The organism is Microbulbifer sp. ABF4_107 (genome assembly GCF_056312215.1).
Map to the genome: position 1 here is coordinate 1,389,231 of NZ_CM149983.1, position 115,343 is coordinate 1,504,573.

General features: G+C 56.4%; 93 protein-coding genes and 3 tRNA genes (2 of these 96 cut by a window edge). 52 read left to right on the plus strand and 44 right to left on the minus strand.

Annotated features, from left to right (window positions below; genetic code table 11):
• From msbA to ACYX4K_RS05715, 8 genes are all read left to right on the plus strand, one after another.
• Positions 1-335 carry the 3' portion of a lipid A export permease/ATP-binding protein MsbA gene (msbA, locus tag ACYX4K_RS05680; protein ID WP_475093090.1) on the plus strand. The gene continues 1,504 nt to the left of window position 1, outside the view, so the window shows 335 of its 1,839 coding nt (coding positions 1,505-1,839); the start codon falls outside the window, past its left edge; it ends in the stop codon at positions 333-335.
• A gap of 53 nt (positions 336-388) precedes the next feature.
• Positions 389-1,420, plus strand: a complete 1,032-nt coding sequence (lpxK, locus tag ACYX4K_RS05685) for a tetraacyldisaccharide 4'-kinase (RefSeq protein ID WP_475093089.1) — start codon at positions 389-391, stop codon at positions 1,418-1,420.
• A gap of 17 nt (positions 1,421-1,437) precedes the next feature.
• Entirely contained in the window at positions 1,438-2,193 is a 756-nt protein-coding gene (kdsB, locus tag ACYX4K_RS05690) for a 3-deoxy-manno-octulosonate cytidylyltransferase (protein ID WP_475093949.1), read from the plus strand.
• 111 nt (positions 2,194-2,304) lie between these two features.
• Positions 2,305-3,321 (plus strand): UDP-N-acetylmuramate dehydrogenase, encoded by a 1,017-nt coding sequence (gene murB, locus ACYX4K_RS05695; protein ID WP_475093088.1) that lies wholly within the window; start codon positions 2,305-2,307, stop codon positions 3,319-3,321.
• Positions 3,322-3,609: 288 nt separating this feature from the next.
• Positions 3,610-4,254: a response regulator gene (locus tag ACYX4K_RS05700; RefSeq protein WP_475093087.1), complete on the plus strand. Its 645-nt coding sequence runs from the start codon at positions 3,610-3,612 to the stop codon at positions 4,252-4,254.
• Positions 4,255-4,387: 133 nt separating this feature from the next.
• The gene (gene uvrC, locus ACYX4K_RS05705) at positions 4,388-6,202 is read left to right on the plus strand and encodes an excinuclease ABC subunit UvrC (protein ID WP_475093086.1); all 1,815 of its coding nucleotides are present in this window, start codon (positions 4,388-4,390) and stop codon (positions 6,200-6,202) included.
• 94 nt (positions 6,203-6,296) lie between these two features.
• Entirely contained in the window at positions 6,297-6,863 is a 567-nt protein-coding gene (gene pgsA, locus ACYX4K_RS05710; protein ID WP_475093085.1) for a CDP-diacylglycerol--glycerol-3-phosphate 3-phosphatidyltransferase, read from the plus strand.
• A gap of 138 nt (positions 6,864-7,001) precedes the next feature.
• Entirely contained in the window at positions 7,002-7,592 is a 591-nt protein-coding gene (locus ACYX4K_RS05715) for an HNH endonuclease family protein (protein ID WP_475093084.1), read from the plus strand.
• On the opposite strand, the gene ACYX4K_RS05720 is transcribed toward ACYX4K_RS05715, so the two are convergent.
• From ACYX4K_RS05720 to ACYX4K_RS05755, 8 genes are all read right to left on the minus strand, one after another.
• Entirely contained in the window at positions 7,589-8,962 is a 1,374-nt protein-coding gene (locus ACYX4K_RS05720) for a serine hydrolase domain-containing protein (RefSeq protein ID WP_475093083.1), read from the minus strand. The genes ACYX4K_RS05715 and ACYX4K_RS05720 overlap by 4 nt on opposite strands.
• 77 nt (positions 8,963-9,039) lie before the next feature.
• Positions 9,040-9,126 (minus strand) — tRNA-Leu (locus ACYX4K_RS05725).
• 71 nt (positions 9,127-9,197) lie between these two features.
• Positions 9,198-9,271, minus strand: a tRNA-Cys gene (locus tag ACYX4K_RS05730).
• A 461-nt stretch (positions 9,272-9,732) separates the two neighbouring features.
• On the minus strand, positions 9,733-10,944 hold the full coding sequence (locus ACYX4K_RS05735) for a hypothetical protein (protein WP_475093082.1): 1,212 nt from the start codon (positions 10,942-10,944) through the stop codon (positions 9,733-9,735).
• A 273-nt stretch (positions 10,945-11,217) separates the two neighbouring features.
• The gene (gene lhpI, locus ACYX4K_RS05740) at positions 11,218-12,192 is read right to left on the minus strand and encodes a bifunctional Delta(1)-pyrroline-2-carboxylate/Delta(1)-piperideine-2-carboxylate reductase (RefSeq protein ID WP_475093081.1); all 975 of its coding nucleotides are present in this window, start codon (positions 12,190-12,192) and stop codon (positions 11,218-11,220) included.
• Between the two features lie 31 nt (positions 12,193-12,223).
• A complete protein-coding gene (locus ACYX4K_RS05745) occupies positions 12,224-13,336 on the minus strand; it encodes a proline racemase family protein (protein WP_475093080.1) in 1,113 nt (370 codons plus the stop codon).
• Positions 13,337-13,541: 205 nt separating this feature from the next.
• Positions 13,542-13,618: transfer RNA gene (locus tag ACYX4K_RS05750), tRNA-Pro, on the minus strand.
• Between the two features lie 143 nt (positions 13,619-13,761).
• A complete protein-coding gene (locus tag ACYX4K_RS05755; RefSeq protein WP_475093079.1) occupies positions 13,762-14,610 on the minus strand; it encodes an acyl-CoA thioesterase in 849 nt (282 codons plus the stop codon).
• A 102-nt stretch (positions 14,611-14,712) separates the two neighbouring features.
• On the opposite strand from ACYX4K_RS05755, the gene ACYX4K_RS05760 reads away from it, so the two are divergent.
• Positions 14,713-15,585, plus strand: coding sequence for a GntR family transcriptional regulator (locus ACYX4K_RS05760; RefSeq protein WP_475093078.1), 873 nt, complete (start codon positions 14,713-14,715; stop codon positions 15,583-15,585).
• Positions 15,586-15,634: 49 nt separating this feature from the next.
• Here ACYX4K_RS05760 and ACYX4K_RS05765 read toward each other — a convergent pair whose 3' ends face one another.
• From ACYX4K_RS05765 to ACYX4K_RS05775, 3 genes are all read right to left on the minus strand, one after another.
• Positions 15,635-16,603, minus strand: a complete 969-nt coding sequence (locus tag ACYX4K_RS05765) for a proline racemase family protein (RefSeq protein ID WP_475093077.1) — start codon at positions 16,601-16,603, stop codon at positions 15,635-15,637.
• A 64-nt stretch (positions 16,604-16,667) separates the two neighbouring features.
• Positions 16,668-18,245: an aldehyde dehydrogenase (NADP(+)) gene (locus tag ACYX4K_RS05770; RefSeq protein WP_476178785.1), complete on the minus strand. Its 1,578-nt coding sequence runs from the start codon at positions 18,243-18,245 to the stop codon at positions 16,668-16,670.
• Between the two features lie 22 nt (positions 18,246-18,267).
• Complete coding sequence (locus ACYX4K_RS05775; protein WP_475093075.1) at positions 18,268-19,167, minus strand: dihydrodipicolinate synthase family protein; 900 nt, start codon at positions 19,165-19,167, stop codon at positions 18,268-18,270.
• A 221-nt stretch (positions 19,168-19,388) separates the two neighbouring features.
• On the opposite strand from ACYX4K_RS05775, the gene pepQ reads away from it, so the two are divergent.
• Together pepQ and ACYX4K_RS05785 are read left to right on the plus strand one after the other, a co-directional pair.
• The gene (gene pepQ, locus ACYX4K_RS05780) at positions 19,389-20,768 is read left to right on the plus strand and encodes a Xaa-Pro dipeptidase (protein WP_475093074.1); all 1,380 of its coding nucleotides are present in this window, start codon (positions 19,389-19,391) and stop codon (positions 20,766-20,768) included.
• 28 nt (positions 20,769-20,796) lie between these two features.
• On the plus strand, positions 20,797-22,044 hold the full coding sequence (locus ACYX4K_RS05785; protein ID WP_476178786.1) for an NAD(P)/FAD-dependent oxidoreductase: 1,248 nt from the start codon (positions 20,797-20,799) through the stop codon (positions 22,042-22,044).
• Here the strand turns inward: ACYX4K_RS05785 and ACYX4K_RS05790 are convergent.
• Both ACYX4K_RS05790 and ACYX4K_RS05795 read right to left on the minus strand, forming a co-directional pair.
• Entirely contained in the window at positions 22,028-23,122 is a 1,095-nt protein-coding gene (locus ACYX4K_RS05790; protein ID WP_475093072.1) for a M24 family metallopeptidase, read from the minus strand. The genes ACYX4K_RS05785 and ACYX4K_RS05790 overlap by 17 nt on opposite strands.
• A gap of 32 nt (positions 23,123-23,154) precedes the next feature.
• Entirely contained in the window at positions 23,155-24,534 is a 1,380-nt protein-coding gene (locus ACYX4K_RS05795; protein WP_475093071.1) for an MFS transporter, read from the minus strand.
• 145 nt (positions 24,535-24,679) lie between these two features.
• Between ACYX4K_RS05795 and ACYX4K_RS05800 the strand changes: the two genes are divergently transcribed.
• Positions 24,680-27,634, plus strand: coding sequence for a TonB-dependent receptor (locus tag ACYX4K_RS05800; RefSeq protein WP_475093070.1), 2,955 nt, complete (start codon positions 24,680-24,682; stop codon positions 27,632-27,634).
• A gap of 188 nt (positions 27,635-27,822) precedes the next feature.
• Here ACYX4K_RS05800 and ACYX4K_RS05805 read toward each other — a convergent pair whose 3' ends face one another.
• The 3 genes from ACYX4K_RS05805 to ACYX4K_RS05815 form a co-directional block, all read right to left on the minus strand.
• Positions 27,823-30,663: a TonB-dependent receptor plug domain-containing protein gene (locus ACYX4K_RS05805; protein ID WP_475093069.1), complete on the minus strand. Its 2,841-nt coding sequence runs from the start codon at positions 30,661-30,663 to the stop codon at positions 27,823-27,825.
• A gap of 243 nt (positions 30,664-30,906) precedes the next feature.
• Complete coding sequence (locus tag ACYX4K_RS05810) at positions 30,907-32,658, minus strand: collagenase (protein ID WP_476178787.1); 1,752 nt, start codon at positions 32,656-32,658, stop codon at positions 30,907-30,909.
• Between the two features lie 196 nt (positions 32,659-32,854).
• Positions 32,855-35,416, minus strand: coding sequence for a M9 family metallopeptidase (locus ACYX4K_RS05815; protein WP_475093067.1), 2,562 nt, complete (start codon positions 35,414-35,416; stop codon positions 32,855-32,857).
• Positions 35,417-35,889: 473 nt separating this feature from the next.
• Between ACYX4K_RS05815 and ACYX4K_RS05820 the strand changes: the two genes are divergently transcribed.
• The 4 genes from ACYX4K_RS05820 to ACYX4K_RS05835 all read left to right on the plus strand — a co-directional run bounded on the left by ACYX4K_RS05820 (position 35,890) and on the right by ACYX4K_RS05835 (position 41,998).
• Positions 35,890-36,588 (plus strand): TetR/AcrR family transcriptional regulator, encoded by a 699-nt coding sequence (locus tag ACYX4K_RS05820; RefSeq protein WP_475093066.1) that lies wholly within the window; start codon positions 35,890-35,892, stop codon positions 36,586-36,588.
• A complete protein-coding gene (locus tag ACYX4K_RS05825) occupies positions 36,581-37,147 on the plus strand; it encodes a DUF1285 domain-containing protein (protein WP_475093065.1) in 567 nt (188 codons plus the stop codon). The genes ACYX4K_RS05820 and ACYX4K_RS05825 overlap by 8 nt, the downstream gene beginning before the upstream one ends.
• A 331-nt stretch (positions 37,148-37,478) precedes the next feature.
• On the plus strand, positions 37,479-39,167 hold the full coding sequence (locus ACYX4K_RS05830) for a serine/threonine protein kinase (protein WP_475093064.1): 1,689 nt from the start codon (positions 37,479-37,481) through the stop codon (positions 39,165-39,167).
• A 110-nt stretch (positions 39,168-39,277) separates the two neighbouring features.
• Positions 39,278-41,998 carry a TonB-dependent receptor domain-containing protein gene (locus tag ACYX4K_RS05835; RefSeq protein ID WP_475093063.1) on the plus strand — a complete coding sequence of 907 codons (2,721 nt, stop codon included), beginning with the start codon at positions 39,278-39,280 and terminating at the stop codon, positions 41,996-41,998.
• 186 nt (positions 41,999-42,184) lie between these two features.
• On the opposite strand, the gene ACYX4K_RS05840 is transcribed toward ACYX4K_RS05835, so the two are convergent.
• Entirely contained in the window at positions 42,185-43,822 is a 1,638-nt protein-coding gene (locus ACYX4K_RS05840) for an electron transfer flavoprotein-ubiquinone oxidoreductase (RefSeq protein ID WP_475093062.1), read from the minus strand.
• A 442-nt stretch (positions 43,823-44,264) separates the two neighbouring features.
• Between ACYX4K_RS05840 and ACYX4K_RS05845 the strand changes: the two genes are divergently transcribed.
• From ACYX4K_RS05845 to ACYX4K_RS05920, 16 genes are all read left to right on the plus strand, one after another.
• Complete coding sequence (locus tag ACYX4K_RS05845; RefSeq protein ID WP_475093061.1) at positions 44,265-45,014, plus strand: electron transfer flavoprotein subunit beta/FixA family protein; 750 nt, start codon at positions 44,265-44,267, stop codon at positions 45,012-45,014.
• Positions 45,014-45,943 (plus strand): electron transfer flavoprotein subunit alpha/FixB family protein, encoded by a 930-nt coding sequence (locus tag ACYX4K_RS05850; RefSeq protein ID WP_475093060.1) that lies wholly within the window; start codon positions 45,014-45,016, stop codon positions 45,941-45,943. Before ACYX4K_RS05845 ends, ACYX4K_RS05850 begins: the two co-directional genes overlap by 1 nt.
• A 225-nt stretch (positions 45,944-46,168) precedes the next feature.
• Positions 46,169-46,852, plus strand: coding sequence for a type II secretion system protein N (locus ACYX4K_RS05855; protein WP_475093059.1), 684 nt, complete (start codon positions 46,169-46,171; stop codon positions 46,850-46,852).
• Between the two features lie 140 nt (positions 46,853-46,992).
• Positions 46,993-48,927 (plus strand): type II secretion system secretin GspD, encoded by a 1,935-nt coding sequence (gspD, locus tag ACYX4K_RS05860; RefSeq protein ID WP_476178788.1) that lies wholly within the window; start codon positions 46,993-46,995, stop codon positions 48,925-48,927.
• Positions 48,927-50,405: a type II secretion system ATPase GspE gene (gene gspE, locus ACYX4K_RS05865; RefSeq protein WP_475093057.1), complete on the plus strand. Its 1,479-nt coding sequence runs from the start codon at positions 48,927-48,929 to the stop codon at positions 50,403-50,405. The genes gspD and gspE overlap by 1 nt, the downstream gene beginning before the upstream one ends.
• Before the next feature lies 1 nt (position 50,406).
• Positions 50,407-51,624 (plus strand): type II secretion system inner membrane protein GspF, encoded by a 1,218-nt coding sequence (gene gspF, locus ACYX4K_RS05870; RefSeq protein WP_475093056.1) that lies wholly within the window; start codon positions 50,407-50,409, stop codon positions 51,622-51,624.
• A gap of 55 nt (positions 51,625-51,679) precedes the next feature.
• Entirely contained in the window at positions 51,680-52,108 is a 429-nt protein-coding gene (gene gspG, locus ACYX4K_RS05875; protein ID WP_475093055.1) for a type II secretion system major pseudopilin GspG, read from the plus strand.
• Positions 52,109-52,128: 20 nt separating this feature from the next.
• Positions 52,129-52,731, plus strand: coding sequence for a type II secretion system protein (locus ACYX4K_RS05880; RefSeq protein WP_475093054.1), 603 nt, complete (start codon positions 52,129-52,131; stop codon positions 52,729-52,731).
• A complete protein-coding gene (gene gspI / locus ACYX4K_RS05885; RefSeq protein WP_475093053.1) occupies positions 52,721-53,110 on the plus strand; it encodes a type II secretion system minor pseudopilin GspI in 390 nt (129 codons plus the stop codon). The genes ACYX4K_RS05880 and gspI overlap by 11 nt, the downstream gene beginning before the upstream one ends.
• Positions 53,111-53,117: 7 nt before the next feature.
• Positions 53,118-53,936: a type II secretion system minor pseudopilin GspJ gene (gene gspJ, locus ACYX4K_RS05890; protein WP_475093052.1), complete on the plus strand. Its 819-nt coding sequence runs from the start codon at positions 53,118-53,120 to the stop codon at positions 53,934-53,936.
• Entirely contained in the window at positions 53,936-54,973 is a 1,038-nt protein-coding gene (gene gspK / locus ACYX4K_RS05895) for a type II secretion system minor pseudopilin GspK (RefSeq protein WP_475093051.1), read from the plus strand. Before gspJ ends, gspK begins: the two co-directional genes overlap by 1 nt.
• Entirely contained in the window at positions 54,974-56,335 is a 1,362-nt protein-coding gene (gspL, locus tag ACYX4K_RS05900; protein WP_475093050.1) for a type II secretion system protein GspL, read from the plus strand. It abuts the gene before it with no gap.
• Between the two features lie 15 nt (positions 56,336-56,350).
• Positions 56,351-56,839 (plus strand): type II secretion system protein GspM, encoded by a 489-nt coding sequence (gspM, locus tag ACYX4K_RS05905; RefSeq protein ID WP_475093049.1) that lies wholly within the window; start codon positions 56,351-56,353, stop codon positions 56,837-56,839.
• Positions 56,840-57,068: 229 nt separating this feature from the next.
• Positions 57,069-57,338: an acetyltransferase gene (locus ACYX4K_RS05910; RefSeq protein ID WP_475093048.1), complete on the plus strand. Its 270-nt coding sequence runs from the start codon at positions 57,069-57,071 to the stop codon at positions 57,336-57,338.
• Positions 57,339-57,491: 153 nt separating this feature from the next.
• On the plus strand, positions 57,492-57,698 hold the full coding sequence (locus ACYX4K_RS05915; RefSeq protein ID WP_475093047.1) for a DUF2788 domain-containing protein: 207 nt from the start codon (positions 57,492-57,494) through the stop codon (positions 57,696-57,698).
• A 57-nt stretch (positions 57,699-57,755) separates the two neighbouring features.
• The gene (locus ACYX4K_RS05920) at positions 57,756-59,960 is read left to right on the plus strand and encodes a response regulator (protein ID WP_475093046.1); all 2,205 of its coding nucleotides are present in this window, start codon (positions 57,756-57,758) and stop codon (positions 59,958-59,960) included.
• Positions 59,961-60,052: 92 nt separating this feature from the next.
• On the opposite strand, the gene ACYX4K_RS05925 is transcribed toward ACYX4K_RS05920, so the two are convergent.
• The 8 genes from ACYX4K_RS05925 to ACYX4K_RS05960 form a co-directional block, all read right to left on the minus strand.
• Entirely contained in the window at positions 60,053-63,202 is a 3,150-nt protein-coding gene (locus ACYX4K_RS05925; RefSeq protein ID WP_475093045.1) for a TonB-dependent receptor, read from the minus strand.
• Positions 63,203-63,676: 474 nt separating this feature from the next.
• Complete coding sequence (arsH, locus tag ACYX4K_RS05930; protein WP_475093044.1) at positions 63,677-64,396, minus strand: arsenical resistance protein ArsH; 720 nt, start codon at positions 64,394-64,396, stop codon at positions 63,677-63,679.
• Positions 64,393-65,460, minus strand: a complete 1,068-nt coding sequence (gene arsB, locus ACYX4K_RS05935) for an ACR3 family arsenite efflux transporter (RefSeq protein ID WP_475093043.1) — start codon at positions 65,458-65,460, stop codon at positions 64,393-64,395. Before arsB ends, arsH begins: the two co-directional genes overlap by 4 nt.
• Positions 65,461-65,485: 25 nt before the next feature.
• The gene (locus ACYX4K_RS05940; RefSeq protein WP_475093042.1) at positions 65,486-65,959 is read right to left on the minus strand and encodes an arsenate reductase ArsC; all 474 of its coding nucleotides are present in this window, start codon (positions 65,957-65,959) and stop codon (positions 65,486-65,488) included.
• A gap of 99 nt (positions 65,960-66,058) precedes the next feature.
• Positions 66,059-66,403, minus strand: a complete 345-nt coding sequence (locus ACYX4K_RS05945) for a metalloregulator ArsR/SmtB family transcription factor (protein ID WP_475093041.1) — start codon at positions 66,401-66,403, stop codon at positions 66,059-66,061.
• A gap of 209 nt (positions 66,404-66,612) precedes the next feature.
• Positions 66,613-67,428 (minus strand): exodeoxyribonuclease III, encoded by an 816-nt coding sequence (xthA, locus tag ACYX4K_RS05950; protein WP_475093040.1) that lies wholly within the window; start codon positions 67,426-67,428, stop codon positions 66,613-66,615.
• A 142-nt stretch (positions 67,429-67,570) separates the two neighbouring features.
• Positions 67,571-69,676: a carboxy terminal-processing peptidase gene (locus ACYX4K_RS05955; RefSeq protein WP_475093039.1), complete on the minus strand. Its 2,106-nt coding sequence runs from the start codon at positions 69,674-69,676 to the stop codon at positions 67,571-67,573.
• Positions 69,677-69,891: 215 nt separating this feature from the next.
• Positions 69,892-70,569 (minus strand): TetR family transcriptional regulator, encoded by a 678-nt coding sequence (locus ACYX4K_RS05960; protein WP_475093038.1) that lies wholly within the window; start codon positions 70,567-70,569, stop codon positions 69,892-69,894.
• A gap of 330 nt (positions 70,570-70,899) precedes the next feature.
• Here ACYX4K_RS05960 and ACYX4K_RS05965 point away from each other — a divergent pair, with 330 nt between their 5' ends.
• Both ACYX4K_RS05965 and ACYX4K_RS05970 read left to right on the plus strand, forming a co-directional pair.
• Positions 70,900-72,102, plus strand: coding sequence for an efflux RND transporter periplasmic adaptor subunit (locus ACYX4K_RS05965; RefSeq protein WP_475093037.1), 1,203 nt, complete (start codon positions 70,900-70,902; stop codon positions 72,100-72,102).
• A 5-nt stretch (positions 72,103-72,107) separates the two neighbouring features.
• Entirely contained in the window at positions 72,108-75,281 is a 3,174-nt protein-coding gene (locus ACYX4K_RS05970) for an efflux RND transporter permease subunit (protein ID WP_475093036.1), read from the plus strand.
• Positions 75,282-75,375: 94 nt separating this feature from the next.
• Here ACYX4K_RS05970 and modC read toward each other — a convergent pair whose 3' ends face one another.
• The 3 genes from modC to modA are packed head-to-tail and all read right to left on the minus strand — an operon-like array spanning position 75,376 to position 78,011.
• Positions 75,376-76,518: a molybdenum ABC transporter ATP-binding protein gene (modC, locus tag ACYX4K_RS05975; protein ID WP_475093035.1), complete on the minus strand. Its 1,143-nt coding sequence runs from the start codon at positions 76,516-76,518 to the stop codon at positions 75,376-75,378.
• Positions 76,508-77,200, minus strand: a complete 693-nt coding sequence (modB, locus tag ACYX4K_RS05980; protein WP_475093034.1) for a molybdate ABC transporter permease subunit — start codon at positions 77,198-77,200, stop codon at positions 76,508-76,510. The genes modC and modB overlap by 11 nt, the downstream gene beginning before the upstream one ends.
• Entirely contained in the window at positions 77,190-78,011 is an 822-nt protein-coding gene (modA, locus tag ACYX4K_RS05985; RefSeq protein WP_475093033.1) for a molybdate ABC transporter substrate-binding protein, read from the minus strand. Before modA ends, modB begins: the two co-directional genes overlap by 11 nt.
• 111 nt (positions 78,012-78,122) lie before the next feature.
• On the opposite strand from modA, the gene ACYX4K_RS05990 reads away from it, so the two are divergent.
• Entirely contained in the window at positions 78,123-78,770 is a 648-nt protein-coding gene (locus tag ACYX4K_RS05990; RefSeq protein ID WP_476178789.1) for an RNA polymerase factor sigma-70, read from the plus strand.
• A complete protein-coding gene (locus ACYX4K_RS05995; RefSeq protein ID WP_475093031.1) occupies positions 78,767-79,027 on the plus strand; it encodes a zf-HC2 domain-containing protein in 261 nt (86 codons plus the stop codon). The genes ACYX4K_RS05990 and ACYX4K_RS05995 overlap by 4 nt, the downstream gene beginning before the upstream one ends.
• A 2-nt stretch (positions 79,028-79,029) precedes the next feature.
• Here the strand turns inward: ACYX4K_RS05995 and ACYX4K_RS06000 are convergent, their stop codons facing one another.
• Both ACYX4K_RS06000 and ACYX4K_RS06005 read right to left on the minus strand, forming a co-directional pair.
• A complete protein-coding gene (locus tag ACYX4K_RS06000) occupies positions 79,030-79,890 on the minus strand; it encodes a mechanosensitive ion channel family protein (protein WP_475093030.1) in 861 nt (286 codons plus the stop codon).
• A gap of 194 nt (positions 79,891-80,084) precedes the next feature.
• Positions 80,085-81,119 (minus strand): site-specific integrase, encoded by a 1,035-nt coding sequence (locus ACYX4K_RS06005; protein ID WP_475093029.1) that lies wholly within the window; start codon positions 81,117-81,119, stop codon positions 80,085-80,087.
• Between the two features lie 204 nt (positions 81,120-81,323).
• Here ACYX4K_RS06005 and ACYX4K_RS06010 point away from each other — a divergent pair, with 204 nt between their 5' ends.
• Complete coding sequence (locus tag ACYX4K_RS06010) at positions 81,324-82,400, plus strand: DNA-binding protein (RefSeq protein WP_475093028.1); 1,077 nt, start codon at positions 81,324-81,326, stop codon at positions 82,398-82,400.
• Positions 82,401-82,461: 61 nt separating this feature from the next.
• Positions 82,462-82,968, plus strand: a complete 507-nt coding sequence (locus ACYX4K_RS06015; RefSeq protein ID WP_475093027.1) for an acyl-CoA thioesterase — start codon at positions 82,462-82,464, stop codon at positions 82,966-82,968.
• 17 nt (positions 82,969-82,985) lie between these two features.
• Here ACYX4K_RS06015 and ACYX4K_RS06020 read toward each other — a convergent pair whose 3' ends face one another.
• The 3 genes from ACYX4K_RS06020 to ACYX4K_RS06030 form a co-directional block, all read right to left on the minus strand.
• Positions 82,986-83,324, minus strand: coding sequence for a hypothetical protein (locus ACYX4K_RS06020; RefSeq protein ID WP_475093026.1), 339 nt, complete (start codon positions 83,322-83,324; stop codon positions 82,986-82,988).
• Between the two features lie 178 nt (positions 83,325-83,502).
• On the minus strand, positions 83,503-84,699 hold the full coding sequence (gene chrA, locus ACYX4K_RS06025) for a chromate efflux transporter (RefSeq protein WP_475093025.1): 1,197 nt from the start codon (positions 84,697-84,699) through the stop codon (positions 83,503-83,505).
• Between the two features lie 78 nt (positions 84,700-84,777).
• Positions 84,778-86,046, minus strand: coding sequence for a tyrosine-type recombinase/integrase (locus tag ACYX4K_RS06030; RefSeq protein WP_475093024.1), 1,269 nt, complete (start codon positions 86,044-86,046; stop codon positions 84,778-84,780).
• Between the two features lie 249 nt (positions 86,047-86,295).
• Here ACYX4K_RS06030 and ACYX4K_RS06035 point away from each other — a divergent pair, with 249 nt between their 5' ends.
• From ACYX4K_RS06035 to ACYX4K_RS06045, 3 genes are all read left to right on the plus strand, one after another.
• Entirely contained in the window at positions 86,296-88,446 is a 2,151-nt protein-coding gene (locus ACYX4K_RS06035; RefSeq protein ID WP_475093023.1) for a TonB-dependent siderophore receptor, read from the plus strand.
• 55 nt (positions 88,447-88,501) lie between these two features.
• Positions 88,502-89,695, plus strand: coding sequence for an acetyltransferase domain-containing protein (locus tag ACYX4K_RS06040; protein ID WP_475093022.1), 1,194 nt, complete (start codon positions 88,502-88,504; stop codon positions 89,693-89,695).
• 309 nt (positions 89,696-90,004) lie between these two features.
• Complete coding sequence (locus ACYX4K_RS06045) at positions 90,005-92,290, plus strand: TonB-dependent receptor domain-containing protein (protein ID WP_475093021.1); 2,286 nt, start codon at positions 90,005-90,007, stop codon at positions 92,288-92,290.
• 87 nt (positions 92,291-92,377) lie between these two features.
• On the opposite strand, the gene ACYX4K_RS06050 is transcribed toward ACYX4K_RS06045, so the two are convergent.
• From ACYX4K_RS06050 to ACYX4K_RS06080, 7 genes are all read right to left on the minus strand, one after another.
• Positions 92,378-93,592: an ABC transporter permease gene (locus ACYX4K_RS06050; RefSeq protein WP_475093020.1), complete on the minus strand. Its 1,215-nt coding sequence runs from the start codon at positions 93,590-93,592 to the stop codon at positions 92,378-92,380.
• Positions 93,582-94,277 carry an ABC transporter ATP-binding protein gene (locus ACYX4K_RS06055; RefSeq protein ID WP_475093019.1) on the minus strand — a complete coding sequence of 232 codons (696 nt, stop codon included), beginning with the start codon at positions 94,275-94,277 and terminating at the stop codon, positions 93,582-93,584. Before ACYX4K_RS06055 ends, ACYX4K_RS06050 begins: the two co-directional genes overlap by 11 nt.
• An 8-nt stretch (positions 94,278-94,285) precedes the next feature.
• Positions 94,286-95,299, minus strand: coding sequence for a murein tripeptide/oligopeptide ABC transporter ATP binding protein OppF (oppF, locus tag ACYX4K_RS06060; RefSeq protein WP_475093018.1), 1,014 nt, complete (start codon positions 95,297-95,299; stop codon positions 94,286-94,288).
• Positions 95,299-96,276 carry an oligopeptide ABC transporter ATP-binding protein OppD gene (gene oppD / locus ACYX4K_RS06065; protein ID WP_475093017.1) on the minus strand — a complete coding sequence of 326 codons (978 nt, stop codon included), beginning with the start codon at positions 96,274-96,276 and terminating at the stop codon, positions 95,299-95,301. The genes oppF and oppD overlap by 1 nt, the downstream gene beginning before the upstream one ends.
• Positions 96,277-96,286: 10 nt before the next feature.
• On the minus strand, positions 96,287-97,195 hold the full coding sequence (gene oppC, locus ACYX4K_RS06070) for an oligopeptide ABC transporter permease OppC (protein ID WP_475093016.1): 909 nt from the start codon (positions 97,193-97,195) through the stop codon (positions 96,287-96,289).
• A gap of 15 nt (positions 97,196-97,210) precedes the next feature.
• Positions 97,211-98,134: an oligopeptide ABC transporter permease OppB gene (gene oppB, locus ACYX4K_RS06075; RefSeq protein WP_231757345.1), complete on the minus strand. Its 924-nt coding sequence runs from the start codon at positions 98,132-98,134 to the stop codon at positions 97,211-97,213.
• Positions 98,135-98,233: 99 nt separating this feature from the next.
• Positions 98,234-99,907, minus strand: coding sequence for a peptide ABC transporter substrate-binding protein (locus ACYX4K_RS06080; RefSeq protein WP_476178790.1), 1,674 nt, complete (start codon positions 99,905-99,907; stop codon positions 98,234-98,236).
• A 303-nt stretch (positions 99,908-100,210) separates the two neighbouring features.
• Here ACYX4K_RS06080 and ACYX4K_RS06085 point away from each other — a divergent pair, with 303 nt between their 5' ends.
• Positions 100,211-100,906: a DUF3299 domain-containing protein gene (locus ACYX4K_RS06085; protein WP_475093014.1), complete on the plus strand. Its 696-nt coding sequence runs from the start codon at positions 100,211-100,213 to the stop codon at positions 100,904-100,906.
• A gap of 55 nt (positions 100,907-100,961) precedes the next feature.
• On the opposite strand, the gene ACYX4K_RS06090 is transcribed toward ACYX4K_RS06085, so the two are convergent.
• The 4 genes from ACYX4K_RS06090 to ACYX4K_RS06105 all read right to left on the minus strand — a co-directional run bounded on the left by ACYX4K_RS06090 (position 100,962) and on the right by ACYX4K_RS06105 (position 105,167).
• Entirely contained in the window at positions 100,962-101,348 is a 387-nt protein-coding gene (locus ACYX4K_RS06090; RefSeq protein WP_475093013.1) for a nuclear transport factor 2 family protein, read from the minus strand.
• 212 nt (positions 101,349-101,560) lie between these two features.
• Positions 101,561-102,976, minus strand: a complete 1,416-nt coding sequence (locus ACYX4K_RS06095; protein WP_475093012.1) for an ABC transporter permease — start codon at positions 102,974-102,976, stop codon at positions 101,561-101,563.
• Positions 102,976-104,391 (minus strand): ABC transporter permease, encoded by a 1,416-nt coding sequence (locus ACYX4K_RS06100; protein WP_475093011.1) that lies wholly within the window; start codon positions 104,389-104,391, stop codon positions 102,976-102,978. Before ACYX4K_RS06100 ends, ACYX4K_RS06095 begins: the two co-directional genes overlap by 1 nt.
• A gap of 8 nt (positions 104,392-104,399) precedes the next feature.
• Positions 104,400-105,167, minus strand: a complete 768-nt coding sequence (locus ACYX4K_RS06105; protein ID WP_475093010.1) for an ABC transporter ATP-binding protein — start codon at positions 105,165-105,167, stop codon at positions 104,400-104,402.
• Positions 105,168-105,598: 431 nt separating this feature from the next.
• Between ACYX4K_RS06105 and ACYX4K_RS06110 the strand changes: the two genes are divergently transcribed.
• From ACYX4K_RS06110 to zigA, 10 genes are all read left to right on the plus strand, one after another.
• Positions 105,599-106,222 carry a DUF1826 domain-containing protein gene (locus ACYX4K_RS06110; protein ID WP_475093009.1) on the plus strand — a complete coding sequence of 208 codons (624 nt, stop codon included), beginning with the start codon at positions 105,599-105,601 and terminating at the stop codon, positions 106,220-106,222.
• Between the two features lie 29 nt (positions 106,223-106,251).
• A complete protein-coding gene (locus ACYX4K_RS06115; RefSeq protein ID WP_475093008.1) occupies positions 106,252-108,726 on the plus strand; it encodes a TonB-dependent receptor in 2,475 nt (824 codons plus the stop codon).
• 61 nt (positions 108,727-108,787) lie between these two features.
• A complete protein-coding gene (locus tag ACYX4K_RS06120) occupies positions 108,788-109,198 on the plus strand; it encodes a MerC domain-containing protein (protein WP_475093007.1) in 411 nt (136 codons plus the stop codon).
• Positions 109,199-109,210: 12 nt separating this feature from the next.
• Positions 109,211-109,636 (plus strand): phosphoribosyl-AMP cyclohydrolase, encoded by a 426-nt coding sequence (gene hisI, locus ACYX4K_RS06125; RefSeq protein ID WP_475093006.1) that lies wholly within the window; start codon positions 109,211-109,213, stop codon positions 109,634-109,636.
• Positions 109,633-110,967: a dihydroorotase gene (locus ACYX4K_RS06130; RefSeq protein WP_475093005.1), complete on the plus strand. Its 1,335-nt coding sequence runs from the start codon at positions 109,633-109,635 to the stop codon at positions 110,965-110,967. The genes hisI and ACYX4K_RS06130 overlap by 4 nt, the downstream gene beginning before the upstream one ends.
• A gap of 109 nt (positions 110,968-111,076) precedes the next feature.
• Positions 111,077-111,982 (plus strand): GTP cyclohydrolase FolE2, encoded by a 906-nt coding sequence (gene folE2, locus ACYX4K_RS06135; RefSeq protein ID WP_475093004.1) that lies wholly within the window; start codon positions 111,077-111,079, stop codon positions 111,980-111,982.
• Positions 111,983-112,045: 63 nt separating this feature from the next.
• On the plus strand, positions 112,046-112,231 hold the full coding sequence (locus ACYX4K_RS06140) for an SEC-C metal-binding domain-containing protein (protein ID WP_475093003.1): 186 nt from the start codon (positions 112,046-112,048) through the stop codon (positions 112,229-112,231).
• Positions 112,232-112,288: 57 nt separating this feature from the next.
• Positions 112,289-114,292: a threonine--tRNA ligase gene (gene thrS, locus ACYX4K_RS06145; RefSeq protein ID WP_475093002.1), complete on the plus strand. Its 2,004-nt coding sequence runs from the start codon at positions 112,289-112,291 to the stop codon at positions 114,290-114,292.
• A 92-nt stretch (positions 114,293-114,384) separates the two neighbouring features.
• A complete protein-coding gene (locus ACYX4K_RS06150; protein WP_475093001.1) occupies positions 114,385-114,615 on the plus strand; it encodes a hypothetical protein in 231 nt (76 codons plus the stop codon).
• A 63-nt stretch (positions 114,616-114,678) separates the two neighbouring features.
• On the plus strand, positions 114,679-115,343 hold the 5' portion of the coding sequence (zigA, locus tag ACYX4K_RS06155; protein WP_475093000.1) for a zinc metallochaperone GTPase ZigA. Its footprint extends 529 nt past the window's final position; the window shows 665 of its 1,194 coding nt (coding positions 1-665); it begins with the start codon at positions 114,679-114,681; its stop codon lies beyond the right edge, outside the window.

A 115,343-nucleotide genomic window follows, 5' to 3' on the forward strand; every position in this document is an offset into this window, starting at 1 on the left:
GTGACAACGCTCAGATTCTGTCCGGTGGCCAGCGCCAGCGCCTGGCCATTGCGCGGGCGCTGCTGAAGGATTCGCCGCTGCTGATCCTGGACGAGGCCACCTCGGCCCTCGACAACACCTCCGAGCGGCATATCCAGGCGGCGCTTGCCGAGGTGATGAAAGACCGGACCACCTTTGTGATTGCCCACCGCCTCAGTACTATTGAGAACGCCGATTGCATTCTGGTCATGGACCAGGGGCGCATCGTGGAGCAGGGCAGCCACAGCGAGCTGCTCGCCCAGGGCGGGCGCTACGCACTCCTGCTGCAACAGCAGAATATGCAGGGCGCGGGCTGAACACCGCAAAATTGTTGAACACACCGCATCAGGGATAGGGGGCGCAGAGCGCAATGTCGCTTGAAGACTGGTTAAACAAACGCTGGTACCCGGCCACCGAGGGTGGCGATGACAACGGTACCCAGTTGCCATTGCTGGCGCCGCTGGAGCTGGCGTTTCGCCACGGCAGCCGCTGGCGCAAACAGCGCAACAGGCCGGCTCCGCTGCCGGTGCCGGTGATCGTGGTTGGCAATATCACCGTGGGCGGTGCCGGTAAGACGCCACTGGTGGCCGAGCTTGGCCGCTGGCTGCTGGAGCGCGGTCGCAAGCCGGGCATTATCAGCCGCGGTTACGGCGGTCGCGCCAAGCACTATCCGTACGATGTCACCGCCCAGTCCCACCCCCTCGAATCCGGCGACGAGCCACTGATGCTGCACCTGATGACCGGTCTGCCGGTAATGGTGTCGCCAAAGCGCATTGAGGCGGCGGAAGCGCTGATCGAACAGCACGGCTGTGATGTCATCCTGTCCGACGATGGGCTGCAGCACTATGGCCTGTGGCGCAGTATGGAAATCTGTGTGGTGGACGGGCACCGGGGGCTGGGTAACGGCCACCTGTTGCCTCGGGGACCGCTGCGCGAGTCCATCGAGCGTCTGGCCAGTGTCGATATGGTGGTCGTCAATGGTGCGGCTGGTGAGCTGGCGGAATCCCAGTGCGGCGACGAGATCGACTTCACCATGCACCTGGAGCCGGCGCGCTGGCACCAGTTCAATCTGGATCAGACTTCCACCCTCAAGCTGGAATCGGGCCCGGAAGTCGGCCCTTGCCACGGGGTTGCGGCAATCGGTAACCCCCAGCGCTTTTTCAATGCCCTGCGTGCCATCGGTTTCAACGTAATGGAGATGCCGTTCCCGGATCACCACCAGTTTTGCCTACAGGAGCTGCAGCTCGACGGGATTACTCCGGTCATCATGACCATGAAAGACGCGGTGAAATGCCGCGATTTCTGGCAGACCCACTGGTGGGCACTTGAGGCTCGGGCGCAGCTTCCCGATCTGTTCTATCAACGTATTCACCAACATCTCGAGAGTTTTGAAACCCCATGAGCAGTACCGCCGACGATCTGAGTTTTGACGTCATCATCCCCGCCCGCTTTGCTTCCAGCCGGCTACCCGGCAAGCCGCTGGCCGAGATTGCCGGCAAAGCCATGGTGCAACGGGTCTACGAGCGTGCTTGTGAGAGTGCCGCGGAGCGGGTAATCGTCGCCACCGATGACAATCGTGTTGCCGAGGCGGTGGCCGCATTTGGTGGCCAGGTGTGTATGACCAGTGCCGATCACGCATCCGGAACCGACCGGCTACAGGAAGTGGCAACCAAATTGGGGCTTGCGGATGAGCGTATTCTGGTCAATGTGCAGGGGGATGAGCCGTTGATCCCGCCGGCGGTGATCAACCAGGTCGCGCGCAATCTGGCCAAGAATACGGCCGCCGGTGTGGCTACCCTGGCCGAGCCTATTGAATCGGTCGATGACTTCCTAAACCCCAATATCGTCAAGCTGGTGTGTGAAGAGAACGGGCTGGCACGTTATTTTTCCCGAGCACCCATCCCCTGGCCCCGGGATGCCTTTGCCGGTGACAGGTCGGTCCTGCCTGAGGGGCTGAACCCGCGCCGCCATATTGGCATCTATGCTTACCGTGCAGCCCTGTTAAATCTCTTTGTGAGCTGGCCCATGGCACCGCTCGAGCAATTTGAAGCGCTGGAGCAGTTGCGGTTCCTGTTTAACGGACAGGCAATCCATGTGGCTGACGCCTGTGAGGCGGTGCCCGGCGGGGTGGATACGGAGCAGGATCTGGCGCGGATGCGCAGCCTGTTCAGCTGAGCCCGGGTAGGCCGGATCGGCCTGCGGGTATTCCGATCGACCGTGTCTCAGTCCGGCAAGCCTGGCCGTACTGGGCGTAACAGGTACGGCCAATAGATATTCTGGAAGTGCATGATTCAATCTGATATCGACCTGCAACCTTTCAACACCATGACAATCGCCGCGCGGGCGCGTCACTTCTGCTCGGTGACCTCGCTTGATCAGTTGCGCGAAGCGCTGGCGTTTGCCCGCGACAGGCAGCTACCCATCCTGCCACTCGGGGGCGGCAGTAATATCGTTCTCACCGGTGATTATCCGGGGCTGGCCGTGCATTTGGGTATGCGTGGTGTGGACGTCGCTGAGTCTGCCGAAGGGGTGCGGGTCACTGCGGCTGCCGGAGAAAACTGGCATCAACTGGTGATGCGAACGGTAGAGTCCGGTGTTGGCGGTCTGGAAAACCTGGCGCTGATTCCGGGAAATATCGGCGCGGCGCCCATTCAGAATATCGGCGCCTACGGGGTTGAGCTGAAGGACCACTTCGAGCAGCTCACGGCCATGGAAGTCGCCACAGGTAAACTGGTGACCTTTTCGGCGAGCGAGTGTGCTTTCGGCTACCGCGACAGCCTCTTCAAGGGGGAGGCAAAAGATCGGTACCTGATTTGCGAGGTGGTACTGAAGTTGCGCCGCGACTGGCAACCGCGAGTAGATTACCCCGCGCTGCAGCAGCATTTTCAGGAGCACAAGACCCCCGTTGATCAGCTGACGCCGTCGCAAGTGGCAGCCGCGGTCATCGACATCCGCAACAGCAAACTGCCGAATCCGGTAGAAATTCCAAACACCGGCAGCTTCTTCAAGAACCCGGTGGTGACCGAGGCCCAGTACAGCGCCATCAAGCAAAGTCACCCGAACGTGGTGGCTTATGCGGCGGGAAGTGGCTGGAAACTGGCCGCGGGCTGGTTGATTGATCAGGCCGGCTGGCGGGGGTTCCAGCGCGATGGCGTTGGGGTGCACGATCGCCAGGCACTGGTCCTGGTAAACCCCGGGCACCGGGCGGGGCAACAGGTGGTCGATCTGGCTCGCGACATAGCGGCGGATATCCAGGTCAAATTTGGCGTAACCCTTGAACCAGAGCCACGATTTTACCCCTAGGCACTGATACGCTCGCTGGCGCGGGGAGAGTGATATCCTGGTGTCGGGAATTCGAACCGAATTTTCTGCTGTTTACAGTCTTTATTTCAATGGATCGCTTTGCTTCAAGATGCGTACCACTTGCTTTGCATTGAGACGCTAGTCTGGTATGTTTTCTGAGGGCTCTGTGGATGGATCTTTGCGGGACATAACCCGCTGAGCAATAACAAAAAATTCGATTTTGTGCGAGCTGATCTCAGTAGGAAAATTTTGCGCAAAATCGGCTGAAAATCCGTGGTTGGGGCTAATTTGATAAAAGTCTTAGTGGTAGACGATCACGACTTGGTGCGTATGGGTATTTCCCGCATGCTGGGAGATGTCGATGACATTCAGGTTGTCGGCGAAGCCAAAAGTGGTGAAGACGCACTGGCATTTGTCCGCGAGACGGAAGTGGACGTCATTTTGATGGATGTTCGAATGCCCGGAATGGGGGGCCTCGAGGCTACCCGTAAATTGATTCCCCGCTTTCCCAAGGCGAAAGTCATCGCGGTCAGCGCATTGGACGACGACCTCTTTCCGAGCCGGCTGATTCAGGCGGGCGCAACCGGTTATGTGACCAAGGGTGCAGACCTGGAAGAGATGGTGCGAGCGATTCGCTCGGTTGTTGCTGGCGAAACCTATATCAGCTCCTCAATGGCGACCAAGCTGGCGTTACGCAGTGTCAGTGGTGGTTCCTCGCCCTTTGAGGACCTCTCCGAGCGGGAGTTGCAAACGGCGGTCATGATCGTCAACGGCAACAAGGTGGCAGAAATCGCAGAAACCCTAGCGGTGAGCCCGAAAACCGTGAATACCTATCGGTACCGAATCTTCGAAAAGCTCGGCCTGCATTCCGATGTGGAATTGACCCTGCTGGCGGTCAAGCACAATGTGCTGGACCCGGAAGAGGCGGTTTAGCGGTGCAGGGCGTTCGAAGTTGGGATAGAGGCGGAATAATGCCACGCTAGCGCGTATAATCCGCTCGTCATATATTGTTTAGAACAGGGGCCTTTCCGGCCCCTGTTCTGTTTCGGTGGCCGTATTTTTTTGCATGTTCGACAGTAAGCGCTTTTTATCGACAGTGACCCGCAAGCCCGGCGTCTATCAGATGTTTGATAGCCAGGGAAAGGTACTGTATGTCGGCAAGGCAAAGAACCTGCGCAACCGCCTTGGCAGTTATTTCCGGGCCACCGGATTGACCGCAAAGACCATGGCCCTGGTGGAGAAGATTGCGGATATCGAAGTGACCGTTGCCCGCAGTGAAACCGAAGCGCTGGTGCTCGAGCAGAGCCTGATCAAGTCGCAGCGGCCGCCCTACAACGTGATGCTGAAAGATGATAAGGGTTACCCCTATATTTTCCTTTCCAGCAAAGATACCTTTCCGCGAATCGCCTTCCACCGCGGTTCCAAACGCAAGAAAGGCGACTATTTCGGGCCTTTTCCCAATGCATCGTCGGTGCGTGATAGTCTGAATTTTTTGCAGAAAACCTTCCGCATTCGCTCCTGTGAAGACAGTGTCTTCGCCAACCGTTCGCGCCCGTGCCTGCAATATCAGATTGAGCGCTGTACGGCACCCTGCGTCGATTTTATATCGGCGGAAGACTACCAGGCCGATGTGCGCCACGCGCAAATGTTCCTTGCCGGTAAAAGCGACACGATTATTCGCGAGCTGGCCGATTCCATGGAGCAGGCCTCGGCTGCGCTGGAGTTTGAAAAAGCCGCGCGCCTGCGCGATCAGATCGTCGCATTGCGTCGTTTGCAGTCGGACCAGATTGCAGAAAGTGCCGGTGGCGATGTGGATGTGCTCGGGGCGGCGACTTCTGGTGGTCTGTGCTGTGTGCATGTCCTGTTTATTCGCCAGGGGAGGATTCTTGGCAGCCGCAGCTACTATCCCAGTGAGAAGCTCGGTCTGGAATCTTCGGAATTGCTCTCCGCGTTTATCCCGCAGTTTTACCTCGGTGCGAACCGCGAGATTCCCCGTCAGATTCTGATGTCCGAGTCACTGGAAGATGGTGAGACGCTGCAGCAGGCGTTAACTGAGCAATCCGGGAAGGATGTCCAGCTGGTGCACAAGCTGCGTGGCAATCGGGCCTCCTGGGTGGAAATGGCCCAGCAGGCTGCCAGCCAAAACCTGCAAAGTCGCACCGCGTCGCAGCAGAAGCTGCAGGACCGGTTTGAGAACTTGCAGGAGGTGTTGCGGTTGGGGGAATTGCCCGAGCGGTTGGAGTGTTTTGATATCAGTCATTCCAGTGGTGAGGCGACAGTGGCGTCCTGCGTGGTGTTTGATACTGGCGGTGCGGTGAAGTCGGATTATCGGCGCTTCAATATCGAAAATATTACCGCGGGGGATGATTACGCGGCCATGGGGCAGGCACTGCAGCGGCGGTATGCGCGACTGTCCAAAGGCGAGGGCCGTTTCCCGAATATTTTACTGATCGACGGCGGCAAGGGGCAGGTGCGTCAGGCCATTGATACACTCAATGAGCTGGGTGTGACCGGTGTTCAGATTATTGGCGTCGCCAAAGGCACCACCCGCAAAGCGGGGTTTGAGACGCTGCACGTGGTGTCCCAGAATCGCGAGCTGGTGCTGGAGTCCGATTCCCCTGCGCTGCACCTGATTCAGCAGGTGCGGGATGAAGCGCACCGGTTTGCGATTACCGGCCACCGCCAGCGGCGGGACAAGAAACGTCGCGAGTCACCTCTGGAGGGGATCCCAGGTGTCGGACCAGCGCGCCGGCGCGCATTGCTGCACCACTTTGGTGGATTGCAGGAAGTGATGCGCGCATCGGTCAACCAGCTGGCCAGTGTGGAGGGGGTCAGCCGCAAGCTTGCCCAGGAAATTTACTCCACTCTGCACAATGAGTAATGTAAAGAAACCTGTTGGCGTTTATTTTTTGGATGCGGATTGCTAAGTTACGCACTGCCGACGAAGTGTGTTCAGCGAATGTAAAAGGACCAGCATGACCCTTGCCAATCAATTGACCTTGCTGCGCGTAGCGCTGATTCCGGTATTTGTGCTGGTTTTCTATCTTCCCTACAAGTGGAGCTATATTGCCTCCGCACTGATCTTCTCCATTGCTGCTGCCACTGACTGGCTCGACGGGTATATCGCCCGCAAAATGAATCAGAGCACGCCGTTTGGTGCCTTTCTGGACCCGGTGGCTGACAAGCTGATGGTGGCCACCGCCCTGGTATTACTGGTCGACCTGCACGATCACCGCCTGTTTACCATCGCTGCTGCCGTGATTATTGGCCGCGAGATCGCTGTGTCCGCACTGCGGGAGTGGATGGCGGAGCTGGGGCTGCGCAGCAGTGTGGCGGTGAACTATATCGGGAAGATCAAAACCACGGCGCAGATGGCCGCGATCATTGTTTTGCTCGCGTTTGATGTGCAGGAATTTCCCGTTATGGAAACAATCGGCTATATCTTGCTGTACGTTGCCGCAGCGCTGACGCTGTGGACCATGGTGGTTTATTTGCGGGCTGCCTGGCCGGCACTCAGTGGCGACGCAACAACCAAATCCTGAATCCCGTTTACTCGGCCCGGTAATGCCCGGGTCGAGGCCGTCACAATTTTCAATTTACCCTATCGCCGGTAATTTCCGCGCCACAACTCTTCGGGTACGATAGTTCCATTCGAGCTTTTATGCGCCAGTGGAGTTGTCGTGCCGCGTTCTCAAGCTTTTGCTTCTTCCCGTTCCTTTCTCGTTTATTGCCTGCTGTTCCCCGGTTTGCTGTGCGCTGCGATAACTGCCACGGCCGGCGAAAATACCTATCGCCGCAGCGAATGGCTGCCGCGCTGGTCGGATGCCGACCGGGATTGCCAGGATACGCGCCACGAATTGCTGATCCGCTATTCCCTGGCGCCGATCGCCTACCGTGATGCGCGTCAGTGCAAGGTGGCCAGCGGTTTGTGGATGGACCCATACACCGGAAATTTCTTTGAGTTGGCCTCAGATCTCGACGTGGAACATATCGTTCCACTCAAATGGGCACACGAGCGTGGCGGCGCCCTTTGGTCACGCGAAAAGAAGCGCGCCTTTGCAGAAGATCCGGACAACCTGTGGCTGGTAGATGATGGGCGCAACCAGAGTAAAGGGCATAAAGGCCCAGACCAGTGGATGCCTCCGTACGGTCCGGTAAGGCACTATTATCTGCGGCGGTTTATGGCGGTTTCGGAGAAGTATGGGCTTCGGGCCAGCCCCGAAGAGTCCCGACTGTTTCTGGCCATGTTGGAAAGCCCACACCGCGGTTAACCCGGCAGTGTTTGCAGTATTTCACCAAAACGGTCTTCGATGGGGTAGGGAGAGGCCGACCAGCCGAGCCTGACCACGATTGCGTTACGGGAGGGGGCTACCATCAGCTTTTGCTCCCGGTTCCCGAGCATGAAAAAGCTGTCTGCCGGCAGTTGCGGAAACAGCTGCGGCAATCGATTGGTGCGGTTGTTCAACCACAATTGATAGCCATATCGCGGGTCGTTGTCGCTTTGGTTGGCGCGCGTGGCGCGGGTGAGCCAGGCAGGGTCCAGGAATGGCGGGGCGCTATCTACCAGGCCGGGATTACCTAACAGTACACAGCCTATCTGCCCCCACTCCCGAGCGCTGGCGTACCCGTATGAGCTGCCGATAAATACCCCGTCACTATCGAGTTCGAGAATCGCGCTCGTCAGGCCGAGAGGCTCTGCAAACTCTTTTTTCCAGAAGGCCAGTGCCGCCTCTGTGCCTCCGAGGGTTTGATGCATCCAGCGCGCCAGCAGGTTGGTACTGCCCGATGAGTAGGAAAAATGGTGCCCGGGGGAGTGCGCCAGCGGGCGTTGCAGGGCATAGCGGGAAGCAGGCAGGGGGCCAAACAGCATACGTGTGGCATCGCTGCCGGGGCGGTAGGTTTCGTCGAATTCGAGCCCGTCGCACATCTGCAACAGATGCTCGAGTGTTATCTCGCTGCGGCGGTCGTTATGCCACTCCGGAAAAAGATCTCCGGTGGCGGTATCCGCAAGCCCCAGGGTTTCCAGGCGCCCGATTAATATTGCCAGCAGGCTTTTGCTCATGGACCACCCGAGCAGCGGTGTGTGATGGGATATCCCTAAGCCGTAGGCTTCCGCCAGTACTTCGCCACCCTGAATTACCAGCAGAGCTCGGGTATCCAGTCCGGATTCGTGATCGTGTTGCAGTTGGGTTTGCAGGAGTTCCTGCAGGGCAGGGCTGTGCTCTTTGTATTGCAGCCGGGTTCTGGTTTCGGCTCTATTCCGGGTGATATTGGTGGGTTGCGCGTGCAAGTGCGCGGAACTCTGCTTGCCGATGAATACGCAACCTTGCAAGGGGCGAAATGCTGCTTTGACACTGACGAGATTACCAATTTTTGCGCAAGTGATTCCCTGGCTTTGGTGGATAGATACCAGCGAGAACAGTGGCGAATAATTGCGCAGGTCACTTTGAATGCGCTGAGATGTAAAGCCTGAAATATGGTGCGCAGAGCAGGCGAGCCTGGCGCTCATGCCAAGCAGGGTCTGTATTGCGTCAGCGGGCAGACGCAAAACGTTCGATATTTTTGCGTCCGGCTTTTTTAGTCTGGCGAGCAGAGCGATGGCCGCAACGATCGCGACTGCGCAGGAAAGGGTGAATATCATTTGCTTCCGAAAGGCGTGCCGCCACAGCAGGTTGGGAAGAGCAAGGGTGCCAGTGAAGCTTAGGAGAAAACGGAAGGTGGTGCCCAGAGCCGGACTTGAACCGGCACGTCCCAAAGGACGGGAGATTTTAAGTCTCCTGTGTCTACCAATTCCACCATCCGGGCAGATAGGGCGATCGACAGATGTGGAGGAAGTCTGCCGATTGGGTCAGTCTCAAAATCAGACTGGAGGAAAATGGAGGCTAGGGTCGGAATCGAACCGGCGTACACGGAGTTGCAGTCCGCTGCATGACCACTCTGCCACCTAGCCATAGGTGTCGCTTGAAGCGATGAAAACGCCGCGGATTCTAGCGGAATGACAGCAAAAATCCCAGCGTTTTCTGATACTTACGCGCGCCAGGGCGTGCAAGAGGCCGCTATTCTATGGTTTGCCCGAGATTAGTCAAGGCCAATTCACGATCTGGTTAATTCTGCTCAATTTGTGAGCCATGGAGTGTTTTGGCGCCGAGGGTGGAGGATGTAATAACTGGATGAAATGGATCGGCGCTTTCTATTGCCAATTGTTCTAAGTTATTTGGCAATCTCGCTGGCAATCCCCCGGACCTGACCAATACTGAGAGTAGCTGGCTAGCACACATCTCCCCCCACGTCGTGTTTAGTAGTGCCGGCCGGGTGTCTGCCCCCATACGGGCACCCAGTGTGTTGTAAGGATGAAATCCTCCAAGTTTCACTCCTAATGGTCTTGGCCCTGACGCTCTCCCCCCCCCGTCGTCAGGGCTTTTTTTTGCCTGTAAGAAATGTGCGGTCCAACTGCGGCACGGGTTCGCCGGCGGCCTGTTCCACCAGCTTGCGGAATTTTTCCAGCGTAATCTCTCCGCGCTCAGCGGCCAGTGCCGTAACCACTTCATCCAGGTTGCGTTTGCCATCGCTGGACTTTTGAATCTGCTGATCTATCTGGTGGAGCACCACCGTGGCCCGTGCGGTGATTGGTCCGGATGAGCGTTTGACCAGCAGATTCGGCGATTCCTCTCCCCATTCCGCCAGTTCTTCGAGGGCCTCCTGGTAGCGCCGTTCGCTGATGCCGCCGGTGCGGCGCAGTGTCTGCAGCGAGTAGTATTCGGCAATGCCTTCCACGATCCAGTCGCTCTCCTTGTCGCCGCGAATGCCGGTACCTACGTGTACCAGCTCGTGCAGCATGCTGCTCGTGCGGTTCCCGGAAATCAGCGGCCGGTCGGCGTGCATAAAGAGGGAGCGGGTCCCAGATAGGCCGCCGCGCCACATAGGGTCATCCGCCATGACAATCAACAGTTTCTTTGGGAACTCCGGGAACACCTTTTTGAGCTCGGGCAGCGTCCAGCCCAAAAACGCGAGTGTGTCCTGGCGGCGAAGGCCTATGCCGAGGGGGCCCGCGATTACGGTGTCGGTACCATCGATAATGTCCTGCCGGCTGCCGATCCGCCCCGAAATCATCCAGCCTTTCGGGCGAATAAAGCGGCGTCCGGGATCTTTCAGCTGGAAATTGCCATTGTCGTCTTTGGCGTAGGGCGCGAGCGTATTCCAGTTCTTGGGAGTGTTTACCTGAAGCGTCGCCCGTGACTGAAGAGACTTGGGCGCGCGCGCGGAGATCGGCGGGATCAGCTTGTCGCTGCGCAGGATCGTCCACTTGTCGGTCATCAAGGAGTCGTAACTACCGGACGATTTTTTTTTGTCAATTTTGAAGCGGTACTCGATTTCACTGTGATCTTTGCCCGGTTTCCAGATGGCTTTGTCACCTTCCAGAGTCACATTATCTCCGGCGATTTTCGAATGGCGCTCCGGATTGAGGTGCAGGGTCAGCTGACTGGGGAGTGCGTCGCCGGAAACCGCGATCCGGACATGTGCGAAATCCTCACCCGGCTTCAGCTCGACTTCATACCGAACATCGTAAATTGATTCGTCTGCCGAATGCGCAACAGGTATGAAAATGCTGAGAAATAGGGCCATTACGCCCCAAAATGCGTATCTAGGAGAAGAGCAGGTGTTCCAAAAATGATGCATGAATACGTTCTGGCTCTGTTTGTTGGTGATAGATGTGTTAGTTGCGTATCAACAGTATGTTGAATGCGCATTAACTCCGCATTAACTGATGGGACAACACATCCTGCGAACAGTGCCAGAGGGTAGCGTTCATTCTCCCGGGGCGCGACCCCGGGAACTGGTCATTGTGAAGGCCTTTTCAAGGGGGCGAAAGCGCGCTTCGGTGCGCTGCGGTGTGCTTCAGTGTGCTTCCATCTGCGCCGCAGCGCTGTTCTCGGCCGCGTTCAGTGTGGCGTAGACCAGGCTCGCCGCAACCAGGTCTTCAAGGGCGTGTCCCACTGATTTGAAGCAGGTTACCCCAGTGCGTGTTGCAGGTACGGGGCCCCGGGTGAGTGCCGGGAGGTCGCCCAATACCGAATTTGCACTGATGGCACCACTTTGAATGGGGAGGCTAAGGTCCCCGGTTTCGGTCAGTGCGTGTGGCATCACGTCCACATACAGTGCGACCTGCCGGATCAGCGCGTCGTCGGCCTCCCGCATATCCGGCCGGTAGGCGCCCACAAGATCGATATGCTGTGTGGGCCGCAACCAGTTTCCGCGGATCAGCGGTGTTTTACTCAGGGTTGCACAGCTCACGATATCGGCCCGCGCCATACCCTGCTCGATATCACCACACGCTGAAATCGTGCAGGGCATTTCGGAAAGACTCTCGACCAGCTGTTGCGCTTTCGCTTTCGATCGCCCCCAGACCAAAATGTTTTCAATTGGGCGCACGCTGCAGTGTGCCCGGATCAGTTCAGGTGCCAGGGTACCGGTGCCCACCATCAGAAGCGTGCGCGCCTCTGCCGGAGCCAGGTAGTCTGCGGCCAACGCGGATGCGGCCGCTGTGCGCATGGCAGTGATACTCGCTGCATCCATTATGCTTTTGGGTGTACCGGTACTCGCATCAAACAGGGCGTAGTGCCCCTGAATTGATGGCTCATTGCGATTGTCTGGCGCAACGATCACGGTTTTTACACCGAGAAATCCATCCGCCTGCCACGCGGGCATAAGCAGCAGGGTATTTTCGTTATCGTGGGTGTGTGAATAGCAGAAGTGGTGGTGGTGCCGTTGCGGTACTTCGATATCCTGCATGCGGAATGCGTCGCGCAATGCCTCGATCAGTCGGGGGTAGGTGATGGTTTCGCGGACGGTTTTGGCATCGATAAATTTCATGGTGAATCAAATACTATCAGTCAGATAAAAATTAATGGCCAAGCAGAAAGCCAAACTTGAATGGGTCATCCGGGTCCAGGTAAAAGCGGTGTTGCCCGGTGATATATGCCGTGCCTGCAACCTCCGGAATCACTGCTGACAGCCCGGAATACGCCAGCGTCTCGGCAATCTTTCCGGAGAAACAGCTACCGGTAATACTTTCGGCAACCAGGGTTTGCTCTCTTGTTAACAGTCCCTGATCAAAATGCAGGGCCATCCTGCCGGACACACCGGAACCTGTCGGAGAGCGATCCAGTTCACCGTCGGCAAACACGCAGACGTTACGGCTAAGAACTTTCTGGCCTGCCTCCGGTATCGTTTGATCCGACAAGGGTTTTTGCAAAGGCGCCATGTCCATAAAAATGGTGCCGTAGAGGAATCCCAGGTCCGGCTCGACGGGGTGCACAATGTCGGGACCGCTGGCCTGAACACAGTGCTTGATGGATCGCCCCGCCCGAATCAGTTGCTCGGCATTATGTTCGGCCAGGGAAAAAGGCAATTGCGCGGCATCCACGTACGCGTAAAACGCACCGCCGTAGGCAATGTCGTAACGAATTGGTCCCAGCTCGGGCACATCCACCGTTAGCGAGCGCGCTGCCACAAAGGATGGCACGCAGTGAAAGCGTGTGGAAATCACCTGTCCACGTACGCCGGTGCGTGCGAATGCGTGTATCCGGCCACAGGGTGCATCGATGGTTACCGGCACTTCAGAGTCCGGTGCAACCTGGTCTACCCAGCCCAACTCTACCGCGAGTTTTGCCAGTGCAATCACCGCATGGCCGCACATGGTGCTGAAGCCTTCGTTATGAATAAACAGGGCTCCAAAATCCGCACCGTTATCGTTTGGCGGAACCACGATGGCACCGTACATATCCCGATGCCCTCGGGGTTCCCACATTAGGGCCCGTCGTAAATGGTCATGGTGTTCTCGCGCGAGGCGGCGCTTGCCGAGGATGGAGTCTGCAGTGAGCTCCGGAAATCCATTGAGTATGACCCGCAGTGGTTCGCCACCAGTGTGCATGTCAATGGCATCAATCTGCATCCCGTTTGCCGTCGCATAGGATGGCAGTTCCGAATTGAGCGTGGGTGGCGTGCTGGTAGTCATAATGCGTCCGGCGCAACGGCCTAATATTGTTTTTGAGGACAATAACAATAAATGTTTTCGGGCGCAATGAATCCTTTTGGGGTGCGAGGGGAGTGGCGGGAAGGGTGAGAATGTTCGGCAGAATTAGGCAAGGTGACCCGGCAATAGAATCACTGCATGCAGGTTGCTGTCGAGTGGGGAAAAATTAAGGGGGGGAAAAAGAAAATGGTCGGTGAGAGAGGATTCGAACCTCCGACCCCTTCGTCCCGAACGAAGTGCGCTACCAGGCTGCGCTACTCACCGACTTGTACAGCGTTGATCCCATTGCGGAATTTGCTGTGGCTTCCTTGTGAAGCGGGCGGCATTATAACAGCCGTTCCGCTTCTGTAAACCACTGATTTCATTTAATTTTAACGCCTGCGCACCCGCAGGCGCCAGAGGCCGTTTTACTTTTTGATCTGGCGAATCAGCCCTTCCTGCGTCGTGGACGCAACCAGCTTGCCGTCGCGGGAAAAGATCTGGCCACGGCAGAAGCCGCGCGCGCCGCTGGCGGATGGACTATCGGTCACGTAAAGCAGCCAGTCGTCTGCGCGGAAGGGGCGGTGGAACCACATGGCGTGGTCGAGGCTTGCCGGCATCAGATGCGGGTCGAACAGGCTGATCGGGTGTGGTTGCAGAGCGGTGCCGAGGAGCGCCATATCCGAAGCGTAACAGAGGGCGCTGCGGTGCTCGATGGGGCTGTCAGACAGCTCACCGTCCACTTTGAACCAGAACATGCACCGGGGCTCACGCACGGCGTTGTCGAAATAGCTCATCGGGTCCACCGGGCGGAAATCCACCATGTAACGGCGCTGGTTCTGTGCCGCCCCCTGCATCCCGGCTTCCTCGGCCAGCTGCTGGGTGTTCTTGAGCTCTTCTGGCTGGATCAGGCCCTCGGTGGGCATATCCGCCTGGTGGTCAAACCCCGGCTCTTCGATCTGGAAGGAGGTCGACATATTAAAGATGGCTTTGCCATTCTGGCGCGCCACTACCCGGCGGGTGGTAAAGCTGCCGCCGTCGCGAATCGGGTCCACATCGTAAATCACAGGCTTTTCGCTGCTGCCCGGACGCAGAAAGTAGGCGTGCAGCGAGTGGGGGAGGCGGTCTTCGACGGTGCGCGCAGCGGCCATCAGTGCCTGCCCGAGGACCTGGCCACCAAACAATACTTTGCGGTAGTTCTCGACATGCTCCCGGCTACGGAACAGATTGGTGTCCAGTTGCTCTACATCGAGGAGCTTGCTCAACTTTTCCAACATGGGCGATACTGCCTGTCTTGTGTAAAATTTTTACCTAAATTATGTGCCGCGCCAAGCCAAAAGCTGCCGCGCGGGCCGAAAATAATAGCAAGTGCTGGCTAAATGACCATTACTGAATTTATCAAATCCGATGTAAAAGCCGTTCTTCAGGCCGAGGGCCGTCTGCCCTACAAGCTGACCCTGGGTGCCATGTCTGAGCACTACAAGGTAAGCCTCACGCCGGTAAGGCATGCGGTAGACGAGCTGGTGGACGAGGGCGTAATTCACCGCAAAGACAACGGCCGCCTGGAGGCGAAGCCTGAAGTCTTGAAGGGCGTGAAGCTCGAGCCGCCGCGTGAGGACGCCACCGAGAAAAAGCTCTATGACATCATTCGTCAGGATGTGATTACCCGGAGCCTGAAGCAGGACACGGAATACTTGCGGGAAAACGCCACCGCGGAGCAGTACGGTGCTGGCCGTACGGTGGTGCGGCAGATCTTTTCCCGTCTGGCAGGGGAGGGGTTGATCGAGCATGTCCCTCGCTGTGGCTGGCGAGTGCATCCTTTCAGTGAGCAGGATATGCACGACTATCTGGATATTCGCGAAATGCTCGAGCTGAAGGCACTGGATCTCGCGCGCGGCCATTTTACCGATCACGAGCTGGAACAGTTACTCAAGGCCAACAGGCCGGCAAAAGGCAATGCGGAATCGGCACTGGATTTTGACCTGCACGATTACTGGATTGAGCGCTGCGGAAACCGCTATATCTCGGAGTTTTTCAAACGCTACAGCCCGTTTTACAACGCGCTGTTCAATTACGCGGTAATCGATGAAAAGGTGAAGCGCGAGATGGCGCGAGAGCACTGCGATATCGTTGAATGTCTGTTGGCGAAAGACTGGAAGGGCGCGCGCAAGGCGCTGAGCCATCACATTCGGGATCAGCGGGAGGCTGTGTCGCGGATGATCGAATACATCCACGAGCGAAAGTACAGCTGAACACCAGCCCATGACAAAAAAGGCTTGCCAACCGGCAAGCCTTTTTTGTTTAGAAGCCGTGGGCGAGCGGGTCTTCCGGGTCAATGATGACGGTGGTCTCCGCACTGATATAGGCACTGCCGGTAATGGTCGGAATAACCGGACTGGCTGTGCCCGTAAGCCCGGGCGCTGGCTGCACCGAGCCTTCAAAAAGGCTGCCGATAATACTCTCCTGCCGCCACGTCTGGCCCGCCTTCAGCGTGCCGTCTGTATACAGGCAGGCGAGTTTTGCACTGGTGCCGGTGCCGCAGGGGGATCGGTCGTAGGCTTTGCCCGGGCAAAGAACAAAGTTTTTACTGTCCGCCACCGCAGGATCGGAGGGCGGCGCGAAGAGTTCGATATGGTCGATCTCTTCACCGTTCTCCCCGCGAATACCCTGTTCGCGTAGCGCCTGCCGAACCCGCCAGCAAAAATCGGTGAGGTGATCGGTGTTGTCCGCGCTGACGTGTTGCCCGTGGTCGGAGATCAGGAAAAACCAGTTGCCGCCCCAGGCGATATCGCCACTGAAGCCTCCGATACCGTCTACGTACACCGGTACACTTTTCCGGTAGCGGTAACTGGGTACATTCTCGACGCTCACCCGGTGGTTGTTATGCAGTACAAAGCGCACATCGCCCACCGGTGTTTCCAGCGTGTGGGTACCCGGCGCGATAGCACCGGTTCTTGCGAGGGTGGCGGCGAGGCCGATAGTGCCGTGGCCGCACATACCGAGGTAGCCGACGTTATTGAAGAAAATCACTCCGGCGGCATTACCCGGGTTCTGCGGGGTGCAGAGCAATGCGCCGACCATGACATCTGATCCCCGGGGTTCACGGATTAACGCGGTGCGCAGGTGGTCGAAGTGCTGCTGAAAATTCTGCAGTCGCTGCGCCATGCTGCCATTGCCGAGGTCCGGGCCGCCGCTAACGACGACGCGAGTAGGTTCGCCACCGGTATGGGAGTCGATGACTTTTATCGTGTGATCCTGGGTGGCGTACACAATTGCTCTCCAGTCATTTTTTATCGTTTTTGTTTCGTTAACGCGCTTCCTCTGGCCGGGTGGGTCAGGGCAGCGGTTCCCGGGTCCAGTTGCCATCCACCTGGCGCCAGGCGTTTACTGGGTTCCCATCCTGCAGGAGTGGCGGCAGCCGGTTCGGTCGCACGTTGTCGTAGCAGTCGAGCCTGCTGAAACGGGCCATCGATGCCGGTATGCCCACCGCGGTAAACCCGGGGTGACCGGAGGCAGGGAAGGGCCCCCCGTGATTCATTGCCGGCGAAACGGCTACGCCGGTAGGCATCTTGTCGTTCAGTAAACGGCCGACCTTGTCGCGCAGAATCGGCGCCAGCTTGTCATAGGCTTCATCATCCACACCTGCCCGGGAAGAGTAAATACACCCGGTAAGATTCCCCTCCAGTGATCGCAGGATATCGGCGGACTGCTGTACCGACTCGCTCACCACAACAAGTGCTGCGTTACCAAAGGCCTCGGTCTGAAAGGCCTTGGGGTTTTGCAGAAAGCCCTCGCCGGATACACACAGGAGCGTGTTGGGTACGCTAAAACGTGCGCTGTCCATATCGTTTCTATTGGTGACCTGGGTGGCACCGGCGGCGCGCAGTTGCGCTATGGCCTGTTGCAATCCCTGCTGTGTTCCGGCGCTCAGTAGTGTTCCGGGCTCCGCGCCATCAAACAACTCGCCACTTCGGGCAATAAACAGCTCGCCGTCATCGTTGGCGGGGACGATGACCATCCCGGGGTTGGTGCAGAACTGCCCCGTGCCCATCAGGCAGCTGCCGGCAAATTCTTCGGCGAGATCTGCACCGCGCTCACGCAGGGCGCCGGGCAGCATAATAACCGGGTTGATGCTGGAGAGTTCCGCATAGAACGGGGTGCCTACGCGGTCCGCGACCTGTTTGAGGGCGAGGCCCGCGGGTTGTGAACCGGTAAATGCCCCGGCGCCCAACCGCGGGTCGCCCATAAGCTGGTAGCCGTCTTCCCGACGTATGGCGTACAGCATCTGCACCGCGGCTGCGGGCATCCCTGACTGGTTGAGGGCTTGCAACGCAAGACCGGCGAGCTTGTGGCAAGTCCCTGGGTGCGCGGTGTGGGCCTTGGCGATTACGGGGTTACCAGCGGCGATGGCTGCGGCGAAATCGCCCCCGGCGAGCCCATTGAAGGCCAGCGGAAAGTTGTTTGGTCCGAATATGACCACCGGCCCGATAGCACTGCGCATGCTGCGGATATCGTTGGAAGTATCGATGGTGGCCTGGGCCCATGAGCCGTCCCGGGCGGCGTGCGCCGCCGCGCGCAACTGGCCGGTGGTACGCGGCAATTCAACATCCCGTAAGCGCGGGCTCAGGGGCAGGCCGGTTTCCTCATGGGCCAGCGCGCAGATCTCCTCGGCCGCGGCTTCGATGGCATCGGCGTACAGCTCGAGAAATTGCGCGCGCGTTTCCGCGGTTACCGAGTGCAGCGCCGAGGCGGCTTGCGCCGCTGCATCCAGTACTGCCTCGCAATCCCGCCAGTTCGATATCGGGTAGCTGCGATCAATGGCTTCTTTGCTGGACGGGTTGGTGGGCTGAAAGCGGCCGTATTCGGCCGCTTGTCGCCACTCGCCCGCGATCAGCACAGGGGCTGTGTACATGGCGAATTCTCCACTCATGGCGTTACTTGATCACCGGACGGGTGGCAATGGCGGTGTGGATGGTGTGCAGTACGGACTCGCGTTCGGCACCGGTCAGTGTCAGGCGGGGGTTGCGGCATTGCTCGCTGCCGAAGCCGCACTCCTGTACCGCAAGTTTGATGTACTGGACCAATTTTGGTTTGGTGTCCAGGTGCAGCAGCGGGGTGTACCAGCGGTATACCTTGCGCGCCTCTTCATAGTTTCCACTGGTGGCCAGATCCCACATCAGACGGTTTTCCTGCGGGAATGCGTTCACCAGGCCGGAGATCCAGCCGTGGGCACCCAATGCAATGCTTTCCAGAGCGAGATCGTCGACACCGCAAAAGAGGACAAAATCGTCGCTCACCAGGTTGGCGATATCCGTCAGGCGGCGGGGGTCATCGGACGCTTCCTTGACCGCGACAATATTGCTTACCTGGGAGAGCTCGGCCACGGCTTCAGCGGAGACATCCACGCCGTAGCATGCCGGGTTGTTGTAGACCATCACCGGCAGGTTGGTAGCCGCAGCGACACCACGGATATGGGTGACGATTTCATCTGCATCGGCCTTGTAGGACATGGGCGGCAGTACCATCAGACCATCGACGCCGGCGTCTTTTGCGGCGCGGGCGAACTCGCAGGCCTGGGAGGTGGTGTACTCCGAAACACCGGTCAGTACCGGCACCCGGCCCCCCACATGCTGCACCGTGGCCGCGAGCACTTCAATTTTCTCTTGCTGGCTCAGTGAGCAGTTTTCCCCCACGGTACCGAGCATTACGAGGCCATTGATTCCCGCGTCCAGCATGACATCGAGATGCTTGAGTGTGGCTGGAATATTCAGGGACTCATCGGTGTTGAACTGGGTGGTTGCTGCGGGGAATACGCCGCTCCATTCGATTTGCATGTGACTTCCTCATCATGGTCTGAAAGTGCAAACGGGTGGCCAACAATGTCTGTTGAAAAAGCCCTTTGCGTTTAGTTGTTATTGTGTACAATAAATAAAGTTTTCGAAGGCTGTCAACCCAAATCTGTTTTTCATCAGCGCAAAGCGTGGAAATGCTGGGTATTGGCAGTACACAAAACAGAGCGCACTGAAACTATTAAGAGCACAAAGGGAGAGGGTGGATGTCACTGACCAACCTGTATCAACTGCATATCGAAGAAATTATTCGGCGCCACACCCGCGCCATGTCGTTTCACGGGTTCGACCGCGTTGTCATTTACTCCGGCTCGTCCAAGCTGCCGTTTCTGGACGACAATCACTACACATTTAAGGTAAACCCGCATTTCAAACACTGGGTGCCGCTTCTGGAGCATCCTCAATGCGCGGTGGACTTTCGTCTGGGCGAAAAGCCCCGCCTTATCTACTTCCAGCCGGAAGACTACTGGCACAAACCACCCGCGGATCCGGAAGGCTATTGGACGGAAGCGTTTGACATTGTCCTGGCAACGTCCTTCGACGACGTGATCAATGCGCTTGCGGGCAATACCGAGCGCTGCGCGCTTATCGGTGAAGATGCTTCCTGCCTGCCGGACTTGCCGAAATCCCGGGTCAACCCATCGGCGTTGATCAATGAACTGCACTACCACCGGGCATACAAGACCGCATATGAGGCGGAGTGCCTGCGGCGTGCGAACCGCCGCAGTGCACAGGGGCACCAGGCGGCGAAAGACGTATTCCTTACCGGCGGTACCGAGCTGGAGATTCACCATGCATACCTGGCGGGCGCAGGTGTGCTGGAAGCGGAATTACCCTATGGCAACATCGTGGCGGTCAATTCTCACAGCTCTGTGCTGCATTACCACGGCGCGGACCGGGAAAAAAAGCAGCTTACGGATATCCACTCTCTGGTGATTGACGCGGGGGCTGACTATCTGGGATATGCCAGCGACATTACCCGTAGCTATGCCTTCCGCAGTGGTGACTACGCCAACCTCTTGCAGGCGCTGGATGCTGCCCAGCAAACGCTCGTCTCGGAAGTGGAAGTAGGACAGTGCTTTGCTGATCTGCACTGGCGAGCGCATTACATGATTGCCAGTATCCTGAGGGATTTCGATTTCGTAATGATGTCGCCCAAAGATATGGTGAGTGAGGGTATTACCAGCGCATTTTTTCCCTGCGGCCTGGGTCACTTTATCGGCTTGCAGGTACACGATGTAGGCGGCTACCTGATGGCGCCCCGGGAGCGTCCTCGCTTGCGTGACCCGCGTGCTCCGTACCTGCGGAACGCGCGCAATATTGAGGCTGGGCAGGCGTTGACCATTGAGCCGGGTATCTATTTTATGGAGATGTTGCTCGCGGAGTTGTCGAACAGTAAGCACAGTTTCAGGGTCAACTGGGATAAGATTGAGCGCTTCAAAAAATATGGCGGCGTACGGGTTGAGGATTGTGTACTGGTGCACAGCGACCGCATCGAAAACCAGTCGAGAGATGCGTTTGCCGCATTGACCCGTGAGGCCGGTGTTGAGGCGCTGAAAGTGGGAAACGCGGAAGCCGTAGGGTAAGGGGCGGGATTTAGCAGTGAAATCTTCATTGAGCGTACAACCCCGTACGGTGGTTATCGGTGCGGGTATTGTGGGTGTTGCTGTTGCCGAGCAGTTACAGCAGCGCGGTCACCAGGTCACTCTGATAGACCGGGATACGCCGGGGCGGGGTTGTTCGTACGGCAACGCCGGACACTTTGCTACGGATGTGGTTTTGCCCCTGGCTAATATGAAAACCATTTTGTCGGTTCCGAAGCTATTGATGGACCCGCTGGGCCCCTTGTCGATTCGCTGGCGATACCTGCCGAAAATATTACCCTGGCTCGTGCGGTTTGGAATGGCGGCGCTGCCGGCGAATGTGGAGAATTCCTGCCGGCACTTGCGTGCGTTAAACGGCCGCTCTATAGAAAGCTATGACCGGCTGTTGGCGCGCACGGGTCTGACCGCACTAATGACCAAGCGCGGCGCACTGACGGTGTACGAAAAACCGAATTCTGTGCAAAAAAATCAATCGACCGTTGAGCTATTGCGCAGCTTTGGTGTTGAGATTGAAACACTTTCTGCCCGTGAGATCCGTTTGATGGAACCTGCACTGGGTGACGGCGTCGCGGGAGGCCTGTTTTTTCCGCGCACCGCACATACGGTGAATCCCTACCGCCTGGTAACGGCGCTTGCGGAGAAATTTCAACAGTCGGGTGGCAAGTTGTTATGCGAGGATGTGGTCGCGCTCGAGCGCACCGGGCGCTCTGTAAACGTTCGGCTTTCCAGTGGGGCTGTGCTGGAGTCTCGGCAAGTGGTTATTGCGACCGGTGCCTGGTCAAAAACGCTGGCAGCACAGCTGGGCTATCGCGTACCGCTGGATACCGAACGCGGTTATCACCTGATGCTGCCGGAGTCTGGATGTGAACTGAATCGGCCTCTGGTGTCTTTCGAACGTTCATTTGTAATGACACCCATGGAGGAGGGGTTGCGACTGGCCGGCACCGTAGAGTTGGGCGGGCTGAACGCCGCCCCCAATTTTGCGCGCGCGGATATCCTGTGCCAGCATGCTCGGGCGCTGTTACCGGGAATCCGGGATACGGGTGCGCAACGTTGGATGGGCTTCAGGCCGTCACTACCGGATTCACTCCCGGTACTGGGAACCGCGCCTGAAGACCGGCGGATTGCCTTCGCCTTTGGCCACCAGCACCTGGGATTGACCCAGGCGGCGATTAGTGCGGAACTGCTCGCCGATCAGATGGAGGGAAAGGCGCCTGAAGTGGACCTTTCCCCGTTCTCCATTACGCGATTTCAATAAGCTCCCGCGGGAAGTTGGTAATACTCTTAACCCCTTCGTCGCGCACGAATATATCGTCCTCAATACGCACACCGCCCCAGCCCGGAATGTAAATGCCGGGCTCCACGGTCATCACAAACCCCTCCTCGATAAGGGTATCGTCGCTTTCGGTAAAGTAGGGTTTTTCGTGGGTTTCGAGTCCAATGGCGTGACCCAGGCCGTCACCGGCAAAACGGCCGTAGGGACTGTTGCGTAGAAAATCTGCCACGATTCTAGCCGGCTCCGAGCAGGGAATTCCCGTGGCAACACTGGCCACCCCCAATTTTTGCGCTTCCTTGACCAGGGCGTAAACTTCGCGCTGTTGTTCGCTCGCCTTGCCCAATACGAAGGTGCGCGTCATATCCGATCGGTAACCCTGAACTACCGCGCCAAAATCAATGGTGATCATGTCGCCTCTTTGCAGGAGTCGATCGGATGGCATGCCATGGGGGCGGGAACTACGTGGGCCAGAAGCAAAAATAGTCGGAAATGCCGTGCCCTCTGACCCGCGCTTGAGTAGCGCGTGTTCCAGCGCAACCGCCGCCTCACGCTCGGTCAAGCCAGGGCGGAGTTTACCGAATAGTTGCTCCAGTGATTTATCGGCTACTTCACCGGCTTTGGCTATATGCGCCAATTCCGTGTGGTCTTTCTTACGGCGCAGTAGTTCCACCACGCCGCTAAGTGGCTTGAAATATTCTGGTACGAAGGCAAGATCCACTGCGATGGCCTGCCACTGACTGTAACTGATATGGTCGCGTTCGAAACCCAGTCGCTGGACGCTATTGCCCACGGCGAGCCGGCGAAGGGTTTGCCCAAGGTTTTCTCGGGCGCGATCCCGCACAAGCACTTCGACACCATTGCAGCATTGTTCCTGCGCCTGTTCGCCAAAGCGGTAATCCGTAATTAGATAGGATTGTTCAGCGGATACAAGCAGGCTTGCGACCCCCGGCTCATCGCTGGCGAAACCGGAGAGGTAGCGAATGTTGGGCATACTGGTAATAAACATTCCATCGATGCCGAGCCCGAAGAATTGCTTTTGAAGATTATGTAAGCGGGTCATGGAGTACCTGATTAATCGGTTTTAGTGATGAGTCAGCGGCGGTTGCCGAGAATGTATACGTGGTACCAGAGCAGGGCGGTTGCGCAGCACACGGACAGCATTGCAAATCCCCCCCACATCCAGTCCGGCCTGCCCAGGGTTTTGGCAAAGTAACCGTAGCCCCAGCCTGACAGTAGGCCTGCCACCAGGAATCCAATGGCCATGGAGAGAAAGTAATACCCCATAAAGAGCGCGGCCTGGCTGGAAGGCATGGACTCCGCGACATATTCCTGGCTTTTGGGAGACGTCAGCATTTCACCCATAGAGAAGGCAACGACCGCGAGTACGACACCGATACCGCCGAGGACCGGGCCAAAGCCCATCCACAAAAAACTCGCTGCCATCATGCAGGTGCCAGATATCAGAACGTGTAGCGAGGCGAACCGTTTACTGATCTGACTGATCGCAATTTGTAACAGCAGAATACTGCCGAAATTGAACGCGGTAATGAATTCGGGGCTAATTTGTCTTCCGCTTCTGTCGCTGATGGTGTCGGCAATCGCAGGACTGAATGACTCGACTCTGGCTAACAGGGGCGCGGTATCAACGAAATCGCGAATATACAGAGGTAGCGTCAGAAACAGCTGGTTATAGCAGGCCCAGAATCCCGACATGATCAACAGGTAAAGGACGAAATGGCGGTTCCTCAACACCTGGGCAATTTCTCGCAACACGCTCTGGTGCTGCTGACGGGCCTTCGGCGCCCCGCCTTCCAATGGCTCACGTTGAACGGGCTCCTGGTAAAACAGTAGCAACAGAAAGTTGACCGCAATCCAGCAGGCGGCAACAGTAAATACCCAGTCCCAACTGATGCCTTTCACGATGCCGGCCACCACCGGCCCGATAAATCCACCGACGTTGATCATGGTGTAGAAAATACCAAAACCCAGGGCGCGGTTCTGCTTATTGGTCGTGCGGCTCACCGTTGCCACAACGAGAGGCTTGAACACGGCCGCGCCTACCGCAACCAATAGCAGAATGACAAAGAAGGGCCAGAATCCTGATACCTGACCAAGCAGGTAGTAGCCCGGGGTCATGATCGCGAAGGCTAAAAAGAACATACGCTTGTAGCCGTAACGATCCCCGAGCGCGCCGGTGAATACCGGCAACAGGTAGAGCAGAAACGGGATAACCCCCTGAATGGTGCCGCGTTCAGCCTCTGAAAACCCCAGCCCGCCCTCGCTGACACCGTTGGTCATATACAGCGACGAAAGGGTGAAAAACCCATACCAGGCCAGCCGCTCGAATATTTCCATCACATTTGCAACGTAGAACGCCGCAGGGAAATACCCCTGCGCTGTATTTCCGATCGTTGCTTGCTGCTTCGTTGTATCGCCGGTGGTTCCGCGAGTCGGTGTAGAAATCTGCGTCATGCCTTCCCTCTTGTTGTTATCGGGTTCGTATTCGAGTGGTGCGCATTAGTTGTTATTGTACACACAATATGATTAAGTTGATATTGCGTGCAAAGATATTTGACGCGAGATAATAACGACATCAGGAAAGAGGGTTTAAGAAACCATGGAGATAAAAAAGAAGCTGCTCGCGCTTGCGGTCAGTGCAACTCTGGCGAGCACCAGCGTACTGGCGGCAGACACTTCCGGTGGCACCTTGAAAGGGCAGGTCATCAGTGCCAGTGGCAAAGTGCTGGCCGGTGCCGAGATAACCGTCATCCATATTGGCAAGGGCTTTACCCGCACCGTAACCAGTAATGAAAAAGGGGAATACAATCTGCGCAACCTCCCGGTGGGTGAATACACCGTGAGCTTCGAGAAAGACGGCTATAGCCCGTCCACTGCGCCCGAGGTGCTGGTGCGTGTGGGGCAGGCGGTGGTGTACGACGGGACCCTGGCGGTACCGGGCGAGGTGCTGGAAATCGTGGAAGTTACCGGCACCATGCGACGTCCGGTGGATACCGGTTCATCCACCGCCGGTGTGGTGATTACTCAGGAAAAGCTGGAACTTCTGCCGGTGAATACCGGCTTTGAAGCCATGGCCCAGCTGGCGCCTGGGGTTGTTGTGGCCGGCGGCAGTAACTTCAATGGTGCGTCCAGTTTCGGCGGGGCGTCTTCTGCAGAAAATGGTTATTACCTGAATGGCCTGAATGTCTCGAATATTAAAACCGGCCTTGGCTCAATCGCACTCCCATGGGAAGCAATCAGTCAGACGCAGGTAAAGACCGGCGCTATCGACCCGGAGTTTGGCGGCGCGCTCGGTGGCATTATCAATGCGGTTTCCAAGTCCGGTAACAATGAGTTCAACTTCGGCTCGCAGTTGCGGATGGATCCGGATTCCCTGCGCAGTCAGCATGGCTCAGTCACCAATAACGCCGGTGAATACACCATCAATACCCGCCAGAGCGGCATGGACTTTCAGGAAGCTCAGGTCTGGGCGAGCGGGCCGATTGTGCAGGACAAGGCGTTCTTCTACGCGCTCTACAGCCCGAGAAAGACCGACGATACCTGGGCAAGTGGTAGCAGCTACTACGACCGTACCCGGGAAGAAGATCGCTGGCTGGTAAAGCTGGACTGGTTTATCAATGACAACCACGCGATTGATTTCACCGCGATCAACAATGAAGAGAATGGTGAATACCACAGCTTTGCCTACGATCCGGAGCAGAACCAGATCGGCAGCGGGCTAGGGCGCACAGAGAGCCGTGAGGGCGGGAAGGTGTTCGGTGCGCATTACAACGGCCGTCTGACTGACGATCTGATTCTGGATATTACCGCCGGGCGTACGCAGGAAACGGTATACAACTCCGCACTGAACAGTCTCCCTTCAGTTTACGATTGCCGCACAACCTGTGTGAGCTTCAGTAATCACAGTGACTCGACCATATTTGATGAAGACTATGTGCGCGATCAGGTGCGTTTTGACCTGAGCTACGATTTGCTGGATCACGCAATCAAGGTCGGTGTGGACTACAGCACCGTCGATGTGTTTTACCAGGAAAACCAGAATGGCGAGGGTGACGCCCGCGGTTGGTGGGAACAGCGCCTGGCAACGGTAAACGACCCATCCCTGCAGCCGGAAGGCACGAATCTGGTGGAGCGACGTATCCGAGTGCGAGGAACGGATTCTACCGTGAGCGCGACCGCGTTTTACCTGCAGGATTCCTGGTCGGTGACTGATGAATTTACCCTGAATCTGGGTGCGCGTTACGAGCAGTTCGAAAACACCGTCACCGGTGGTGCAGCCTTCGTAGAGAATGACGGCATCTCTCCCCGTATTCAGGCAATCTGGGATTTCAACGGTGATGGCAACAGCAAGGCGTTTGCCACCTTTGGCCGCTACTATCAGCCAGTATCGGCGAATATGAATATTACCCAGGGGTCATACTCCCGCGAGACGTTTGATTACTACGCGCCCGGTGCCATGGACAGTAATGACCGGGTGCTGCTGAATGAAGACGGTTCCCCCAGTCGCGGTGCACTACTGCACAGCTGGGTACGTCAACAGGGTATTGTCGAGCCGGAACTGATTGCCAGCGGAAATCTGGAGGGTATGTATTCCGACGAATTCACCCTCGGAATGGAAACTCTGGTGCTGGATGGCATGGTGCTTGGTGTGCGCGGTGTATACCGGGATCTTAAGCGCTCTGTGGAAGACACTGATATCGGTCCTGTATTGAGTAACTATCTGGAAGCCAACGGCATTGAAGACAATGTTGGCCAGAGCAGCTATTACGTCCTCCTGAATCCCGGTGAAGACGTCAATATCCGCTATGACTTCGACGGCGATGGACAGACGGATAGCGTAATCCTGTCGGCGGAAGAGCTGGCGCTGCCCAAGGCTTCCCGCCGCTACCTCGCTCTGGAAACCTCTCTGCGTGGCCAGTTCACCGATCGACTGTTCCTGGACGCGTCCTATACCTGGTCCCACAGTTACGGTAATACCGAGGGCCTTGTTCGTACCGATAACAATCAGGCGGATCCGGGCTGGACGACTTCCTATGACTACGCAGACCTGATGGACCACGGCTATGGCGATCTGCCAAATGATCACCGCCACGCGCTGAAACTGAATGGTTTCTACGATATCACCGACGATCTCACCTTCGGTTTTGTGACCTCGGTGGTTTCCGGTCGCCCGCAGAACTACTTCAGTATCCACCCGGTAGGCGTCGACAGCTGTGCTGAGGGTAGCCCGTGGAGTGACTGTATCAGTCAGTACTATGGCGAGGTGTCTTTCTATGATGAGAATGGCAATCCGGCGCCGCGCGGTACCGCCGGCAATTTGCCCTGGAGCAAACAGCTGGATCTTTCCCTGGCGTATCGCATGCCGTTACTGGATGGCGACCTGCTGTTAAAAGGCACCATTTACAATGCACTGAATGATGACGCCGCACTGGATGTCAATGAAATTCGCTCGGTGCAGGGAACCAGCGGCCTGGTAACGAACCCAGACTACGGTTTAACAGAAATGCGCAGTCGTGCCCGCTACTTCAGTCTGGTAGCGCGTTACGACTTCTAATCCTTGTATTACTACCCGTAACACAAGTACAGGAATCCCGGCCACAAGCCGGGATTTTTTTGCCCATAAAAAAGCGCCGCTAGGCGGCGCAAAACAGAGAGGTCCAACATTCTCCGACAAGTCCCCGATCAGGGGTAAAGTCCTGTGAGTACAGGGTGCATATGACGATACTTAAGCAGTGTTCGGACTTAGAAGTTGAGGTTAATCCCCGCGTACAGATAGCGTCCCAGCAGGGAATAATTGGCCGAGCCGTAAGAGGTGTAAGGGTGGTTCGTCCAGGTTTCGTTGGTGAGATTGTTCAATCCGAGATACAGCTGGGTGGATTCTGTCACCTGGTATCCGGACCACAGATTGAAATACAGGGAGTCTTCTATGCTGCTGTTTTGATAGCGCTCGCTGCGGCCATCCAGATCTATCGGGCCGCCCTGGGTAAACTTGGTTGTGAGTCGCAGGGTGAGGTCGTTGGCATAGTAGGTCGTGGTGAGGTCTGCTTTCCACTCCGGGACACCAAATTCGCCGACGTAATCCGTTGTCTCCAGTTCACCCGTCAGATTGTTGGTTTCGGTGTATGAGCTTTCCAGTTGACGGTTGGCCACCAGGTTCAGCCTGAGATCACCGGGCAGACCCAGAGCGTCATCAAGGCTGAACTGGTAGTCCGCTTCAATATCGATACCGGTACGGCGCGCGCCGTCGGCATTGATGTAGGTATCCCGCACCGAATCCACATCACCGTTCGCCAGACGGGTTACCTGGCTGCAGAAGTCGTTGTTGATCGATTCTGAATCGACGCACAGTGCGAGGGTATTGCTCGCGCCAAAACGCACGATCATGTCGGTAAGATCAATATCGTAGTAATCGATGGAGACATTGAGGCCCTCGGCAAAAGAGGGGGTAAACACGAAGCCCGCGGTAAAGGTGGTGGCGTCTTCTTCGCGCAGATCGTCGTTGCCTTCAGAAATTACCCGTCCGCGCTGACCTTTCAGGTTGGAGTCCCAGCCTTCTGAAATACCCAGTGCCGAACAGTTCTGCTGGCGGCGCCCGTCTGCCGGGCCGCCATCTATCTCGTCGGAATCACAGGGGTCGGTCAGGTCCGAGTAGCCAATGCTGGTGCCCAGATACATTTCGCCGAGCTGAGGTGCGCGCACCGCCAGGGAGTAAACACTGCGGAAACGCACACTGTCATTCAGTGCCCAGTTGAGTCCTGCCTTCCAGCTGGTGAAATTGGCAGCTTCGGTGGAGTACTCGGCCGCGCGCACTGCGGTTTCGAATTCCAGTGATTCAACCAAAGGTTTTTCCGCGAGCAGCGGTACCAGCAATTCACTGTAAACCTCGTGCACGGTGCGGCTCTTGTCATCGATAGGGGTTTGCTGCGAGCTGAGCAATCCGGACTGCCACAGCTCAGACGGCTGGTAATCCAGGTTTTCGTAGCGCGACTCGAATCCGCTACCAAACTTCACCATGCCTGCGGGCAGTTCGAAAAGATCACCGGTAAGGTTTGCAGCAAAACCGTGTTGGGTGACACTGGTGTGGGTGTCGTGGTCGACCATGATGTATTCGTTAACGGCCTCAGACGCCTGGGTGAATGGGGAAAATTCCGGGCAATTGCCGGCTTCCACACACGGGCCGATGAGGGTAAACGTACTGGTATCAATGCGGTCATAGCGAAGGTTGTTTCCGCGGGTGAGCACCGTATCGGTATAGCCGCTGTTCAGATAGGTATCCCAGTTCCAGCCGTTGTTGAACTGGCCTTCGAGAGTGGCGCTCAGTGCCAGGTACTCGCGGTCGTTTTTGTGCCAGCGCGGGCCGGCACTGGCAAAGGTGTAGGGGATTTGCAGCCAGTTATCCCCGTACTCCGCGAGGACCTGTTGCACCGCGTCGGGCACGGAAATACCGCTGGCCTCGAGACCTTCCTGTGTTACCCAGGTGCCCCAGATAAAGTCGGGGTCGATCTCGTCGAACGATTTGGTGTTTGAGTACATCAGATCGGCAGACAGGCGCGTAGTGTCGGAAATTTCATAAGAGACCCGGCTGTAGCCGTTCAGACGTTCAAACGGACTGCGAGCAAAGTTGTAGGCATTGGGGTCAAAACCGCTGCCGTCGGTGGCCATCCAGCCCTGGGATAGGGCAGTGGCTGGTGTCCTCAGGCGAACATTGTCTCCCTCGATACCGTACCAGTCGAGATCTCCCTGTTCCCCGTTCCACATGCCAAACACGTTACCGGCGATATTGAAGTCCGGATAAGTGATGTTGTTGTGGATGATGAAGTCCGGGATGCCGTCTTCGGGGCCGGTATTTTCCGGATTCGGAATGTAGCGGGTCCGGCCGGCGGCACTGTCGCGCTCGTTAAACAGGAGTGGTTTCTGTTCGAAATAGTCCAGGGAGACGGCGACGTTGCCGCGGTCGCTGGCAAAGTTTTCACCGAAGATGAACGTAAAACCTCCGGTCTCGCCGCCACCTTCTTCGGATGTACCCAGCTGTGAGCGGATGGACATCCCTTCGTAGTCGTCTTTCAGAATAAAGTTGACCACACCGGCCACCGCGTCAGCGCCGTAAACCGCCGAGGCGCCGCCGGTCAGTACTTCCACCCGCTCAACCAGTTCGCTGGGGATCATGCCGATCTCCGTCACCATGGTGTTGCCATCGGTGGTGATTTGCACCGGACGGTGGCCGTTGACCAGGGAAAGGGTCCGCACCACACCCATGTCCCGCATATCCAGGGCGTTCAATCCGGAGTTGCCGAACGAGTAGCTGCCGGAAGTGGAGTCAAAACCCTCTCCAAACTGCGGCATGGTGGACAGAACCTCATTGAGGTTCAGTTCACCGGTCATTTTGATGGATTCCTTGTCGATCACCGAGGTGGGGGAAGGGGTGTCGAAGGTGCTGCGCTGGATTCGCGAGCCGGTAACCACGACTTCCTCAACCAGGTTTGCGTCACCCACCCCGTTGTCATCGGATTGTGCGTGGATAAACCCACTGTGGCCGGCAGCGGTTGCAATGGCAATCGCCAGAATCTTTTTGGATGTCTGCATCGTAAATACCCGTTTATTGTTATATCGGAGTGCCCTGCTTGCGCATAAATTACTTTGTGCGCAAGAGCAAAATAAGGCTAAACAATAATTACATTGTGTGCAATGGTTGTTTTGTTCCGTGCATCCAAAGAGCGCTCGGCTGCGCCACGAGTATTTTGAGTGCGAGGTGCGAGGTGCGAGGTGCGAGGTGCGAGGTGCGAAGTGCGGGCGAGCGGCGGCGCGCAGGCCCGCCGCTCAGGCTCGTCAGATGTGATGGCGATGGCGGGGTGTTTCAGGAAGGTCCGCTGGCTGCAGGTAGTCCCGGTAGAGATAGCGGTACAGCGTCCGCGGGAGTTTTTCCTGCTTGGGTGTGCTGCTTTGTGTAACGGTAATTTCGCTCAGCCAGGTTGCGAACGTCGCCTGCCACTGTTCTGCCAGCTGGTCGAGCTGCTGGCGATAACCCGCAAAGTCATTTTTGCGCAGGAAACCGGCGATGGTGGCAAGGCTGTCCGGGTCCTGCTGATACAGGAATCGGATGGCGAGATAGCTCCAGGAGTAGACCCGTTCACCGCCATCGTCATAGGTGGTGGCAAAAATGTCACTCAATGAGGGATATTCCGACGGCCGTGTTTTACGCAGGTCGCGCTCGGCGCTGTCATAGTGGTCGCCCTGGGCAATATAGTTCGCCAGCCCCTCAGACCACCACACCATATGGCTGGGAAAATGTCCGAAGCCGCCCCATTTGTTGAAGCGCCCATCGAGGTAGTGCACGTATTCGTGCTCCAGGTTCCAGATACTGAAATCGGGATTGGTCCAGAAGGCCTCAAAGGCAATAAAGCGCGCCTGGTTACCGGGTTCGCCCGGGCTGCCTTCCAGGAACATGCCGCCGTTATTGGTGTTGATATCAAACAGGAGTGCGGCGTACTCGTTGTACTGGCTGTAGTTGTCGAAGACGACCACTTCCAGGCGATCATTGTGGTCCTGCTCTACCGGTCTGTGCCCACTTTGCAGTTTGTAGTGGAAGTCGTCCTCCTGGGCGATCAGGGTTTTACAGGCAGATTTCAAGGCGGGCTCACTGATACTGTTGGCGCGGATCAGCAATGACGGTGAGCAGCTGTGTTCGATGGGGAGCGCGGTTTTTACTGCCGGGATATGGCAGCGATCCTTGAACTCTTCATCGCAGGCACTCTTGCCGCGAAACGATGAAACCAGATAGGGGCGGGTGTACAGCTTGCGCTGATCCTCATCGGAAAGAAATGGCAGGTCTTTCGAGAGTAGTTGCCACACGATCTCATCGACCTGGGAATACCGCTCTTCTTCTTCGTTGATGACTTGCAGATTACCCAGTGCCCAGAGCGCGTGTTGCAGGCGCCACAAGCCGCGATCGATATCCGACGGGATTACCTGTGCGTTGCGAATCAATATTTCCGTCGCGGTATTGTTGGCCTGTAGCGCTTGTTGAATCAGTGGCTTGCTTCTCGCCTCGTAAGCGAGAAATCCAATGGCCCGGTAGGTTTCCCAAAGGGTGTAGCGCGCCTGCTCGGTTATTTCGCTCCCTGGTGTATGGGTTACGTGGCGACTGAGAATACCGTACAGCGTATCCAAATGCGCAGCGAGCCGGCCGGTGAGTGGCGTTTGGTTGTAGTAGCGATACAGCGTAACCGCAAAATGTTCTTGCAGGCGCGCGCTTTCGTCACTGCGCTGGATGAACAGTGGGTGCTGTCGCAACTGGGTCAAAATTTTATCGACGGAGAACCACTGCAGATCATCGATTTCCTCGATTGGGCCGAAGTAGCTGTAGGCTCTGAGGAAATAAAGCAGCGCGTCGAGTTCGTCAAAGCGGGCACTGGGATTGCCGGTCAGGGTGTCGAGTTCTTGCAGTGCTGCGGCAAACTGATCTGGTTGGTGTACACCTCCGGTTGTCCAGAGCTCGGTTTCTGGTGCCGAGAGCTGTATCAGTAGCGAGCTTTGACTGCGCTTCTCACAGCTACTGATCAGTGCCACAAGTAGGACCATGGTGATCGTGAGCCAACAACGTCGGTCTGGTGTTCGCTGTGTGCCCCGAAGTATTGATACGAAATCGCTGTGCGTCATGTCGCGCTCCTTTTTTGTTATTGTGTGTACAATAACAAATATGGCGCGGGCAGGATAGTAGCAATGAAATTTTGTGGAGGAGATCCCGGCCGCTGGCCGGGATCGGAAGGGCGCTGGATCAGTTGGCGATTAGTTGAATGCCGGCGCCGGTGTAGCCTTCATTGGTAATGACTGAAATGTAATACCAACCCGTGTCCGGGGTACTCACTGACAGGGTTTCGTTGTTGTCACCGTTGGTGGAACGCTGGTCGTAGTCACTACTGGTCGCCCAGGTAGAGTCCTGGACGTAGAGGTCGGCATTGCCTGTACCACCAAACAGTTTGACGGTCAGGGAGCTGGTGCCCTCGGGAATATAGGTGTAGTAATAGTTGACGCTGTTACCGTCGGTCAGGCAGGTGCTGGTATTCAGTTCCAGGTTGCCGTAGTCCACCGGCGCACCGCTACAGCTTGGTGTACTGGTTTCGATATAGCTTGCCAGCAGGTTGACACCAGTGAATGCCTGATAGGCTTTGAGACGGATGTACCAGCGACCGGACTGCGGATTGTCCACGTCACACACTTCCACGTTACCGCCAATATACGGCCGGCATTGATATTCCGTGTCCGTTGGTTCGCTGCCATGGCGCAGGTACAGATCGGCATCACCACTGCCACCGCTGATGGCAATGCTGAGGCTGTCCGCTGTGGCGGGAACATCGATATAGTAAAGCGTGTCGTCACCCGCGGTTTCCACGGAGATACCGGAAATCTCCTGGTTGTTAGCGATCGGGCTTGGCTCATTGCCACCGCCGTTATCGCCGCCGTCGTCACCGCCACCATTGTCACCGCCATCCTCGGTCGTGCTTTCGACCTGCTGTAGCCAGGTCTGCCACTCGCTGTCATAGCTGGTGCCGATATTGTTGATGTAGCTCAGGTAGCCATCGTAATTGCCGGCACGGAGGTAGGTGAGGATCTGGACCACTTCGCTGTGGTGCTTCTCAAACATGAAGCGCACCGCAAGATAGCCCCAGCGATACACCCGGTCCTGCCCGCTGTTGTAGGTGTTGGCGAAGATTTCGCTGAGGTTGAACGCGCCTGTGCGCCCGAGGTTTACCGCCGTGTCGTTGTAGTTCTTTTTGGAGACGTACTCCGCAAGCCCCTCAATCCACCAAACGGTATTGTGACTGCCGGTGCGGGCATCGGCAAAGTTGCCGTACAGGTTGTAGCGCCCGTCCAGGTAGTGCACATATTCGTGGGTCAGGTTCCACACTTCGAAGTCAGGTCGCAGCCAGTCGGCCTCGTGAGCGATAAACCGGGCCTGGTTACCCTGTACGTCCGGGTTGCCTTCCAGGTACATACCACCGTTATCGGTATTGATGCCGTAGAAGAGCGGGGCATAGGTGTTGTACTCATCCCAATCATCGAACACGACAACCTCGAGGTCGGTATTGAAGTCGTTTGCAACCGGGTTGAAGTTTGTATTCAACAGTTCATGGAAGTGGGTTTCCTGGTCTGCGAGTTGATCACAGGAATCGGCAAACTGGACCGAGTTCATATCCTGCGCGCGGATTTTCAGGCTGCTGCTACAGGTATAGTTATTGGCCAGTACCTGTTGTTGCAGGTCCTCCTCAAATCCACAGATATCGAATACAGCGCAATCTCCGTAATAGTCCGCATTACCCGCCGCGGCAATCCAGACAGTCTGACCGGTTCCCATCATGCTGTAGTGGTCGAAGATTGCCTGCGTCTCTGCTACTACGGTGTTGTACGCGGGGCTTGAGGTGTGCTGAAGGAAACGGGTCAATTCGCGCGCTGCGTTTTCCTGCATGAACTGCGATTCTGAATCCAGCATCCAGTCGGAGCGTGCGAAGCTACCGAGCATTTGCATGAGCTGGGTGTCGCTGCCAGCGGCAGACACGAAGTCATTGATGTAGTGACCGCGGAACAGAACGGTAAAGATTCCGTTGACCGAAGCACGCATGGAAAAAATGGCCCCGGCCTGGGGGTTCCAGCGTTGCAGCCACTCTTTCACGACGGGCAGGTAACGGGCGTTTTCCCCCGCACTGTCGATCAGGACAATGGCATCCGTGGTTGCAGAGCCGTTAGTACTGGACAGGGCGTAGAAATCCGGGTTGGCAACGAACGCATCCAGTGCGCTTACCACGGCCGACTGGACCGAGCCATCGAAACTGACGTTCTCCGGGTAGTAGTACTCGATGTAATACCCGGTACGCAGAAAGTAGAAGAGGTTGTTGATGCTGGCATCACCGTCAGCGGCATCGTAATCCGTGGCCAGTTGTCGTGCGGCATTGGCCACTGTGACCATCTTCTGATTGCTGAAGCTGGCAAAGCTGGTGCTGTTGCCATCATACAGGTCGTTGATACAGCTACCTTGCGACTGCAGGATGTGGTCTACCAGTGCCTGCCCGCTTTTACTGGCGTAACCGTCCACATCACAGGTGGACATGGGCTCTGCCGACAGCATGGAAAACGTCTGCAGCGGAATCGGTGATGTTTGTGTCTGTTCGTGCGGGTTGTATTTGGGTTCCACCGGAGCAATGACGTGCATGTCACTGGCAGTGCTGGTGGGTGGGGTTGCGGGTGCAGGGGCGGCATTTACCTGTATTGCTGTCCCGAGCAATGCGGCAGCGAGCCCGGTAATCAGGCTCTGCATCGACAGTAAAGTTTGATTATTTTTCATGATCTCTCTTTCATTATTAGAATCAGATTCGATTTGGCAGCTGAATCTACGGATAGCTGCTATCCATTTGTCAGGTCAGGTTCGGCATGGCGGCCCTCTATTTTGTTGTGCGCCCAAAAACATAACATTGAGTGCAAGATGTTTTTAGTCTTGCCTCACGTTTTCTGCGGCCGCTGGCGGCAAAATCGTTTTGCGCTGACGTAATTCAGCTTTTCCGCTTTGATTGGCTGAAAAAAGATCAGATCGAGTGAGCTATAAGCGCTAGATTTAAAAAGGGGAAAGAGGAGCTGCGCCGTGTGATACCCGCCAAACTGCGGAAAATGTGCTACTGGCGCGGGTTTTTCCTGTCAATTAGGCGCAAAGTCCCTTGTAGAATTTGGGAAATCCTTTTCCATTCCGGGGGAATTGCCTATCATTCATGAATGAATAGTCAATTTCAGTCTCCACATTCACGGACAGCTAAGGTCGGAAGTATGGATAAGGCAAAAGAGAAGGTTCAGCGGTTCCGCGCGCGGGAGCAACGTATCCTGGATGCGGCGTTAGAGCTTCTGCTCGAGCATGGTGAAGAGAAGGTTACCGTCGAGCAGATCGCTGAACGGGTCGATATCGGCAAAGGCACCATCTACAAGCATTTCATCTCCAAAACCGAGATCTATATGCGCTTGTTGATGGACTACGAGAAATCCCTCACCGAACGCCTGAAAAGCGCCGTTGCCACTGCCGAGCAGGGCGATATCACCGCTCCGGCCCGTGCCTATTTTGAGTCTCGTATGGCCGATCCGGCGCGCGACCGCCTGTTCCAGCGCCTGGAAGAGAAAATCATCGCCCTGAACCTGGCGCCTGAGATGATCGCCGAGCTGCACGCGCTGCGGAATTCCAATGCCTCCGCCCTTAACCGGGTGTTTGAGCGTCGTATGGAGCAGGGTGTTCTGAAGAAGGTACCCGCCTACTATTACTACTCTACCTACTGGGCGCTGGTACAGGGTGCCGTTGAGCTCTACCACTCCAAGTCTTTCGCCGACGTTATCGAAGATCGCGAGGGTCTGATGGAGTTCATCATGGATGTGGGTGTCCATATTGGTGATATCTCCAATCGCCGTCACCTCGGCGGAACCCAGGCCTCCGAGCCCGCACAGAGCACCCCGAGTACCCCGGGGAGCAGTTTTGGCTGAACCGCTCTTCCAGCAGCTGCAGAAACTGCAGGACGAATTCCGGGGGTACCCACCGGTGGCCTCCTGGAACCCGGACCTCTGTGGCGATATGGATATGCTGATCCGGGCGGACGGCCGATGGGTCCATGAAGGGACCGAAATCGAGCGCCAGCCGCTGGTCAAACTGTTTGCGAGTATCCTCAAGAAGGAAGGGCGTCACTATTACCTTGTCACTCCCGTGGAGAAGTGGCGTATTCGTGTAGAAGATGTCCCTTTTCTGATTACTCAGGCAGCCCGTGAAGGGGAGGGGAGCTCTGGTGAAATTTTGCTCACCAGCAACACCGCCGACGTTATAGCGCTGGACAAAGATCATCCGCTTTTGCTCAAGCCTTATGGAGACCCTCCCCAACCTGTTCCTTATGTTGAAGTCCGCAATGGTCTCGAGGGACGGATGTCGCGGGATGTTTACTATCAACTGATTGACTGGGCTGAGCCCCGTCAGCCAAGCGAGCCACCGGCAAAATTGTGCCAATTGTGGCTTAAAAGCCGTGGCGAAGAATTTTTACTCGGGCAGTATTAGTGGTTTTTTTGTTCAACTCCTAACTGGAACTCATGTACTGCCTGTCCATCAAGATCACTTGCCCGGAGTGATAGTTAATCACCCGCCTGATCATTTTTTGCTCCCCCGAGATCTCTATGAAATATTCGTGAAATCAAACAGAAATATTGCGGAAATATAAATTTAACATTGCAATATTTTTGAATTGATTTACTCATTTTTTTCTTCGCGTCTTTCATTCGTAACAATTTCGCAACACTCCCTTCCTAGACTCCCCCTCGTCCAAATTGCTTTGGCCCATAAGAATTTTTAAATCTCGGATTAATTCACTTCATCCTTGTTAGGGGGATCCATGAAACTTGCATCCAACAAGCTGCTGCTGGCAGCTGCGATTTCTGCTGTGCTGGCTGGTTGTGACAGCGGCGGTATCACTATTGCTCCGGAAAACAACGACAATTCCGTGACCAACCCGGGTACCGGTACTCCGACTACTCCCTCCGACAATCCTTGTGCTTCCTATGAGAAAGCCGGCTCTGTTAAGCAGGGTGAGTTCGATGCGGAAACTGGCAACTGTACCTATAGCGCAGCGTTCGTTGACTCTGGCAACCCGCTGACCGTAGACCTGGTTATCTCCAAGCTGGACAACGGTGGCGCGCACATTTTTGAAGGCAGCCTGTTTGTCGGCAACAACTACGACGACGACACCACCATGGCTGCCGCTGGTATCGCTGAAGGCGGTGACGGCGCGAAGCTGACTGTACAAGCCGGCGCGACCGTAGCATTCCCGAACAGCACCAAGTTCATGGTGGTAAACCGTGGTTCTCAGCTGAATGCTGTCGGTACCGCACAAGACCCGATCACTTTCACTTCTCTGTCTGACGTTGAAGGCACCGTAGGCGCCGAAGACGTACAGCAGTGGGGCGGTATGGTCATCAACGGTTTCGGTATCACCAACAAGTGTGCATACGACGCCGATTTGCAAACCTCTGAGTGTCACGTACTGGCCGAAGGCGCTGCCGGTAAAGACCAGTCCAACTACGGTGGCGACAACAACGACGATAGCTCCGGCCACATGGAATACGTTCGCGTTAAGCACACCGGTGCTGAAGTTGCCAACGGCGACGAGCTGAACGGCATTACCTTCAGCTCCGTAGGCGCTGGCACCATCGTGAAAAACCTGCAGGTTTACTCCACTTACGATGACGGCATCGAAATGTTCGGTGGTGCAGTGAGCTTCGAAAACTATCTGGCCATGTACGTGCGCGATGACTCCATCGACATCGACGAAGGCTGGAGCGGCTCCATCACCAATGCACTGGTAATCCAGAGCGAAACCGATGGTAACCACTGTATCGAATCCGACGGTATCGGTTCTTACGACGGTGAAAATGACTACTCCGCGCTGATCGCTGCTGGCCTGAACAGCCGCCCGAAAATCGACGGCCTGACCTGCATCATCTCTGCACAGGCTGAGGGTACTCACGATCCGGGTGCTGGCTGGCGCTTCCGCGAAGGCATCTTCCCGATGATCACCAACTCCATGGTTGTGGGTTCCTTCGCTGCCGACGAAAGCGGTGCTGACGGCAACAACTACTGTCTGCGTGTGGACAGCACTGAAACTGCAGCTGCCCTGGAAAGCGGTGAAGCTCAGATCGAAGGCAATATCTTTGCCTGTGCCGACAAGACCAAAGGCGAGCAAATCGGTGGTGTAGCGCTGGCGGAGTGGGCTGAAGCCAATGGCAACACCTTCGCAAACGTTGCTGCTGACGCTGCCCTGAACCCGACTGCCGCTGCCGACACTGGTCTGCAACTGCTGGAAGGTGCTCTGTCTGTGTTCTCTATCGATGCCGACAGCATGATGGTTAATGACGCTGCTATCGCGATCAGCCCGGTAGTTGGTGCCACCGACGGTTCTGATGACCCGGTTGCCCGCGCTTACTTCGGTGCACTCAGTGCCGGTGGTAGCGACTGGACTGTTGGCTGGACCTACGGTCTGCACGACGGTAGCCGCGCTCAGGCGCTGTGGTTCGAGCAGCAGTAAGTGTATAGCCGGTCGGGAATTTAATTCCTGACCTGAAGGGCGCCGCCTTCACATTCTGGAGTCGGCGCCCTGTTTGATTAAGAGTTCAGGAACGATAAGAGGCCTGGGAAATGAAAAAGAACGAAACGTTTCAGAGAGCGCCGCTGGTATTGGCTATCGCCACGGCCTCAGTCATTGCTCCTAACGCGTTTGCGCAGGTAGAAATGGACAGTGTTGCTGGTCCGCAGGCTCAGCAAATTGAAGAAGTTATGGTCCAGGGGCGCTTGAAAGACTCTGCAGAGATGCTGGTCAGTGAGCGTCTGGAAGAAGAAGTGGTAACCGACATTCTCGGTTCCGAGATGATTGGCCGGGTAGGGGACTCTACCGTCGCTGCAGCTTTGCGCCGGGTGTCTGGCCTGACTCTGGTCAATGATAAATTTGTATACGTGCGTGGTTTGGGTGAGCGCTATTCAAGTACTACCTTGAACGGTGCCACTGTTCCCTCCCCGGATTTGACCCGCAGCGTAATCCCGCTGGATATTTTCCCCACATCCGTGGTGGATTCTCTGGCGGTTCAGAAATCCTATTCCGCTGACCAGGCCGCGACCTTTGGTGGTGGCAATGTGGATATCCGCACCAAGGGCATCCCCGATGCGCTGACCTTCTCTGTAGAGCTGGGTAGCGGCATGAACTCCGAAACCGATGGCGACGTACTGTCCTATCGCGGTGGTGATGACGATAGCTTTGGCACCGACGATGGCACTCGCGCACTGCCGTCAGACCTGACTGAAGCACTACAGCGTTTCAAGGGGCGCCTAGGTGTTCAGGATATCCGTACTGTGCTGGAACAGGAGGGTAACGAGTACGGCTCTGCTTCCGAAGCAATTGCTGCGGCGCAAGATGTCAATCGCCAGCTGGCCAAAAGCCTCAATCGTGACATTGCCATTGAGGAAGATTCCAGCAATCCGGATATGGATGTAAAAGGTAGCGTTGGTAACCGTTTTTACATCAGCGACGACTGGGAAGTGGGTTTCCTGGCCGGTGGCTCCTACAAGAGCCGCTGGCGTGAAGAGGAGACCCTCAAGCGCAGCTACGGTTTCCCGGATGAGCGGACTGACACCGAGCAGAGCTCAACTTACTCCGTGGATCTCACCGGAAACCTGAATGTGGGCATCCGTTACGCAGACGAGCAGGAGGTATCTCTTACCAGCCTGTATCTGCGTAACACCGACGACGAAACTTCCGTGCGTGATTTCTTCAACGAAAACCGCCAGGTTTCTGATGGCCGCGGTTTCCGTGAGTACACCCTGAAGTACGAAGAGCGCAATATGCTGGTGAACCAGGTGAAAGGCAGCCATCTTGCCGGCCCGGCCACCAAAGCGCTGGTACCAGGCGGTCTGCTGAACTGGGCGCCGGATGAGCTGGTGGTTGACTGGTTCTACTCTGATGCGACTGCCGAGACTGATATTCCCAACGAAGTCGCCGTAAATGCGGATACTGCCACCAACGCACAGGGTGAAACCGTTTCATCCAGTGTAAGCACTGGTGTAAACAGTGCGGGATTCCGTTTCACCGAGCTTGAAGACCAGGTAATCAACTACGGCTGGAGCACCACGCTGCCACTGGAGTTCTCTGCTTCAACACTGGAGCTGAGTGGTGGTTTTGCCCGCACTGAGAAAGCGCGCTCCTACAAGCAGACCGAGTTCCGTCTCGGCTCCCTGAGTGGTGGTTCAGATTCCCTCAGTGGTGGCCTGGATGATGTGTTTGGCGATGCCAATATCGACGATGCCGAAAACAATTTTGTCTTTGACCGCGCCGGTGCAAACAATCAGAGTTACCTTGCTGCAACACTGACGGAAGCCGCCTTCGGTAAGATGGACTGGACTCTGAACGAGACTTGGCGAGTGTCTGCCGGTGCGCGCTGGGAAGAGTACAACCAGGTTGCGCTCGACTGGAATCCCTACGGTTACAGCCTGGACGATCCGCAGATCACCTCAGATCCTGAAGAGCTTGAGCAGGCAACCTACGCAGAAGATGCGGTTTACCCATCATTGTCTCTGACCTATATGGGTGCGCTGTGGGCAGATACTTTCCAGTTGCGCTTTGGTGCCAGTAAAACCGCGGTTCGCCCGGACCTGCGTGAAATCACCGATGCCATCTACATCGACCCGATTACTGATGAGCAGATTCAGGGCAACCCGAATGCGCGTCCGTCTGAGATTACCAACCTCGACCTGCGTGGTGAGTGGTATTTCGACAATGGCGACAACCTGACGATCTCGGCGTTCTACAAAGATATTGTTGATCCGATCGAGTTCTTCGAGTTTGCTTCCAGTGATACCAATATCGCTCGCGAGATTGTTAACGCTGAGTCTGGTGAGATCACCGGTATTGAAATCGAAGGCTTGAAGAGCCTTGGTTTCATGGGTGAGGTGATGGACAGCTTCTTCCTGCAGGGCAATGTCACCGTTCAGGAAACAGAGCTGGTTGCCGGTACCGAAGCCGATGCTCCAACCAGTGCAGTTCGTGAAATGACCGGTGCATCCGAGTACGTGGTGAATATGCTGGTGGGCTTCGATTCCCCCGATGGTATGCACTCTGCAACCCTGGGTTACAACGTATTTGGCGATCGTCTGTACCTGGCTGGCCGCAATGGTGCGCCGGATGCTTACGAGCAGCCATTCCACTCTCTGGATCTGACCTACTCCTGGTATCCCACTGCGGAAATCACGGTGAAGGCGAAGATGCAGAATCTGTTGGATGAAGCGATTGAGATCGAGCGCGCAGACGTAATCGTGTTTGAGCAGAAGCCCGGTCAGTCTTTCGCGCTGAGTGCGCAATACCAGTTCTGATTTGATATAGAAGAAACCACGAGCAACCTGGAAGTTGTAGCGGTAATAAACCAACAGGGAATGCTTACTAAGCCGGGCGCTGGAAACAGTGTCCGGCTTTTTTCGATTTGGTGTGCAGGGTTTTCCGGTTTTCAGGCATAAAAAATGGGGCGCCAGAGGCGCCCCATTTGTAATGTGAACAGCTGATTACATATTCGGGTAGTTCGGCCCGCCACCACCTTCCGGTGCGATCCACACAATATTTTGTGTCGGGTCCTTGATGTCGCAAGTCTTACAGTGCACGCAGTTTTGCGCGTTGATCTGGAAGCGCTTGCTGTCACCTTCCTCAATTACTTCGTAAACGCCAGCAGGGCAGTAGCGCTGCGCCGGCTCGTCGAAGATGGGCAGGTTGTGGTTCAGCGGAATGTCGCTGTCTTTCAGGGTCAGGTGACAGGGCTGGTCTTCTTCGTGGTTGGTGTTGGAGATAAACACGGAAGACAGCTTGTCAAAGCTCAGTACGCCGTCCGGCTTCGGATAGTCAATTTTCTTGCAGTCCGCGGCCGGTTTCAGTTGCGCGTGATCGGCCTTGCTGTCGCTCAGGGTCCAGGGCAGCTTGCCCTTAAACAGGTTGATATCGATAAAGGCGTAGGCCGAACCGAGAATGTTGCCCCACTTGTGCTGCGCCGGGCCGAAGTTGCGCTGCATGTGCAGTTCTTTCCATGCCCAGCTGTTCTTGTAGCGCTCGCTGTAGTCGGTCAGTTCATCGCTGGTGCGCTCGGCAGTCAGGGCTTCGGCAACGGATTCCGCCGCCAGCATGCCGGACTTCATGGCGGTGTGGTTGCCCTTGATCTTGGCGAAGTTCAGAGTCCCGGCGTCATCGCCGATCAGCAGGCCGCCGGGGAAGGTCATTTTCGGCTGGGACTGCAGGCCGCCTTTTACAATGGCGCGCGCGCCGTACGCCACGCGCTGGCCGCCTTCCAGGTACTGCTTGATCACCGGGTGGTGTTTGTAGCGCTGGAATTCGTCAAACGGGCTGACGTGGGGGTTGCTGTAGGAGAGGTCGGTAATCAGACCCACAACGACCTGGCCGTCTTCCAGGTGATACAGGAAACCACCACCGGCGGAGCCGGATTCATCCAGAGGCCAGCCGGCGGTGTGTACGACCAGACCTTGCTGGTGCTTTTCGCTGTCGACTTTCCAGATTTCTTTGATGCCGATGCCGTAGTGCTGCGGGTCGCGATCGGCGTCGAGGGAGAACTTGGCGATCAGCTGTTTACCCAGGTGTCCACGACAGCCTTCGGCAAACAGGGTGTATTTTGCGTGCAGTTCCATGCCTGGCATATAGGAGTCTTTCTCCTCTCCATTCATGCCAACACCCATATCGCCGGTAGCGATACCTTTTACTGAGCCGTCTTCGTTGTACAGTACTTCGGCGGCGGCAAAGCCTGGGAAGATCTCTACACCCAGGGCTTCAGCCTGCTCCGCGAGCCAGCGGCACAGGTTGCCGAGACTGATAATGTAGTTACCTTCGTTGTGCATGGTGCTGGGGACCAGCATGCCGGGCACCTTGAGGGAGCTTTCCGGGCCGCGCAATACATAGATGTCGTCGCCATTGACGGCGGTTTCCAGCGGCGCACCGCGTTCTTTCCAGTCGGGGAATAACTCGTTCAGGGCGGTGGGTTCGAATACAGCGCCGGAGAGAATGTGCGCACCGACTTCAGAGCCTTTTTCTACAACACATACGGCGATGTCTTCATTGATCTGACGCAGCTTGATTGCGGCGGCAAGTCCGGCAGGGCCCGCGCCGACGATGACTACGTCGTATTCCATTGACTCGCGTTCCACAGGTCTCTCCTCAAACAGGTTTAATTATTCACCCGCCGAATTATGGCAGGCAATTTATAGGTAGGCGGATTATATCGGGCATCGTGCAACCCCACCAATTGCGTAAATTTTCATTTCTGCTGGCAAATACTGGCGTATTTGACGGTTTCTGGAGCCGCACAATCGGGCTTGTTTATGGCTCGAAATTGATCTTATGAATGGCTGCTAGGCTTACTATTCAACTATTGATTTTGGTCTGTGAAAGGGCCAACATACACGCCGCTCAAACGCTTGTTTGAACTGGAGGCAGGCTCGCAGGTGCCTTAAAGCACTCGCTCCGGGTGCTTTGGCAGGGCCGCTGAAACACTCAGCCGGAAGGCTGCGCGAGTTACCCATGCCGCAGGTCAGCGCCGTAAACGGCTGCGACTGCGGCCTTTATGTAGACTACTGAGACGGGATTTTCATGAAAGTTCTTGTAGCCGTGAAACGCGTTGTCGATTACAACGTGAAAGTTCGCCCCAAGGCGGACGGTTCTGATGTGGACACTGCCAACGTCAAGATGTCCATCAACCCATTCTGTGAGATCGCGGTAGAAGAAGCGGTTCGCCTGAAAGAGAAGGGTGTGGTCAGCGAGATCGTCGCTGTCTCCATGGGCCCGAAGCAGTGTCAGGAACAGATTCGCACCGCACTGGCACTGGGTGCCGACCGCGGAATCCAGGTAGAGACCGACGCCGAGCTGCAGCCGCTCGCCGTGGCCAAGTGCCTGAAGGCCATCGTAGATAAAGAAGAGCCGCAGCTGGTGATTCTGGGCAAGCAGTCCATCGATGGCGACAACAACCAGACTGGCCAGATGTTGGCCGCTTTGACTGGCATGGGGCAGGGTACCTTTGCCTCTGAAGTCAATGTTGAAGAGGGCTCCGTCAAGGTGACCCGCGAAATCGATGGCGGTCTGCAGACCGTTGAGCTGACCCTGCCGGCGGTGGTCACCACCGACCTGCGCCTGAACGAGCCCCGTTACGCCTCCCTCCCCAACATCATGAAGGCCAAGAAAAAGCCTCTGGATGTAACCAACCCGGAAGAGCTGGGTGTGGATATCGCCCCGCGCACCAAGACCCTGAAAGTTGAGCCGCCAGCCGAGCGTCAGGCAGGCATCAAGGTTGCCGATGTAGCGGAACTGGTAGAAAAACTGAAAAGCGAGGCGAAGGTAATCTGATGAGTATTCTTGTAATTGCAGAACACGACAATGCGGAACTGAAGGGCGCCACGCTGAATACCATTGCTGCCGCTAAAGCCATTGGTGGTGATATCGACGTGCTGGTGGCTGGCAGTGGCTGTGGTGCGGTCGGTGAAACGGCGGCCAAGGTCGATGGCGTCAGCAAGGTACTGGTGGCCGATAATGCGGCTTACGAGCATCAGCTGGCGGAGAATGTTGCCAAACTGGTGGCAGACCTGGGCAAGAACTACAGTCACGTGCTGGCACCGGCCACGACGACCGGCAAAAACATGCTGCCCCGTGCAGCGGCACTGCTCGACGTTCAGCCGATTTCCGACATCATCGCGGTAGAGAGCCCCGATACCTTCAAGCGTCCGATCTACGCCGGTAATGTGATTGCTACCGTACAGAGCTCTGACGCCATCAAAGTGGCATCTGTGCGTACTACCGCATTTGATCCGGTTGCCGCAGAAGGCGGTAGCGCCGCTGTGGAGACTGTCGATATCGTTGACGATGCAGCCGTTTCCCAATTCGTTGGCGAAGAGCTGGCCGAGTCCGACCGTCCGGAACTGACCGCGGCACGCGTCGTGATCTCCGGTGGTCGCGGTATGCAGAACGGCGAGAACTTCGAGCTGCTGTACAAGGTTGCCGACAAGCTGGGCGCTGCTGTGGGCGCATCCCGCGCCGCCGTGGACGCTGGCTTTGTGCCGAACGACATGCAGGTCGGTCAGACCGGTAAGATCGTTGCTCCGGATCTGTATATCGCGGTTGGTATTTCAGGCGCCATTCAGCACCTCGCGGGCATGAAAGACTCCAAAGTGATCGTGGCTATTAATAAAGACGAAGAAGCCCCGATCTTCTCAGTGGCGGACTACGGCCTGGTGGCCGATCTGTTCGATGCGGTGCCGGAGTTGGAAACCAAATTGTAACATTCAGTTCATATACTCTATTCCGGAAAGAGGGGCGGCCACTGGCCGCCTTTCTTGTTTTTGACGGAATGTTGGGTCACTGTGGCGGGTATGTTGGCGTTTGTGGCTTTACTCGCCCGCTGGTTGTTATTTAACCTATAAGGTTGAGAACATTGCCTTTCTGGGGGAAGCCCCGAGAATAGGCGCCCAATAAATAGAATTACGCTGTTTGCGACGGGTTTCATCATGTCTTTGGTCAAGCGCACACTATCGTCCGCACTGCAGGATCCGGGGGCTCCGGGGAGTAGTGCCAAGAGGAGCCTGCTGGCGACTACAGCGGTTGTTGGCGGCTGGTTTGCTGTAAACCTGATGGCTTACGGTCATCTGGCTGTTCCCGGCGACAGTGGTGAGCAGAGCCTGTTGGCGGAACGGAGCAGTCGCTCCGTGTCGCGCAATACCACTGAGACACTTCCTGCAACGGCATTTTTTGGTGTCGCACCAGTCAAAAAGGCGCAAGAGCCCGAAATCGACCTGGCCAATATCCCCATCACCCAACTCAATCTTGTGCTTTCTGGTGTACTCAGCAGTAGCGTCAATGAGCATGCCAGCGCCTTGATCGCAGAAAGGGGCAAGCCCGCAGAGCGTATTTTTGTAGGACAGACCTTGCCGGGGGGCGCAGAGGTCTATTCCGTAGAAGTCGACCATATTATCCTTCGCCGTAACGGTCAGATGGAAAAATTGACCTACCCGGATGCGGAAGGTCGCCCGACTGTGCCTAAACAGTATGCGAACTACGCCCGCCAGGCGGCCAAGGTGATCAGTGCAAACTCCAGTGCTGGCCAGGCCGATAAACAGCAGTCCATTCGCGAGCGCCTTGAGCAGCTGCGTGAAATGGCTCGAGAGCGTCAGGGGGCGCAGTCTAGCCGCTAGCGGACTTGTCCGCCGTGCAGGCAAGCGAATTGGGAACTTGGGTATTCGCTTTCAAGACCTAACCATTTACCGACCAGATAAGAATTAGAGTCAGATTCATAATGATGAGCGTGTTACACCGACGACTGGTTGCAGTCGCCATGGGTTTTTTGTTGTCTTTTTCGGTGCTGGCTCAGTCTTCCCCGGAGAGAGTGACTCTTTCACTCGACAACGCCGATATTCGTGACCTGATCAACTGGGCTGCGGATTTCACCGGTAAAAACATCATTGTCCACCCCAATGTGAAAGGTAAGGTGACCGTGGTCGCGGGCGACCCCATGTCCCACGCGCAGGCCTTTGACGTCTTCATGTCGGTATTGCAGGTAAACGGTTTCAGCCTGGTAGAGCAGGGTGATGCCTGGAAAGTGGTGCCCGACGCGCTCGCCAAGCAGCAGGCAATTCCGGTGATTGACGAGCAGACCCGCGCGCCAGGTGAGGCGCTGGTGGTGCGCACGGTGAAGGTCGAAAATATTTCCGCTGCGCAGCTGATTGCCATGTTGCGTCCGCTGATTCCGCAAACGGGCCATTTGGCGGCCTACGCAGACACCAATACGCTGATTGTCGCCGACCGCGCAGCGAACATCGATCAGATTGTGCGCCTTATCAAGCAGCTAGACCGCGCTGGAGCTATCGATATCGAGCTGGTTGCGCTGGAATTTGCTTCTGCCAAAGAGGTGAAGCAGGTGTTGAATGAGCTGCTGCAGGGCGGAGGCAAGCAGGCTGGCAATGATGTGCAGCCATTGCGTATTGCAGTCGATGAGCGCTCCAACAGCATCCTTCTTACCGGTGATCCGGTTACCCGCACGCAGCTCAAGAAAGTGATTCAACGCCTCGACCAGCCGCTGGCAGGCGAGGGCAACACTGCGGTTGTGTATGTACAGTACGCCAGCGCGGTGGACCTGAAGCCAATCCTCGAGGGTATGAGTGGCAGTATCCAGAAGACCGAGAAAGATCAGCAGGTCGCTGATGTCGAGGTCAGCATCCAGGTCAATGAAGAGCTGAATGCGCTGATTTTGACCGCGCCACCGTCCTTGCTCGAAACCATGAAGGGCGTGATCGCCAAGCTGGATGTGCGCCGTGCACAGGTGCTGATCGAGGCGATTATTGTGGAAGTTACGGAAGGGTCTGGCAGCGACCTGGGTATCAAGTGGCTCGCCGGGAACGACGACGATATCTTTGCCGGCTTCAATAACGATGTGGCCGTCGGTGATCCGGACGGGGACAACACCATTGAGGTGGATGGTGTTCCCATCAACCCGGGGTCCCTTAACCCGCTGAACCTGGTCGGTGCGGGTCTGAATCTTGGATTCCTGAGCGGCACCGACGTGCGCGTGGCAATTAATGCGATCGCTTCTGAGAACAATGCAAATATTCTCTCCACGCCGACCATCATGGCTCTGGACAACGAGGAAGCAGAAATTCTGGTTGGTCAGAACGTACCGTTTATTACCGGATCGCAGTTGACCACCGGCAGTAACAACGATCCCTTCCAGACCATTCAGCGTCAGGATGTGGGTACCATTCTCAAGGTCACGCCGCGGGTCAATAACAACAACTCGGTAACGCTGGATATCGAGCAGAAAGTGGAAAATGTGTTGCCGGTAACCGGTGCCGCGTCGGACATTGTCACCAGCAAGCGCGAGATTCGCACCAAGGTGCTGATCGACGATGGCGCCATTCTGGTGCTCGGCGGACTGATCGAAGACAAGCTGACCGAGATTAACAACAAGGTTCCCTTGCTGGGTGACCTTCCCGGGGTGGGCCGGTTGTTCCGCAACTCCCAGAAAGACGTGGATAAGACCAACCTGATGGTATTTATCCGTCCGCGTATTCTCAGCAATCAGATTGCAGGCTACGAGGAAACCCGTCGTCGCTACCGCGATATGCAGGAAAAGCAACTGCGTATGCGCGACGACACCAGCCGAATCTGGGACTGGAATCGCGGCGATGTTCTCCCCGACCTGCTGCCACCTGCGGCAAGCTACGAGCAGGATGCCCAGGAGCCTGTTCCCGTGGAGCCTGAGGGCGTCAAGTGATGGCTGAAGTCGTGCTCAAGCGCCTGCCATACGCGTTTGCCAAGCGGCATCAGGTGCTGTTGGCGGAAGTGGAGGGCACTCCGGTCTGCCAGTATGTGGCGCCACTGAACCCGTCGGTATTGGCGGAAGTACAGCGTCTGTGTGAGGTGCCATTGGGTGTGGCGCCGGTCGATGTGGAGTCCTTTCAGCGCTCGTTACAGCGGGAATACGAAAACCGCGAGGGTGGCAATCTCTCTGATGTTGAAGGCCTGGGCGACGACCTGGATCTCGCTGCGGTGGCCGACTCCCTGCCCGAGACCGAAGACCTGCTGGAGCAGGAAGACGATGCGCCTATCGTTCGTCTGATCAACGCTATCTTTGCCGAATCTCTCAAGCAGGGGGCTTCGGATATCCATATTGAAACCTTTGAAAAGCGCCTGGTGGTGCGTTTCCGCGTGGACGGTGTCCTGCGGGAAGTGCTGCAGCCCCGTCGCGCCCTGGCACCACTGCTGGTGTCACGGATCAAGGTTATGGCGAAACTCGACATTGCCGAAAAACGGGTGCCCCAGGATGGCCGTATTTCCCTGTTGATGGGCGGGCGCGAGGTGGACGTCCGTGTATCCACCATGCCGTCTTCGGCCGGTGAGCGGGTGGTAATGCGTCTGCTGGACAAGCAGGCCGGCAAGATGGATATGCGCAATCTGGGTATGGCGGAGCGCGATCTCAAGGTCATTACCGAGTTGCTCGGCCGCCCCCACGGAATTCTTCTGGTTACCGGCCCAACCGGTTCCGGTAAAACCACCACTCTGTACGCGGGCCTCGCCAGTATCAATAACCGGGAAAAAAATATTCTCACCGTGGAAGACCCGGTGGAATACAACCTGGAAGGGGTCGGCCAGACCCAGGTGAATACCAAGGCGGATATGACCTTCGCCCGTGGCCTGCGCGCGATCTTGCGCCAGGACCCGGATGTGGTGATGGTTGGTGAGATCCGCGACCTGGAAACCATGCAGATCGCCATTCAGGCGAGCTTGACCGGTCACCTGGTGCTCTCCACGCTCCACACCAATACCGCGCTGGGTGCGGTCACCCGCCTGGTGGATATGGGGATCGAGCCCTTCCTGTTGTCTTCAAGCATTATCGGGGTTCTGGCCCAGCGCCTGGTGCGCGTTCTGTGCCCGGATTGCCGTCAGCCCCACGAGGCCGACGCCTTTGAATGCCGCATGCTTGGGCTGGAAGAGGGGGCTACCGCCACCATTTACGGCCCCGGTGGTTGTGAAAAGTGTAACCACAGCGGTTATCTCGGTCGGGTGGGTATCTATGAGCTGGTACCGGTCAACGAGCGACTTCGCCAGATGATCCACGATCGCGACTCGGAAAGTGCGCTGGTGAACGAGGCGCGCAAGCTCGGCCCGAGTATCCGCGACGACGGTATGGCCAAGGTTCTTGCGGGCATTACTTCACTGGAAGAAGTACTGCGGGTTACCCAGGAGTCCTGATATGGGGGCATTCGAGTACACGGCACTCAACAGCGGCGGACGAAAAAACCGCGGTACCCTGGAAGCAGACAGTGCCAAGGCTGCGCGTCAGCAGCTCCGTGCCAAGGGGTTGATTCCTCTGGAAGTCACCGCCGCCGGTGAGTCCTCCCAGCAATCTGCCGGCAGCTTTTTAAGTGGTAGCCCGGGCCTCGGTATCAAACCATTGGCGCTGCTCACGCGGCAGATCGCGACGCTCTTGCGCGCGGGTATTCCGCTGGAGGAAACCCTCAGTGCGATCGCCAATCAGACCCGCAACCAGAAAGTGCGCCGCATTGTGCTGGCGATTCGTGCCAAGGTGCTGGAAGGGCACAGCCTGGCGCAGGCGCTGGGCAGCTTCCCGCGTGCATTTCCAAAACTGTACCGCGCAACCGTCGAAGCCGGTGAGCACTCCGGGCACCTCGATGACGTGCTCGAGCGCCTCGCGGATTACACCGAGACCCAGCAACAGTTCCGCCAGAAGGTGCAGCTTGCCCTTATCTATCCGATCGTGCTGGTGGTGATCTGCGTGCTCGTGGTGACCGGCCTGATGGTGTATGTGGTACCTGATGTGATCGAGGTGTTTACCGGTACCGGCCAGCAATTGCCTTTGGCCACAGAGATACTGGTGTCGATCAGTAACTTCATTTCTTCCTGGGGTTGGATTATTCCCCCGGTCCTTGTTCTGCTGGTTATCGGCTGGCTGTTTCTTTTGCGCCAGCCCGGGTTCCGCTACCGCTATCACCATCGCTTGCTGGAAATGCCGGTGATTGGCTGGCTGGTGCGGGGCGGACAGAGTGCCCGCTATGTCGGTACTTTGGCCATCCTGACCGGTAGTAGTGTGCCCCTGGTCCAGGCCATGGGCATTGCCAGCGGTGTAATGGGGAACGATTTTCTGAAAGCACGTCTCCAAACAGCGCAGAAATTTGTGCGCGAGGGCGGCAGCCTGAGGCGGGCGCTGGAAGACGTGGAGTACTTCCCGCCGATGATGACCTATATGATCGCCAGCGGTGAATCCTCCGGCACGCTCGATGAGATGCTGGAGCGTGCCGCGGAGAACCAGGAGCGGGATCTGCAGGGTGCGGTTACGGCATTTGTGAGCCTGTTTGAGCCGCTGATGTTGCTTGTGATGGCCGGGATCGTACTGTTTATCGTGATGGCCATCATGATGCCGATTATGAATATGAACCAACTGGTTGTCTGATCCGCGACGTGCGGGAGCAGGGCGGCCGAGAGATTTTGAACACGCGAGGTGAGAAATGAAAAATCTGCGTAAAAGTAAGGGTTTTACCCTGATTGAGATCATGGTGGTGATCGTGATTCTCGGTGTGCTGGGCGCGCTGGTGGTGCCAAACATTATGGGCCGTACCGGTGAAGCTCGCATCAAGGCAGCGACCGTCGACCTCCGTGCCATCTCCACGGCGCTGGATATGTACCGTATGGACAACTTCGTGTACCCGAGCTCTGATCAGGGGTTGGGTGCGCTGGTTGCGAAACCTTCCGGCTTCCCGGAAGCCAAAAACTGGACCGAGCCCTACCTGAAGAAAGCCCCGAAAGACCCCTGGGGCAACGAGTATCAGTACATCAGCCCGGGCAGCAGCGGCCCCTACGACCTGTTCAGCCTGGGTGCCGATGGCAAGCCCGGTGGTGAAGGCGAGTCTGCCGACCTGTTCGCGTCCGAGCTGTAAGGCTGAGGCCTGAATCTGTTATGCGCGTCGCGGCCCACCGCCAACGGGGATTTACCCTGATCGAACTGCTGGTGGTGATTGTGATCATCGCCTCACTGGCGGGCATGGCGACGCTCTCCCTTCGTAATACCGACAGCCGTAACTGGACCGGTGAGGTTCAGCGGCTGGCAAACCTCCTGCAGCTGGTGGCGGACCGGGCACTGATCGATAAGGCCCATTACGGTGTCGTGTTTGAAGAGGATCGCTATCAGGTGGTGCGCTATGACTCGTCGCTGCTCAAATGGGAAGAGTTCGACTTTTCGGCCACGCCGAATGCCGCCAACGCCGGCCGCTTTATGTCTCACGAGCTGCCGCCCAATATGCGTCTGGAAGTGCTTTCCCAAACGGAGCTGCCCAGCGCGGACACTAGTAGTTCAAGCTTTGCCCCCAGCGGTCGCAGTGAAAGCGGCAAAGACAAAGAGAAAGAAATCAAACCCCAGTTTGCAGCCCTGTCCAGTGGTGAAGTGCTTCCCGTGGAGGTGGCATTCTTTCTGATGCGCGATGGCGATATCGGACGGGGAGCGATCATTTCCTACAGCAGCCTGTACGGCATGCAACTGGAATGGCAGGCAGATGACTACTAACCGCACTGGGCTTAACAGACGGCTCGGGACAACCCGCGGTTTCACCCTGGTTGAAGTGCTGGTTGCGCTGGTGATTTTCGGCGTGATTGCCGCAAGTGTACTGAAAACCCTGCAAGACAGTGTGCGTCAGCAGGCTGCACTGGAGGAGCGTCTTACCGCCAATCTCGTGGCTCAACAGGCACTGGCTGAAATTCGTTTGCGAACCGACTGGCCGCCCCTGGGCAAGGAAACCGAGCGGGTTTTGTTGGCGGAGCGGGAGTGGGAAGTCACAGCTGAGGTCAAGGCAACCAGTGAACCGCGCATGCGGCAAATCGTCGTTCAGGTTGGCTGGCCGGACAAGCCGCCAATTCTCACGATCGATTCCTGGGTGGCGGAGTGATGTGATTATGCGACCTTCTTTCCGCTTTTCCCGCCGAACCGGCCAGGCCGGCTTCACCCTGATCGAGGTCATGGTGGTTCTGGTGATTGTTTCCATTATTGGCATCGGCTCCTATTCACTGTTGGAAACATTCTTTACTACCGATCGCGTATTGAATGCACGTGCCGATGAAATGCGACGCCTGTCCATGGCCATGTATCGGCTGGATGATGACCTGCGGCAGTTTACCGCGCGCCCGGTAAAGAACGGCTACAGCGGCTACGAACCGGCATTTCAGGGGGTGAGTAACGAATTTGAGTTTACCCGCCTCGGCGCCGCCAACCTCACCGGTGATCCGCGCGGTAATTTACAGCGGCTGCATTACGGTATCGGATACGCGGATAACGAGGATGAGCGATATGAGCAGCCGGACGATGACACCGCGTTACTACTTCGCAGCCGCTGGCGTATCCTCGATCGCGGCCCGGATTCCGAGCCGGTAGCCGAGCCGGTTCTGGACGGAATTGTCGAATTGAATGTGCGGTATTTTGACCGGGATACACAGACCTGGCTGGCGCAGTGGCCTCCAGTCTCATCTGGTTCCACGCCTGGCGCGGTGGACTTGCGTTTGCCGCAGGCTATCGAAGTTACCCTGCTGACGCGCACCGGCGGCGAGATGCGTCGACTGTTTTCACTGCCGGAGTACACCGTTTCATCGGGCGTCGGCGGTAGTGGCGGCAGCTCCAGCGGTGGCGACGGCGATGAAAACAGTTCCGGGTCCGGCTCTGGTGGCTCAGAAGAGGGTAGCGACGATCGCAGCGGCCGCGAAGAAGAGGGTCGCGAGTAATGTTTACCCCCATTCGCACGCAATCGCCTGGTCGGCTCGATCGCCACCCGCTGCGGAAGCAGAACGGCGTGGCTTTGATCACCGTTTTGCTGGTGATGGTGATTGCGGTCGCTGCAGTGACCCACGCGGTTACGCGGAATCGCCTGGCCATTTCCCGCACCAGTGCGATTCTCGCAAACACCCAGCTTGCAGAGTTTGTACACGGCGCGGAAGCCTGGGCGATTGTGACGCTGGAGAAGGATTTTGAAGAGGATCGCGACGCAAGCCCCGCCAGTGACAATCTACATGAGCTCTGGGCGCAGCATCAGACCGAGTTCAATCCCGATAACGGAAAGATCCGCATATTAATCAAAGACTTACATGGATGTTTTAATGTAAATAATTTAACAGTGCCTGGAGCTTCCAGTGGCTCCGGGTCTGGCGGTGGGGGTTCCGCAGGCAGCGGGCCGGGGCCAGTCTTGCGTCGTTTGGTCAGCAATCTCGGTGGGCAAGCGGATATGGCGCTGGCGATCGAGGACTGGCTCGACCCCGGTGATACCCCCCTGGCATCCGGTGGTGAAGATACCGGTTATCTCGGATTGGAACTGGCTTACCGCACCCCCGATACATTGATTACGGATGTCTCCGAATTGAGTGCAGTTCAGGGAATGGAGCCAGAAGTCTGGCGCCAGCTTGAGCCGGAGCTTTGCGCACTCCCCGAGGCCGGAACGCCGGTCAACGTGAATACGGCGTCGGCAGAGCTGTTGTCGGCGATGCTTCCGTCGGCGAATGTTGCGGGTCTTATTACCCAGCGGGAATCGGGTGTGGCCTTTACCCAGATGGCCGACCTGTCTTCGTTCAATGTCTCGGGCGGGGGCGATCTGGATTTCAACAGTGCGTATTATGTCGCGCATATTGCGGTACAACTGGGTCTGGAGCACCGGCAGTATTGGGAGTCGATTCTGAAACTCGACACCACCACCGGAAAAGTAAAAGTCATACAGCGCCAGCGGCGCGAATTCTCCGGGCAGTTTTTGCAGGAATTATTGGGGGTCTAATTGAGCCAGGAAGTAAAACTATTACGGCTGCGTGAGCCTGGTGCGGGTGCCCATAGTGGCAACCACGTGCTTGGCGCCGGGTCAGTCGTGCTTGAGTACTGGCAGCAAGGGCAGTGGCAGCCGGTTGCCATAGACGTGGATTTTGCCCAGGCGTTTGCCGGCGACGCAGAGCCCGGGAACCCGGTCAGTGCCGACTCCGAGGCCGGCACTGTTGGCGGTGCTGAGGCCGCTGGTGTAAACCTTGAGTTCGAACCGGGCGAACGCGGTGTGATACTTATTCCCGGGACCTGGGTCTGGAGCGGCCTTGAAACCGTACCCCGTGCCGCCCGACGTCAGAGCCAGGCGGTCGGTTACATGGTCGAAGAGCAGTTGGCAGAAGATGTCGAAGATTTGCACTTTGTCTGTGAGCCGGTGCAGGGGGACCTCTGTAGCGTTATGGCGGTGGCGAGTCTCAAGCTTGCAATTCTCAAGGCCCAGATCGAGCGCCTGGGTTGGCCGGTAACCACCGCAATCCCCGAGTACCGCTTGCTGGCCAATACCAGCCCCGAGTCCGCTGTATGGCTGGATGGCGAACGCGCGCATTTCTGGCACGTCAGTGGCCGTGGCCTGTCTGTAAATCGGCCTTTGGCGGGGGTGATTGCAGAAAGCCTGTTTGCCGCGGAAGGTCGGGATACCGGTGCGGGCGGTGAGCCCGATGAATTGAGCGGGGCGCATGCGGAAACCGAGCAGCTGCGGCTGTCGGGTGACGCGACTGAGCTTGAGCGCGCGACTCTGGAACAGCTTGGTTCCGTACAGGTACTCGATGCGTCAGCGGAAGAGCAGTTCCTTGCAAGCCTGAAACCTACCATTGCCGGCAATATGTTAACCGGTCCGTATCAGGTCGCCCTTCAGTCCGACGCGGGGCCCTGGTGGAAGAAGCCTGCGATTGCGGTCGCAGCCTGTTTCGTCTTGCAGTTGGTGTTTTTCATCGCTGCCGGTACCTATTACAAAATCCAGGCGGCCAATGCTGAGGAGGCTGCCCGCAACCTGTTCAGCGAGATTTTCCCGGGAGATTCACCCAGCGCGGACCTGCGCCGGCAGATTACCGGGTATCTGAATCAGGCCAGCGGCGGCGGTGGTGATTTCGCCGGCCAGTTACAACAGTTAAGTAATGTGTGGGGGGGCGCCAAAAGCGGCGATCTTAAGCTGCAGTCCCTGCGATTCGACGGCAACCGCGGTGAGCTGGTGTTGCAATTGCGCGCCGCCAATCTCGGGCAACTGGATTCTGTTGTTAACAAATTGGGGCAGGGCCAGTTCAAGGCCGAACTGCTCGCGGCCAACGAGTTGGAAGAGGGTGTGTCCGGTCGGATCCGCCTGCGATAACGAAGAAAGATTTCTATGAAGCAAACAATCGAACAGTGGCGGCAAAAGTGGCTGGCGTTGCCGCCCGGAGACCAGCGCGCCCTCGGAATCCTCGGGCTGTTCCTGGGCTTGACCGTGATAGTGTTTGGCCTTTTCAAGCCAGCACAGTCTTTCTTTGACAGCGCCCGCACCGACGCCGAGAGCGCGCAGGAGTTGGTTAGCTGGATTGAAAAGCAGCGCCCACAGCTTGAGCGTGTTCAACGCAGCGGTGGTGGCCAATCCCAGGGGCAGGGCACTCTGCTGCAGCGGGTTACGGCGGCAGCCAATAACCACAAGGTAACCATCAAGCGCTTTGAGCCGGAAGGCGACCGTCGCATTCGCCTGTGGGTGGATGAAGCCCGTTACCAGGATCTGCAACCCTGGCTGAACACCCTGTTGCAGCAGCGATTCGTTATTCGCTCTGTCAGTGTGGATGCGCTGGCAGAAGAGGGGATGGTATCCGCTCGACTGACACTGGAGCGCTAAGGCGCTCCTTTGGCGAGAAACGGAGTGTTTCACAAGTCTTGCACTGAAAATGACCTTTCGTTCTATTTTTTCATTGTTTAGCTGCGAATATTTCCCTGGATGTTCTGTTAAATCGTAATCTCGGCGCTTTTTCGCGTCGTGCTTCGCCGTTCAGAAACCTAAATTCATCCTCGGATGGCGCCGATTTCTCCCTATACTGATGGGTATTGAGAAGAAATAGGGGTCAACCATGTTGCTGAGAAATGCCGACGGCAATCACCTGATCGATGTGGCCGATGTGGTCACACTGGCCAATCCGTACGAGCTTACCGTCGTCGGTCGCTATTTGTGGGGCGAAGAGATTCAGGATCCGGAGGTCTTCGACAAGGCGGACTTGCGCTTCCTCTCCGGTGAATCCCTCCCCCGCTGCTGGCATGACAGTCGGTATCGAGACCGTGAGGTCCGCCGGGTGAAGTGCGGCACACGTATCGACGACAGCGACTATTATCAAGGCGCCTGAAGCCGCTCCGTGCCCCTGAAATCCGCCCCCGGGCACATGGTTTAGCGCTGCAACCTCCTATACAATACGCGCCAATTTTTCACCGACTCTCGACCGGTCCGGTGTAAGTTAGTAGCCCGGCTAAAGCCTGGATTTACGCGTAGAAGAGGTGTCATGAGCTTCGAGCTGTTTGAAGAGTATTCCCTGATCATTGGCATTGGCGGCCTGATTCTGTTTATGGTGTTTATCGTCTGGAATCTGGCGAAGGAGTCCAAGGCGGGTCGCTTCGGCACTTTCATTCTGTTTATTGCTCTTGGTCTAGGCTTGCTGGGCTTCCTCGTAAAAACCGTATTGGTCGAAGTTATGGGCCTGGGCCAGTAAAAAGCCATTGCAGCGCCTCGACATTTCCGTCACAGGGAGCGTTCGCCGGAATTCGCTATGCCGTTATTTGATCACCCGGAACTGAAAGTTCAAAAAGATCGCCGCGTATGCCGGAACACGGATACGCGCATTGCCAAATACAGTCGCCGCGGTATGTTGTTCACCATGGTGGCGTTTGCCATTGCCGTTGCTATCGGTGAGCTGCGAACCCTCGCACCCAAACTGGTTCTGTCCCTGGCGATTGTTCTGGTCCTGGTCACTCTGTTCCGCGCCTATTACGTTTTCCGCTTTGACAATATTTATGCCACAGGTCCCAAGCGCTGGCGGCACCGATATTTCCTGGCCTCTACCCTCGGGGCGATCTGGTGGGGCGTAATTCTCCTGAGCCATGTATTTTTACTGGGCTTTTCGCCGGCCACTCAGTTCCTGTGGCTGTATACCGTTGTGTTTTGCGCCAGCGTGGCTTCTGTATTCTCTCCATACCACCGTTTTTTGACCTGGTTTCTGGCGGGATCTCTGGTGCCGGCCGCCCTCCAGGGGTTTATGACAGCGGATATTCTCGGGGCCATCTATGGTGCCCTGACGCTGGCGTTTGTATGGCTGATGGCGCACCAGGCGCGGCGTGAGTCTGAAAATTACTGGGATCGCGTGGCTGCCATGCAGGCGCTTCAGCAGAAGGCCAGCAATCTCGCCGCGGCGCGCAAGCACTCCGATGCGGCAGTAGAAGTTACCAATGAGTTTCTGGCCAATGTCGGACAGGAATTTCGCAGCCAGCTGTCTGACTCCCTGGGGGCTCTGGCGCTGCTAGACGGAGACCGACTTTCCGAGCGCCAGCGGGAATGGGTGCGGTTGGCCAAGAACGCCTGCAACCAACAGCTGAAACTGGTTGATAACGTGGGTATGTTCACCCGCGTAGCGCGCAAAGATATTCACCTGCGACGCGCGCCGTTCAATCTGGTGCGAACCATCGAGAAAGCCTTCAAGTTCGCCGCGCGCGCTGCCCAGCGTCAGCGCCTCGAATTCAATTTTCAGATCAGTGATGAGTTGCCGGTCATGGTGACCGGCGACAACCGCAAGACCGCGCAGCTGATTCGCAATCTGGTTGACTCCGCTACGGTAATCGCCGAGAGCGGTGAGCTGTGGGGGGAAGTCCTGTTTGAGCAGGTGGGAACCGAAGAAGGGCAGTTGACGCTCAAGCTGGTGGATAACGGTCGCGGTGAAATCCTGCCGGACGAATCGGAACTGTTTGGTGCATTCTCCCGTAAGGACACCACCCAGGTGACCACCGGACTCGGGCTGAATATCGCCAAGGGCCTGGCGGAGGCCATGGGGGGCTACCTGCAACTGCACTCATCTGACGAGGGCAACCGCTATCAGGTGGTGATCAAATTCGAGATCGAACCAAACCAGCGCATCTATTTACAGCCTGACCGACGCCTGCAGGATACCGAGATTCTGCTGCTGCATCAGCGCGGTCTGTTTGTGGGCGGTATCGTGCAGCAATTGAAGTCCTTCGGTATGGAAGTGTCCTGTGAAGTCTGGGACGACGGAAGTACCGCACCGATGGATGAGCTGTTGCAGTTTATGGAACGCGGCCAGCTGGTGGTGTTGGCACCGGCAGCCGGGGATGCGCAGATGTTGAGTGGCGTGACGCAGGTGATTGCGTCAAACAAGACAGAAAGTACCAAATTTCCCCTGCTATGCCTCGGGGGCTATGGACACAAGTTGGAGTTTTCACCACTGGCCTCGGCTGACCCGGAAGCGCAATATCTGGCCCGGCCGGTGACCCGTAAAGAATTCCACGATGCGCTGGTTTTGCGGCTGTTCGGTGGCCAGAAAAAAGCCAGTCGGAGGGTGGTCAGCCAACAATCTGCGGTGCCCCGCAAAAACAACCTGTTGTTGATCGAGGAGTCCCGACAGCATCAGGGGGTAACCGAGGAAATGGTGCAGGCATTGGGGTATCAGGTTCAGGTGGTTCCCTCCGTCGAAGAGGCTCTACTGTTGCTACCCGAAAACAATTTTGACCTGCTGCTGGTGGATTGCCAGCAGAATACCGGCCACAGTGCGGAAATTATCGAGCAGTTGCGGCTGTGGGAAAGCGAATATTCCAGCGACGATCGCTTGCCGGTGGTGGCATTGACCAGTACCACGGAAGAGCAGTTTGAGGGGCGTTGTCTGGCAGCGGGAATGGACGATTTCCTTACCAAGCCGTTGAGTAAAGACAGCCTGGCGGAGACGCTGGAGCGCTGGCTCGGCGAATAGGTAGATCGCGAAGCCATTAAAAAAATGGCCTGTCAATGACAGGCCATTTCTGTTTTACGGGGCCGTAAAGTTCCGGCTCCGCAGGGGCTGGATCAGAAGTTGTATTTCAGGCCCAGCTTCACACGCCAGGTAGACTCTGCTGCCTCGAAACGGCTGTAGTTGCGCGAATCAAAGCCACCGAAGGGTTCGTCGTACACATACTGGCCGTCCTCATTCACATCGAAGTCGAACAGCTTGTTCTGCGGGTACTCCAGATCGTACACCTTACCCCAATCGTCATTCAGCAGATTGGCAAAGTTATCGATGGTCAGGTACACCAGGCCGCGGTGCTCCGGCATAAAGCCTGGGACTTCCTGGCTGATTGCCAGATCCATGGTGGTTACCCAGGGCATATTGTCGGAGTATTTGTCTACAAACCCACCGGCATACCCATCGACGCCGGCGGCACGGGCCATTTCCATGATTTCCGCGTAGCTCAGACCATTTTCAAAGTCCACGTTGGGGTCATCTGCACCGGACGGGATATAGGCCAGGTAGACATCGGAGTCGTCGAAACTGGCCTGATCGCCGAAGTGTGCATCGCGGTAGGAGTCCAGGGTCCAGGAGAACGGACGCCCGGAGCGGCGCTCCATAAACAGGTTGAAGTTGGTGGCGTAACCCTGGATGAACTCGGCGCGGTAGCCCAGATTCAGAACGAAGCGATGCTCGATTTCGTAGTAGGCAGTGCCTTCCAGGGGCTGGTTGCGGTTTTCGGTTACTTCATACTGGAAGTTGGATTCCGCCGTGGAGCTGGTGCCCGGATTCACTTCGGTAATGTCCTGATTGGTGTAGGACAGGTTGAAGGAGAGGCCGTTGTCAAAGGCTTTGTCCAGGGCGGTGGACCAGATGATACTGCGGCCACCATTGTCGACGTTGGTCAGCTCCAGGTCATAGTTGCCTTCGAACTCTGTGCCGTCATAAATGCTGTCCCAGATAATGCGGTCGCCGATACGCTTGCCGTTATCGACCCGCGACAGGTCGCGCCAGTACACCGCATTTTCACGATCGACGTACATGACTTCGGTGGTCCAGCTGAAGTCATCACCCACGCCCGGAATTGCAAACACATAGTCCGCAGCCAGCTGGTAGCGCCAGTCGGAAGGAAGCTCGAAGTCCGGATCGATGGTATTGGTGCTGCCGGCACCGGGTTCCAGGGCGTCCAACGCCGCCTGAGGGACACCGGTGAAGTCGACGTTGGAAGGGTCAACATCGGTACTGTAGAAGGAATCCTTGGTGGTGCCGTCGTTGGTGTAGGCGTTGGATACCCACACCAGCGGCATGCCGCCGCTGAAGCGCCCGACGCCGCCGCGTAGGGTCAGGTCATCCTGAACCGCCCAGTTAAAGCCGATGCGCGGCAGGAAGATATCGCGTCCATCCAGATTCTCGGTGTTGCTGAAACCATAGGTTTCCACAAAATTATCGTTCTGGTTGGGGGCGCTGTCGATGCTCAGTGTCTCGTAGCGCAGACCGGCCACAAGCTCAAATCCGGCGAATGGCTCGAAGGTGGCTTCACCGTACAGGGAGTAGGTAGTGCCATTTACATCGTAGGCAATATCATCGATGTTGTTGGTGTAGGCGTTGCTGTACTCGAGGCTCGCGACTTCGCGGTTTTCAAACGCGTCGAGGTCGTCAAAGGTCCAGGTGCCCCGTGCATCGCGGCCGTAGAGGTTGTAGTTCCAGGTGTCCTCCAGTTCCGCACCAAACCGATACTGGACTTCACCGGCCAGGTAGGTGCCGTGTACGCCAAAGTTCCATACTTCATTGGCCAGCACGTTGGCGTGGCGGTTTTCGTCTGCACCGGCGACGATATACCCATCTTCGGTCTGGATATTGATTTCCCCCCAGCTGGAGCTAGTCATGGAGGCCTGCTCATAGTCCTTGTAGGACAGGTTCACCTCGGTGCTGAATACATCGCTCCAGTCCGAGAACAGGTGCGCGGTGTAGTAGCTGGTGTCCTGGGCCATGGTCCACAGGTTGGAGCCCAGGTTCAGGGTTTCACTGCCGTCGGTGTAGTTGCGCGCGGAGCGGGTTTCCTGGGTGCTGTAGGTGAAGTCGGCGCGCTGGTTATCGGCGATATTCCAGTCCAGTTTTACCAGAACCTTTTCATCGCTGTCCGGGGCTGGCGCAGATCCTGCGGTGTCGCTCAGGCCGTATACATCCTGAAGGATCGCCAGGGCGCGGTCGCGCTCCGCTGGGGTTACATCGTGATTGGCGAGGGTGTTCAGGTCGTAGTCAAACGCGACTTCTTCTTCCCACTTCTCATAGGAAGAGAAGAAAAACAGTTTGTCCTGGACCAGTGCGCCGCTGAAGGTAGCACCGTAAGTCTCTTCTTCGTTCTCGATATCGATCTCAGTAACCGAGCCATCGGTGGGCAGTCGGTCGTCTTTGGCAGTGCCAGTCCACGGCGTATTTTCGACATAGATGCTGCCGTGATATTCATTGGTGCCGGATTTGGTCACGGCGTTAATGTTACCGCCGCCAAACTTGCCGATACGGGCATCGAATGGTGCGAAATCCACGGAGATCTGCTCAACCGCATCCAGGGAGATCGGTGGGCGGTTGGTGGGGTAACCGTTGGACTGCAGGCCGAACGTATCGTTGATACCCACGCTGTCGATGGTGAACGCGTTGTATTTCGGGTTGGAGCCCGCGATGCTCAGCTCGGTGCCATCGGGGCTGACCACCGCCAGTGGGTTGGCCCGGATGATTTCCTTGAGATCGCGGTTGAAGGTTGCAGCGGAGGAAATCTGGTCTTCACCGAAGACACTGCTGGAACCGCGGTTCTCAGACAGCAGCGCCTCTGCCGTCACAACAACCTCTTCAAGCTCATTCACTTCGACATCGTCACTGTCGAGGTCGATGGGGAGGACTAAGGGATTGCCCAGGGAAAGATAAATACCGTTAACCGTCTCATCCCCAAAATCGGATTCAACACGCACGGTGTAGGGACCACCCACACGCAGGCCGGATGCATTGAAGCGGCCTGCATTGCCACTTTCAATAACGCTCTGGGTGTTGGAGGGCTGGTGAATGATGGTGAGCTTGGCATTTTCGACGGGTTTCCCCCCATCGCTGGTCACTACGCCACGAATCGCTGAAGTCGTCTGTTGCGCGCTGGCGGTCGGTGCGATTCCCAGTGCGGAGATTACCGCTGCGGATAGTAGCGCAACCGGAAAGGCGTTGCGTTTTACGGAACTGATCATGGAACTCTCCTAATGTGTACTTCTGGTTGCCGTGCGGGCGCACCGTATCCTCGGTATCTTTCCCGTGGGCCTGAATGTGTATCTCGTTCATGTAGGTTTCGGACTGCGGTGCAGCCGGCCGAACATTCGGCGCGCCCATTGTTGTGGAGAAGTCTTGCAGCGGAGTGAAGAAAATATTTCCGGTTTATCGCAAACGGGTGACAGATATTTTCTGTCTATAGCGGCAATTAGCGGAGTTAATTGCTTGGTAACAGAAATGCAGTATTTGCGATTTAGTGTCCAGTGGTGAGGTCTAGGCTTTGCAGTTCAGGAGAGGGTTCGAAATAGTTTGAATAGCGGGAGAGCGGTATTTTTTGCAGGGAGTCTAGGGGGAGAGTTGCCCTGTGCACGTCCTTGCACAACAGGGCTTGTTGTTTTCGTGTGAGTCAAAGTCTGGTGTCGCGAGTGCGACACCACTTTTCAGGTTGCTTGCGCCTACATGGATCGCTGATCGATCCGCTGGCGAAATTCTTCGCTGGTTTCCTTGCGCTCGGAATAGCGATCGGTAAAGTAGTCCCGTTTGTCTTTCAGTAAGTAGGTAAACTTCATCAGTTCTTCCATTACATCAACGATGCGATCGTAATAAGAGGAAGGCTTCATTCGGTCGTCATCATCAAATTCCATCCAGGCCTTGGCCACGGAAGACTGATTCGGAATGGTGACCATGCGCATCCAGCGGCCGAGAATGCGCATCTGGTTAACCGCATTAAACGACTGCGAACCGCCACACACCTGCATGACCGCCAGGGTTTTTCCCTGGGTGGGGCGCACGCCCTGCATGGCCAGGGGGATCCAGTCGATCTGCGCCTTCATGATACCGGTCATGGCCCCGTGCCGCTCCGGCGAGGACCAGACCATGCCATCGCTCCAGGTGGCGAGTTCACGCAGCTCCTGAACCTTGGGGTGATCCGCATCGGCATCATCCGGTAGCGGCAAGCCCGAAGGGTTGAAGATACGGGTTTCAGCGCCCAGGCGATACAGAATACGGGCGGCTTCTTCTGCGGCCAGCCGACTGAAAGAGCGTGCGCGCAGAGAGCCGTATAGCAATAGAATCTTGGGTGCTGTGTCGTTTATGGCGGCGGTTAACTGGCTCTTGTCGGTGTCGTGGAAGCAATCCGAAATTAGATTCGGCATTTCGTCATTGAGCTTGCTCATACTTTCTCCCCGGTAGCTTTTGATTCCTGGGTTACTGGAGAGGTATTGCCGTCAAACCAGTGGCGCGTGCGGTTTGCGATGGCGACGAGCGAGAGCATCACGGGTACCTCTACCAGTACGCCAACCACCGTTGCCAGTGCTGCACCGGAGTGCAGTCCAAACAGTGAAATAGCAACGGCTACCGCCAACTCAAAAAAGTTGGATGTGCCGATCATGCACGCGGGAGCTGCAATATTGTGGGGCAGCTTCATTCTATGCGCGGCAAGGTAGCTCACGGCAAAAATGCCGTAGGTTTGAATCAGCAGCGGAATGGCAATTAGGACAATCGCCAGCGGACTATTGATGATGGTCTCGGCCTGGAATCCAAACAGCAGAACCACGGTTGCCAGCAAGCCGGCCACAGAAATGGGTTTTACCCGCTGCAGAAAATTGTCCAGGCGGCTGTGGTCGTTGGCTTTGTCCAGAGCGCGACGTGTGAGCACCCCGGCGATTAGCGGCAGCAATACATACAGCACCACAGAAAGGAGCAGGGTGTCCCAGGGTACGGTGATATCACTGACGCCAAGTAGCAGGGCCGCGATCGGGGCGAATGCAAATATCATGATCACGTCGTTTACCGAGACCTGCACCAGCGTGTAATTGGCATCACCACGGGTGAGCTGGCTCCACACAAATACCATTGCGGTACAGGGAGCGACACCCAGCAGAATCATGCCGGCGATATATTCCGATGCGGTTTGCGGATCCACAAGATCGGCAAAAATCACCCGGAAGAACAACCAGCCGAGGGCTGCCATGGTAAAAGGCTTGATCAGCCAGTTGATCACCAGGGTCAGCACCAGACCTTTCGGCTTGTCGCCCACGTGTTTGATGGAGGAAAAGTCTACCTGCACCATCATCGGGTAAATCATTACCCAGATAAACACTGCCACGGGCAAGTTGACGTGGGCGATCTCCATGCCGGCGATTTGCTGGAAAAGCTCAGGGGCTATATTCCCCAAAAGTAATCCGGCAAGAATACACAAACCCACCCACACCGACAGATAGCGTTCAAAAATTCCCATATCACGAACCTCCTGTAAGCGGTTGTTATTCGCTTGCGATCAATGCCTGGGCGGCATCGCGAAGCTCCGAACCATATTTTTTATCCAGATCGAGCTCGAGCATTTTCTCTACCCGTGCCTGAATAAGGTCGATGGTGTGATTGAAGGCTTGAGCCAGCTCTTCTTCGCTGCCTTCCAGTTTGGATGGATCTTCAAGCCCCCAGTGCACCTTGGTCGATTCGCCCAGCCAGATTGGGCAGGCTTCACCGGCCGCGCTGTCGCAAACGGTTACCACCAGATCGGGAACCCAGCTCTCAAACTCGTCCCAGGACTGGCTCTTGAGGCCGTCGGTAGCGATACCGCGTTGCGCCAGGTATGCAAGGGAAAGCGGATGTACCTCGCCACTGGGCTGACTACCGGCGCTACGCGCGTCGATGCGACCCTGGCCAAGATGATTGGTGACGGCTTCGCTGAGGATACTGCGGCAGCGATTGTGTGTGCAGATATAGAGAATTTTCATCGGGTGCTTCCTTTTGGGTAAGGCGAAATTCAATACGCCGTTACAGTTGATTCATTGAACTACGTAGATCCAGAAGTGGGATCGAGCGTGGAGCCTCGATTAGCAGCAACTGTTTTTGCTTCCAGGGCGGTCCTGCATTTCGCTCAGCGCCTGCTGGTTGGCCTGAATAAATACGGGATTTGCCTGCAGAGTCTGCAGGAGAATCTCCGGTATCCAGTCGGGCAGGTCCGGCGCCAGGCGGTAATAGACCCACTGGCCGCGGCGCTCATCCTGCAACAGCTCGCAATTGCGCAGTTGTGCCAGGTGGCGTGAAATCTTGGGCTGGCTCTCGTCCAGGGCACACATTAGCTCGCACACGCACAGTTCCCCCTCGCTGGCAATCAATAAGAGACTGCGCAGGCGGGTGTCATCGGCAAGGCATTTGAAAACGGATACCGGGTTCATCGGGTACTCCTGAGTCGACAGAGCAGGGCTATTCCAGTGCTGCGCATGGTATTCGAAAATTCATATATACGCAAAATCAAATATGTTGGAATCCAGATATTTTGTGCATGAGCCGTTGCGAGGTGGATATGGGGCGGGGAGGAGAGGCAGAAAAGGTTAGGGAAGTGTGACGCACTGGGGCCGTACCGATGCGCCACGAGGCTGGCTAGTTAGATATCAAATTCCGCCCACACTGGCGCGTGGTCTGAAGGGCGCTCCATACCGCGGATGTCGTAATCAATACCGGTATTGACGCAGCGGTCAGCAAGGGTTTGGGTGGCCATGATCAGGTCGATGCGCAGGCCGCGGCGCGGCTCGCGGTCAAAGCCGCGGCTGCGGTAATCAAACCAGCTGAACAGATCATTGGTTTCCGGGTTTTGCGCACGGAAGGTGTCCACCAGACCCCAGTTATGGATTTTCTCCAGCCACTCACGCTCTTCCGGCAGGAAGCTGCACTTGCCGTCCCGCAGCCAGCGCTTGCGGTTGGGTTCGCCGATGCCGATATCCAGATCGGTTGGCGAGATGTTCATATCGCCAATGACCAGTACCGGTGCCTTGCTGTCGCAGCTGTTGTTCAGGTAGGCATCGAGATCCGCGTAGTACTTTTGCTTGGCCGGGAATTTCACCGGGTGGTCGCGGCTTTCCCCTTGCGGGAAGTAGCCATTGATGACTGTGAGAGGCTGGTCTGCACCGATATCGAACTGACCGGCAACCAGGCGCCGCTGCGCATCGTCGGCATCGGTGGGGAAGCCGTACTGCTTTTTGAGAAAGGGGTAGCGCGAGAGCAGGGCGACACCATAGTGGGTCTTCTGGCCGAAATAGATAACTTCGTAGCCGAGATCCCGAATCACATCCTCCGGAAAATCTTCGTCGGTGACCTTGGTTTCCTGCAGGCCGATGATGTCTGGTGACTGGGTTTTCACCAGTGTTTCCATCTGGTGCAAACGCGCGCGGATACTGTTTACGTTAAAGGATACAACTTTCATTTTTCCTCCCCCCGAAAAGTTTTCTCAATCGTTCAAAAAGCCAAAGCCCGCTGCTCGAAAAAAAGCAGCGGGCTTGGTAATGATTTAATCGGCCCGCCACTTCATTAAAGCCGCAGGCCGTTTGCTCTATCGCACACTCAATTCAGTCGAAGTTGGCTACTTGCGGCGAGTTGGTGTGTTTTTTCAAGCCAATAAAGTCGGCCATGATGTAGCCCGCTTCATTCAGCACAGGATCGTCTTCCAGGGTGATTTCGGTAGGGCCACCAACAGGCGCGGTATCTTCCGATTCACTTTTTTCATAGGCCTCGAAGTTCTCGTAAGGCTCCAGGCCTTTGGCTTCGCGACGCTTGTTCTCCATTGCGAGAATTTCCTGATTCAGGTCTTCACGCTCCTGAATGCGCGCGTCTTCGTTTAGGGATACGGTCTTGCGATTCGCGCGCTCAGACTGGTATTCAAACTGCTTGCGCAGGAATACAAAGTCCGGATCGACGGCGGTGCGCTTGTCGTGCTTTTTCGACAGTTCCGGCACCATGTCTTTCAGGTTGAAGTACTTGGCGTGGCGCACGGCGTGGATACGGTCCCAGGGCAGGGCGGTGTCATAGGCGCTCTCCCCGACCTGCTCGCTGTCGATCAATTGCGGCATGGCAATATCAGGCATCACACCAGCGTGCTGGGTACTGTCACCGGACACCCGGTAGAACTTGGACTGGGTGATTTTCAGCTGGCCTTCCTTCAGTGGCGCCATCGTCTGCACAGTACCTTTACCGAAGGACTGGTTACCTACGACAAGGCCGCGGTTGTAGTCCTGAATTGCGCCGGCAAAGATCTCCGAGGCAGAGGCGGACAGGCGATTGATCAGTACCACGAGCGGGCCGCGATACATGGCGCGGGAGCGCGAGCGGTTGTGTCGGGAAATCTGTTCGTTGGCATGGCGGATCTGCACCACCGGACCCTGATCAATAAACAGGTCGGTGAGCATGGTGGCTTCCTGCAGGGAGCCGCCGCCGTTATTGCGCAGGTCCAGGATAACGCCGTCGACACCTTCTTTCTGAAGTTCGTCCAGCAGTCGCGCTACATCGCGGGTGGTGCTTTTGTAGTTGGGATCGCGGCGGCGATAGGCTTCGAAGTCGATATAGAACGTCGGCAGGTTGATCACGCCCACTTTGTAATTCTGTTCGCCGTCAGAGAATTCGAAGATGGCTTTTTTCGCCGCCTGATCTTCCAGCTTCACCTTACTGCGCTTGATGGTGATGGTGCGGTGGCTGCCGTCACCGCCGGTGGGGATGGTTTCCAGACGTACGAAGGTACCGGCGGAGCCGCGGATCAGGTCCACCACATCGTCGAGGCGCCAGCCGACCACATCGACCATTTCGCCTTTTTCATCCTGACCAACAGCCACGATTTTGTCGTTGGGTTTGATCTTGCCGGTGCGGTCCGCAGGGCCACCCGCGACCAGTCGCGCCACCTTGGTGTACTCGTCTTCCATCTGCAATACGGCACCAATACCCTCAAGGGAGAGGGACATGCTCATATTGAAGTTCTCCAGGGAGCGCGGAGACAGGTAGTTGCTGTGGGGGTCGTACAGGCGGGTGAGCGAGTTCATGTAGAGCTCGAACACGTCGTCGGAATTCTGCTGGCTCAGGCGTTTAAGCTGGCCCTTGTAGCGGCGCTTGAGCAGGTCGGCAATTTCTTCATCGCTCTTGTCGGTGAGGCGCAGGTTGAGCACGCTGCTTTTCAGGCGCTTGCGCCACAGGTCGTCTGCGGCGCTGATGGATTGGGGCCATTCGCTTTTTTCGCGATCCAGCTCAAGGGATTCGTCCTTGGTGAAATCGAATTTGGGCAGGCCATTTTCCAGCTGCGAGACGATATTGTTCAGGCGGTCGGAAATACGCAGGCGGTAGCGATTGTAGATTTCGAATCCGCGGTCGACGTTGCCTGCGCGGAGGTCGTCATCCAGCTTGGTGCGCCACTGGCGGAATTCATTGATGTCGGAAGCCAGGAAATAGCTCTTGGCTGGGTCGAGGCTATCGATGTACTCGTCCCACAGGCCGGCCGACATTTCATCGCTGACCTTGAGCTTGTTGTAATGCAGCATTTCGAGTTTGCTGACGATCTCGCGGGCCGTTCCACCCTGTTCTTCGTGGGGTTTGAGCTCTTCCGTGTCATCGGCCGCGACGACCGGGGATGCGAGTACCAGGAGGGAAAGGGAAAGGCCGGATATCAGTGCGGCTATTCGATTGCTAAGCATAAGGAGTCTCTTTATACGTCCTACTTCAAGGCGTCCCACTGTCAAATGGGGCCGGAAGGGGGCTTCCGGAGCAGTGGCGACTTATAGCTTAGGACAAGTATAAAGGCTGAAAGCTCCGAAAGGCATGAAATGCTTCTTGAACAAGGCGAAAGGTTGCCGGAATAGGGCAATGAGAGAAATGAATTTCCCGCCATCTGATCGGTGGCGATGAAAAATTACTCAGTACTGGCGCTGTCGGTCGCGGTTTCAGGCCGATCTGCGGCCGGTGTTTTTCTCAGGTGGGATGATTTTTGCAGCATTTCCAGCATGGCTTCCACGTGACGGGCGCCGACCTCGGCAATATTGAATGCATCGGGATTCATCAGCCATTCCTGCAGTAAACCAATAATGCCAGCGTGAACCACGGGAACTGCGACCTCGACATCGAGGTCCGAGGGCAGCTGACCGACGGAAACCGCACCTTCAATCAAATTCCGCAACCGCGCTGTTCCTTCGGCGTGGCCCTCGCTGCAGCGCTGGTTGATTTCCCCGTTTTCGGGCACCCATTCGCAGCGCAGCAGAATGATGGCGAAGATCCGATGCCATTGTTCGTTTGACATCACCTCGCGGTACATAAAGAGCCAGCGGTTACGCAGTTCGCCCAATGGGTCGCAGGATTGATGGGGCGCCTGACAGAGAGATTCGTCTGGCAGCTGGATCCTGTCGGCCAGTGCGCTGAACAGGTCCGCCTTGTTTTGAAAATGGCCGTATACCGCGCCGCGGGTAACCCCCGCCAGCTGGGCAATCTCGGTCAGGGAGGGGCGGGAAACCCCTCGCCGGTCGAAGACCTCCACCGCCGCGTCGAGAATCTTCTCGCGGGTCTCCAGGGCGTCTTCTTTGGTTCGTTTGGCCATTATCGGGTCCTGATTAGAGGTGCTGCGCGACGGAACACTGGCGCATCGCTGTGGGGGTTGATCTTACTTTACATTCATCCATGAATAAATAGTTGATATTCATTCATGAATGTATTTAAATCGACTCAAGTTGCCATGCTGTCCACTTAAGTCAGGTCAGTTCGGCAAGCACTCTTCTTCGCCCGACATGGGCAAATGCGCTGATCGGGCCATTCAGTCAGCCCGTCACGTTCTTTTTATGGCCGCCGTTTCCGAGCGGCGCCATTTTTTCTAGCTACTTATCGCGGTGGTACCAGTTGGTACCGGTATGGACGCAATTACGAGGTCGTCATGTTGCACAAAAAGAAGTCGTTGATCTCCGGCAGCCTGTTGCTCGCCGTAGCGCTGTTGTCAGCCTGCGGAGAAAAACAACCCGCCATGCAGGGACACACGCCGCAGGTCACCGTTGTCACCCTGGATACCCAGCCGGTTACCCTGACCCGGCAGCTTCCCGGCCGTACCAGTCCCTTCAAGGTGGCGGAAGTTCGCCCGCAGGTCGACGGTATCGTCAAGGATCAGCTGTTTAAAGAGGGCGGTCTGGTGGAAGCCGGCGGCGCCCTGTATCAGCTGGACGACGCCCGCTATCAGGCGGATTTCGACAGTGCCAAGGCTTCGCTGGAGCGGGCGCAGGCTACCCTGACCGTGTCCAAGCTGCAGGCAGATCGCACCCAAGAACTGGTAAAGACCGGCGCAGTGAGCAAGCAGGACAACGATTCCGCCGTTGCTGCACTGCAACAGGCGAAAGCGGATGTGGCCTCTGCCAAGGCCGCGGTACAGCGGGCCAGAGTGATGCTGGATTTCGCCCGTATCAGTGCGCCGATCAGCGGTCGCATCGGCATCTCGTCGGTAACCCAGGGGGCATTGGTAACCTCAAACCAGGCGGCGCCATTGGCGACGATTCAACAACTGGACCCCATCTATGTGGACCTCACCCAATCGGTGAGCGAGTTGCTGAACCTGCGCAAGTCACTGGCCGCGGGAACCATGGAGCAGACCGACGACCTGCCGGTAACGATTCTGCTGGAAGACGGCAGTCCCTATCCCCACGCTGGCAAACTCGAATTCTCTGAGGTGAGTGTTGATCCCACCACCGGCAGCGTTCGTCTGCGCGTAGTAGTACCGAATCCGGAAAATGTATTGCTGCCCGGCATGTATGTGCGTGCAGCTGTTGGCAGTGGTCAGCGTGAAAACGCCGTGCTGGTTCCGCAGCAGGGTGTGGCACGTGATCCGAAGGGAAATACCACCGCGATGGTGGTTGGCGAAGGCAATACCGTGGAAGTTCGCCCGGTACAGGTTTCGCAGACTGTTGGCAGCAACTGGCTGGTGGAAAGCGGTCTCAAGGCCGGTGACCGTGTGATCGTCGAAGGGCTGCAGAAGATTCGCCCCGGTGTCGTCGTCAATGCTGGCGAGGCCGCGGCGCCTGCGCCAGTGGATCTGCCCGCACCGAAAAATGAAACCGCAGATAACGCACAGAACGAAGCCAGCAAGGGGTAATTGAAATGGCAGGTTTCTTTATCGATCGCCCGATCTTCGCGTGGGTGATCGCCATCGTCGTGATGCTGTTCGGCAGCCTCGCGATCAGCAAATTGCCGGTAGAACGCTACCCGGATATTGCGCCACCCGTGGTTTCCATCACCGGTGCCTATCCCGGCGCGTCTGCCAAAGTCATCGAGGACTCGGTGACTCAGGTGATCGAGCAGAACATGAAGGGCCTCGATGGCCTGCTGTACATGTCTGCCACCAGTCAGTCTATTGGTACTGCAGAAGTTACCCTGACCTTTGCCAACGGCACGGATCCGGATATTGCCCAGGTACAGGTGCAGAACAAACTGCAGCTGGCCATGCCTCTATTGCCGGAAATCGTTCAAAGGCAGGGGCTTACCGTGGGTAAAGGAAGTGCCAGCTTCCTGATGGTGGCCGGGTTCGTCTCGACCGATGGCAGCATGACCAAAGAGGATATCGCGGACCATGTGGTGTCCAATCTGGTCGACCCGCTGAGTCGCGTACCCGGTGTGGGCAGTATTCAGGTGTTCGGTTCAAAATACGCCATGCGAATCTGGCTGGACCCTAACAAGCTCGACGCCTACAAGCTGACCCCGACCGATATCATGGCTTCGGTGCGCAATCAGAATTCTCAGGTGGCAATCGGCAGTCTCGGTGGCACCCCGGCGGTGCAGGGACAACAACTCACCGCCAGTATTACCGCGCAAAGCCGCATGCAGACGCCGGAAGAATTCCGCAATGTCGTGCTGCGGGCAAACCCGGACGGTTCTGTACTGAAGCTGGGTGATGTGGCGCGAGTGGAAATGGGCACGGAGAGCTACGACTTTTTGACCCGATACAACCGCGCGCCGGCCACCGGCGTTGCGATCACTCTGGCCACCGGTGCCAACGCCCTGGAAACCGCCGCCGCCGTTAAAGAGAAACTCGCGGAACTGGATGAAAATTCCCCAGCCGGCCTGAAAACAGTGATTCCCTTCGACACCACGCCGTTTGTGGAAGTGTCGATCAAGGGTGTAGTCCAGACCCTGGTGGAAGCGGTGATCCTGGTCTTCCTGGTGATGCTGCTGTTCCTGCAGAACCTGCGCGCAACCATCATCCCTACGATCGCGGTGCCTGTGGTATTGCTCGGTACATTCGGTGTGCTGTCGGTGCTCGGCTTTTCGGTGAATATGCTCACCATGTTCGCGATGGTACTGGCCATCGGTCTGCTGGTGGACGATGCCATCGTGGTGGTGGAAAACGTGGAGCGGGTGATGCATGAGGAAAACCTCTCGCCCAAGGAAGCCACAAAGAAATCCATGAAGCAGATCACCGGTGCTCTGATCGGTATCGGTGTGGTGCTATCGGCGGTATTCGTTCCCATGGCCTTTATGGAAGGCTCGACCGGCATTATTTATCGCCAGTTCTCCGCCACCATTGTGGCCGCTATGGCTTTCTCGGTGCTTGTTGCGATCGTGCTGACGCCGGCGCTTTGCGCGACCATGCTGAAGCCCGGTTCGCACGGTAGCAAGAAAGGTTTCTTCGGATGGTTCAACCGCAATTTCGACCGCAGCGCAGCCTCCTACCAGCGCGGAGTGCGCGGTATTCTCGCCCGCAGCGGACGCTTTATGGTGATCTTCGCGCTTTTGAGTGCGGTGATGGTGTTCCTGTTTGTGCGCTCGCCCAGCTCCTTCCTGCCGGAGGAAGATCAGGGTGTGCTGTTCTCTTTGGTGCAGACGCCGGTTGGCGCCACCCAGGAGCGCACCATGGAATCTGTTGAGAAGCTGGAAAACCACTTCCTTAACAATGAATCCGAGCTGGTGGAATCCGTATTCTCGGTACAGGGCTTCAGCTTTGCCGGTAGTGGCCAGAACAATGCCATGGCCTTTATCAAGCTGAAGGACTGGGGTGAGCGTGAGGAAGAATCCGAGCAGGCGGGTGCCGTTGCCATGCGCGGTATGGGTGCCCTGAGCCAGATCAAGGATGCGATTGCCTACGCCTTTTCACCCCCGGCGTTGCCGGAGCTTGGCACCTCGGCTGGATTTGCAATGTACCTGCAGGACAATGCCAACCAGGGGCACGAAGCGTTGATCAACGCGCGCAACCAGCTGCTGGGTATGGCGGCACAGAGTCCGTTGCTTGCGGGTGTGCGCCCGAATGGCCAGGAAGATACGCCACAGTTCAAGCTGAAGGTGAACAATGCCAAGGCCGCATCACTCGGTGTGTCCATTGGTGATATCAATAGCACCCTCGGGGTTGCCTGGGGCGGCCAGTACATTGATGACTTTATCGATCGCGGTCGTATCAAGCGCGTGTATATGCAGGCCGACGCACCATTCCGGATGAACCCGGAGGATTTCCGTCTGTGGTCCGTGCGTAATAACAATGGTGAGATGGTGCCGGTATCGTCCTTCGCCACCTTTGACTGGGATTACGGTTCCCCGCGTCTGGAGCGCTATAACGGCGTGCCGGCGGTACAGATCCAGGGGCAGGGCGCACCTGGCGTGAGCTCCGGTGATGCCATGGCGGAAATGGAGCGTCTGGTGAGCCAGTTGCCGGAAGGTTTTGGCCTGGAGTGGACCGCGCTGTCTTATCAGGAACAGCAGGCCGGTTCTCAGACCACGCTGTTGTACGTGTTGTCGGTGCTGATCGTGTTCCTGTGTCTGGCTGCGCTTTACGAGAGCTGGACGGTGCCGACCGCGGTACTGCTGGTGGCGCCACTGGGTATTCTCGGTGCGATTGTGGCGAGTAACCTGCGCGGTTTTGAGCGTGATATCTACTTCCAGGTGGCGATGCTGACCACCGTGGGTCTCACCAGTAAAAACGCGATTCTGATCGTGGAGTTTGCCAAGCAGAACCTGGAAGCGGGCATGGAGCTGATTGAAGCCACCATGCACGCCGTGCGCGACCGCCTGCGCCCGATCATCATGACCTCGCTGGCATTCGGCCTGGGTGTTCTGCCTCTGGCGATTGCATCCGGCGCGGGTTCCGGTGCGCAGCAGGCCATCGGCACCGGCGTACTGGGTGGCATGATCGTGGGTACTCTGCTGGGTATCTTCTTTATCCCACTGTTCTTTGTGGTGGTGCAGAAGTTGTTTGGCAAGAAATCGGTGCAAACCGAAGAGCAAGAATTCGTCGACACGCTGGGTATTGAGGGCGAAAAAACAGAACGCCACTCAGAACCTGCTTAATCCGACTAGACGTCTGTAAACCTTGGCCGGGTGTTGCGCAAGCAGCCCGGCCTTTTTTATGTCTGTGAGAAACGTCGGAACGATTCGTCGTAAATCAGCGGACAATGGCCACCGATTTAATCTGTGCCCAAACCGGCGAGTTCTCTTGCAGAGCCAGCTCGTGCAGCGATCGGCGTGTAACCCGCGCGATGACATGGGTGCAGCCCCGGGGGGCGCCCGCATCCTGCGGTACCATTCGAACCAGCACCATGGCCGGGTCGGTATCCGCGGTGATTTCCTGTACGCGCATGGGCAGTCGATTGAGGATGCTGGATTGCTGATCGCCGGTGCGCGTCAGGCTTACATCTCGTGCCAGAATCCGGAGCCGAATTTTCTCTCCCGGTGCTTCCCCAGTGTCACGCAGCCAGAATTCACCACCGGCGAACTGTGCGCGCAGCAAGTTCCACTGTGCGTCGCGCTCAATGACTTCGGCTTCCAGCAATACACCCAGATCGTCGCCCAGTTGAACCGGAAAATCCGTGCGCGATAGCAGCTCCGTTGCCGGCCCCGCGCGTTGGATCTTGCCGTTTTCCATCAGCAGCAAGTGATCCGCAAGCCGCGCGACCTCTTCGACGGAATGGCTCACGTACAGGATGGGCATATCCACGGACTGATGGAGCTTTTCCAGGTACGGCAATATTTCACGCTTGCGCGCCTGGTCGAGGGCTGCGAGGGGTTCGTCCATCAGTAATAGCCGTGGCTTAACCAGTAGTGCGCGGGCAATGGCCACGCGCTGCTGCTCTCCACCGGACAGAGAATCCGGGCGCTGTGAAAGCAGGGGGGCAATCCCCATCAGTTCGACGATCTCATCGTACTCGTCATTGCTCACCGGCTGCGTTGCGCGCTTGCGTGCAAATCCCAGATTGCCTTCGGCATTGAGGTGCGGGAAAAGGCTCGGCTGCTGGAAGACAAAACCCAGTGGGCGCTGATGCACGGCAAGCGATTGCCTGCGATCTCCCGCTTTTTGCCAGGTCTTGCCATTCACCGTAAGGCTGCCCGTTTCGCAGGGCTGCAATCCGGCAATACAGCGAAGCAACGTGGTTTTGCCAGAGCCGGAAGGCCCAAAAATTCCCGTCACGCCATTGCCCGGAATTTCAAAATTCACGTCCAGCGCAAAGTCGCCCCCACGTCCTTGCTGACGGAGGGGTAGATAGAACTTACCGGTGATTGATTTATCAGAAGAAATCTCAGGGGCCATAGCGCCACCCACCGGCCGACTTGCGTCGCTGGAGCATATACAGCGCCAGTAAAACAGAGAACGAAAACACCAGCATGGCAGCGGACAACCAGTGGGCCTGGGTGTATTCGAGGGCTTCCACATGGTCGTAAATCTGTACCGACACCACGCGCGTCTCACCGGGAATATTGCCGCCGATCATCAGGATGACACCAAACTCTCCCACGGTATGGGCGAAGCCGAGAACGGCGGCAGTGACGATGCCGGGTTTGGCGAGCGGCATGGTGACATGCCAGAAGCGATCCCAGGGGCCGGAGCGCAAAGTCGCTGCAACTTCGCCGGGACCCGGGCCCTGTGCCTCGATGGCATTCTGTATCGGTTGCACCACGAACGGCAGTGAATAGAGCAGCGAGGCAATTACCAGTCCTGCAAAGGTAAATGGCAGAGTGCCGAGCCCGATGGACTCGGTCAAATTACCCAGCGGCCCCTGCGGGCCCATAAAAATAAGCAGATAGAAACCGAGCACCGTCGGTGGCAATACCAGGGGCAGCGTGACCACGGCACTGACCGGCCCCTTCCACCAGGATCGGGTCTTTGCCAGCCAATAGGCCAGCGGCGTGCCCAGTACCAAGAGCAGCAGGGTAACGGTGGTGGCGAGTTTCAGGGTCAACCAGATTGCGGCGAGATCGGAATCAGTCAGCATTCACGGGTACCCGGTATCCGTAGGACTCGATAATTGTGCGCGCCCTGGGGCCTTCTAAAAAATCCCAGAAGGCGTCGACAACCGCCCGATCTCCACCTTTGTTTGCACGGGTCAAAATCGCCGCATCCTGTCGAATCGGGCGGTACAGCGACTCCGGCACTATCCAGCCGGAACCTTCGGAAATAGTGCCATTGCGATAGACCTGAGAGAGTGCGATCAGGCCAAGCTCCGCATTGCCACTGGCGACAAATTGATAGGTCTGGGAAATATTCTCACCCACCACCCGCTTTTGCTTTGTCGCTGTATCGAGGCCGAGCGCGGTCAGCACTTCCAACGCGGCGGCGCCGTAGGGCGCGAGTTTTGGATTGGCAATCGCCAATCGCTGAAAATCGCCGGACTGGAACACCTTCCCCGCGCTGTCGACGTACTGATCGGTGGCAGACCACAGCAAGAGGCGCCCTTCGGCATAGGTTATTCTGCTGTCCGCCTCGGCGAGATTGTTGTCCACCAGCCGGGTGATCTTGTCTTGATCCGCGGAGAAGAACGCCTCAAAGGGCGCGCCGTGACGGATCTGAGCGAAGAGTTTGCCAGAGGAACCAAAGGCCAGCCGCACCTTATGCTCGCTCTGCGACTCGAATGCGTCAGCAATCTCATTCATCGGCGCGGCAAAATTGGAGGCGACGGCAATGGTGATTTCTGCCGCACGGGCCGCCGGGGCAGTAAAGGTACCCGGGCCCATGGCAATGAACAGGCCGGCAAAAGCGATTGCAACAGGCCGATTACGGAGGCGGCAGCTTGCCCATCCCAGCACTCGGTAACTCCTCATAGCTGACGGGGGATTGGTGGAAATGTAAGAATGGCCGTCATTATACGACCAATCAACACGGCACAGCGGTTTGCTTTGCATTACGAGTATGACTTGATGACCGAAAGCACGCCCGTGAGTGGGCAGCCAGTGGAGGCGGGCAAGGCCGAAGACTCCCTCCAAAACCCCGAATTTCTTACTGGTTTGCGTCAGCAGATGGTGAAATTTGCCCGTTTGCAGCTTCGCGACGACGATCTGGCGGAAGACGCGGTGCAGGAGGCGCTGGCTGGTGCCCTGAAGAATGCAGATTCCTTCAGGCGTCAGTCTGCGCTGCGCACCTGGGTGTTTTCCATCCTCAAGTACAAGATCACCGATATCTTGCGCCACCAGAAAAAGGTCATTGCCAGCAGCGAGCTGGGGGATGACGAAGAGCGGGAGCAGATCTTTTCCGAGGCATTGTTCAATCCTGCTGGCCACTGGCACAAAGCGGAGAGGCCCAGCGCCTGGACGGGCCCGCAGGGCGGTGTGCACAGTGACCACTTCTGGCGGGTGTTTGATGCCTGTATCAATGGCTTGCCGGAGAAGCAGGCGCGAGTGTTTATGATGCGTGAATTTATTGAACTGGAGTCGGAGGAAATCTGCGATCAGCTTTCCCTATCGACCAGCAATCTGCATGTGATCCTGTACCGGGCGCGGCTGCGGTTGCGTGAGTGCCTGGAAAGTGGCTGGTTCGATCAGTCAGGTTCGGAGGTAGCCAAATCATGATGAATTGTAAGCAGGCCACCCGTTTGCTCTCGGAACGTATGGAGCGCGATCTCAGCCGCCGGGAGCGTTTTGGGCTGAAGTTTCATTTGCTGATGTGTCGCGGTTGTCGAAACTTTGGCCAACAAATGGGCTCACTCCGTGACATGGCGAAAACCTATACCAAAACCTCCACCAAAACCGATCCCAAGAGCGATGCGGTGCGCGAGACTGGTGCCAGCCCGACCGAAGAGCGGGATGGCGCGAGCCGGCGAGATTAGCGTCAGGCCTGAGGTAGAGCGGGCTCTTGTGGAGCCGGCTCTTTTCTTCCGTACCAGAACCGATAGAAATCTTCGGTTACCTTTTGCTCGATATCCGTGGCTTCTTCCCGTGGGCAGAACAGGGTAATCGTCAGGACATCGTGACCGAGTTCGCTGGTGGTTATCTTGATCTTGGGCTCGGTGCCCGCCAGGTCCACGCCCATGCGGCTCTCAATCAGCTTGCAGTAGCGCTCCGCAACATCTTTAAACGACTCGCAGTGCTCAAGCACGCGCTCGGTGATATAGGCTTTGATGGCAAACGGGTTCTCGCCCTTGCTTTCACGCACAATCGAGAAACTGTGTTCGATGTAACGGCGCATAAAGTTCAGGTTCTTTACCGGCTGGGAAAAGAACACGCTGTTCGGTACGTACAGCGTGGTGCCGGTGTAGCCATTGCCGAGGCCGTGGGGGTCGATTTCCAGCAGGGTCGTGCTCAGCCAATTGTTGTCGATGACCTCACCAAATTGCTCGCCAATCTTCACCCAGTCACCGATGGTGAAAGAGCGCATGCTGACCTGATAGATACCGCCCACCAGGCATTGCACCACATCCCGCAGGGCAATAACGATCGCCACGGAAAAGGCCGCGATCGACAGGGCAAAATTCCGCAGTTCTGACACCCAGATAGCAAACAGCCCCAGCACCATTATCAGGTTGCCAAAGTTGTGGACCATATGGATGCGGCGGCGGATGTCCTGGCGCTGCCAGCTGGTTTTGCGGAAAGACTGGGTGAGCAGAAAACGCACCAGCAATACACCGGCAATCAGCACCAGGCTCCAGGCCAGTTGACTGTCTAATAGTGGGCGAATGAATTCGCTGTTCATGAAAGGCTCAGTAAATCGGTGTTCGGTAGGGGATGCCGCCAATGCCATGGGATTTCTCCGGCACAAATCACGATTGCCAGGTTGAGAAATTGAGTATGGTTTGATGGCAGCGGGTGGGGGTAAATTCAGGCGGCAGTGTAGCCGAAAGGACGAAATCTCCGCAACGACCACAGGCACGCCCGTTGCCGCAACGGTTAGTCGGCGGGCTCTGAAACCGCCATGTGGTCTGCCAGTTTGTCCATTAGCACTGTTGCCGCGTTTTCTGTCATCCGCTGACCTTCTTCTATGTACTCCCACACGGTAGTGTCGCTTTTCCACCCGCCCTGTTTCTTGATCAGCTCGAAATCGACCTTCTCCCGCGCAGCCGACGTTGAAAGCCCCCGGCGAAAACTGTGGCTGCTCAGACTGTCGAGGAAATCAAACCCGCATTCCTTGCCAAGCTGCTTGAGTATCTGGTTCACCGCGCCCGGATTCAGCGCCTTATCCTGCACCTGATCCCAGCGATTCACCCCGCGGAACACCGGCCCCCGGTCTATGTGTGCCGCTTTCAGCCAACGCTTCAGGGCAATTACCGGGCAGACATTTGCGTCGCCAAAGGGGAGGGCGCGCTGCAGGCCATGCCCGGTCTGATCCGTTTTTGACCGGGGTAAAAATACAATCAGTCCCTCCTCCTCCCACTGGAGGTCTTCTACTCGAATGGCCACCAGTTCACTACGCCGAAAAGCGCCAAAGAAGGCCATTAGCACTATGGCGAGGTCGCGGTCTCGTTTGCGGCACTCTGGTTGCGACCGAATGTGGCGGGTAAGGCGGGCGATATGCTCCAGCCGCAGTGCCTTGGCTTTCTGTTTCGGCTTGCCGTGCACCCGGCGAATACCGCTCATGGTTTTTTCTACCAGTGGTTCCTGTACCGGATTGGGTATTCCCTGGTAGCGGTGCCATTGGCCGATCGCGGTCAGGTGCAGATCCAGAGTGCGGGGGTTCAGGCTTTCCGCGCGGCTTAAAAGGTAGCGCACCAGTGTGTCTGCTTCCGTGGGCAGGCGGCCACCCCATTTTTCAAACTGGCGAATTGCCGAGCGGTACGCGCGACGGGTGCTGTCGGATGTGGCGGCGTTCAGATATGCCTGCAGGTCGGCATGAGTTGCTACCGGGCTTTCACTCTCGTCTCGTTCCGAGGGGAATTCCCGTGGCGTCTGTGGCGAAAAGATTTGGTCGGGGAGGGGGTTTTTCATTTTTTGAATCAGTGGCTTTGCATGGTGTTTTGTACCGGATCTTGCTGCGTAATCGACGCGGTAGGATTTCTAACTTGCGATAAGTGTAATTATCGTGTGTTAAAAAATGCGAATCAACGATTGATTCCAAATCTACAAATAATGTAATAATACGTAATATGTAATTCGGTACGTAAAAATAACCAGAGTACAACGGAGAAACCCATGGCGCGCATCGGAGTTGGATACATCGATATTGCCAAAGCCGCAGAATCACTGAAGCAGCGCGGCGAAGAACCCACCGTAGATAAGGTGCGTGCAGAACTTGGTACAGGCAGTAAGAGCACGATTGCGCCGCTACTGAAGCGCTGGCGTACGGAAGTAGATGGTGAAGTTGTCGATACTGCAGGGCTGCCGCGGGAGTTGGTGGATGCGCTCAAGGCGGTGTACGAGCGTGTGCAATCCATGGCGGAAGCCGAGGTTCAAAAAGTCCGGGAAGAAGCTGACGCTGCGCTGGGGAATCTTGAGCAGGAGCTTGCCAGTACGAAAAGTACCCTGGCGACGCGAACGGTAGAGCTCGAACAGTTGGAGCAAAAGTTGCAAACTTCAGAAGCAGAGGGGAAAAATCTGCAGTTGCAGCTTGCGGAAGCACGCACTGCGCTGGAAAAGTCCGAATACCAGCGAGGGGAGGGCAACACGCGGATTGCAGAGCTGAAGTCATCACTCGGCGAGTTGAAAGCGGAAAACCGGGATGTGCGTGAACACTTCGAGCATTTCCAACAGCGAACCGCAGAAGACCGGCAGCAAGAGCGCGATCAGGCACGCCTGGTAGCCGAGCAGCTGCGCGCTCAGGTGGCTGCTTTGAATGAGCAAAGCAATGAGTTGAGCGGTAAGCTGGCTGAAGTGCGAACTCAGCTGGACAGCGCACATTTTCAGCTTCGCGAGCAGGAAACCGACCGGCAGGCGCTTGCCCAGAGAGAATCCGCCGGCCGGGCGCAGATTGCAGCATTGGAAGATCGCGTTTCAGAGCTGCAGCAACAATTGAGTGAGAGTGCCGCCGCATCCGCCCGTATCGGTGAAGAAGCCTCTTCGCTTCGCGTCAATGAGGCCTCTGCAGTTCGCGAAGTTCAAATCCAGAAAACGATGGTGGCTAAACTTGAGGCAGAGCTGGTCGCCTGTAAAGCGAGTGTAGATACGCTGCACGAAGAGAACCGCCGTGTACTGCAGGAAAAGGCCATCTTGCAGGGGCAATTCAGTCAGCTGGAGCGCTCGGTGTCAGTGAGCCCTGCGGCCACAGAATAACTGAAGATTGATACGATCCCACGCAGTTTCAGAAAGTAGCCAATAAGAACAAGGAATGCCCATGGAAGATCCACGTGAACACCAGCTCAGCATGAGCGTGCTGATGACTCCGGATATGGCGAATTTTACCGGCAAAATACACGGTGGGGATCTGCTGTCGTATCTGGATAAGGTGGCGTACTCCTGTGCCAGCCGTTATGCCGGGTGCTATGTGGTGACTCTGTCTGTCGATCGGGTAGTCTTTCGACAGGCTATAAACGTAGGCGAACTGGTGACCTTTCTCGCCTCCGTGAATTACACCGGTAATACCTCGCTGGAAGTAGGGATCAAGGTAATTACCGAGGATATTCGTAGCCGCGTAGTTCGGCACACTAACAGCTGTTACTTCACCATGGTGGCACTGGATGACGACGGCAAGCCGACGCCTGTTCCGCCACTGAAGCCAAAAACCGTGGTCGATAAGCAGCGATTTGAGGCGGCATTGTTGCGACGCAAGTTGCTCCATGAACAGGAAGCGGCACACGAGGCGATCAAGGAAAAGGTGCGCGGCTTTCAGTTTGAGAGCTGACGCCCTCAATACGCGGCTTAGTTCACCGCGTAGCGCATTTGCTGGCCAGAGGGCAGGGCGGTGATATCCAGAAAGTACGTCATGTAAAAATGCATCGCTCTTGCTGCCTGTTGATCGGTGTCGAGCAGGGCGCTCAACGGTGAGTGAAATGTGATGAGGTGGGCCATTTCCAGATGGTAGTCCGCGCAGCGACTGGGCAATGCATCCGCCAGAATGGTGGCAATTTGACGGGCAACCAGTGGCGAGGTGCCGTAGTCCGTCAGAACGCGAGCCATGCGTCGGCAGAAGCGCTCCCGGTGGGCCAGTTCTGGCGCGAAAAGTTCAATAGCGAAATAGAGTTGTTGGCCGATGGACATGATGCTCCCCCCGAGTAAAACGAGCGGCGCATCCTAGCGTTTGCGTAGTCCGGAACCTATACGATAGGGGTGCTTTGGCATGAATCGGCTGCCAAAATTTGTAACCAGTCGGTCATAGGATGCGGGTAGCGCCAGTTCCGCCAATTGCGGTGGCGGCAAAGGCGCCAATTGCCACTGTCTAGGCCAAAATCCAGCCTCCCACAGCTCCACCTAGGACCACCAGCCAGGGTGGGAGCTTCCAGAATACCAGGGCGACCAATGCAGCCAGCCCCAGCGCGAAATCCTGTGGACGATGAATCGCGCTGGTCCAAACCGGTTGATACAACGCGGCCATTAGCAGGCCAACTACACCGGCATTAATACCGGTCAGCGCCGCGCGAGCGCGCGTGTTTTGGCGCAGTCGCTCCCAGTGCGGCAGTGTTCCCGCAACCAGCAAAAAGGAAGGGATAAATATCGCGATCAGGCACAACAGGCCGCCCATCCAGCCTCCTGGCCCCAGGTTAATCGCCGTGCCAAGAAATGCAGCAAAGGTGAACAAGGGGCCGGGTACTGCCTGTGCTGCACCGTAACCTGCAAGGAAGGTTTCTTCATTTACCCAGCCCGGTGTTACGACTTCAGCCTGCAGCAGGGGTAAAACCACATGACCACCGCCAAATACCAGGGAGCCGGATCGATAAAAGGCGCTGATTATTTCGGCGGTACCGCGGGGGAACAATTCTGCGATCAGCGGGAGTCCGATCAGTAGAGCGAAAAAGAGCGCCAGCCAAAACCGGGCGGCAGTATGTCCGACAGCCACGGGTAACGGTTCGTGGTCCGATTCCGCGCCAGGCCTGAATATGACCAGGCCCAGGATTCCCGTGGCAACGATCACCCCGACCTGGCCGGCTGCGGAAGGTATCCACAATGATGCGCAGGTGGCCGCGGCCATTATGGTCATGCGCTGTGTATCCGGGCACAGAGTGCGAGCCATTCCCCATACTGCCTGGGCCACCACCGCGACAGCCACCACCTTCAGTCCCTGGAGAATTCCGGCAGGCAAGATCTCACCGTAGGCGGTCATGCCAAGCGCAAAAAGGATCATTGCGATCGCGGATGGCATGGTGAAACCGGTCCACGCTGCCAGTGCGCCTCGATATCCCGACCGAGACAGGCCGAGGGCGATCCCCACCTGGCTGCTCGCCGGTCCGGGCAAGAATTGGCACAGCGCGACCAGGTCCGCGTAGCTGCGCGCACTCAGCCAGCGACGGCGCGTAACAAATTCTTCATGAAAGTAACCAAGGTGCGCAATTGGGCCGCCAAATGAGGTCAGCCCCAAGCGCAAAAAGATCAGAAAAATCTGCCACGGGCTGTTGCGGCTGTGAGCGGATGAAGGCATTGGGTCCTCTAGGGTTAGCTGAGCATTACAGATAACGGTACGGATAAGAATACTCTGGGACGACTAAGCGTCCCGCAGCTATTCGACTTTTCGACTCTTGCCACTTTCTGCGCGCACCCGGTTTTCCGTCTGTACATAGACAGTATCCGTTGTCGCCATACTGGAATGGCCCAAGTCTTCAGACAGATCCTTGAGTGCGCGGCCGCGTTCAACTTCCATGCTCGCACCCGTGTGCCGGAGCCAGTGCGTAGAAGCTTCCCGTAGTTTCCGCGCGCTGTCTTCACCCTCGGCTTGTCGCATATCGTCGTAAGCCCGGTCGAAAACCTGCTGGACGATTCGTGCCAGCTGCCGTGCTGTCATGCCACCCTGACCGCGGATTTTTTCGACGATAGGGTGGTTTTCACCGGTGACGGGTAGGGGGCTTAACCCACGGTAATGCCGGTAACGCTTCAGGTACGGAATAAAGCTTGGCGGGACCGTGATATCCCTTAACTTACGCCCTTTTCCGTAAATTTTTAGCCACCAGTTACCATCGGTATCCTGCCAGAAATGGCTCATCAGCGGCGACCAGGCGCGACGCTCGGAGAGCTCTGAAATCCGTAGAAATAGCGTCTTGAGCGCACAAATAATAAACAGGCTGCGCTCATGGATGGGATCTTCATCGGCCATCGTGTGTGCCACATTGAAGACATATTGCCACTGCGCCTCGGTTAGCCGTCGGATTTCCTTGACCTGGGCATCTCTGATGAAGTGCCGGCAATCACCCTTGGCGATCTGTGCGGGGTTTCCATACAGGTATTCTTCGTTCATCAGGTATTTGTAGAATGCGATGATGCCGGTAAAGATGCCGGTCAGGGTTTGCTGGGACGGACGGTATTTCTTTTTATCGGGCTCTTCACCCGCTGTCGGACGGTTTTTGGGGAGTTTGAGCCGAAATGGCGCCCAGGCTGGATTCTGTACGTAGCGGCCATTCGTCAGCTGAAACTTTTCGTGATTCGCGAGGCAAATCCAATCTACCGGCGGCTGCCAGCAGAAATCGGCGTACTCGAGGATGTCGGCCTTGCGCAGTCGGTCCATGGGCGTTTGCTTAATTTGAAACACCCACAGCAGGAATCGCTCAGTTTCATTGCGAAACCGCGTGTAGGTATGTTCAGACTTGTTGCGGCCGATATAGCTGAGAAACTCCTGGCCCCAGAGCCAGTGTTCCATCCACCAGGGTTCGCCGGAGGTCAGGAAATCTTTCAGTTCCGGGAAATCACCAAAGAAGGTTTTGTCCGGGCTGACGGGCTTGAAGCCTTTGATGGCGTCATAAGTTGGGTACAGCGCGACGGGTTTCGGGATCGCCATATCTGGAGCCTGAGCGAGGATTTTGTTGGTTTATGGAGCCAAAAGCCGATTCTACCCGCCCCCATACATATTGTCGAACACTAAACAGTATTGGACATAGTGAGGTGTGCTAAATCCCCTGGTTCTCGCTGGCCGAATGTTTGATGAGCCAATTTGCCAAGTGGTTGGGTATAGGTATGGGTATCCTCTGGTTGGCGGTGCCTAGGTGATAATGTAACATCGCGCTTTTGCTCAGCCTGAAGTGTTTGTATGTACCTGAAACACCTGTTCGCCAAACCATCTTTCATTCCATTCGCGCTGTCACCGCTGGTCGCCGTGGTGAGCTTCAACAGCCATGCGGATGTAGAGTCCGCATCATCGAGCCAGGCGTTGGCAGCCATCGAAGAAGTTGTCGTTACTGCCCACAGGCAACCGTATCGAGGCGGTGTACCACTGCGGTCTCTCCCGCAATCTACTCAGGTACTCTCCGAAGACCTTCTGAATCAGCACCAGATCACGGACCTCCAATCCGCACTGGATTTGTCTGCGAGTATTTCTCGCCAGAACGACCTGGGTGGTATTCAGGATACCTTCGCCATTCGGGGCTTTGCCGGTGATGAAACCATGCCCGGTGGCTACTTGGTCAATGGCTTCAGCGCCGGGCGCGGATACAGTGGACGTCGCGATATTTCCAATGTTGAGCGAATTGAGATCATGAAAGGCCCCGGGTCTGCGCTGTACGGGCGTGGGGAGCCCGGCGGTACCATCAATCTGGTTACCAAGAAGCCCCAGTTTGAAACCGAGGGCTATCTGCAGGCTTCCGCCGGCAACTTCGGCAGCAGCCGCCTTGAGGGTGATTACACCGGGGCTCTGTCCGAGAATATTGCGTTCCGGATCAATGGTGCCTTTGAGGATGCCGATGGATACCGCAATACCAACCCCCGCAAGTATGCCCTGACCCCTTCCCTCCTGTTCAGTCTGGCGGATGCGACGTCACTGACATATGAAATGGAGGCAATCAAGCAGCAGGCGTTGTTTGATCGCGGCATCATCGTGGTCGATGGGGTTCCGGAAGTGCCTGTAACCCAGTTTCTCGGCGACCCGGAAAACGGCGCTACTGAAATTGAGGCGCTCGGCCATCAGCTGGTTCTGCAGCACACCCTGGACAGCGGCTGGCACCTTTCTGCAGCGCTCGGTTATCGGGATTCGACTCAGAAAGGGCTGTCTGCGGACGCAGAGCTCTCTGACGGTCGGCAGCTGATTTACACCGACGGCACCACATTGAGTCGTCAGCGCCGTTCACGGGATTACGCCGCCGAAGATCTTTCCGGACGCTTTGAATTGAGCGGAACCTTCGATACCGGGCCGTTCACTCACCACCTGCTGGTGGGAGCCGATGCCTACGAATTCGAATTGGATTTCAATCTCGGCCGCTGGCGCGTGGATTGGGGCTCCATGGACGACAGTTACGCAATCAACATCTTTGATCCCGCGTACGATGGCATTCGCCCGGACCCGGCAGCACAAATCAATCAACTGCAGATACAGCGCACCCAGGGTGTTTACCTGCAGGACCAGATTGATCTTTCCGAACAGTGGAAGATGTTGCTGGGTGTACGTCTCGACGATTTTGAACAGAGCATTGATGATCGCTTGAGCGGACTGCGTAGCACTATGTCGCAAACTGCCACCAGCCCGCGTGTCGGCCTGGTGTACGAGGCAACATCCCAGTTATCGCTTTATGCGAGCTACGCGGAAGGCTTCCGCCCTAACACTGGTTCTGACTTCTACGGTGCTGCCTTTGAACCAGAGGAAAGTAGATCCTACGAAACCGGCATAAAACTCGAGACCGACGACGGTCGGACCAGCGGTACCCTCGCCCTATTCCAGGCGGAGAAATCCAATGTGCTCACCGTGGATCCGGCGAACCCCGGTTTTTCGACCGCACTGGGACAGGCAGAAAGTCGCGGTGTGGAGCTGGATATTGCCAACCAGATCGCGGAAGACCTGAACCTGGTGCTGTCATACGCATACGTCGATGCAAAGACCAGTACCGATATGGTGAATATTGATTGGGGTGTGGAAATTCCGGCCGGGAGTCCGCTGCTGAATATCCCGGAGCATACCGGCAGCCTGTCGCTCACCCGGGATTTTGAATTCCGTGGCGCACCGGCATCGGCAGCGCTGGGTATTCGCTATGTGGACGAGCGCCTGGGGGAAACCGTCGATCCCGACTATATTTTGCCTGCCTATACGCTGGCCAATGTATCTGCCACTTACGCACCAACCAGCAAGGTCACACTGCTGGCGGATATCGATAACCTTTTTGATAAGCGCTATTACGCGAATTCTTACCACAAGCTGTGGACTATGCCGGGTGCACCGCGCACCTATAATGTAGGCGTTCGATACAGCTTTTAGACCATATTGATGATCGATTGTAGATGATCGATAGGCGCTTCACGGAGTAGATTTCATGGCTACCGATGCTACACCTTTAAACTCTGCCGGACATCCTCCGCAGTCCCCGGGTACCGCGGTGAAGCGCCGTATCGCATCCATCGATATCATGCGCGGTCTGGTAATTGTGCTGATGCTGATCGACCATGTGCGTGAGCGCTTTTACCTGCATATGCAGGTGTCCGACCCGATGGACGTGAACAGTACCGACCCTGCCCTGTTCTTTACCCGGCTTTCCGCACATATCTGTGCGCCGACCTTTGTGTTTCTCACCGGGCTTTCCGCCTGGCTCTACGCGCACCCCAGTAGCGGCAACCAGCGATCGGCGAGTGGTTTTCTATTCAAGCGCGGCCTGTTTCTGGTGTTGCTGGAAGTCACACTGGTGAATTTTTCCTGGGCGGGCAGCTTCGGTACTTTCTGGTTGCAGGTGATCTGGGTTATCGGCTTGAGCATGATTGCGCTTTCCGTGCTGGTCATGTTGCCACGCTGGTTGATAGGCGCCATCGGCTTCGCCATTGTGTTCGGCCACAACCTGCTGACACCAATTACCTTTCAGCCGGGGGAATTTGGTTACAGCCTCTGGACCATCCTCCATGACCGTGGCTTCCTGCTCGATACCGAAGCGCTGCGCATCAAAATCAGCTACCCGCTGTTGCCGTGGATCGGTGTCATCGCCCTGGGATATTTTGCCGGTCCTCTATACGGGCGTGCGGTGGATGCGATCACCCGTCGTAAAACCCTGATCGGATTGGGCCTCGGTTTCCTGGTATTGCTGCTGCTATTACGGGGGTTCAATTTCTACGGTGAAACCCTGCCCTGGGAGGCCGGTGCAACGGCGACGCAAACCGTCATGTCTTTTTTGAATTTCACCAAGTATCCGCCATCGCTGGATTTCCTGCTTCTTACGCTGGGCATCGCCTTCCTGTCACTGGCGTGGTTTGAACCGCGTAAAAACGCCGTGCTGGATGCCCTGGAAGTATTCGGGTCGGCGCCAATGTTCTTCTATCTGCTGCATCTTTATGTGCTGCTGATTCTTTATCAGATTGTCATTGCCCTGTTTGGGCCGAATCATGGAGACCTGTTCGGGGTCGATCATATCGTGTGGGTCTGGTTAATTTCTGCGGTGCTCGTCATAGCGCTGTACTTCCCGACTCTGGCTTTCTCTCGCTTCAAGCACAGTACCAATTTATGGTGGGTAAAGTATTTCTGAGAGGAATACTTGACTCCGAATTACCACGTGCAATTATGTTGCGGTGCAACATAACGAGTGTAAAATAAGAAACCGCGTGTAGAACTGGGCGCCAGATTGTTGTTTGAGCAAGGATCGTCCGGCGCCGGGACCTGCTGAACACTACTGCGATGTTTCAGTCAACGGGTGCCTCGCTACGCCCTGCCGAAGCCGTGTCCACTTCTGCGTATATCTATTTCATCGTAATAGTTACAATGTATCGTGCCTTTATTCCGCCGTATGTTTCCTGCTGCCGCGGAAGCCACTGAGTATATTTCCAATAGGATCCAGATGAATAATTTCCCCAAACGGCTTCTGGCCCATGCATTGCCGGTATTTTCCGGCCTGATTTTTACGCACGGCTCTGCGATTGCTCAGGAAAATGCTGAGTTGAGCAATGACGACCACCAGTCCAAAGAACTGGAGCACATACAGGTATCCGGGGAAACCTACCGCGGGCTGGACAGCCAGACGACACAGCCGGTGACGGTTCTCAGCGGTGATGAATTGGCCCGGAGACGCCAGGGCACTCTGGGTGAAACGCTCAATGCCCTTCCCGGTGTGCACCTCGACAATTTTGGTGCGGGAGCCTCGCGCCCTGTGATTCGTGGCCAGACCGTACCCCGGATCGAGGTTCTGATGGATGGCGCGAACGTATTTGATGCATCTTCCGTTTCTCCAGACCATGCCATTGTCACCGATCCACTGTTGCTCGATGCGATCGAGGTGTTGCGCGGACCAGCGGCGACCCGTTACGGCGGTGGTGCAATCAACGGCGCGGTAAATCTGATCGACAGTAAAGTCCCGAGGGCGGTCCCGGAGGGGGGGATTTCCGGCGCGACGGAGGTGCGCTTGGGGTCTGGCGACGGAGAGCAGACTGCCGTGGGACGGATGACAATGGGGCTCGGCAATGTCGCTTTTCATGTTGAAGGTTCGAGCCGCGAAAGCGAGAACTACGATATTCCCAGCGAGTTCGGTGCCGATGAGCTGGCCGACTCCTTTTCCGAAAGCTCAAATTTTAGTCTGGGTGCGTCATGGATCAATGACAAAGGCTATATCGGCGCCGCTTATACACGGCAGGATGCCGAATACGGTCTACCGGGACACAGCCACTTGAATGGTGTCTGCCACACGCATGGGGCGGATCTGCACTGTGAGGCACATGACGAATTCGAAGATCCTTTTGGTTCGTCCGACGACCATACGGCTTATATCGATCTGCGCAGTGAACGTGTGGATGTGCGGGCCGATTACGCGCAATTATTACCGGGTATTGCGCATACACGTATGCGCCTCTCGTATACCGACTATGAGCACGAGGAAATCGACGGCCCTTCGCTTTTCAGCCAGTACCTGAACGAAGTCTATGATGCGCGTTTGGAGTTCACTCATGAGCCCCTGCTCGGCTTTAGCGGTCTTTTCGGTGTGCAATACACCGATGGTACTTTTTCGGGACTGGATGTAAATCTGGTACAAAACTCGGGTTTGATAACATCGCTTTACATGGCGCTTACAAGTTATGGCCCGCCCATTGAGTACAAGACAGAGAACTATGCGGTATTTCTGAATGAGAGCCGGTCATTCGGTCAGCTCGATGTGGAATTCGCGATCCGGAAGGATAATCGTGAGATTTCCCGGCCGGTACCGGCGTTGATTGAGAATGTTCGCCCCGGATATGAAATGTTGTTACCGGTATTTGTCAGCCTTTATGGGGAAAACTGGATCGACAATTTTAGAGATGAGGCAGCTGAAGATTTCATAGAGAACAACCCTGGCTCGAAACACAGTCCATTATCGACATCGCTCGCGGCGACCTGGAGTTTTGACGAGGCCTACTCGGCGTCTGTATCGATTGGACGTACGGAGCGCGCGCCGAATGTTCGGGAACTCTATGCTTATGGTAATAACCTGGCAACGAACTCTTATGAACTGGGGCTTACCCAGCGCAACCGGGCATCGAGTTCGTTCCCTGAAAACTCCGCGGATATTATGGAGTCTGCCGACTCGCTTGACCTCACCTTCCGCAAAACCAGAGGTGACACGCAATTTGAAGTTGGTGTCTTTTACCAGGATGTGACGGACTACATTTTTGCCCGTCACCTCGAAACCGAAGATGAGACGGGTGTTGCGCATAACTATCTGATGTACGTGGCTGCAGACGCAGGCTTTACCGGTATCGATGGACAGATCAGCCATCAATTCTCGCCTGCATCACGAGTGACCGTTTTTGGTGACTATGTCGATGCTGACTTGAAAAGCGAGGACGACCGATTGCCGCGGATGCCACCTGGCCGCCTTGGTGTGCGCTACGACTGGGAATCCGGTCCTTTCGCGGCGAATCTTGAGTACTATCGCACCGCCAGTCAGGATCGAGTTGCCTCCTATGAAACACCAACCGACGGTTACAATATGGCCAATATGACGGTTAGCTATCGGTTTGATAACGACGCAACGGAGGCTTACCTGCGTGGCGTGAATTTGACGAACGAGCTGGCATTCATGCACACATCCTTCGTCAAAGAGCAGTCTCCACTGCGTGGCCGTAATCTGATATTGGGCGTGAGGCACCAGTTCTGATTACTGATACCTGTGCCAGCCAGCGACGGCACAGGTATTGTTTCTGCCAATGCGGACACCACACAGGAATGGCGTCCATGCAATGATTTAGTGTTGTGTCCGCAGCCCCTGATTCAACGACTGCCGATAGGCGCTGATGGCCGGTACGGCGGCGACGATAAACGTCGTTACCAGCACAGCGCCGATCAATTTTACAGCCTGCTCAATCAGTGGCGTACCGGTCAGATAAATGCCGAAACGTTCGCTGAGCAACGGCTCCAGAAGCCATTGACCTGCGAATACCGCCAGAAATGCACCGGCTGCTCCCAGCAGTACCACCAGTAGTGCCTCCGCCTGAATCAGCAGAAACAGTTGCAGTGGCCCGGCACCAATTACCCTCAGCAGTGCAATCTCCCTGCGCCGTTCGCGCATGGAGGTCAGCAACATAATGCAAAGGCCGAGCAACGCCGCAAGAACCACCATGGCGGAGATCAACAGTAAAATTTTCTCCACCATACCCAGCATCTGCCAGAGCTGGGACAGGGTCACGCCGGGCAAAATGGCCAGTAACGGTTCTCCACGGTATTGGTTGATCTGTCGTTGTAGCTGAAAGGTGGCGACGCGGGAGTCCAGCCCGAGCATAAAGGCGGTAATACTGCTGGGTGTCAGATCAGTGTGCGCCTGACCGTGCGGCTTGTGAACCGCTTCCATTCCTTCCAGGCTGATATACAGGGCGCGATCTACCGGGGTACCGGTGGGTTCAAGTATTCCGGATACGGTAAATGGGTGCTCTTCGTGATGGCTGAAACTGGTGCTTCCCAAACCGTGGGCGAGTACCACAGAGTCGCCAAGCTCATACTTTAGTTGCGTTGCCACCGCGGCACCCAGTACCACATCGTGGGTCTCTGCAAACGGCCGTCCACTGGCGAGGGTCAGCGCCCTGCCCTGACCGTACTGATAGTGATTGAAAAATGCTTCGCTGGTACCAACTACCCGGTAGCCGCGGTGGGAATCGCCGAGGGAAATTGGAATAGTCCAGGCAACCCGTGGCTGTTCGGCAATATCGCGATATGCCTGCCAGGAAATATTATTACTGGGCGTGCCGATCCGAAATACGCTGTACAGCAGTAGATTGATCTCACCGGTGCGTGCACCAACGATCAGATCTACCCCGGAGACAGTGCGATTGAAACTGTCGCGGGCCTGATTGCGTATCTGCTCGACCCCGAGCAATACCGTCAGGCTTACGGCTACGGAAAGTACTGCCAGCAGCACGCTGCCGCGACGGTGCATCAGGCTGCGCCAGGCCAGTTTAAGCAACATTCGTGGCCTCCGGATTCCAGGCCTTGTTCAGGTCGCGCATGTCGGCGGTCATCGGAAAATGTTGCGCCAGTGTGGTGTCGTGGCTGACAAAGATCAGCGTGCTCTCTTCACTTGCATAATTCTCCATCAGCAGTTGCACAAATGCATCGCGGGCATCCCGGTCCAGTGCGGACGTCGGTTCGTCGACCAGTAACAGTTGGGGCCGGTTGATCAGTGCACGGGCAATCGCCACCCGCTGCTGCTGGCCCACGCTGAGTGCTTGCGCGGGCCGTTGCAGCAGGTCATCTGGCAGTTTTAGCTGGGCGATCAACTGGGCGGCGCGCTCGCGCACATCCCCACCGCGACCAAAATGCGCCGCAAGGCGAAGATTGTCCATGACGCTCAGGTAGGGAATCAGATTGAACTGCTGAAACACCACACCGATGCGTTGCGCGCGGAACCTGTCCCGCCCACGGTTACTCAGTGCGCTCAGCGACTGCCCGAAGATCTGTACCTGCCTCTCTCCTCGCTCTTTCGGCGCGACCAGAGTGCCGGAAAGCAGATTCAGCAGGGTGGATTTCCCAGAGCCGGAGGGGCCGCGCAGAAACACGCGGCTGCCCCGTGGTACCTGCCAGTCGGCAATCTCCAACACCGGCGAGCCACCGGCGTATGCGAAGCAGAGCTGTTCGATTGCAATCGCGTTCATAGTTCCTTTTACGTCGCTAATTCCGTGCTGCGCAGGCAGGCGTTCTGATGCTCCAGCTCTCCCTGCAAGACCGGCACCTGTTCAGCGCAGATCTCGGCTGCATGGGGGCAGCGGGTGCGAAATACGCAGCCACTTGGGGGATTGATCGGCGATGGCAGATCCCCTTCGAGCAACTGGATCTGCTTGTGCTTTTCTTTTTGGGGGTCTGGGATCGGCACCGCCGACATCAATGCCTGGGTGTACGGGTGCCTGGGGCCGGCAAAGAGCTTGTCCTTGGTGCCAACCTCTACGGCGTTGCCGAGGTACATGACGATGACCCGGTCGGAGATATGCTTTACCACCGACAGGTCGTGGGCGATAAAGATCAGCGACAGGTTCATTTCCCGTTGCAGCTGTTTGAGCAGATTGACCACCTGCGCCTGAATCGAAACGTCCAGTGCAGACACCGGCTCATCGCAGATGATCAGCTTCGGGTCGAGAATCAGTGCCCGCGCGATTCCAATGCGCTGGCATTGGCCACCGGAGAATTCATGGGGGTATCGGTTGACCAGATTGGGCAGCAGACCCACCTTCTTCATCATGGCCTGCACTTTTTCGGTAACGGCTTGCTTGGGAATATCCGGGCGCAGCGTGCGCAAGGGTTCCGCAATAATGTCGCCGATGGTCATGCGCGGATTGAGTGAAGCCAGGGGATCCTGAAAGATCATCTGTATGTCTTTGCGGGTGGCGCGCAGGGATTTTTCATCCAGCGCGGTGAGATCCTGGCCGAGCCACAGGACATTGCCGTCAGTCACTTCGGTGAGCCCGATAATAGCGCGTGCCAGAGTCGATTTACCGCAGCCGGATTCCCCTACAATACCGAGGGTTTCTCCGGCATAGAGCTTCAGATCTACACCATTTACCGCCTTAAGATTGGCGGGCTTGGTCCACGGCCAGGCGTTTTCCTGCTTGATGGAAAAGTGCACTTTGAGCGCCTGGACATCCAGCAAAACTTCGTTATCGGTGCGTTGCGTATTCTGCATTAGCTGGCCTCCAGAATTTCGGCTAAATCGGCGTGGCAGGCACGCATGCGCGTTCGCGCGAAAGCGGTCAATGCAGGGGCCTGCTGGCGGCAGTGCTCCTGTACTCGGTGACACCGCTCCTGAAATGGGCAGCCGCTGGGCAAGTTGAGCAGATTGGGTGGATTGCCGGGTATGGTGGGCAAAGCCCCCTCTTCTGAATCGAGCCGTGGAATCGCCTGCAGCAGCCCCTCGCTGTACGGATGGCTGGGGCGGTAGAAAATATCGTCGGCGCTGCCGTATTCCATGGTGCGCCCGGCATACATGACCAGAACCTTGTCACAGGCACCGGCCACAACGCCGAGGTCGTGAGTAATCATGATGATGGCGGTGTTGAAATCCCGCTTCAGCTCATTCAACAGGGTGAGAATCTGGGCCTGAACCGTAACATCCAGGGCGGTGGTGGGTTCATCGGCAATCAGCAGTTCCGGGCGGCACAGCAACGCCATCGCGATCATTACCCGTTGACGCATGCCCCCGGAAAACTCGTGGGGGTACATATTCAGGCGCTTGTGCGCCTCGGGAATTTTCACCGCGTCGAGCATCTGCCCGGCTTCGACAAGGGCGTCTCTTTTGTTCAATCCCTTGTGTTTGACCAGTACCTCCGCCAGTTGATTGCCCACTTTCATATAGGGGTTCAGCGAAGTCATCGGGTCCTGAAAAATCATTGCGATTTTGTTGGCGCGAATCCGGTTCAATTCGCGTTCGGGCAAACCAAGAATCTCCTGGCCTTTAAAATTGGCGCTGCCGCTGACAATGCCATTCTTCGCCAGCAGTCCCATCATTGCGAATACAGTCTGGGTTTTCCCGGAACCGGATTCGCCGACAATACCAAGGGTTTCTCCCGCGTCGAGGGAGAAATTCAGGTCATTGACGGCGGTAACAGCCCCTTCCGGGGTGGTGAACTCGACGCGGAGGTCTTGCACATTCAGTAAGCTCATGGGTACCTCTCTAGCGATCTTTCGGGTCCAGCGCATCGCGCAGGCCGTCACCGATAAAATTGAAACAGAACAGGGTCGTCACCATAAAGAGCGCAGGCACAATCAACTGCCAAAGGGCGATCTCCATGGTCTGGGCGCCCTCGTTCATCAGTGAGCCCCAGGAGGTCATGGGTTCCTGAACACCCAACCCGAGGAAACTGAGGAAGGACTCGAACAGGATCATCTGCGGCACCAGCAGCGTGGCATACACCGCGACGATGCCCAGCACGTTGGGAACAATATGCCGGGTAATCATGGCCCACTTGGATACCCCGTAAACGGTGGCCGCCTCGACGAACTCCTTGCTTTTAATGCTCAGGGTCTGACCGCGCACGATCCGCGCCATATCCAGCCAGCTGACCGCGCCAATGGCGATAAAGATCAGCAGGATATTGCGACCGAAGAATGTCACCAGCAGGATGACGAAGAACATAAACGGGAAAGAGTAAAGAATTTCCAGCGTACGCATCATGACACGGTCGGTGCGACCGCCGACAAAGCCTGCAGTGGCCCCGTAGAGAGTGCCAATCAGGACCGCCACCAGCGCCCCCATCACACCCACCATCAGTGAGATGCGTCCGCCCATGGCGGTACGTACAAACAGGTCGCGGCCGAGTGAGTCGGTGCCGAAGTAGTGGCCGGAGGCCAGTGAAGGTGTGGCGTGCATTGCGCCCCAGTCCACTCCATCAAACGCAAACTGGCTCAAAGCCGGACCGATAAAAACAAACAGCGTGACCAGTGCAAGAATGATCAGGCTGGTCAGGGCGGCGCGGTTACTGAAAAAGCGGCGGCGCGCGTCGTCCCACAAGCTGCGGCCTTTGACTTCCAGCTGTGTAGAAAGATTTTCAACCGCTTCTCTATTGGCAGTAGTCGATAACATCTGGGTGACCTCAGCTTACGCGTAGCGGATTTTGGGGTCGACCACTGCGTACAGAATGTCGACAATCGCATTGAAAGTGATGGTGAGCGCGCCGACCAGAATGGTCAGGCCCAATACCATGGAGTAGTCGCGGTTGAGGGCGCCGTTGACAAACAGCTGGCCGATTCCGGGCAACCCGAAAATAGTCTCGATCACCACCGAGCCGGTGATAATCCCCACTAGCGCGGGCCCCAGATAGGACAGCACCGGCAGAATGGCCGGCCGCAGTGCGTGGCGCACGATGATGTAGGGCATGGACAGGCCCTTGGCTTTGGCGGTGCGGATAAAGTTGGAGTTCAGCACCTCAATCATGCTGCCGCGCATAATGCGGGATATGGACGCGATGTAGTACAAGGACATCCCCAGCACCGGCAGCACCACATACTGGGCCGCACCATTGTGCCAGCCACCCGCGGGCAACCAGTCGAGCCAGATAGCGAAGATCAAAACCAGTAACGGAGCGAGTACAAAACTGGGTATCACCACTCCGGCCATGGCGCTGGTCATGATGGTGTAGTCGAGCCAGGTGTTCTGACGCAGCGCGGCGATGGTGCCAAAGCACACCCCGCAGGTGACCGCGACAATAAACGCAAACAGGCCAATCTTGACCGAGACCGGTAAGGCCTGGGCGACCAGTTCGTTCACGCTGAAATCTTTGTATTTAAAGGACGGGCCAAGATCACCCTGCAGCAGGCCACCGAGGTAGCTGAAGTATTGCTGGTAGACCGGCTTGTCGAAACCGTATTTTGCCTCGATGTTCGCCATCACCTCTGGTGTCATGGTGATTTCAGCGGAGAAAGGATTGCCGGGCGCAAAGCGCATCAGGAAGAAGGAGACCGTAATCAGAATAAACAGCGTGGGAATGGCTTCCAGCACGCGCTTGATGATAAATCGGAGCATATGGAACTTCTTTTATAGCTTTTGTTGGTAACGTTCTTGTTGTGAATGGCTTCCCTGCTAAAAATACCCGGAGCCCGCTCTGAAGCTCCGGGCTTTTGGTTAGTGCTCGATGATCCACATATCTTTTGAGTAGTAGTTATCCAGCGGATCAGCGGCGTAGCCACCCACATGGGGCTTGACCATATGTTGGATGACGTACTGGTAAATCGGCGCGATGGGCATATCTTCCGCGAGAATTTCTTCTGCCTGCGCGTAATATTCCGCACGCTTGCCCATATCCATTTCTTTGGAGCTTTTCGCCAGTAATGCGTCGTAAGAGGGATTGCTGTATTTGGCGTAGTTACTGCCGCCGTCGGTCAGCAACAGTTTCAGCATGGTGGACGGTTCGTTGTAATCGCCAATCCAACCGGCGCGGGCAATATCAAAATCGGTATTGGCGCGGGTGGAGAGGTAGGTCTTCCACTCCTGGTTTTCCAGGGTGACATCCACATGCTGCAGATTCTGTTTCCACATGGCACTGATGGCGACGGCTACCTTTTTGTGGTTGTCATTGGTGTTGTACAGCACGCTGAATTTGAGCGGGTTGTCCGCGGTGTAACCGGCTTCCGCCAGCAGCGCCTTGGCCTTGGCGACACGATCGGCTTGAGCGAGCTGGCTCCAGGGCGTCGGCGGTGCGTCAAAGCCCTTGACCACGCCGGGGGTAAGATGGAATGAAGGCTCCTCGCCGCGCCCCATCACCTTGTAGGCCATGATGTCACGGTCGATGGCGAAGGCCAGTGCCTTGCGCACGCGTGCGTCGTCAAACGGCGGGCGTGTGGTGTTGAATTCGTAGTAATAGGTACCGATGTAGGGGGTGGTTTTGACTTCGTCCCCGCGCTCTTTTTTCAGGCGACCGATATGTTCGATGGGGATAGAGTAAGCAAAGTCGATTTCACCGGCCTCGTAGCGCTTCAGCTCCGCATTGGGTGAGGCAATGGGCAGGTTGCGCACCTTCTCGAGTTTTACATTGGCCGCATCCCAGTACAGATCATTCTTTACGTACTCGATACGTTCATTGACTACCCACTCGGTAAGCTTGAAGGCGCCGTTGCCCACGTAGTTCCCTACCCGGGTCCACTGGTCGCCAAATTTTTCCACGGTTGCCTGATGCACCGGTGAAGTGGAGGCATGTACCAGCATGGAGACAAAATACGGTACCGGCGCTTCCAGAGAAACCTTCAAGGTCTGCGGGTCCAGGGCCTCTACCCCTAGATTCTCGGGCGGCTGCTTGCCCTCACTGATGTCCTGGGCATTCTTTACCTTGGCAGCGGCGAGATACCAGGCGTATTTGGAAGCGGTGGCTGGGTCCACCAGGCGACGCCAGGAATAGACGAAGTCGTCAGCGGTGACCGGATCACCATTGGTCCATTTGGCATTATCACGCAGCTTGAAGATATAGGTCTGATTGTCCGTGGTTTCCCAACTTTCCGCGATGGCCGGACGGACACCGCCATCCGGAGCGGCAATCACCAGTGTTTCCATTAGATCGCGCAATAGTGCGGATTCGACGGTACCGGAGATCTTGTGCGGGTCCAGGGATTCTGGTTCTGAGCCGCCCCCGCGCACCAGTGTCTGATCTGCGGCGAGTTTGGTTGGGTCGAGTGCTGCTGCGGGGGTACTGGTGTCTTTGCTGGGCTCCGAGGGGCCACCGCAGGCGGTAAGGCCAAACAGGGCCGTCAGAAGCGCTCCCAGATACCAGCTACGGCGAGAGTAGGAAGATTGGTTGCGTCGCATCATTTATTACTCATTTGTTCTTTTGGAACTTGGTTTATTGTGTGCTTGGCTCTGCGGGCGATCAGCCCGCCGATTAGACTTTATACCGCAAATGTCGCGAAAAGTTCTGCTTGGGTGGCCAGGTCCCGTATTGGCGCTTGCCTATATCACGATGGCACCTGAAAAGACCGACACTGCAAGATCACTGCCAACCCAATCAGACAGAAACCGCGGTTGGCTGCATCGACCTTTTTATGGCGTTTCCTTCAGGGGCGCTAAGCTGTACGATGCAACATATCGTAAAAGATCAGACATTTACACGCCATGCTCAATCGAAACAACAGAACCGGCCGTTCACTATCGTTCACCCTCATACTAGCAGCCTCACTGGGTGTTGGCTGTAGTGATGAAAACCGCGAGGCGGAGCGCGCAAGCGACGCTCAGACGACTGTCGCCTCTGATCGTACCGCTGAAGTATCAGCCCCGGGCGAACCGGAAGCGTCGGCCGAGCAAGCAACCGTGGACTACCGGGAGCTCAAATGGGAGGAACTGATTCCCCAGGAAGACCTGGACGCGCTGCTCAACCCACCGGCTTACCTGGCCACCATCGCCGAGGGTTCCGATGCAGATATGTTCCCCAAGGAAGAGCCCCTGACCATCGACGGCCCCGCCAGCGCTGAGGAAGCGCGCTACCAGCAGGCGCTCCAGTCAACCAAGATCAAGCCGGAGTTCGACCGCCAACAGGTGCGTATCCCCGGCTTTGTGGTGCCGCTGGAGTTTGATGACGATCAGACCATTACCAGTTTCCTGCTGGTGCCCTACTTCGGCGCCTGTATGCACCTGCCGCCACCGCCGCCGAATCAGGTGATCTACGCGAACTTCCCCGAAGGGTTCCAGGTGGAATTTCTCTATGACCCGGTGTACATCGAGGGAGAGTTGCGCACGCTGCCAGAAGATACCGAGCGCGGCAATGCGGCCTATTCCATGAATGTGGCGCGGGTGTCTGCCTACGAAGAATAAACCTTGGCGTGCGCACCCCGTAATGGGAGCGCGTACGCGCATTTTGGGCTACAGACTACAGTGTGCGTGGAATCTGCGATGAGTGGTGGTGCAGAATCGGATTAGGGCTGGCGAGGTCGATCACATAACTGAATCGCGCCTCGAAGTTGAGCAGTTCACCGTCAACTGCGAAGCGCCAGTTGTAGATACCCCCCAGCGTATACTGGTCACTCTTCATTTCCTGGACGGTCAGGGTCTTTTCGTGGAGCGCAATGCTCAACTCCGGCCGGCTTCCCAGCTTTTCAAAATAGTCGCGCAGTTTTTCCGGCGTGTTCAAGATCCGGTTTGAAAACGTAGGGATCAGCACGGCCTGCGGGTCATACAGGTCGAGCAGACTTTCTACGTCTGCACTGTTAACCGCTTGCATCCACTGGTCCAAAATATCTCGTGGCGCATGTGCCATAATTTCGGTCTCCTTATAAAATACAAAATCGTCAATAGACCTCTCTTTCGATTGCTTACAATAAAAAGAAGGCCTCGCTTTTAGGGGATTGCGCAACCCGCTTCCCGTCCGCACAGGATCATTTGTTCGATGCCGATCTTTTGATTTTCGCCTTTCAGACGATCAGAAGGCGCAACTGCCGTGGCGCTGCCAGTGCAGAACTGTAGGTACAGCTATACGGCAGCATTCGCTGTTACCGCTGTGCTCGCTGCGGTGTTTTTCAATGGTTTCTGTTTGACTGGTGTTAAGCCACCCAGGCTTCGAAATCCGATGAAAAAAGCCAGCCAGCAAAGTGGCAGCAGTCCGAGTGACATCAAGCCGATCGCGCTCGGCCCGGTGGTTTCCGGATTGAAACTCGGGCGCTTGCCAAATTCCTCACGGCCCATGGGCAAATCATTAAACAGGAAGTCGTAGTAAAAATTGCGGATTTGCTTGTGGAAGTCGGTGATTCGATCTTGATAGGCTAACTGCGCTGTCAGATCAGTGTCCGCGATCCGATGTAGTGCCGCTTGGGCTCCCACACTGGGCATCAACCAACCTAGACCCTCTGTCCAGCGTTGGCGGGCCTCCAGTCCGCTGCGGTAGGCTTGCACCTGTTCGGCGACGCTTTCGTCACCCACCTGGTGAAATGCAAGGTACCATTTCCAGTGAAAACCCTGTGGCAGCGGCGCGGTATCGCGCCACTCGGGGTGGCTCTCAAAAAAGCGCTGCATCATTTCATCTCGCGGCACTTCCCAGGCACCATGTATGGCTTCGCGTTGCGCCAGCATCAGTTCCATGCCTTGCTGCACGGGAATAGCTCGGATCAACACCATGTTCGCGAGCGTTGGCAGTACCAAGGTCAACAGCGCCCAGCTCCCCATCAGCGCGGTGGCATTTGTTACGGAGGTCCAGTTGCGTGCGCACACCAATAATGACAAGCCTACCCAGAATGCCAGATAGCTGGCGGTAATGATCAACGCAATGAAGAGCGCCAGGGGCCCGGTGCCCGACGCGAGAGCGCCGATCACCAGCGGCAAGGAGAGGCAGGAAAATAGCAATCCGTAGCGCAGTGCCGCGCGCCTTTGGAACAAGCGCGACCCGTCGGGGACAGACATCAGCAGGCGTAACCGCCCGGACTGCCGCTCGGTCGAAATAAGGTCGTGCAGCAGCGCAATGACGAATAACGGTGACAGGTAGATCAGTACAAAAGCAAAATCGAATCTCCCTGGCAACGCCAGTTCAGGGTTGAATGTCTCTCCGTCATGAATCTGTGCCTGTAGGCCCAGGGCACGAATTCGCAGTACATAGGGCGCCACGTCACGCATTCCCAGGGCCATATATGCTGCGTTGGACGGTGCGTCCCAGGTATTGTAGAAGGTGTAGTATGCGAAGCTTCCGGCGTCACCTTTCTCAGCGTGGCGGTCAGCGACGGCCGTCGCATCCTGTTCCTGCAGAATAGCGAGGCGCTCGATCGTATGGCGTTGTTGCGTGACCTGATCCACACCCAGCCACACCGACACACCCGATAACACCAGCAAAAATAGCAGGGCAAAAGCAGAGAGTCTTGAGCGGAAGATCAACCGAAATTCATTGGAAAGAGATTTCATCACCCCGCCCTCCCGAGACGTGTACCGGCAAACCGGATCAGTAAGATAAGAACAGTCAGCCAGCACAACAGAACTGAGCCCGCGGGCAGGATTCGATCTAGAACCTCAGCGGTCGGTGCCGGGCGGAATTGAAACTGAGGGAAACTTTCCCAGTGAGTGTGGGAGACCCGATTTTGTTTGTTCGGGCTGGTATCGTCGGCGTAGGTCAGCTCGTCTACTTGAAGCTGATTCAGCCCTTGGATCAATTCGTAACGATAGGCCTCTCCCTGTTTGAGGAAACGCTGGAAATTCTCAAGGTCGGTACCTGCGGCTGACATTGACAGTCTGCGCAGGGCCAGCGTCGGGCTGAGCCAGGCGAAATCATCGACAATGTTTTTTTGTTTATTTTGTAACTCGAACAGTGCGTTCGCGTAGCGATTGAATAATGCACTGGAAGCCCGCTCGCCCTCCATGCCCACCAGTCCTTTGTAGTTCACCGGGAGGTCTTCAATGCGTGTCACGCCATACTGCGCCAGTACTTTTCCTCGGAATGCGGAGAAATGCGGGTCGTCGGGGTTGTGCGCATCTCCCAAAGCGCGGTATTCGCGTTCGACGTGGATCGCACTCTCAAAGCGCGTCGGCAGCGGCACACTGGAATTTACTAGATCTGGCAGCCAGCGGGGCAACAGAATCACAAAGATTGCCCAGGCGACGAGAAGTGTCAGTAACGCATCACGGCTACGCTTGAGCTGGCTGGAAACGAGGGTCACTAGCAGCGCCCACAGTAAAAGCCAGCCGGTGTATCCCAGGGCAAGTATCAATGCAGACTGCCATGAGGCTTCACTGCTAACGCAAAGCCAGCCAAGTGCGAGCAAGGCTGGCAGCATTATCAGACCGACAAAGCCAAATAGCGCGAGCAGCTTGCCACTTATTATCTGAGTACCGGTTACCCCCTGCACCAGTAACAGGCGCAGTGTGCCGGACTCACGTTCTCTGGCAATCAGTGCATGCCCGACAAATACAAGCAGAAGTGGGGCGAGCACCTGTAGCACGAATGCAGGGCTCAGTTGACCGAAACGCAACATCAAGGAGGATTGGCGGGCGTCGGCAAAGTTAGCGGTGTTTTGCCGGTGCCCCTCCAGAAACAGGGTGTTACCTGTGTAGGCATCTATTCCGGGATCGAATGCGGCCAGCGGATTGAGTGGACGGAATGCAAAGTGCCCGTAATGCACCACTCGATGCGGGTGCCGGTCCGGTTGCGCTTCAAACGCCTGATTGGCGAAAGCCTGGTAGTGCGCTTGCTGGGCATTGGCATTGCGTTGGTGTTCGTAGGCGTTCAGCGTCGCGACAAGAGTTAACAGTACAAACAACAGAAGACCCCATACCGCGACATGGTCGCGTAACAGCAGCCGCCATTCTTCGCGGGCGATGCGCATAACGAGACTCACGCCACCTGTCCCGCATAGCGTCGGTGCAGATTGCGGATGTCAAAGCGTTCACTACCCGTGGCACCCTCTGCCGCAACTTCTTCCAGCAGCCGCCCAGAATCGAGGAAACCGATGCGATCGGCTACCTCAGATGCGCTGAGCAAATCGTGGGTAACCATCAGTGTGGCAATACCCTTCTCGCGAAGAAGCTCCAGCAACCGATTGAATTCGGCGGTCGCTTTGGGATCTAAGCCGGAAGTTGGCTCATCGAGCAAGAGCGCCGGCACCTCCCGCGCCATAGCTAACGCGATGGCCACCTTCTGTCGCATGCCCTTTGAGAATCCACCCACTTGGCGATCGTAAGCGGCGGCGTCAAGACCCGCTGCTGACAGTGCTCGATCAATCGATCCCAGCCCCCTACTCTGGCCAGCCAGGTCAAGTAAATAGGCGACGTTTTCTCGTGCCGTCAATTGCTCGTAGAAGGCGACATTCTCGGGAATATACGCAAGCTGACTACGGGCCTGCGAAGCATGTTTGACCGGGTCAACCCCATTCACCCGCACCTGGCCACTTTTGGGCGCGAGAAATCCTAGAAACAGGTTTAGCGTGGTACTTTTGCCGGCACCATTGGCGCCGAGCAAGGCGTATACCTCGCCCCGTTGTACATGTAGATCCAGCGACTGCAAAATTGTGCGCGTTCCATAGCTCGCTGAGACAGCGCTCGCCTTAAGAACGTCTGTTTCGCCAGCTACTGTCGGAGCCTGGTTGCATTGTTCAGAGTTCATGCCATTTCTGTCCTTGGTTCATTGCAGACTACTAAAGGTTTCTCAGTCAAACTTGTTATATCATATCTTTTTGGCGAAGGGCTATCGCGACTGGCGCCACAGAGAAAACAGTCATCTGCACAAAATGGTGGTCGACCGGGGTTGCCAATACCTTTCTCAACGCCCTTTCCTGCCATGTAGAGGCGCAAGTTTCGGTTGTTTCCAGCGATCTCGCCCATTATGATACGTTATATCGTTAATGTGATGGTCCGGCAGGTCTCGAGTCGGGAGAGGATGTTATGAACTCTGCAAATGTCTCGCGAAGCGCCTCGGGTGGGTCAACTTCGCAGAACCAGTTACCCCGCGTCACGCCAGTGCCTGCCGGGACACCCAGCAATGTAGGACTCTCCGGTCGGTCAGGTGTTTCACTTTCCAGAGTTTCCCGTAGAGCGGTGTTCGCAACGACACCGGATGCATTGGCGGATATTTGCGAAAACGAGGTGAATCTGGCGGTCTGGCAGCGCCAGCTCAGTCCGGCACTGACTGCAGAGTGTGCAGCCTTTCTGGATCAGAAAGGCTTCAACAGCCATCGACTGGTGGTACCAGAGGCAAAAATCCAAAACCTGGGCGATGTGATACCGGGTCTCAATGCGTTCCCGAATTTACGTGCGGATATCGAGCTGCTGGCCGACATGTTCACCTGCCTGTTTGACCTGAGCGCCATTGGCATCCGGCTGAGTGTGCTGAGTGACACCATGTGCCCCCGGTTTCACGTGGACCGGGTGCCCTGCCGCCTGATTACAACGTATTCCGGTGTGGCGACTGAATGGTTGCCCCACGATCAGCTGGATCGCAGCAAGCTGGGTGCCGGCAGCGGTGGGCTTAGTGATGGGGAAAGTGGCCTCTATCCCCCTACCCAGTCCATTCAGTCACTGGCTGCTGGCGAGGTAGCACTACTGAAAGGCGAGCTGTGGGCGGGCAATGAAGGTGCGGGTCTCGTGCACCGATCCCCAGCAGTGGCGCCCGGCAGTCAGCGCCTGATTCTTACCTTTGACTTTGCCTCGTCTGACGACTGATTCTGAACGATTTGTTTCAAGGACTGATAATGAAAAAAACAGCGATCTCCCTCGCATTGATGACCATTTCTGGCCTGGCCAACGCACTCTCTGGCCAGGTGACAGACGCAGCCGGTAACCCTATTAGCGGTGCGGCGGTAGAGGTGACCGGTACTCTGTTGCAGACCCGCACCGATGAACAGGGCCGTTTCTCGCTCGACACGGCGAGCGGAGCAGCGAACGAGTTGCATATCAACGCACCCGGTTACAGCCACCAGACCCTGCGTTTCGAAAATGCCGATGTGGCGCCTTTGGTTATCACCCTGCGTCGCTCAGCAATCGAGCAGATCGATGTGACCGCAACGCCGTTGCACACTTCCACCATGGAATCTGCGCAGCCGGTGACCGTACTGGCCGGCGACAGTTTGCGGCGCAAGCAGGCGGCAACTCTGGGTGAAACCCTGAAAAACGAAGTCGGTGTGCACTCTACGTATTTTGGCCCCGTAGCCAGCAGCCCGGTGATTCGCGGTTTGAGCGGCCCCCGCGTACTGATTACCCAGAACAGTCTGGATGTGAGTGACGCATCCCGCGTTGGCCCGGACCATGTAGTCGCCACAGAGGCACTCACCGCTGAGCAGATCGAAATCCTGCGCGGTCCCGCCACCCTCTTCTACGGCTCCGGTGCCATTGGCGGTGTGGTAAACGTGGTCGATGACCGCGTGCCCTCTTCCAGTGAATCCAAGGGTGCCTTCCAGTTCGGCCACAGCACCGTAAACAGCGAGGAAGACGCCTCGTTCGCCTACACCGGTGGCGGCGAGCATTTTGCGTTCCATGTAGACGGTTTTACTCGCAAGGGTGATAACTACGAGATTCCTGGTGCTGCAGAACTCGAGTCCGATCACGACCATGAGGGCGAGGAGCACGAAGAACACGAAGCACACGAAGAGAGTACCGTAGGCATCCTGGAAAACAGCGCTTCCGATAGCAAAGGCTTCAACCTCGGCGGTAGCGTGTTGCTGGAAAACGGTTTTATTGGCCTCGCCTATGGCCGCCTGGAGCGGGTAAACGGAATTCCAGGTCACAGCCACGCCCATGGTGATGAGCATGGGGACGAGGAGCACGGGGAAGAGCACGCAGAATCCGAGATGCATGAGCACGAGGAAGAAGCGGAAGTGCTCTCCGACCTGAAACAGGATCGCTGGCAGCTGATCAGTGAACTGAGCCTGGATAACAACCTGCTGAGCGGCGTTAACACGCGCATCGGTTATACCGATTACGAACACGTCGAAATCGAAAACAACACTATTGGCACCCTGTTCCAGAACGAGACGGTACAGGCGCGTGTGGACCTCTTGCTACAGGAAATGGCTGGCTGGCGCGGTGCTGTCTCAGTTGAAGGTAAGTCGAGCGATTTTGCCGCAGTTGGCGAAGAGGCTTTCACCTCACCCAGTCGTACTGACACACTGGCGATTGCTCTGATGCAGGAAAAGCACATGGGTGATTTCCTGTGGCAGCTCGGCGCGCGTGTAGAGAAGGTCTCTATCGAAGCCGATCCTATTCCTTGGGAAGCGCATGAGCATGAGCACGAGGAAGAACACGAAGGCGAAGAGCACGCGCATGAAGAAGCGGAACTGCTGGTATTCGATGAGCTTGATTTCACGCCATATAGTGTTTCCGCAGGTGTGGTGTGGGATTTTGCCGCAGACTACAACGCGGGCTTGTCTCTGACCCACGCTCAGCGTGCACCGAGTGCGTCAGAACTCTTTTCCTACGGTCCACATATCGGTACCGGAAGCTTTGAGGTAGGTGCATTGTTTGACCTGCATGTAACCGACGAGCCCCACTTCGATTACGGCAGCGATGTGCAAGAAGAGGTATCCAACAACCTCGATCTCAGCTTGCGCAAGCATTCCGGAGACATCGGCTGGGTGGTAAACCTGTTCTACAACCAAGTGGGTAACTTCTACTACGAGCGGGATAGTGGTTTTACCAGTGAAGATTTCGAAGGCCATGATCACGAAGAGCATGCGCACGAGGAAGGTGAAGAGCACGAGCATGCCCACGACCACGGTGCCCTGCCCGTGTATGTGTTCGAGCAAGCGGATAGCGTGCTCTACGGTATGGAAGCGCAGCTGGCATGGCAGTTCTCAGAGCCCTTCACCCTGACCCTGTGGGGTGACAGTATTCGCGGCAAGCTAAAAGACGGTGGTAATCTGCCGCGTATTCCTCCAGTGCGCCTCGGTGGGCAACTGACTTACGCGCAAAACGGTTGGGAAGCTGGCTTCGGCGCCTCCCACTATTTTGAGCAGGACAAAGTGGCGGAGCTGGAAACGGCTACCGATAGCTACACCCTGGTGGAAGCGGAGCTGGGCTATACCTTCGCCAGCAACTTCGGTGACATGACCGTATTCCTGAAAGGTCACAATCTCACCGATGAAGAAGCCCGTGTACATGCCTCCTTCCTGAAAGACCGCGCCCCGCTTCCGGGCCGTAGTTTCAGCCTTGGCATGCGCGGCACTTTCTAATTGATTTAAATATTTCTCGAATTTGACCTGAGCCCAGGTCAGGGAAAAGGAAAAAGTAGTAATGAAACCGACAACAGCAGCGACAGACAAGATCGCCATTGGCCTATCTGCAATGTGTACTATCCACTGTCTGGCGTTGCCGCTGGTATTGGCACTGGTGCCTAGCATGGCGGCACTGGGCCTGGATAACGAGGCGTTTCACCTGTGGATGGTGCTGGCGGTAATACCCACCAGTGTATATGCGCTGACCATGGGCTGTAAGCAACACAAGCGTTACCGCGTTGTTGTGCTGGGTGGTGCCGGCCTGATATTACTCGCCGCCGCAGTTCTCCTGGGCGAATCCGCTGGAGAGTTGGGTGAGAAGTTTCTGACGGTTAGCGGTGCCAGTCTGGTTGCATTCGGACATCTGTGGAATTACCGCCTGTGCCAGCAGCCTTCTGACTGCGCCTGCCCCACCTCCAGCAACAGTTAAGCGAGACAGGCAATGCTACGGGATTATTTTATCGCGCTCGAAACGCACCCCGAGGATGCCCCTTTGGCGCTACACGATGTTATCGAGCAGTTGGCATTTAACGAGCAGGGATTGATCCCGGTAATCACTCAGGATGCGCAGAGTAAAACGGTTCTGATGTTCGCCTGGATGAACAAAGAGTCCCTGCTTGCCACCATAGAGACCCAGCGCGTTACCTACTGGTCACGGAGTCGCGAGCAGTTGTGGGTCAAGGGTGAGACCAGTGGCCATGTGCAGTCCCTGGTTTCCATGGCCTTCGATTGCGATGGCGATGTGGTGCTCTGCCAGGTAGAGCAGCAAGGCGCCGCCTGCCATACCGGCCGGCGGTCGTGTTTTTATCTGCAGGTCGATTCGGAGCAGCGAAAAATCTGGGTTACCGGAGATCCTGTATCCGTATGACCTCGACATTGATTAAGCATGCGCGATTGGTCAACGAAGGCGATGTGATCGATGCGGATGTTCGAATTGTTGGCGAGCGGATCGCAAAAATTTGCCCGGAAATCGCCGCAACGCCCGGCGATCGCGTGATCGACGCAGACGGGGCCTATCTACTGCCGGGCATGATCGACGACCAGGTGCACTTTCGCGAGCCCGGCCTTACCCACAAAGGCACTATCGCCAGCGAATCCCGAGCAGCGGTTGCAGGCGGCATTACCAGCTATATGGAAATGCCAAATGTGAACCCCGCCACCACCACCATTGAAGCTCTCGAAGACAAGTACGCGATAGCTGCCACGAGCTCGGCCGCCAATTTCGCATTCTATCTGGGCGCTACAGAGGACAATCTCGAGCAGATCAAGCGGCTCGATCCGGTCAGGCACTGTGGTGTAAAAGTCTTTATGGGTGCCTCTACCGGCGACCTTCTGGTAGAGCACCCTGCGGCGCTGGATACGATTTTCCGCGAGTCGCCAGCGCTGATCGTTACCCACTGTGAAAGTAGCCCGATCATTCGTCGAAACCACGAGGTATTGCGGCGCTCTAAATCGGTGCTGACGATCGAAGATCACCCAAAGCTACGTGATACCGATGCGTGTTTTGCGTCATCTTCCTACGCGGTTGATTTGGCGAAGAAATACGGTAGTCAATTACATGTATTGCATATCACCACGGAAAAGGAGTTGGCTCTTTTTGAGCCCGGGCCGGTTCAGGGCAAGCAAATCACGGCAGAAGCTTGCGTACATCACTTGTGGTTTTCCGACGAGGATTACCCGCGTCTCGGCAATCTGATCAAATGTAATCCATCTATCAAAAGCCAGCGCGATCGCAATGCTTTGATTCAGGCGTTACATAGTAATCAGATCGACATTATTGCTACCGACCATGCGCCCCATACGTGGGAGGAAAAGCAGGTTGATTACGAACAGGCACCGGCAGGATTGCCCCTGGTGCAACATGCCCTGCTGACCTTGATGGACCACGTGAAACACGGACGTATGAGTGTGGCGCAGGTTGTCGAAAAAACGGCGCACAACCCCGCGATTCGCTATGGCGTGATTGGCCGAGGTTACCTCCGCGAAGGCTACTTTGCCGACCTGGTACTGGTCGATCCAGACACCGCTACCTCGGTATCCAACGAGAACACCCTATATCACTGCGGCTGGTCACCGTTTGCGGGACACGATTTTTCTTCGCAAATTGTTGGCACCTGGGTCAATGGCCGACAGGTCTACAGCAGCGATGGTATTGCCGCAGCTGAGATCGTCGCGATGCCCCTTTCTTTTGATCGCTGATAACCCGTGCGTCAAACACCTATAGAGCAACGGTGGCACACCAAGGCCCCTCAACACATCGTTGACGGGCTTAGAGTCTTTTGAATCTTCAGATTTAGGCAAGAGTTACATGCAGTTTACCGGATCCCTCCCCGATATCGCCAAAACCCAGATTGAAACGGGTACCTACCCGTTACAGTGGGTTGGTATGGAAGGTATCGCCGTTCCCCTGACTCTCTCTCTGGCTGGCGGCCAAGAGCAGGTGGTTGCCGCCACAGCGAATGTGTATGTCAGCCTCGACGATGCCGCCGAGAAAGGCATCCATATGTCGCGGCTGCATGCGATCCTCAACGAGCTGGCCGCGACCACTTGTGACAAAGAAGGCCTGGATACACTTCTGGGGAAAATGGTCGAATCTCAGTCGGGAATCAGCCAAAGCGCGAAAATTGATCTGGCTTTCGACCTGCTGCTGCCCAAAACTTCGCTGTTGAGTAACGAGACCGGCTACCAGACCTATCGCGTTGCGATCAGTGGTCAATATTGCAAAGGCGTCTACGACTATGGGTTACAGGTAACTATTCCCTATTCCAGTACCTGTCCCTGTTCCGCCGCGCTTTCACGTCAGCTGCTGTCAAACGCCCTTGATGAGGCGTTCACCACCCCGCAAGTTGAGAAACAGGCACTGCTGACGCAGGTACAGGCCGCGAGCGTTGCCACACCCCATAGCCAGCGCTCTTATGCTTATCTGGACCTAACATTGGGTGACAGCAGCTGGCCATCGTTACCATCCCTTATTTTCAGTTTCGAGGAAGCGATCGGTACACCGGTCCAGACCATGGTCAAGCGCAGCGATGAACAGGAATTCGCGCGGCTGAACGCGAATAACCTGATGTTTTGTGAAGATGCGGCGCGAAAAATCAAGGCAGTATTGGAGCAGTCGACCTGGGTAAAAGACTACTGGTTCAAAGTTGAGCATCAGGAAAGCCTCCATGCACACAATGCTGTAGTGATCGATCGAAAGGCTTGTATCGATTAATCCCCTCTAAACTATTTGAACTGTGCCACGAGTGCAGGTCAACAACTGAGAAGTGAAAGGTCTATGTTCGGAGAAATCAATCGCTCCACCAAAGAGCAAGATAGGGAAGCGGCGAGTTGCTGCAGTAGCGAAAGTTGCTGTGCACCTCAAGCGCCCGTTACACGGTCGACCCCAAAGGTTGGGCGCAATGACCCCTGCCCTTGTGGTAACGGTAAGAAATTCAAGAAGTGCTGTGGGAAAAACCTCTAATACGCAGTCATTTTGTGCGTCTTATAAGCTTTGCCCTTTCGTATGGAAACCTGAATCATGTCATCCGTGTCTGAAACTGAAAACGCATCCACCATTTTCGTAACACTCCCGGACGGGTCCCAGCGCGCCTTTCCACTCTCGACGACCGTTCTGGAGGTCGCGACCGCCATTGGCCCCGGGCTTGCCAGAAATACGCTAGCGGGCAAGGTGGATGGTAAGCTTGTCGACGCTGTGGACCCGATCAAGCAGGATGCGGCGCTCCAGATCATCACACCGAAGGATGATGAGGGCCTGGAGATTATCCGTCACTCCTGTGCGCACCTGATTGGGCACGCAGTGAAGCAGCTCTATCCAAGTGCGAAAATGGTCATCGGCCCTGTGATTGACGAGGGTTTCTACTATGACATCGCCTTCGAGCGCCCGTTTACCCATGAAGATCTTGCGGCGATCGAGAAGCGCATGCGCGAGTTGATCGCCAAGGATTATGACGTGGTCAAACGGGTACTGCCCCGCGAGGAGGTCATTGGTATCTTTTCGGAGCGCGGTGAAGACTACAAGTTGCGCCTGATTGAGGATATGCCCGCTGAGCAGAAAATGGGCATGTACTTTCATGAGGAGTACGTGGACATGTGCCGCGGCCCCCATGTGCCGAACACACGCTTTCTGAAGCACTTCAAACTGACCAAACTGTCTGGCGCCTACTGGCGTGGCGATGCCAATAACGAACAGCTTCAACGTATCTACGGCACCGCCTGGGCCGACAAGAAACAGCTCAAGTCCTATATCCAGCGTATCGAAGAAGCCGAAAAGCGCGATCACCGCAAACTTGGTCGAGAACTGGACCTGTTCCACTTCCATGACGATGCCCCAGGTGCCGTATTCTGGCACCCCAAAGGCTGGTCTGTGTTCCAGCAGCTGATTGCGTATATGCGTCGTTGTCAGCAGGACGCGGGCTACGTAGAGATGAACTCCCCCGACGTGATGGATCGCAGTCTTTGGGAGATTTCCGGCCACTGGCAGAACTACCGCGATCACATGTTCACCACGGAGACGGAAGATGGCCGCGCGCTCGCGCTGAAGCCAATGAATTGCCCGGGTAGCGTGCTGCTGTATCGTCACGGACTCAAGAGCTATCGCGATCTGCCCATCCGCATGTGTGAATTCGGCAAGGTGCATCGCTACGAACCTTCCGGTGCGCTACACGGATTACTGCGTGTGCGCCACTTTACCCAGGATGATGCGCATATCTACTGCACTCCCCAGCAGATGGACAAGGAATGTCGCGAGGTAGTTGCCCTCGTGTTGGAGATTTACCGCCAATTCGGTTTTGAAGACGTGCGGATCAAGCTTTCCACACGCCCCGATAACCGTATGGGCGACGATGCCACCTGGGATCAGCTTGAGGGCGCACTGGTGCGCTCACTGGAAAGCATGGGGCTCACCTATCAGGTGAACCCCGGTGAAGGGGCCTTCTATGGGCCAAAACTCGAGTTTGTACTGCGCGATGCCATTGGCCGCGACTGGCAGTGCGGCACCCTGCAGGTAGATATGAACCTACCGGAGCGTTTCGGCATTGAATATGTTGCTGAAGACGGTGAGCGCAAGCGTCCGGTCATGCTCCACCGTGCCCTCTTCGGCTCACTTGAACGTTTCACCGGTATTTTGATCGAGCACCACGCAGGAAAGTTGCCTACCTGGCTGGCGCCGGTGCAAGCAGTGGTTCTCTCAATTACCGAGGATCACGCGACTTATGTGAAAGACGTAGCAAAGCTGTTGCGTGGAGCCGGGGTGCGCGCTGAGTCTGACGTGCGCAACGAAAAGATCGGCTACAAGATCCGCGAGCAAACCCTACAACGGGTGCCATTCCTTTTGGTAGCCGGCGCCAGAGAGCGTGATACCGGCACCATCGCTATTCGCAGTCGCGACGGTGAGGATCTGGGTACCCTGCCCTTGCAGGAAGCCCTTGCGTTGCTGACGCAGGAAGCACAAGGACCAGACGAGGCAGCTCGTGCGCGCAGACAAGCGGACCTGACGGAATTACTGGAAGGTAGCCCAAGCTAGTCTTCAGTCAGCAAATACCACCTTATCCATTGCTTAACCGCCGGCTAACGCCGGCCGTTAAGCAGTCAACCAGAAGCAAGAGGAAGAGCGATATGGAAGCGTCTTTTATACCGCAGAACTATCAAGAGTGGCGGCGTTGCATTACCGTCACCTGTGGTCTGGAGCTGACGGAAACTTTTATCAACAGCCGCATACAGTCACTCAAGAACGAGTCGGACTACATGACCAAGCGCTTTGTTGAGCTTTATGGCGAGGCGCAACGCCAGCGCACCCTTGAGTGGTTCGTGCGCGCGAGTGAAGAAATAAAACATCCCAGCCTGTAATTCCACGATTCTGCTGGGTAACACCCCAACTCTTTCCATTCTGTCATACTCGGAATTATCTAAATGACTACGCAGTTACCTGTAACGGTGCTCTCCGGTTTTCTCGGCGCCGGAAAAACGACCCTCCTGAATCAAATCCTGAACAATCGTGCGGATCTTCGTGTGGCGGTCATCGTCAACGACATGAGCGAAGTCAATATCGACGCAGCGCTCGTGAACAATGAGGTGCAGCTGAACCGTACAGAAGAAAAGCTGGTGGAAATGAGCAATGGTTGCATTTGCTGTACCCTGCGCGAAGATCTACTGCTGGAAGTTACCAAACTGGCGAAAGAAGGCCGCTTCGACTGTCTGGTGATCGAGTCCACTGGAATTTCCGAACCCCTGCCCGTGGCCGAGACGTTTACCTTTGCCGACGAAGACGGACAGAGCCTGTCTGAGGTCGCGCGGCTGGATACCATGGTTACCGTGGTGGATGGGGCCAATTTCCTCAAGGATTATCATGCGGCAGAGTCGCTCAAGGAGGCCGGTGAATATCTGGGCGACGAAGACGAGCGCAACGTGGCGGATTTGCTGGTGGATCAGATTGAGTTCTGTGACATTCTACTGATCAGCAAAATCGACCTCATTGGCGATACGCAACTGGAAGAGTTGAAAGCCGTTCTGCGCAGCCTCAACCCCCGGGCAGAAATTCTACCGATGGAAAAAGGTAGTGTTCCCATCGAAAAAGT

Bases quoted from the DNA above. Each gene is read 5' to 3' on its own strand.
- ACYX4K_RS05990 (WP_476178789.1), top strand. From the start codon at position 78,123: ATGACCGAAAGCACGCCCGTGAGTGGGCAGCCAGTGGAGGCGGGCAAG.
- ACYX4K_RS05830 (WP_475093064.1), top strand. From the start codon at position 37,479: ATGAAACTTGCATCCAACAAGCTGCTGCTGGCAGCTGCGATTTCTGCT.
- ACYX4K_RS05945 (WP_475093041.1), bottom strand. From the start codon at position 66,403: ATGAACCCGGTATCCGTTTTCAAATGCCTTGCCGATGACACCCGCCTG.
- ACYX4K_RS05745 (WP_475093080.1), bottom strand. From the start codon at position 13,336: ATGACTACCAGCACGCCACCCACGCTCAATTCGGAACTGCCATCCTAT.
- ACYX4K_RS05915 (WP_475093047.1), top strand. From the start codon at position 57,492: ATGAGCTTCGAGCTGTTTGAAGAGTATTCCCTGATCATTGGCATTGGC.
- ACYX4K_RS06000 (WP_475093030.1), bottom strand. From the start codon at position 79,890: ATGAACAGCGAATTCATTCGCCCACTATTAGACAGTCAACTGGCCTGG.
- ACYX4K_RS05925 (WP_475093045.1), bottom strand. From the start codon at position 63,202: ATGATCAGTTCCGTAAAACGCAACGCCTTTCCGGTTGCGCTACTATCC.
- ACYX4K_RS06100 (WP_475093011.1), bottom strand. From the start codon at position 104,391: ATGCGCATCGCCCGCGAAGAATGGCGGCTGCTGTTACGCGACCATGTC.
- ACYX4K_RS05760 (WP_475093078.1), top strand. From the start codon at position 14,713: ATGACCATTACTGAATTTATCAAATCCGATGTAAAAGCCGTTCTTCAG.
- ACYX4K_RS05800 (WP_475093070.1), top strand. From the start codon at position 24,680: ATGGAGATAAAAAAGAAGCTGCTCGCGCTTGCGGTCAGTGCAACTCTG.
- ACYX4K_RS06085 (WP_475093014.1), top strand. From the start codon at position 100,211: ATGCTCAATCGAAACAACAGAACCGGCCGTTCACTATCGTTCACCCTC.
- ACYX4K_RS05770 (WP_476178785.1), bottom strand. From the start codon at position 18,245: ATGTACACAGCCCCTGTGCTGATCGCGGGCGAGTGGCGACAAGCGGCC.
- thrS (WP_475093002.1), top strand. From the start codon at position 112,289: ATGTCATCCGTGTCTGAAACTGAAAACGCATCCACCATTTTCGTAACA.
- gspK (WP_475093051.1), top strand. From the start codon at position 53,936: ATGTTTACCCCCATTCGCACGCAATCGCCTGGTCGGCTCGATCGCCAC.
- ACYX4K_RS06015 (WP_475093027.1), top strand. From the start codon at position 82,462: ATGGAAGATCCACGTGAACACCAGCTCAGCATGAGCGTGCTGATGACT.
- ACYX4K_RS06140 (WP_475093003.1), top strand. From the start codon at position 112,046: ATGTTCGGAGAAATCAATCGCTCCACCAAAGAGCAAGATAGGGAAGCG.
- ACYX4K_RS06130 (WP_475093005.1), top strand. From the start codon at position 109,633: ATGACCTCGACATTGATTAAGCATGCGCGATTGGTCAACGAAGGCGAT.
- lhpI (WP_475093081.1), bottom strand. From the start codon at position 12,192: ATGAAATTTATCGATGCCAAAACCGTCCGCGAAACCATCACCTACCCC.
- ACYX4K_RS06020 (WP_475093026.1), bottom strand. From the start codon at position 83,324: ATGTCCATCGGCCAACAACTCTATTTCGCTATTGAACTTTTCGCGCCA.
- ACYX4K_RS05850 (WP_475093060.1), top strand. From the start codon at position 45,014: ATGAGTATTCTTGTAATTGCAGAACACGACAATGCGGAACTGAAGGGC.
- chrA (WP_475093025.1), bottom strand. From the start codon at position 84,699: ATGCCTTCATCCGCTCACAGCCGCAACAGCCCGTGGCAGATTTTTCTG.
- oppD (WP_475093017.1), bottom strand. From the start codon at position 96,276: ATGAGCTTACTGAATGTGCAAGACCTCCGCGTCGAGTTCACCACCCCG.
- ACYX4K_RS06050 (WP_475093020.1), bottom strand. From the start codon at position 93,592: ATGTTGCTTAAACTGGCCTGGCGCAGCCTGATGCACCGTCGCGGCAGC.
- oppC (WP_475093016.1), bottom strand. From the start codon at position 97,195: ATGTTATCGACTACTGCCAATAGAGAAGCGGTTGAAAATCTTTCTACA.
- ACYX4K_RS05815 (WP_475093067.1), bottom strand. From the start codon at position 35,416: ATGAAAAATAATCAAACTTTACTGTCGATGCAGAGCCTGATTACCGGG.
- modB (WP_475093034.1), bottom strand. From the start codon at position 77,200: ATGCTGACTGATTCCGATCTCGCCGCAATCTGGTTGACCCTGAAACTC.
- gspD (WP_476178788.1), top strand. From the start codon at position 46,993: ATGGGTTTTTTGTTGTCTTTTTCGGTGCTGGCTCAGTCTTCCCCGGAG.
- ACYX4K_RS05820 (WP_475093066.1), top strand. From the start codon at position 35,890: ATGGATAAGGCAAAAGAGAAGGTTCAGCGGTTCCGCGCGCGGGAGCAA.
- gspG (WP_475093055.1), top strand. From the start codon at position 51,680: ATGAAAAATCTGCGTAAAAGTAAGGGTTTTACCCTGATTGAGATCATG.
- ACYX4K_RS06045 (WP_475093021.1), top strand. From the start codon at position 90,005: ATGAATAATTTCCCCAAACGGCTTCTGGCCCATGCATTGCCGGTATTT.
- ACYX4K_RS06040 (WP_475093022.1), top strand. From the start codon at position 88,502: ATGGCTACCGATGCTACACCTTTAAACTCTGCCGGACATCCTCCGCAG.
- ACYX4K_RS06090 (WP_475093013.1), bottom strand. From the start codon at position 101,348: ATGGCACATGCGCCACGAGATATTTTGGACCAGTGGATGCAAGCGGTT.
- oppF (WP_475093018.1), bottom strand. From the start codon at position 95,299: ATGCAGAATACGCAACGCACCGATAACGAAGTTTTGCTGGATGTCCAG.
- folE2 (WP_475093004.1), top strand. From the start codon at position 111,077: ATGCAGTTTACCGGATCCCTCCCCGATATCGCCAAAACCCAGATTGAA.
- ACYX4K_RS05940 (WP_475093042.1), bottom strand. From the start codon at position 65,959: ATGAAAATTCTCTATATCTGCACACACAATCGCTGCCGCAGTATCCTC.
- ACYX4K_RS05970 (WP_475093036.1), top strand. From the start codon at position 72,108: ATGGCAGGTTTCTTTATCGATCGCCCGATCTTCGCGTGGGTGATCGCC.
- gspM (WP_475093049.1), top strand. From the start codon at position 56,351: ATGAAGCAAACAATCGAACAGTGGCGGCAAAAGTGGCTGGCGTTGCCG.
- ACYX4K_RS05735 (WP_475093082.1), bottom strand. From the start codon at position 10,944: ATGGCCCTATTTCTCAGCATTTTCATACCTGTTGCGCATTCGGCAGAC.
- modC (WP_475093035.1), bottom strand. From the start codon at position 76,518: ATGGCCCCTGAGATTTCTTCTGATAAATCAATCACCGGTAAGTTCTAT.
- ACYX4K_RS05955 (WP_475093039.1), bottom strand. From the start codon at position 69,676: ATGCTTAGCAATCGAATAGCCGCACTGATATCCGGCCTTTCCCTTTCC.
- murB (WP_475093088.1), top strand. From the start codon at position 2,305: ATGATTCAATCTGATATCGACCTGCAACCTTTCAACACCATGACAATC.
- ACYX4K_RS05845 (WP_475093061.1), top strand. From the start codon at position 44,265: ATGAAAGTTCTTGTAGCCGTGAAACGCGTTGTCGATTACAACGTGAAA.
- ACYX4K_RS05795 (WP_475093071.1), bottom strand. From the start codon at position 24,534: ATGACGCAGATTTCTACACCGACTCGCGGAACCACCGGCGATACAACG.
- arsH (WP_475093044.1), bottom strand. From the start codon at position 64,396: ATGAGCAAGCTCAATGACGAAATGCCGAATCTAATTTCGGATTGCTTC.
- ACYX4K_RS06120 (WP_475093007.1), top strand. From the start codon at position 108,788: ATGAAACCGACAACAGCAGCGACAGACAAGATCGCCATTGGCCTATCT.
- ACYX4K_RS05775 (WP_475093075.1), bottom strand. From the start codon at position 19,167: ATGCAAATCGAATGGAGCGGCGTATTCCCCGCAGCAACCACCCAGTTC.
- ACYX4K_RS05810 (WP_476178787.1), bottom strand. From the start codon at position 32,658: ATGGTCCTACTTGTGGCACTGATCAGTAGCTGTGAGAAGCGCAGTCAA.
- ACYX4K_RS05960 (WP_475093038.1), bottom strand. From the start codon at position 70,569: ATGGCCAAACGAACCAAAGAAGACGCCCTGGAGACCCGCGAGAAGATT.
- hisI (WP_475093006.1), top strand. From the start codon at position 109,211: ATGCTACGGGATTATTTTATCGCGCTCGAAACGCACCCCGAGGATGCC.
- lpxK (WP_475093089.1), top strand. From the start codon at position 389: ATGTCGCTTGAAGACTGGTTAAACAAACGCTGGTACCCGGCCACCGAG.
- pepQ (WP_475093074.1), top strand. From the start codon at position 19,389: ATGTCACTGACCAACCTGTATCAACTGCATATCGAAGAAATTATTCGG.
- ACYX4K_RS05805 (WP_475093069.1), bottom strand. From the start codon at position 30,663: ATGCAGACATCCAAAAAGATTCTGGCGATTGCCATTGCAACCGCTGCC.
- ACYX4K_RS06080 (WP_476178790.1), bottom strand. From the start codon at position 99,907: ATGCGACGCAACCAATCTTCCTACTCTCGCCGTAGCTGGTATCTGGGA.
- ACYX4K_RS06005 (WP_475093029.1), bottom strand. From the start codon at position 81,119: ATGAAAAACCCCCTCCCCGACCAAATCTTTTCGCCACAGACGCCACGG.
- ACYX4K_RS05880 (WP_475093054.1), top strand. From the start codon at position 52,129: ATGCGCGTCGCGGCCCACCGCCAACGGGGATTTACCCTGATCGAACTG.
- ACYX4K_RS06055 (WP_475093019.1), bottom strand. From the start codon at position 94,277: ATGAACGCGATTGCAATCGAACAGCTCTGCTTCGCATACGCCGGTGGC.
- ACYX4K_RS05965 (WP_475093037.1), top strand. From the start codon at position 70,900: ATGTTGCACAAAAAGAAGTCGTTGATCTCCGGCAGCCTGTTGCTCGCC.
- ACYX4K_RS06095 (WP_475093012.1), bottom strand. From the start codon at position 102,976: ATGAAATCTCTTTCCAATGAATTTCGGTTGATCTTCCGCTCAAGACTC.
- ACYX4K_RS05790 (WP_475093072.1), bottom strand. From the start codon at position 23,122: ATGACCCGCTTACATAATCTTCAAAAGCAATTCTTCGGGCTCGGCATC.
- arsB (WP_475093043.1), bottom strand. From the start codon at position 65,460: ATGGGAATTTTTGAACGCTATCTGTCGGTGTGGGTGGGTTTGTGTATT.
- ACYX4K_RS05755 (WP_475093079.1), bottom strand. From the start codon at position 14,610: ATGTTGGAAAAGTTGAGCAAGCTCCTCGATGTAGAGCAACTGGACACC.
- ACYX4K_RS05720 (WP_475093083.1), bottom strand. From the start codon at position 8,962: ATGATATTCACCCTTTCCTGCGCAGTCGCGATCGTTGCGGCCATCGCT.
- ACYX4K_RS05995 (WP_475093031.1), top strand. From the start codon at position 78,767: ATGATGAATTGTAAGCAGGCCACCCGTTTGCTCTCGGAACGTATGGAG.
- ACYX4K_RS06030 (WP_475093024.1), bottom strand. From the start codon at position 86,046: ATGGCGATCCCGAAACCCGTCGCGCTGTACCCAACTTATGACGCCATC.
- xthA (WP_475093040.1), bottom strand. From the start codon at position 67,428: ATGAAAGTTGTATCCTTTAACGTAAACAGTATCCGCGCGCGTTTGCAC.
- oppB (WP_231757345.1), bottom strand. From the start codon at position 98,134: ATGCTCCGATTTATCATCAAGCGCGTGCTGGAAGCCATTCCCACGCTG.
- ACYX4K_RS05855 (WP_475093059.1), top strand. From the start codon at position 46,169: ATGTCTTTGGTCAAGCGCACACTATCGTCCGCACTGCAGGATCCGGGG.
- gspJ (WP_475093052.1), top strand. From the start codon at position 53,118: ATGCGACCTTCTTTCCGCTTTTCCCGCCGAACCGGCCAGGCCGGCTTC.
- uvrC (WP_475093086.1), top strand. From the start codon at position 4,388: ATGTTCGACAGTAAGCGCTTTTTATCGACAGTGACCCGCAAGCCCGGC.
- ACYX4K_RS06035 (WP_475093023.1), top strand. From the start codon at position 86,296: ATGTACCTGAAACACCTGTTCGCCAAACCATCTTTCATTCCATTCGCG.
- gspF (WP_475093056.1), top strand. From the start codon at position 50,407: ATGGGGGCATTCGAGTACACGGCACTCAACAGCGGCGGACGAAAAAAC.
- ACYX4K_RS06105 (WP_475093010.1), bottom strand. From the start codon at position 105,167: ATGAACTCTGAACAATGCAACCAGGCTCCGACAGTAGCTGGCGAAACA.
- gspI (WP_475093053.1), top strand. From the start codon at position 52,721: ATGACTACTAACCGCACTGGGCTTAACAGACGGCTCGGGACAACCCGC.
- ACYX4K_RS06150 (WP_475093001.1), top strand. From the start codon at position 114,385: ATGGAAGCGTCTTTTATACCGCAGAACTATCAAGAGTGGCGGCGTTGC.
- ACYX4K_RS06010 (WP_475093028.1), top strand. From the start codon at position 81,324: ATGGCGCGCATCGGAGTTGGATACATCGATATTGCCAAAGCCGCAGAA.
- gspE (WP_475093057.1), top strand. From the start codon at position 48,927: ATGGCTGAAGTCGTGCTCAAGCGCCTGCCATACGCGTTTGCCAAGCGG.
- ACYX4K_RS06115 (WP_475093008.1), top strand. From the start codon at position 106,252: ATGAAAAAAACAGCGATCTCCCTCGCATTGATGACCATTTCTGGCCTG.
- pgsA (WP_475093085.1), top strand. From the start codon at position 6,297: ATGACCCTTGCCAATCAATTGACCTTGCTGCGCGTAGCGCTGATTCCG.
- ACYX4K_RS05835 (WP_475093063.1), top strand. From the start codon at position 39,278: ATGAAAAAGAACGAAACGTTTCAGAGAGCGCCGCTGGTATTGGCTATC.
- ACYX4K_RS05920 (WP_475093046.1), top strand. From the start codon at position 57,756: ATGCCGTTATTTGATCACCCGGAACTGAAAGTTCAAAAAGATCGCCGC.
- ACYX4K_RS05910 (WP_475093048.1), top strand. From the start codon at position 57,069: ATGTTGCTGAGAAATGCCGACGGCAATCACCTGATCGATGTGGCCGAT.